This window comes from Mycoplasma anserisalpingitidis, assembly GCF_007858495.1.
In the GTDB taxonomy this organism is placed as follows: Bacteria; Bacillota_I; Bacilli_A; order Mycoplasmatales; family Metamycoplasmataceae; genus Mycoplasmopsis; species Mycoplasmopsis anserisalpingitidis_A.
Map to the genome: position 1 here is coordinate 346,029 of NZ_CP041663.1, position 115,343 is coordinate 461,371.

Annotated in this window: 90 protein-coding genes, 5 tRNA genes and 2 riboswitches (2 of these 97 cut by a window edge); of the genes, 38 read left to right on the plus strand and 57 right to left on the minus strand. The window is 26.9% G+C overall.

All coding sequences use genetic code 4. From position 1 onward, the window contains the following. Window positions 1–1,733, plus strand: the 3' portion of a protein-coding gene (locus tag FOY43_RS01265; RefSeq protein WP_146308764.1) for a cation-translocating P-type ATPase. 997 nt of this gene lie to the left of the window's left edge; 1,733 of the gene's 2,730 nt are visible here — the last part of the coding sequence; the start codon falls outside the window, past its left edge; its stop codon occupies window positions 1,731–1,733. Between the two features lie 9 nt (window positions 1,734–1,742). Then, window positions 1,743–2,582, plus strand: coding sequence for an HAD family hydrolase (locus tag FOY43_RS01270; protein ID WP_146308765.1), 840 nt, complete (start codon window positions 1,743–1,745; stop codon window positions 2,580–2,582). A gap of 173 nt (window positions 2,583–2,755) precedes the next feature. Here FOY43_RS01270 and FOY43_RS01275 read toward each other — a convergent pair whose 3' ends face one another. Together FOY43_RS01275 and FOY43_RS01280 are read right to left on the minus strand one after the other, a co-directional pair. Then, the gene (locus tag FOY43_RS01275; protein ID WP_146308766.1) at window positions 2,756–3,661 is read right to left on the minus strand and encodes a leucine-rich repeat protein; all 906 of its coding nucleotides are present in this window, start codon (window positions 3,659–3,661) and stop codon (window positions 2,756–2,758) included. A gap of 307 nt (window positions 3,662–3,968) precedes the next feature. Then, window positions 3,969–4,730: a type I phosphomannose isomerase catalytic subunit gene (locus FOY43_RS01280; RefSeq protein ID WP_146308767.1), complete on the minus strand. Its 762-nt coding sequence runs from the start codon at window positions 4,728–4,730 to the stop codon at window positions 3,969–3,971. Window positions 4,731–4,840: 110 nt separating this feature from the next. Between FOY43_RS01280 and FOY43_RS01285 the strand changes: the two genes are divergently transcribed. The 5 genes from FOY43_RS01285 (at window position 4,841) to FOY43_RS01305 (ending at window position 7,920) form a co-directional block, all read left to right on the plus strand. Beyond that, a tRNA-Ser gene (locus FOY43_RS01285) sits at window positions 4,841–4,933 on the plus strand. Between the two features lies 1 nt (window position 4,934). Next, window positions 4,935–5,008 (plus strand) — tRNA-Thr (locus FOY43_RS01290). Between the two features lie 99 nt (window positions 5,009–5,107). Continuing rightward, window positions 5,108–5,323 carry a hypothetical protein gene (locus FOY43_RS01295; protein ID WP_146308768.1) on the plus strand — a complete coding sequence of 72 codons (216 nt, stop codon included), beginning with the start codon at window positions 5,108–5,110 and terminating at the stop codon, window positions 5,321–5,323. Between the two features lie 246 nt (window positions 5,324–5,569). Next, window positions 5,570–6,757, plus strand: a complete 1,188-nt coding sequence (gene dcm_N, locus FOY43_RS01300; protein WP_146308769.1) for a DNA (cytosine-5-)-methyltransferase N-terminal subunit — start codon at window positions 5,570–5,572, stop codon at window positions 6,755–6,757. Continuing rightward, window positions 6,748–7,920: an MAG4270 family putative restriction endonuclease gene (locus tag FOY43_RS01305; protein ID WP_146308770.1), complete on the plus strand. Its 1,173-nt coding sequence runs from the start codon at window positions 6,748–6,750 to the stop codon at window positions 7,918–7,920. Before dcm_N ends, FOY43_RS01305 begins: the two co-directional genes overlap by 10 nt. 18 nt (window positions 7,921–7,938) lie before the next feature. Here the strand turns inward: FOY43_RS01305 and FOY43_RS01310 are convergent, their stop codons facing one another. Beyond that, complete coding sequence (locus tag FOY43_RS01310; RefSeq protein ID WP_419179392.1) at window positions 7,939–10,044, minus strand: ATP-dependent Clp protease ATP-binding subunit; 2,106 nt, start codon at window positions 10,042–10,044, stop codon at window positions 7,939–7,941. Between the two features lie 122 nt (window positions 10,045–10,166). Between FOY43_RS01310 and plsY the strand changes: the two genes are divergently transcribed. Next, complete coding sequence (gene plsY / locus FOY43_RS01315) at window positions 10,167–10,847, plus strand: glycerol-3-phosphate 1-O-acyltransferase PlsY (protein ID WP_146308772.1); 681 nt, start codon at window positions 10,167–10,169, stop codon at window positions 10,845–10,847. Between the two features lie 49 nt (window positions 10,848–10,896). After that, the gene (locus tag FOY43_RS01320; RefSeq protein WP_146308773.1) at window positions 10,897–11,565 is read left to right on the plus strand and encodes a YgjP-like metallopeptidase domain-containing protein; all 669 of its coding nucleotides are present in this window, start codon (window positions 10,897–10,899) and stop codon (window positions 11,563–11,565) included. A gap of 56 nt (window positions 11,566–11,621) precedes the next feature. Here the strand turns inward: FOY43_RS01320 and FOY43_RS01325 are convergent. Continuing rightward, window positions 11,622–11,706, minus strand: a tRNA-Leu gene (locus FOY43_RS01325). A gap of 391 nt (window positions 11,707–12,097) precedes the next feature. Between FOY43_RS01325 and infC the strand changes: the two genes are divergently transcribed. The 11 genes from infC (at window position 12,098) to FOY43_RS01380 (ending at window position 21,271) form a co-directional block, all read left to right on the plus strand. Continuing rightward, entirely contained in the window at window positions 12,098–12,700 is a 603-nt protein-coding gene (gene infC / locus FOY43_RS01330; RefSeq protein WP_083815525.1) for a translation initiation factor IF-3, read from the plus strand. After that, a complete protein-coding gene (gene rpmI, locus FOY43_RS01335; RefSeq protein WP_146308774.1) occupies window positions 12,701–12,889 on the plus strand; it encodes a 50S ribosomal protein L35 in 189 nt (62 codons plus the stop codon). A 62-nt stretch (window positions 12,890–12,951) separates the two neighbouring features. Then, window positions 12,952–13,305 (plus strand): 50S ribosomal protein L20, encoded by a 354-nt coding sequence (gene rplT, locus FOY43_RS01340; RefSeq protein ID WP_006886301.1) that lies wholly within the window; start codon window positions 12,952–12,954, stop codon window positions 13,303–13,305. Between the two features lie 78 nt (window positions 13,306–13,383). After that, window positions 13,384–14,502, plus strand: coding sequence for a tRNA 2-thiouridine(34) synthase MnmA (gene mnmA, locus FOY43_RS01345; RefSeq protein WP_146308775.1), 1,119 nt, complete (start codon window positions 13,384–13,386; stop codon window positions 14,500–14,502). A gap of 14 nt (window positions 14,503–14,516) precedes the next feature. After that, the gene (alaS, locus tag FOY43_RS01350; RefSeq protein WP_146308776.1) at window positions 14,517–17,138 is read left to right on the plus strand and encodes an alanine--tRNA ligase; all 2,622 of its coding nucleotides are present in this window, start codon (window positions 14,517–14,519) and stop codon (window positions 17,136–17,138) included. Further along, complete coding sequence (ruvX, locus tag FOY43_RS01355) at window positions 17,131–17,556, plus strand: Holliday junction resolvase RuvX (RefSeq protein WP_146308777.1); 426 nt, start codon at window positions 17,131–17,133, stop codon at window positions 17,554–17,556. The genes alaS and ruvX overlap by 8 nt, the downstream gene beginning before the upstream one ends. 7 nt (window positions 17,557–17,563) lie before the next feature. Then, window positions 17,564–18,208, plus strand: a complete 645-nt coding sequence (locus tag FOY43_RS01360; RefSeq protein WP_146308778.1) for a BC85_0335 family putative methyltransferase — start codon at window positions 17,564–17,566, stop codon at window positions 18,206–18,208. 47 nt (window positions 18,209–18,255) lie between these two features. Further along, window positions 18,256–18,741, plus strand: a complete 486-nt coding sequence (gene greA, locus FOY43_RS01365; protein WP_146308779.1) for a transcription elongation factor GreA — start codon at window positions 18,256–18,258, stop codon at window positions 18,739–18,741. Window positions 18,742–18,747: 6 nt separating this feature from the next. Next, window positions 18,748–19,425, plus strand: a complete 678-nt coding sequence (locus FOY43_RS01370) for a deoxynucleoside kinase (protein ID WP_146308780.1) — start codon at window positions 18,748–18,750, stop codon at window positions 19,423–19,425. Beyond that, on the plus strand, window positions 19,418–20,329 hold the full coding sequence (locus tag FOY43_RS01375) for an ABC transporter ATP-binding protein (protein WP_146308781.1): 912 nt from the start codon (window positions 19,418–19,420) through the stop codon (window positions 20,327–20,329). The genes FOY43_RS01370 and FOY43_RS01375 overlap by 8 nt, the downstream gene beginning before the upstream one ends. Continuing rightward, on the plus strand, window positions 20,330–21,271 hold the full coding sequence (locus tag FOY43_RS01380) for an ABC transporter permease (protein ID WP_146308782.1): 942 nt from the start codon (window positions 20,330–20,332) through the stop codon (window positions 21,269–21,271). 75 nt (window positions 21,272–21,346) lie between these two features. Here FOY43_RS01380 and FOY43_RS01385 read toward each other — a convergent pair. The 12 genes from FOY43_RS01385 to FOY43_RS01440 all read right to left on the minus strand — a co-directional run bounded on the left by FOY43_RS01385 (window position 21,347) and on the right by FOY43_RS01440 (window position 36,373). Further along, window positions 21,347–21,431: transfer RNA gene (locus FOY43_RS01385), tRNA-Leu, on the minus strand. A gap of 90 nt (window positions 21,432–21,521) precedes the next feature. Beyond that, the gene (gene gap, locus FOY43_RS01390) at window positions 21,522–22,523 is read right to left on the minus strand and encodes a type I glyceraldehyde-3-phosphate dehydrogenase (protein WP_146308783.1); all 1,002 of its coding nucleotides are present in this window, start codon (window positions 22,521–22,523) and stop codon (window positions 21,522–21,524) included. A 134-nt stretch (window positions 22,524–22,657) separates the two neighbouring features. Beyond that, a complete protein-coding gene (locus FOY43_RS01395) occupies window positions 22,658–24,775 on the minus strand; it encodes an OppA family ABC transporter substrate-binding lipoprotein (RefSeq protein WP_146308784.1) in 2,118 nt (705 codons plus the stop codon). Between the two features lie 6 nt (window positions 24,776–24,781). Then, entirely contained in the window at window positions 24,782–25,867 is a 1,086-nt protein-coding gene (locus FOY43_RS01400; protein ID WP_146308785.1) for an ABC transporter permease subunit, read from the minus strand. Next, window positions 25,860–26,828, minus strand: coding sequence for an ABC transporter permease (locus FOY43_RS01405; protein ID WP_146308786.1), 969 nt, complete (start codon window positions 26,826–26,828; stop codon window positions 25,860–25,862). Before FOY43_RS01405 ends, FOY43_RS01400 begins: the two co-directional genes overlap by 8 nt. A 51-nt stretch (window positions 26,829–26,879) precedes the next feature. Continuing rightward, window positions 26,880–27,143 (minus strand): HPr family phosphocarrier protein, encoded by a 264-nt coding sequence (locus tag FOY43_RS01410; RefSeq protein ID WP_006886786.1) that lies wholly within the window; start codon window positions 27,141–27,143, stop codon window positions 26,880–26,882. A gap of 130 nt (window positions 27,144–27,273) precedes the next feature. Next, entirely contained in the window at window positions 27,274–29,898 is a 2,625-nt protein-coding gene (gene lon, locus FOY43_RS01415) for an endopeptidase La (protein WP_146308787.1), read from the minus strand. 20 nt (window positions 29,899–29,918) lie between these two features. Further along, a complete protein-coding gene (locus FOY43_RS01420; protein WP_146308788.1) occupies window positions 29,919–32,264 on the minus strand; it encodes a class I tRNA ligase family protein in 2,346 nt (781 codons plus the stop codon). 7 nt (window positions 32,265–32,271) lie between these two features. Next, window positions 32,272–32,940 carry an MPN527 family putative ECF transporter permease subunit gene (locus FOY43_RS01425; protein WP_146308789.1) on the minus strand — a complete coding sequence of 223 codons (669 nt, stop codon included), beginning with the start codon at window positions 32,938–32,940 and terminating at the stop codon, window positions 32,272–32,274. 143 nt (window positions 32,941–33,083) lie between these two features. Then, entirely contained in the window at window positions 33,084–33,296 is a 213-nt protein-coding gene (locus FOY43_RS01430) for a hypothetical protein (RefSeq protein WP_146308790.1), read from the minus strand. Between the two features lie 108 nt (window positions 33,297–33,404). Beyond that, window positions 33,405–36,011 (minus strand): PTS transporter subunit IIABC, encoded by a 2,607-nt coding sequence (locus tag FOY43_RS01435; protein ID WP_146308791.1) that lies wholly within the window; start codon window positions 36,009–36,011, stop codon window positions 33,405–33,407. A gap of 83 nt (window positions 36,012–36,094) precedes the next feature. Further along, on the minus strand, window positions 36,095–36,373 hold the full coding sequence (locus FOY43_RS01440; RefSeq protein WP_146308792.1) for a hypothetical protein: 279 nt from the start codon (window positions 36,371–36,373) through the stop codon (window positions 36,095–36,097). A gap of 123 nt (window positions 36,374–36,496) precedes the next feature. Here FOY43_RS01440 and FOY43_RS01445 point away from each other — a divergent pair, with 123 nt between their 5' ends. From FOY43_RS01445 to FOY43_RS01460, 4 genes are read left to right on the plus strand one after another with little or no spacing between them, the layout of a single operon-like run. Next, window positions 36,497–37,516 (plus strand): glycosyltransferase, encoded by a 1,020-nt coding sequence (locus FOY43_RS01445; protein ID WP_146308793.1) that lies wholly within the window; start codon window positions 36,497–36,499, stop codon window positions 37,514–37,516. 1 nt (window position 37,517) lies between these two features. After that, window positions 37,518–38,174: an RDD family protein gene (locus tag FOY43_RS01450; RefSeq protein ID WP_146308794.1), complete on the plus strand. Its 657-nt coding sequence runs from the start codon at window positions 37,518–37,520 to the stop codon at window positions 38,172–38,174. A 12-nt stretch (window positions 38,175–38,186) separates the two neighbouring features. Then, window positions 38,187–40,349 carry an ATP-dependent helicase gene (locus FOY43_RS01455; protein WP_201273916.1) on the plus strand — a complete coding sequence of 721 codons (2,163 nt, stop codon included), beginning with the start codon at window positions 38,187–38,189 and terminating at the stop codon, window positions 40,347–40,349. Window positions 40,350–40,351: 2 nt separating this feature from the next. After that, window positions 40,352–41,998 carry an MHO_4530 family protein gene (locus FOY43_RS01460; RefSeq protein ID WP_162847756.1) on the plus strand — a complete coding sequence of 549 codons (1,647 nt, stop codon included), beginning with the start codon at window positions 40,352–40,354 and terminating at the stop codon, window positions 41,996–41,998. Between the two features lie 39 nt (window positions 41,999–42,037). Here the strand turns inward: FOY43_RS01460 and FOY43_RS01465 are convergent, their stop codons facing one another. From FOY43_RS01465 to FOY43_RS01585, 25 genes are all read right to left on the minus strand, one after another. Then, complete coding sequence (locus FOY43_RS01465) at window positions 42,038–43,276, minus strand: CNNM domain-containing protein (RefSeq protein WP_146308796.1); 1,239 nt, start codon at window positions 43,274–43,276, stop codon at window positions 42,038–42,040. 85 nt (window positions 43,277–43,361) lie between these two features. Next, window positions 43,362–44,786, minus strand: coding sequence for a replicative DNA helicase (gene dnaB, locus FOY43_RS01470; RefSeq protein WP_146308797.1), 1,425 nt, complete (start codon window positions 44,784–44,786; stop codon window positions 43,362–43,364). Window positions 44,787–44,788: 2 nt separating this feature from the next. Continuing rightward, complete coding sequence (gene rplI / locus FOY43_RS01475; RefSeq protein ID WP_146308798.1) at window positions 44,789–45,247, minus strand: 50S ribosomal protein L9; 459 nt, start codon at window positions 45,245–45,247, stop codon at window positions 44,789–44,791. Further along, on the minus strand, window positions 45,228–47,216 hold the full coding sequence (locus tag FOY43_RS01480; RefSeq protein ID WP_146308799.1) for a DHH family phosphoesterase: 1,989 nt from the start codon (window positions 47,214–47,216) through the stop codon (window positions 45,228–45,230). Before FOY43_RS01480 ends, rplI begins: the two co-directional genes overlap by 20 nt. Window positions 47,217–47,319: 103 nt before the next feature. Further along, the gene (locus FOY43_RS01485) at window positions 47,320–47,778 is read right to left on the minus strand and encodes a PTS sugar transporter subunit IIA (RefSeq protein ID WP_146308800.1); all 459 of its coding nucleotides are present in this window, start codon (window positions 47,776–47,778) and stop codon (window positions 47,320–47,322) included. An 11-nt stretch (window positions 47,779–47,789) separates the two neighbouring features. Further along, window positions 47,790–48,638: a DegV family protein gene (locus FOY43_RS01490; RefSeq protein ID WP_146308801.1), complete on the minus strand. Its 849-nt coding sequence runs from the start codon at window positions 48,636–48,638 to the stop codon at window positions 47,790–47,792. Window positions 48,639–48,773: 135 nt separating this feature from the next. Next, window positions 48,774–50,216 carry a hypothetical protein gene (locus tag FOY43_RS01495; RefSeq protein ID WP_146308802.1) on the minus strand — a complete coding sequence of 481 codons (1,443 nt, stop codon included), beginning with the start codon at window positions 50,214–50,216 and terminating at the stop codon, window positions 48,774–48,776. A gap of 28 nt (window positions 50,217–50,244) precedes the next feature. Continuing rightward, a complete protein-coding gene (locus FOY43_RS01500) occupies window positions 50,245–51,750 on the minus strand; it encodes a hypothetical protein (RefSeq protein WP_146308803.1) in 1,506 nt (501 codons plus the stop codon). A gap of 6 nt (window positions 51,751–51,756) precedes the next feature. Next, on the minus strand, window positions 51,757–53,304 hold the full coding sequence (locus FOY43_RS01505) for a hypothetical protein (protein WP_146308804.1): 1,548 nt from the start codon (window positions 53,302–53,304) through the stop codon (window positions 51,757–51,759). 72 nt (window positions 53,305–53,376) lie between these two features. Then, window positions 53,377–53,832, minus strand: coding sequence for a hypothetical protein (locus tag FOY43_RS01510; protein ID WP_146308805.1), 456 nt, complete (start codon window positions 53,830–53,832; stop codon window positions 53,377–53,379). Between the two features lies 1 nt (window position 53,833). Then, window positions 53,834–56,353 carry an ATP-binding cassette domain-containing protein gene (locus tag FOY43_RS01515; protein WP_146308806.1) on the minus strand — a complete coding sequence of 840 codons (2,520 nt, stop codon included), beginning with the start codon at window positions 56,351–56,353 and terminating at the stop codon, window positions 53,834–53,836. Continuing rightward, entirely contained in the window at window positions 56,346–57,404 is a 1,059-nt protein-coding gene (locus tag FOY43_RS01520; RefSeq protein ID WP_146308807.1) for an ABC transporter ATP-binding protein, read from the minus strand. The genes FOY43_RS01515 and FOY43_RS01520 overlap by 8 nt, the downstream gene beginning before the upstream one ends. 9 nt (window positions 57,405–57,413) lie before the next feature. Beyond that, window positions 57,414–58,826 carry an ABC transporter permease gene (locus FOY43_RS01525; RefSeq protein ID WP_146308808.1) on the minus strand — a complete coding sequence of 471 codons (1,413 nt, stop codon included), beginning with the start codon at window positions 58,824–58,826 and terminating at the stop codon, window positions 57,414–57,416. Next, window positions 58,826–60,007 carry an ABC transporter permease gene (locus FOY43_RS01530; RefSeq protein WP_146308809.1) on the minus strand — a complete coding sequence of 394 codons (1,182 nt, stop codon included), beginning with the start codon at window positions 60,005–60,007 and terminating at the stop codon, window positions 58,826–58,828. Before FOY43_RS01530 ends, FOY43_RS01525 begins: the two co-directional genes overlap by 1 nt. A 62-nt stretch (window positions 60,008–60,069) precedes the next feature. Next, complete coding sequence (locus FOY43_RS01535; protein ID WP_146308810.1) at window positions 60,070–62,976, minus strand: OppA family ABC transporter substrate-binding lipoprotein; 2,907 nt, start codon at window positions 62,974–62,976, stop codon at window positions 60,070–60,072. A 115-nt stretch (window positions 62,977–63,091) separates the two neighbouring features. Beyond that, a riboswitch (Lysine riboswitch) is annotated at window positions 63,092–63,257 on the minus strand. A 198-nt stretch (window positions 63,258–63,455) separates the two neighbouring features. Beyond that, entirely contained in the window at window positions 63,456–64,628 is a 1,173-nt protein-coding gene (locus FOY43_RS01540; protein ID WP_146308811.1) for a hypothetical protein, read from the minus strand. A gap of 14 nt (window positions 64,629–64,642) precedes the next feature. Beyond that, window positions 64,643–65,422, minus strand: coding sequence for a Vmc-like lipoprotein signal peptide domain-containing protein (locus tag FOY43_RS01545; RefSeq protein WP_146308812.1), 780 nt, complete (start codon window positions 65,420–65,422; stop codon window positions 64,643–64,645). 95 nt (window positions 65,423–65,517) lie between these two features. Further along, window positions 65,518–65,684, minus strand: a riboswitch (Lysine riboswitch). Between the two features lie 70 nt (window positions 65,685–65,754). Beyond that, window positions 65,755–67,080, minus strand: coding sequence for an ABC transporter ATP-binding protein (locus FOY43_RS01550; RefSeq protein WP_146308813.1), 1,326 nt, complete (start codon window positions 67,078–67,080; stop codon window positions 65,755–65,757). Between the two features lie 2 nt (window positions 67,081–67,082). After that, on the minus strand, window positions 67,083–68,282 hold the full coding sequence (locus tag FOY43_RS01555; protein ID WP_146308814.1) for an ABC transporter ATP-binding protein: 1,200 nt from the start codon (window positions 68,280–68,282) through the stop codon (window positions 67,083–67,085). Between the two features lie 6 nt (window positions 68,283–68,288). Further along, window positions 68,289–69,311, minus strand: a complete 1,023-nt coding sequence (locus tag FOY43_RS01560; RefSeq protein ID WP_146308815.1) for an ABC transporter permease — start codon at window positions 69,309–69,311, stop codon at window positions 68,289–68,291. A 2-nt stretch (window positions 69,312–69,313) separates the two neighbouring features. Continuing rightward, window positions 69,314–70,351 carry an ABC transporter permease gene (locus FOY43_RS01565; protein WP_146308816.1) on the minus strand — a complete coding sequence of 346 codons (1,038 nt, stop codon included), beginning with the start codon at window positions 70,349–70,351 and terminating at the stop codon, window positions 69,314–69,316. A 3-nt stretch (window positions 70,352–70,354) separates the two neighbouring features. Next, window positions 70,355–73,453 (minus strand): ABC transporter substrate-binding protein, encoded by a 3,099-nt coding sequence (locus FOY43_RS01570; protein ID WP_146308817.1) that lies wholly within the window; start codon window positions 73,451–73,453, stop codon window positions 70,355–70,357. A 10-nt stretch (window positions 73,454–73,463) separates the two neighbouring features. Continuing rightward, window positions 73,464–78,860, minus strand: coding sequence for a PDxFFG protein (locus FOY43_RS01575; protein ID WP_146308818.1), 5,397 nt, complete (start codon window positions 78,858–78,860; stop codon window positions 73,464–73,466). 131 nt (window positions 78,861–78,991) lie between these two features. Then, window positions 78,992–79,075 (minus strand) — tRNA-Leu (locus FOY43_RS01580). Between the two features lie 17 nt (window positions 79,076–79,092). Continuing rightward, a complete protein-coding gene (locus tag FOY43_RS01585) occupies window positions 79,093–79,590 on the minus strand; it encodes a dUTP diphosphatase (RefSeq protein WP_146308819.1) in 498 nt (165 codons plus the stop codon). A 209-nt stretch (window positions 79,591–79,799) separates the two neighbouring features. On the opposite strand from FOY43_RS01585, the gene FOY43_RS03865 reads away from it, so the two are divergent. Together FOY43_RS03865 and FOY43_RS01590 are read left to right on the plus strand one after the other, a co-directional pair. After that, the gene (locus tag FOY43_RS03865; protein ID WP_162847757.1) at window positions 79,800–79,967 is read left to right on the plus strand and encodes a hypothetical protein; all 168 of its coding nucleotides are present in this window, start codon (window positions 79,800–79,802) and stop codon (window positions 79,965–79,967) included. 14 nt (window positions 79,968–79,981) lie between these two features. Continuing rightward, on the plus strand, window positions 79,982–80,965 hold the full coding sequence (locus FOY43_RS01590; RefSeq protein ID WP_146308820.1) for a DNA cytosine methyltransferase: 984 nt from the start codon (window positions 79,982–79,984) through the stop codon (window positions 80,963–80,965). Window position 80,966: 1 nt separating this feature from the next. On the opposite strand, the gene FOY43_RS03870 is transcribed toward FOY43_RS01590, so the two are convergent. Further along, window positions 80,967–81,140 carry a hypothetical protein gene (locus FOY43_RS03870; protein ID WP_162847758.1) on the minus strand — a complete coding sequence of 58 codons (174 nt, stop codon included), beginning with the start codon at window positions 81,138–81,140 and terminating at the stop codon, window positions 80,967–80,969. Window positions 81,141–81,220: 80 nt separating this feature from the next. On the opposite strand from FOY43_RS03870, the gene FOY43_RS01595 reads away from it, so the two are divergent. Next, complete coding sequence (locus FOY43_RS01595; protein WP_146308596.1) at window positions 81,221–82,429, plus strand: IS30 family transposase; 1,209 nt, start codon at window positions 81,221–81,223, stop codon at window positions 82,427–82,429. A gap of 113 nt (window positions 82,430–82,542) precedes the next feature. Here the strand turns inward: FOY43_RS01595 and FOY43_RS01600 are convergent, their stop codons facing one another. The 11 genes from FOY43_RS01600 to FOY43_RS01650 form a co-directional block, all read right to left on the minus strand. Continuing rightward, window positions 82,543–83,103 carry a UpaP162 family type II restriction enzyme gene (locus FOY43_RS01600; protein ID WP_146308822.1) on the minus strand — a complete coding sequence of 187 codons (561 nt, stop codon included), beginning with the start codon at window positions 83,101–83,103 and terminating at the stop codon, window positions 82,543–82,545. A 124-nt stretch (window positions 83,104–83,227) separates the two neighbouring features. Further along, on the minus strand, window positions 83,228–83,560 hold the full coding sequence (locus tag FOY43_RS01605) for a hypothetical protein (RefSeq protein WP_146308823.1): 333 nt from the start codon (window positions 83,558–83,560) through the stop codon (window positions 83,228–83,230). Window positions 83,561–83,746: 186 nt separating this feature from the next. After that, complete coding sequence (locus FOY43_RS01610) at window positions 83,747–88,174, minus strand: DNA-directed RNA polymerase subunit beta' (RefSeq protein WP_146308824.1); 4,428 nt, start codon at window positions 88,172–88,174, stop codon at window positions 83,747–83,749. Continuing rightward, window positions 88,167–91,766, minus strand: a complete 3,600-nt coding sequence (locus tag FOY43_RS01615; protein ID WP_146308825.1) for a DNA-directed RNA polymerase subunit beta — start codon at window positions 91,764–91,766, stop codon at window positions 88,167–88,169. Before FOY43_RS01615 ends, FOY43_RS01610 begins: the two co-directional genes overlap by 8 nt. 330 nt (window positions 91,767–92,096) lie before the next feature. Next, window positions 92,097–92,465, minus strand: a complete 369-nt coding sequence (rplL, locus tag FOY43_RS01620) for a 50S ribosomal protein L7/L12 (RefSeq protein WP_146308826.1) — start codon at window positions 92,463–92,465, stop codon at window positions 92,097–92,099. A 36-nt stretch (window positions 92,466–92,501) separates the two neighbouring features. Continuing rightward, on the minus strand, window positions 92,502–92,999 hold the full coding sequence (gene rplJ, locus FOY43_RS01625) for a 50S ribosomal protein L10 (RefSeq protein WP_146308827.1): 498 nt from the start codon (window positions 92,997–92,999) through the stop codon (window positions 92,502–92,504). A gap of 191 nt (window positions 93,000–93,190) precedes the next feature. After that, complete coding sequence (locus FOY43_RS01630; RefSeq protein ID WP_146308828.1) at window positions 93,191–94,585, minus strand: hypothetical protein; 1,395 nt, start codon at window positions 94,583–94,585, stop codon at window positions 93,191–93,193. Beyond that, window positions 94,533–95,471, minus strand: a complete 939-nt coding sequence (holA, locus tag FOY43_RS01635) for a DNA polymerase III subunit delta (protein WP_146308829.1) — start codon at window positions 95,469–95,471, stop codon at window positions 94,533–94,535. The genes FOY43_RS01630 and holA overlap by 53 nt, the downstream gene beginning before the upstream one ends. A 65-nt stretch (window positions 95,472–95,536) precedes the next feature. Continuing rightward, window positions 95,537–96,640, minus strand: a complete 1,104-nt coding sequence (locus FOY43_RS01640) for an MAG0480 family ComEC-like protein (RefSeq protein WP_162847759.1) — start codon at window positions 96,638–96,640, stop codon at window positions 95,537–95,539. Window positions 96,641–96,822: 182 nt separating this feature from the next. Further along, window positions 96,823–97,308, minus strand: coding sequence for an MAG0490 family ComEA-like DNA-binding protein (locus FOY43_RS01645; protein ID WP_146308831.1), 486 nt, complete (start codon window positions 97,306–97,308; stop codon window positions 96,823–96,825). A gap of 92 nt (window positions 97,309–97,400) precedes the next feature. Then, complete coding sequence (locus tag FOY43_RS01650) at window positions 97,401–97,640, minus strand: YneF family protein (RefSeq protein ID WP_146308832.1); 240 nt, start codon at window positions 97,638–97,640, stop codon at window positions 97,401–97,403. Between the two features lie 1,237 nt (window positions 97,641–98,877). Between FOY43_RS01650 and FOY43_RS01655 the strand changes: the two genes are divergently transcribed. After that, entirely contained in the window at window positions 98,878–99,267 is a 390-nt protein-coding gene (locus FOY43_RS01655) for a hypothetical protein (RefSeq protein WP_146308833.1), read from the plus strand. Window positions 99,268–99,296: 29 nt separating this feature from the next. On the opposite strand, the gene FOY43_RS01660 is transcribed toward FOY43_RS01655, so the two are convergent. From FOY43_RS01660 to mutM, 4 genes are read right to left on the minus strand one after another with little or no spacing between them, the layout of a single operon-like run. Then, on the minus strand, window positions 99,297–100,379 hold the full coding sequence (locus FOY43_RS01660; protein WP_146308834.1) for a M42 family metallopeptidase: 1,083 nt from the start codon (window positions 100,377–100,379) through the stop codon (window positions 99,297–99,299). Between the two features lie 21 nt (window positions 100,380–100,400). Continuing rightward, window positions 100,401–100,703, minus strand: a complete 303-nt coding sequence (locus FOY43_RS01665; protein WP_146308835.1) for a Smr/MutS family protein — start codon at window positions 100,701–100,703, stop codon at window positions 100,401–100,403. Continuing rightward, window positions 100,691–101,230, minus strand: coding sequence for an isochorismatase family cysteine hydrolase (locus FOY43_RS01670; protein ID WP_201273917.1), 540 nt, complete (start codon window positions 101,228–101,230; stop codon window positions 100,691–100,693). The genes FOY43_RS01665 and FOY43_RS01670 overlap by 13 nt, the downstream gene beginning before the upstream one ends. Next, on the minus strand, window positions 101,220–102,080 hold the full coding sequence (gene mutM, locus FOY43_RS01675; protein ID WP_146308836.1) for a bifunctional DNA-formamidopyrimidine glycosylase/DNA-(apurinic or apyrimidinic site) lyase: 861 nt from the start codon (window positions 102,078–102,080) through the stop codon (window positions 101,220–101,222). Before mutM ends, FOY43_RS01670 begins: the two co-directional genes overlap by 11 nt. A 48-nt stretch (window positions 102,081–102,128) precedes the next feature. Here mutM and FOY43_RS01680 point away from each other — a divergent pair, with 48 nt between their 5' ends. From FOY43_RS01680 to FOY43_RS01725, 10 genes are all read left to right on the plus strand, one after another. Then, on the plus strand, window positions 102,129–102,626 hold the full coding sequence (locus tag FOY43_RS01680) for a Sua5/YciO/YrdC/YwlC family protein (protein WP_146308837.1): 498 nt from the start codon (window positions 102,129–102,131) through the stop codon (window positions 102,624–102,626). Window positions 102,627–102,848: 222 nt separating this feature from the next. Continuing rightward, complete coding sequence (locus FOY43_RS01685; protein WP_146308838.1) at window positions 102,849–104,456, plus strand: hypothetical protein; 1,608 nt, start codon at window positions 102,849–102,851, stop codon at window positions 104,454–104,456. A gap of 110 nt (window positions 104,457–104,566) precedes the next feature. Further along, entirely contained in the window at window positions 104,567–105,079 is a 513-nt protein-coding gene (locus tag FOY43_RS01690; RefSeq protein WP_146308839.1) for a type III toxin-antitoxin system ToxN/AbiQ family toxin, read from the plus strand. A gap of 340 nt (window positions 105,080–105,419) precedes the next feature. Beyond that, the gene (gene rpsP / locus FOY43_RS01695) at window positions 105,420–105,674 is read left to right on the plus strand and encodes a 30S ribosomal protein S16 (protein WP_006886537.1); all 255 of its coding nucleotides are present in this window, start codon (window positions 105,420–105,422) and stop codon (window positions 105,672–105,674) included. Beyond that, window positions 105,674–106,360 carry a tRNA (guanosine(37)-N1)-methyltransferase TrmD gene (gene trmD / locus FOY43_RS01700; RefSeq protein WP_146308840.1) on the plus strand — a complete coding sequence of 229 codons (687 nt, stop codon included), beginning with the start codon at window positions 105,674–105,676 and terminating at the stop codon, window positions 106,358–106,360. Before rpsP ends, trmD begins: the two co-directional genes overlap by 1 nt. Then, window positions 106,350–106,703: a 50S ribosomal protein L19 gene (gene rplS / locus FOY43_RS01705; protein WP_146308841.1), complete on the plus strand. Its 354-nt coding sequence runs from the start codon at window positions 106,350–106,352 to the stop codon at window positions 106,701–106,703. Before trmD ends, rplS begins: the two co-directional genes overlap by 11 nt. A 142-nt stretch (window positions 106,704–106,845) precedes the next feature. Further along, complete coding sequence (locus tag FOY43_RS01710; RefSeq protein WP_146308842.1) at window positions 106,846–108,174, plus strand: MAG3090 family protein; 1,329 nt, start codon at window positions 106,846–106,848, stop codon at window positions 108,172–108,174. Window positions 108,175–108,271: 97 nt separating this feature from the next. Then, on the plus strand, window positions 108,272–110,632 hold the full coding sequence (locus tag FOY43_RS01715; protein ID WP_146308843.1) for a hypothetical protein: 2,361 nt from the start codon (window positions 108,272–108,274) through the stop codon (window positions 110,630–110,632). A 35-nt stretch (window positions 110,633–110,667) separates the two neighbouring features. After that, entirely contained in the window at window positions 110,668–113,079 is a 2,412-nt protein-coding gene (locus FOY43_RS01720; RefSeq protein WP_146308844.1) for a UU173 family protein, read from the plus strand. A 218-nt stretch (window positions 113,080–113,297) separates the two neighbouring features. Continuing rightward, window positions 113,298–115,343 carry the beginning of a GDSL-type esterase/lipase family protein gene (locus FOY43_RS01725; RefSeq protein WP_146308845.1) on the plus strand. The gene runs 10,200 nt beyond the window's last position, so the window shows 2,046 of its 12,246 coding nt (coding positions 1–2,046); it begins with the start codon at window positions 113,298–113,300; the stop codon falls past the right edge of the window.

Consider the following 115,343-nt stretch of genomic DNA (forward strand, 5'->3'; position numbering starts at 1 on the left):
TACCAGCTATTGAAACACTTGGATCAACAAATATTATTTGTTCTGATAAAACCGGAACATTAACTCAAAATAAAATGACTGTAGTTGATTTATTCTCAGAAAATAAATTACTTTCAGAAACTAAAGATAAAACTTCATTTAAACAAATTCTTAGTGCAGCAATAGCTTGTTCAGATGCTGAAATAAATATTGTTGACAAAGAGTTGATTGAAGTCGGAGATCCAACCGAAACAGGAATTATACGTGCTGGATTAGATATCGATTTAACTAAAAATGAAATTTTAGAGAAATATAAAAAAGTTTCTGCATTACCATTTGATAGCGAAAGAAAATTAATGTCTGTACTTCTTGAAAATAATTCACATAAAATTATGATAACCAAAGGTGCACCAGATATTATCTTTAATTTAACTAATGCTGATAAGAAATTTAGAGAACTTAATGAACAGTGATCTAACAAAGCTTATCGTGTAATTGCTGTCGCTAAAAAAGAAATGCCTAACGATACTGAAGTAATTGACTTTAACGATGAAAAAGATTTAGAAATTGTTGGATTAATTGCTTTAATTGACCCACCTAGAGAAGAGGTTAAACAATCAATTCTAGAATGTTTAAGTGCTGGTGTAAAACCAGTTATGATTACCGGGGACCATATCACTACTGCTGTTGCAATTGCAAAAAATTTAAACATCTTCAGTGATAATGATATTGCTTTAACCGGTGCTGAATTAGCAAAATTAAGTGATGAAGAATTATACAACACTGTTGAGAAAGTTTCAGTTTACGCAAGAGTAAATCCTAGTGATAAACTTAGAATTGTACAAGCGTGACAAAAACACAACAAAGTTGTCGCTATGACTGGTGATGGAGTTAATGACGCACCTGCTCTTAAAGCATCAGATATTGGTTGCGCTATGGGGATAACAGGGACTGATGTTTCTAAACAAGCTGCAGACGTTATTTTAACTGATGATAATTTCAATACAATCACTAAAGCAATTCGTGGTGGTAGAGAAATTTTCGACAAAATCAAAACTGTTATTTTAAATTTACTAATCTCATCAGTAACTGAAATTATTGTTATGATGATTGGTCTATTTGTGTTTAGATTTACCTTTGCACAACAAATAAATGATGCTGATTTTTGAGTTCTCTCAGCATCTCAATTACTTTGAATCAACCTTTTAACTCACGGTTTACCTGCTATAGCACTAGGTATGGTTCACAGTGGTGATAATGTTATGAATAGAAAACCATTTAATAAAGTTGAATCAATCTTTGCTAGAGGTATGGGGATTAATTTAATGATTCAATCTTCAGTAGTTTCGCTTTTATCATTATTATCATATTCAATCGTGGCTTTAATTGCAACTAAATATAATATTACTGGAATTGACTTTGTTAAAGTAACTTCAACTGCCTGCTTTGTGACTTTAGGAATGGCCACTTCATTAAGTTCACTAAATTTAATAAGTCATAAATCAATTTTTAAATGCAGTGTAAAAAGATTTAAGTTAGTATATTTAGCAAGTATGTTCTCAGTATTCTGTGTTATTCTTGCTGCTTATGTTCCTGGAGTAAGAACTGTATTTAAAATGTATGACTCAAACATATACCCATTTGAATTATGATTAATTCCAGTAGGACTAGGTTTTGGTTTAATAGTATGAAACGAAATTTCAAAAGCTACTAAAATTCATGCAAAAATTTATAAGTTAAACAAACAAAAGTAAAGGATTAAAATGAAAAGTAAATGAGCAATCTTTAGTGATGTTGATGGTACAATTTATGGTTTTCCAGACAAAACTTTACCTGAAGCAAACAGAAAAAAATTATTAGAAATTACCGAAAAAGGAGTTCCATTTATTCTTAATACCGGAAATGGGCCTTTTGAAAAAATTAAAAAATTAGCCTCATTAACCAAATCTAGATACATGATTTGTTCAAATGGAGCCGTTATTTATGATAACTTGAAAAATGAATTTGTTCATATTGAATACATGCCACTTGAAGAGGCTAAGAAAATATTCGATTTAGCTGATGAGCAAAATATTAAACTTTACTATTTTGGAACTGATCAATACTACTTAAAAAATCATGATCAAGCAATGTATAGATTTCTTAGCGATTTCCTTGAATATGAAGACTGAATTACCGATGGACGCTTAAATGAAGATATTCATAAAATCGAAGTTTATGGTACTGAAGAAGAAATTAAAAAAGCATATGAAACATTCAAAAAAGCAAATATTAACTTAAATATTATCTACCTTGGATCACACATGGAAATTACTAAGCAAGGTGTTTCAAAAGGATCAGCAATTAAATGAATGTGTGAAAATATCTTTGATACTACCTTAGATAATGTTATGGCTATTGGTGATAGTCAAAATGACCAACAAATGCTTGAAATTGTTGGATATTCTTATGCAATGGCTAACTCAGATGAACAAACTAAAAAAGTGGCTAAATATCACACTTCAGATGTAAGACAAGCTGGTTTAGCTGAAGCAATTGATGATTATTTATACAGAAGTGATTTTGAACTAAAAAGACAAATTTCACAGCAAACTAAGAAATAAAATAAAAAAATTAATATGTAGTTAAATTGCATATTAATTTTTTTATTTTTTAATTATTGTTAATTATCATTTTTCCTTATTAAACACAATTAGCGTTTTAAATATAATTTTCAATACAACCGTTAAAATGTTTAATCATAGATATTGACAGCAATATAAATGAATTTCCAATTCTATCCTCTTACAAAGTAGTTAAATACAGTAAATCATCCATAATTTCCAACTGAAAAAGTGTTGCCTCAAACAGTTATTTTCGTTAGATTTGAGCAACCTTTAAGTATACCTTCATCAATCTTGGTAAACCTATTTGAAATGGTAATTGAAGTTAGATTTGAGCAACCATTAAACGCTTTAACACCGATTGAAGTTACTTTATCTGGAATAATAAGCGATGTTAGACTTGAACAGTTATTAAATGCAAATTTATCAATTGAAGTTACCTTATTAGGGATAGTAATTGATGTTAAGTTAAAACAATTGCTAAAAACTTCTGATTCAATCTTAGTTAAATTATTAGGAATATTAATTGAGACTAAATTTGAACAATAACTGAATGCTGAATAACCAATCGAAGTTACACTATTTGGAATAGTTACAGATTTTAAACTCAAACAGCCATTGAAAGCTTGTTGTCCAATTGAAGTAACCTTATTTGGTAAAGTAATTGATTCTAAACTTGAACAACGATAAAATGTACCAGGTTCAATTGAAGTTACACTATTTGGAATAGTTATTGATTTTAAATTTTCGCAAGAAGAAAACGCAAATGAACCAATTGAAGTTACGCTATTAGGAATAGTAACACTTTTTAAATCTTTGCAATCTTCAAAAACTCTTGATTTTATAGATTTTATTTTTATTGTTTCTTCTTGATTGATATTAAAGTTTTTTATTCTTTTATCAACTCAAATCAAAACTTCACCACTTTTATCTAATTTATAGTACTCTTTCGGAGTATATATTTCATTCAATTCTTTGCTTTTAAGCTTATCATTGCAACTTACAGATAAAATTATTGCTGGTAAAGTTGTGATTGCTGTAGTTGAGATTAATATTATTGTTTTTATATATTTTTTCATAAAATTCGCCTTTCTTTTCACTTCCTTACTTTAATTTTAGTGTTGTATTTTTTATTTTTTGAATACAATCAAAAAAAAAAAAAAAAAGGAAACGTTTTCTATGAAATTGTATGCTATCTGTGTTTAACTTTATTAAAAATATAAATCATGACAATTTTATTGTTATGAAATCAAACAAGCAAATTAGTTTTACATCTATTAATTAATTCAGCATTATTTAATAAAATAGATAAATTATTTTTATTTTTGTTAATGATTATTGTTTTATAAAAAAAAAGTTGACATTTGAATGTCAACCTTGCATAATTTAATTTTTAATTCAACTAACAAAGAATATTGCTCGATTAGGTAGAACTTCACCAACACTTACTTCATAAGAAAAATAATTATCATTTTCATAAACTATTGCTCAACCGTTATCTTTAGTCACTTTAGAATTTGATATCAATTCACATTTATAAAATTCGTTTTGATAATAAAGATCTTCGTCGCTATTACTTCTAATTTCAGCATTATAATCAAGATCTTTAATGCATTTTAATGCTTTATCTACATGAATCTCGCGCATTTGATTATTTTTATCAACTCTTTTATAATCATAAAGACGATAAGTTGTATCGGAAGGTTGCTGAACTTCAATAACAGTAATATTCGATTTATTCATTGTACCCAAACCATGAACTAAACCAGCAGGAATGTTGTAAAAACGAGATTTTTGAACTTTTACGATATTCAAAATATCACCTAAATTGTTATTTTTCAATTTATTTTCAACAACTTCTTTATCATAATTTGTTAATCCTAAAACCATTTCACTATTAGAATTACAGTCTAGTACAAATCAAGTTTCAGTTTTACCATTATTTTGTTTTTCTATTTCTCTTGCTAATAAATCATCAGGATGGACTTGAACTGAGAGAGGTTCTTTAGCACAAATAATTTTAATCAATGGTGCGTTTTTTACTAGTGAGTTATCTGTAAACTTAGTTTCCATACCCTTTAAAGATGAAACTAATCATATCTCATAACCTCAAATTTTATTATGAATTATTGGAACTATTTTTTTCATAATTAAATTATATATATAATATTTTTATTAAACATTAAAATATTAATAAAACATTCATGCTTAATGCACTTGTTTAATCTTTTAATGTATAATAATTTATGTAAATAAAAGGTTAGTTACCCAAGTCCGGTTGAAGGGACCGCTCTCGAAAAGCGGCAGGGGTGGAGACATCCGCGAGGGTTCGAATCCCTCACTAACCGCCATGCCAGTTTAGCTTAGTGGTAAAGCACTTGACTCGTAATCAAGCGACACGAGTCCGATTCTCGTAACTGGCACCAGAAAACTCCTAATGTTTTGCGATAAATTATGTAACCAAAATAAATTTCAACTTCTTGATATTATGGTAAAATAAATTTATTAAAAAACGGTGGTATATTATGACAAAAGAATTACAACAAGATACACAAAAAAATACAAATAAAAATTCAAAAATTAAATTAATTATCACAATTGCAGTTATTGTAATTTTATTAGTATTTATTGCAGTTATGATTGCATACATCTCTGACTTCTTTATTTACAAAGATACAGCAAAAGATGGTCTTTTATGAACTGTTTCACAAAGAGAACATGGATTGTTTGGAATCTTTTAAGATCATAACAACCAGTTAAATTGGGCGTTTAAGGCTCAATTTTTTATTTTAAAATTTTTATAGTTATCAATGAATTTTATTTACTTTACTTATATCTTCTTTTCGTTATAATTAAGCATAAATAAACAGGAGGTTGATATGTCAAATACTATTTTACATAGATCTACTATTCAATCTCTTAATATATATATGTATATATATATTAAGAGATAAGTTAATTAATAATGATTTTTTTAAAGAGGTCTTATGAAAACAATAAGACTTTTTGAATTTTTCTCAGGAATAGGTTCGCAATACAAAGCACTAAAAAATGTTGCGCAGAATTCTGAACTAGAAGTTATCTCAAGTGGTTGTTGTGAATGATACATAGATGCAATAGTTTCCTACTTAATAATTCATTATGGCGAATTAAAGCCTGAAACCGAACTCACTAGAGAACAAATGAGTGATATTTTAAGTAAATATACCTTTAGTGCTGATTCAAAAACACCTGTTTCCAACAACTTCTTTATAAAAAATAAAAATCTATCAAAAATCTTTCCTTATTTGTATGCCTTTGTTAATAATGACTATTTTAATAAGGTTTATAAGACAAATAAAAAGTTAGAAAACTATACTGACATTACTAAAGTGGATAATCTTCAATCTGATATTGATATTATGACATATTCATTCCCATGTCAAGATTTAAGTCAACAAGGAAAACAAAAAGGTTTAGAAAAAGGCACTCGTTCGGGACTTCTTTATGAAATAGAAAGAATTTTAGTAAATTCAGAACATAAACCTAAAGTGTTAATCTTAGAAAATGTTAAAGCACTAACAACCAAGAAATTTATAAATAATTTTCTCGACTGAGTAAAAACCCTTGAAAATTTAGGATATTCTACTTCATTCCAAACATTGAACTCATCTGATTTTGGTTCATCTCAAAACAGAGAAAGAGTTTTTGCTGTTTCCATACTAAATAATCAAACAAACAAAAAATTTGATTTTAATAATTTACAAAGAAAAGATCCTAAAAAAGTTTCTAGCATAGTAAAAGAGAGTAATGAAGGAATTGATTGTAGTAGTTTAATAGAAAAATATAAATTTTCACCATTCAATGCAAGTATTAATGGTATTAATAAGGCAAGGTTAATAAATTACAGTAACTTTAATTCAGAAACATATGTTTACTTAACAAATGGCAAAGGTCCGACTTTAACAGCATCAGGAGCAAACAGCAGATTAAAATTCTATTTCCCAGAAAAAAATAAACTCAGATATATAAATGCTTGTGAAGCACTTCAGTATATGGGATTCGATAAAAAAGATTATTTAAAAATCAAAAAATCTGAAATGGTTACAGAAAACAAAATTATTTTTCTTTCTGGTAATTCTATTTCAGTTGAAGTATTAGAAGCTATTTTTAATGAGGTGGTAAAATGAAACTAAAATATTATAAACTCAATTTTCAAACCAAAAGCTATAGCAATAAATCTTCAAAGTCTGCAAAGGCAAAAGGAATTATATATTTTATAGTTGATACAGATAACTTATGAACAATTATAGATTCAAAAATAGACTTCCATGAAGTTTGATTTGATTCATATCAAACACCAGCACATTTATCAGTCTCAAAAAAATCAGATGCTGTCAAATTTAGAGATGAGTTCTGCAAGGAAAATAATTGAAAATTAGAAAAAAGATCAGATACAACTAAACATAATCTACATGAATTAAATCAATCACAGTTAAACAGTTTTAACAAAAAAATTAATAATTATTTAAAATCAAAAACATTAAAAGGATTAATTTCAATTCTTAAAGGAAATAATCCTAGTGGTTCAATTGGAAAACCGAAAAATTCAGAATTCATTGTTATTGATAAAAATGGAAATAAATATCACAACTTTCCTATTCTTTTCGACTGTATTTCATACATAACACACAATTCAAACAGAAAATGAGAAATTTTAAAATATAGTGATGATTTTTTTAATGATTTTAATGATGATACTCTAAACAAATCTCAGGAAATACAAAATTTTCATATAATGCTAGAACAAACAGACTTTGACGCATTAGCTAAAAACAATCAAAGAAAATCAATAAAAAAACAAATTGAAGAATTGACTAGTAAAATCTCAATTGAAACTGCCCTTAAAGAACACAGAAGTAAATATATTCAAGAAATCAAAAAACTTGATATTCAAGCATTTGATTGCAAAAATGAAACTGAAAAATGTCATATTTACAACGTTGAATGAGTGAAAGAAAAAATAATTAATGAATTAAAAAATAATAAATTTAAGAAAAATAAATCTTCCTATTCATCAAAAGAAATTCAATATAACTTTAAGAATAATTTAGAAATTATTTCTGATAAATACAATTATCTAAATCTAAGTCCTAATTTTCATAAACACTTTGATAGATATTTAATTAGTTATGATAGTGAAAATGGTCAATTAGTTAAATTAAGTGAAAATTTTAACCCATATTATGATGAATTAAAAACATTCAGCAACATAAATAAAGAATTTCTAAAACATTGTTCAAAATACTTAAAACAAAGTCTAGAAAAAATTGAAGAAATAAAAAATAGTCAATCTTAAATAGTTGACTATTCATTTTTATTTTAAATTTAGTTCATTATTTTTAACACTTAGAGTATACTCATATTCAACTTTTAATTTATTTTGAATAAGTTCCATACTAATAAATGTTTCAATATTTTTTTGTATAAATCTTTTAATTGGTCTAGCGCCAAATTCACTATCAAAACTATTTTTAACTACATATTCAAGCAACGAATTATCAAAAGAAATTTTTATTTTGTGGGTGTCTCAAATTCTTTTAATTAATTTATTAATTTCTAATTTTGCTATTTCTTTAGCATTTTCAACCGACAGGGGATTGAATTTTATAATTTCATCAAACCTATTTATAAATTCTGGTTTAAGATGTTTTAATAATAAATCTTTTAGTTCTTTTTCGCTTTTTATTTCATTATTTAATATTTCCAAACTTCCAATATTTGTAGTCATAATAATGATTAAGTTTCTACAATTAATTACCTTACCTTTTGAGTTTGTTATTTGTCCATTATCAAGCATTTGCAAGAAAATATTTAATACTTCTGGATGTGCTTTTTCAATTTCATCAACAAGTAAAATTGTGTAAGGATTTTTTCTAATTTCTTCAGAAAGATTTCCTGATTCTCCATATCCGACATAACCTGGTGGAGAACCAATAATTTTAGACACGCTATGTTTTTCCATAAATTCTGACATGTCTAGTCTAATCATGTTTTTTTCCGAATCGAATAGTTCGTAAGCTAATTGACGAGCTAATTCTGTTTTACCAACTCCAGTTGGACCAGCAAAAAGAAAGCTAGCTAGTGGACGATTTGGATCATTAATATTAGCTTTTGAACGAATTATCGTATTACTTAATTCTTTTACAGCATGTTCTTGTCCGATGATTCTTTTACTAAGATTGTCTTTAAGAGATAAAATTTTATCTATTTCTTCTTTAATTAACTTATTTACAGGTATTTTTGTTCATTTCGAAACAATTTGAGCTATTGTTTCTTTGGTTACTGTATCCTTGATTAATTCAAAATTAGCATTCTTAATTTCTTCAAGTTTATTTTCTTTTTCAGGTATTAAACCGTATTTTAATTTCGAAGCTTGTTCAAAATCACCGTCATTTAATGCTCTGTTTAATTTATGTTTAAGTTCTTCGATTTCTTGTTGAAGACTAATAACATCTTTAAGTTTATTTTTTTCAGATTCTCATTTTTTTCTTAATTCTTTAATTTTTATATCAGTTTCATTTAAGTTTTTAGCATTAATTTCAATGAGTTGATTATCTTTTTTTGTTGCTGAATTTAATGCTAATTTTTCCATTTCAAGTCTAATTTTTTCCTGATTTAGTTTCTCTAAATCTTCAGGAATAAAATTCATTTCAGTTTTAATTGTTGCAGCAGCTTCATCAACTAAATCTATAGCTTTATCTGGTAAAAATCTGTCTGAAATATATCTACTAGATAGTTCAGCTGCATAAACAAGCGAATTATCGTCAATTTTAACTTTATGGAATCTTTCAAGTCTTTCTTTAATTCCACGAAGAATTGTTATTGTATCTTGAATACTTGGTTCATTAACAATAACTTTTTGCATTCTTCTTTCTAATGCAGCGTCTTTTTCAATATATTTTTGATATTCATCATAAGTAGTTGCACCAATTAAATGAAGTGCACCACGTGCCATTAAAGGTTTGATAATATTAGCGGCATCCATACCTGAATCAGCACCAGTTTTACCAGTTCCAATTAACATATGAATTTCATCAATAAAAATAATTATTTCATCTTTTTTCTCTTCAATTTCTTTTAGTATACCTTTTAATCTCTCTTCAAATTGACCTTGATACATAGCACCAGCAATTAATGAAGCCAAATCAATTTCAATTACTCTGCAATTCAATAAATTTTCAGGAACTTGTTTATCTATAATTTTTTTAGCAAGTCCTTCAACTATAGCAGTTTTACCAACCCCTGGTTCCCCAATAAGAACAGGATTATTTTTAGTCTTACGACTTAAAATTCTAATCATTCTTCTTATTTCGTCATCACGACCAATGACCGGTTCTAATTTATTTTCCTTAGCAAGTTTTGTTAAATCTCTACCATATTTCTCTAAAGCAGGACGATTATCGTTTGGTGTGTAATTCATTTCCATATTAACCTCCTGATAATATTGTACCACAATTTTAGCAGTCGAACTAATTAATTGCTAATTTTTTATAATTCACATTTGCTTTACTAATATTATTTATAATAATATAAAATATAAACATGAAAATTTTTGTAATAATTTTAATTAATTTATTTATTTTTATAGTTGGATATTTAGTAGGAAGTTTAAACACTTCAATTATTTTAAGTCATAAAAGAAAATCACAAGACATTCGTGATTACAATTCAAAAAATGCCGGGGCTACTAATTCATTACGTACTTATGGCGGAAAATTCGCCCTAGCAGTTTTAATTCTTGATATATTAAAATCTTACCTAACAGTTATGATTTTTTCACTTTTTACTAGATTTATACCAGCAACAAGTACTTATTTAATCATACCTATGCTAGCTGGTGTTGGGGTTGTAATTGGACACATATACCCTATTTTCTATAATTTCAAAGGTGGAAAAGGAGCTGCTTGTTCTCTTGGTGTTTTAATTGCAATAAATCCATTAAATTTATTTATTTCAGCTTTTATATTCTTTAGTGTTATTTTTATCACAAGATATGTTTCACTCGCAAGTATGCTAACAGCATTTTTAATGATTTTTGTATGTTTTTGTCCATGAATGTCTCAAGGAATTCTTGCAATATTTAAAAATAATGCTGGATATTTCTATATCGAAGGAATTTGTTTTACTGTTTGTGCTATATTATTGATTTTTGCACACAGAAGCAACATCTCAAGACTGATTAAAGGTACCGAAAGAAAACAAAAACTTTCAAAGAGTAAATAGCAAATTGCTATTTTTATTTTAAATTAATTAATTGAAGTAAAATTGAACTATGCATTACCAAGGATTAGATAAGTTAGAAAACATCGTTGAATTTAACGAAAATAATAAACCAAACTTCTGCTACTCTTGAACACAAGATGAAAATAAATTAATTATCAATTACAACAAAAATAATGATAAGGATGATAAATTTATTAAAAAAATTCAACGTAGAATTTCAAAATTCCATAAAATAAATTTTTATAAAAAAAATTCAGACAATTATTTTGTTATTTTTGGTAAAAAAATTTTTTACAAATATATACCTGAACTAAAACTTATTTCTTTATTAAATGAATTTAATGAAATTATTATTTGCAAAAATCCTAAACAAATTTCTAAATCTATTGATAAATATCTTGCAACTAAATTAATGAAATTATTAAAGCAAACAATTACTAATTTCAATGATCCAAAATTAAATGAATATAATTTAATCGTAAAAAACAATATTAAAAGTTTTTATGGAAAAATAAATTACTCGAAGAAAAGTTTTATTTTTAATTTAATATTAATTCACCATTCAATTCAAGAAATTAAATCAGTTATTTTTCACGAAATTGCTCATTTTTATACCAAAGGTCATAATCACGACAAAGTTTTTTATGAAAAATTAATAGAAATTTGTCCAGAATACAAAAAATATAATGATAATTTAAATAATAATAAATTTATTTAACTAATATTTGACTCACTGCTCAGCAAAAAAAAAAAAAAAAAACGCTGTTGCGTTTCTGGTGCCCGAGACAGGATTTGAACCTGCATGGATTTCTCCACTAGATCCTTAGTCTAGCGTGTCTGCCAATTTCACCACTCGGGCGTGCTTTATTATTTTACATTATTTATAAATATTTTTTAAAAAAAATACCAAATAAATCCAAAAATTTTGTGTGTAAATTTATTTGGCGGATATTAGATTAAATCAAAAAACCACTAGAGTTATCTTAACTAAATTCAGTATAATTAATTACACAAAATAAAACAACTAATTTATATGGACTTTAGTAAAAAATATTTCGTAAAAATAAAGTTTATAAAACATAATAAAAATGGTAAAATAAATAAGCAATATTTAATTGCAGAAAGTAGAATCACTTCTCACCTGATGGCCAATAGCTTTGGGTTTTGCTACAATTAAATGATCATCGTATGATGACCTTTTTTAGTAGAGCAGAAGTGGGAAACCACATTTTTATTTTAAGGAGTACATTATAAAAGCAGGAAATAGAAAACCTAGTGCAGAGCACTATGTAAATCAAGCAATCCCTTTCAAACAAGTTTTTCTTATAGGACCTGATGGCGAAAAAATTGGTGTTAAATACACAAATGAAGCTATCGAGATGGCAAAAAGTCAAAAACTTGATTTGGTTTTAATTCAAGTTGAACCAAAACCAATTGCCAGAATGTTGGATTATGGAAAATTCAAATACGACCGTAAGAAAAAACAAAAAGAAATTAAGGAAAAACAAACTAACATACAAAATCGTGAAGTTCGTCTTACACCTATGATTGGTGAAAATGACTTACTTACAAAAAGTCGTAAAGCACGTGAATTCTTACTTAAAGGTGACAGAATTAAAGTTTCACTTAAGTTAAGGGGTCGTGAAATTGGACGTCAAGATTTAGGTTTAGCTACATTGGATAAGTTTTTCAAAACTCTTGAAGATATAGCTGAAATAACAAAAGAAGCCGTGTTAGTAAATGATCGTTTTCTTGATATGAATCTCCAACCAAATAAACAAAAAATAGCTAAATACATGAAGAAGTTAGAAGACGAAAAGAAAAATGACGTCTCAACTAAAGAAGGAGAATAAATGCCAAAGATGAAAACTAAAAGTGCGTTAAAAAAACGTATTAAAATCACTGGAACTGGTAAAGTTTTAAGAGAACAAGCTTTCCGTTCACATTTAGCACAAAACAAAACAACTAAACAAAAACGTCATGCCCGTAAATCAAAATTAATGTCTAGATCAGATATCAAAAGATTTAAAGCATTATTTTAGTTAAAAACTAAAAAAACACTAAAAATAACATTTAAAACAAAGATTGAAAGGAAATAGATATTATGGCAAGAGTAAAAGGCGGAACAGTTACAAGAGCAAGACGTAAAAAATGATTAAAACTAGCAAAAGGATACTTTGGACACAAATCAATAGGATACAAAGTAGCTAAACAAGCGGTTGTTAAGTCATGAACATATGCGTTTAGAGACCGTAAACAAGTTAAAAGAGATTTCCGTAAATTATGAATCGCTCGTATTAATGCAGCTACTAGAGCTGAAGGAATGAGTTACTCGAGATTCATTAACGGATTAAAGAAAGCTAACATTACAATTAACAGAAAAATGCTTTCTGAATTGGCTATTAATGAACCTAATACATTTAAAGCATTAGTTAAAATCGTTGAAGATCAAAAATAATAACAACCATCGGTTGTTTTTATTTAACTTGTTAAATAAAAAGTTTATAATTTATAAGATTTAAAATAGGGGTAAAAAATGAAGAAAAAAAGGGTAGTTATTGGTTTAAGTGGAGGAGTAGATTCTTCTGTTGCAGCTTACTTACTTAAACAGTGAGGATATGAAGTTGTCGGACTATTTATGCGAAATTGAGATAGTATGTTAAACAACGATATTTTAGGTAATGAAGACATCAATCAAAACATTTGTCCACAAGAACAAGATTACTTAGATGCTATTGAAGTTGCTAAAAAACTAGATATTGAATTACACCGCGTTGACTTTATTAAGGAATATTGAGATAATGTTTTTCAAAATTTTATTGAGGAATATAAAAAAGGTAGAACCCCTAACCCAGATATTTTGTGTAATAAGTACATAAAATTTAATGCTTTTGCTAACCATGCATTCAATAATCTTAATGCAGACTTTATTGCCATGGGACATTACGCAAAAGTAGAGAATGGGCACTTATACAGAGCTAAAGATGTAAATAAAGATCAAACCTATTTTTTATCCCAACTAACTCATGAACAATTAAACAAAGTAATTATGCCATTAGCAGAATTAAATAAAGAAGAAGTTAGAGAAATTGCTAAAAATGTAGACTTAATTACAGCAAATAAAAAAGATTCAACAGGAATATGTTTTATTGGTGAAAGAAATTTTGTCAAGTTTTTACAAAATTATATTCCTGCTCAACCAGGTGATACTATTGATATTATCACTGGTAAAAAAGTAGGAACTCATGATGGTTGCTATTATTATACTATCGGTCAGAGAAAAGGACTTAACCTTGGTGGAATGAAGGAACCTTATTATGTTTGTGGACACAACGTTCACAAAAACATTTTATATGTTGCACCAGCTTCACATGAAGAGTTCTTAAACTCAAATAATTTAATAGCATCAAACTTAAACTTAAATAATACTGATTTTAATTATGAAAATCTTAGTGCTAAATTCAGGTACAGACAAAATGATATTAAAGTCAGAATTAAAATGCTTGAAAATAATTGTGTAAGAGTTTACTATGATGAAGGTTCTCAAGCAGTCACACCAGGTCAACAAGTCGTTTTATACGACGGGGATAAATGCATTGGTGGCGGAATTATTGAAGAGATTTTCTATAATGATAAAAAATTAGATTATATTTAATTAAAGGATACGATATGAATTCAAAAGAAATAAGACAAAGTTGATTAGATTTTTTCAAATCTAAAGATCATTTAGTTGTTGAGAGCAAAAGTTTGATTCCGGTAAATGACCCTTCTCTATTATGAATTAATTCTGGAGTGGCAACTCTTAAAGATTATTTTTCAGGTAAGAAAATACCACCTTCAAAAAGATTAACAAACTCACAAAAATCAATACGTACAAATGATATTGAAAATGTCGGGGTTACCGCAAGACACCATACATTTTTCGAAATGCTTGGTAATTTTTCAATTGGAGATTATTTCAAAAAAGAAGCTATTAGTTTTGCAATTGAATACTTATTAGATGTTTTAAAACTTGATAAAGAAAGACTTTACTTTACATACTACTTTGAAGACATCGAAACTAAGGAATTATGAATGTCACATGGTATTTCCGAAGATAAAATGATTCCTGGTTCAAAAGACACTAACTTCTGAGAAGTTGGTAGCGGACCATGCGGACCAAATACTGAAATTTTTTATGATCGCGGTGAAAAATATGACTCAAGAGGGACTGAATTATTGAAAAACGATATAGAAAATGATAGATATATTGAAATTTGAAATATCGTGTTTTCAACATACAACTCTGATGGTGAAGGAAATTACACTGAATTAAAACAAAAAAATATCGATACAGGTGCTGGTTTTGAAAGACTTGTTTCAATTTTACAGGATGCACCAACTAACTATGATACTGACTTATTTTTACCTATTATCCATGAAATTGAAAAATATACAGAATTTAAATACGACACCAACAATTACTTTATCAAAAATAAAGAACAAGAGTCAATTAATACTAACTTCAAAATCATTGCTGACCATATGAGAACAGTTGTTAATGCAATTGCTGACGGTGCTAGACCTTCAAATGTTGGACGTGGTTACATTTTAAGAAGACTTTTGAGAAGAAGTATTTACAAATCATTTGAATTAAAAATTTCTGAGCAACCATTTTTATTTAATCTCTGTTCAGTTATCAAAAACACTTTACCATTTGAATATGATGAAACTGTAGTTGCGAATGTTATCAAACAAGAAGAATTGCTTTTTGCAAATACAATGGAAAAAGGGCGTCAACTACTAGCTAAACACATCAGTGAAAACACTAAAGAATTTTCTGGTGAATTAGCATTCAAACTTTTTGAAACTTATGGATTCCCAATTGAACTAACTAGTGAAATTCTAAGTCAGAATAATATAACAATTAACATAGATGAATTTAATTCTGCAAAAGAAAAACACGCCGAAGCTTCAAGAGTCCAAAAAGTAAGTGGAATGGAAAAAGCGATAAATGTTTTAGCATTAATTAATTCAAAAATCGATAAGTTCATTGGTTATGAATATACAGACAACCAAACAGAAATTTTAAAATTAATGGATAGCGAAAATTTTGTTTATGAATTTGACGGTATTGGGTATGTTATTTTGAAAGAAACACCATTTTATGCAACTAGTGGTGGACAAAAACATGACCGTGGATTCATGATACAAAATGGAAATAAAATAAAAATTTTAGATGTATTTAAGGATAAATACGGAAATCACATTCACAAAGTTAGTGGTGCGTTAAATAAAGATGATGAAGTGGAATGTCATGTTGATAAGACTATAAGATTAGGTTTAGAAAGAAACCACTCCGGTACTCACTTATTATTCTGTGCATTAAGAAATGTTTTAGGAAACCAAATTGTTCAACTTGGTTCAGACAATAACGAAGAACGTCTTACTTTCGATATGCCTGCTGATGAGAAACCAACAGATAAACAAATTAGAGAAATCGAAAAATTAGTTAGAAGTTATATTAAACGTGATGTAAAGAGAAATTATTTACAAATGACAACTGATGAAGCTAAAAAAATGGGTGCTATTATGACACTTGAAGAAGGTGAATATATGGACCCTAAAAACGTCAGAATTGTTCAGTTTGAAGGAATAACTGCTGACCTTTGCGGTGGAACTCACTTAAGTAATAGTGGTAAACTAGAAAACTTTAAAATTACAAATGTCGATAAAAAAGGTGCAAGAATTTATAGAATAAGAGCTATTTCATCAAACAAATTAGTTGATCAATACTTAGATTCGCAAATTGATGAAATTCTTGAATTATTAAATTCTTCAGTAGCTAAAATTAAAGAATTAGATTCATCTTACAATCTTGAGATAAAAGAAGTTTTTGCTGATAAAGAAGAATACATTGACTATTTAAATAATTTAGTTGAACAAGTAAAAGAGGATTCAAAAGCAATCCAAAAGAAATTGTCTAACATTTCAAGTAATGATTACAATGTTGAAATTGACTTAGAAATAAATGGTACTAGTTTCCTTGTCGTTACCACAGAAAACTCAAATATTGTAAAAAATCTTTCTTCAACATTAAGAGAAGAAAATCCTGATAAGTTAATAATAGTTTATCTAAAAGATACTTTACCATCAGTTATTTCTATCGCGTCTAAAAAATATGATTCAAATCAATTTGCTAAACTAATTTGAGAAAAATTTGATGGAAGAGGTGGTGGAAATCAAATCTTATCAATGGGAAGAATTAATAAAAAATTCAATATAGCTGAACTTTTTACAAAAAATGCGTAAGTTAGCTTTAGATTTAGGTACTAGAACTTGCGGTTTTGCTATATCTGATGAATTAGCTATAATTGCAAGTCCGCTTGAAAATTTTAGATTTGATGAAAATGACTTTGATTCAGCAATTTCAAAAACAATTAATTATCTTGAATCATATAAAAATGTTGATGAAATAATTTTAGGTTTACCACTTCGTTCAAATGGTTCCAAGAGTGAACGAACAATAATGGTAGAAAACTTCAAAAACAAACTTGAATCAAAACTAATTGAAATAAATAAAAAACTACCTATCAAATTTATTAATGAATATGGTTCAACAAAAGATGCTGAAAATATCATGATTCAAGCTGGTTTATCTCGTCAAAAGAGAAAAAAACATAAGGATAAATTAGCTGCTGTAATTATTTTGGAAAGATATTTAAATTAGGAGTTTTATGAAATTAGGATTAATTATTAGTGCTATAGTTGTATTTGTAGTCGGTTTATCTATAGGAATGTTTTTAATTCTTAAAGCAAAAAAAATGCAAAAGAAATTAATCAGTGATTACGACTCAAAAATGCAAGATGAAATAGTTAAAGTTAGAGAAAAATATGGTGAATTACCAGCTTCATTCTCTGAACTATTCCCTTGTAAAATTAATACTTTAGACATTGAGTTCATGATTCAAACAATCTGTAGAAATAATTACGAAAAAAACTTAATTGTTAGTGATGAGTTATATTCATTTGCAACTGCACAAGAAGTTGCTAAAAAATCACTTTATTACATTCCTGAATTTTTTGATGCTGAAAAATGAAATGAAGTGGCTAATAAAACTGGAAACAACATCATTAATTACAAACCAATTGAATATAATGAAGAAAATTTAGATTCTGTGATAGTTTTCAAAGATATCGATCCATTTTCAATTTACAAAAAAATGTATCCGAAATTAAATAAAAATGGAATGATAATTATCAAATACTCTAAAGCAAACAAACAAGGGTTTGTTCTATTAAAAAGTGAATTAGAAAATAATAAAATTCCACATGAATATTCATTTATAAAAACAAAATATTTATTCATCAGAAAAGATTAAAAACATATAAAAGTTAATGGTAAAATAATATTAATTAGGAGGCTAAAATGGCAGCACAAAACCAAAATGATCAAAAAATATATATAGCATTAGAAACACTTGAAAAATATAAAAAAGAATATGAGAATTTAGTAAATGTTGAACGTCCTTTAGTTCAAGAAGCTCTTAAAGAAGCTAGAGCCCAAGGTGACCTTTCTGAAAACGCTGAATATGATGCAGCTAGAGATCGTCAAGCTATGGTTGAATCAAGAATTAGTGAACTTGAAAGTATTATTGACCGTGCAGTTATTATTGAAAATAACTTAAAAGGAAAAGTCGGAATTGGTACAACAGTTACATTCAAAAACTTGAATGACGAAGAGCAAGTTACAGTAACAATCATGGGTTCTCATGATGCTAATCCATTTGAAGGTAAAATTTCAAACGAAAGTCCTTTAGCAGAAGCGTTACTTGATCACAAAATGGGTGATGTAGTTGAGGTTGATGCTCCTGTTAAATATTCTGTTCAAATCTTAAAAATCGAACAACAATAGGATATTATGTTAATCGGAATTAGTGGAATGATAAGTAGTGGTAAAAGCACATTAACGCATAAGTTAGTGGATTTTTATGCTGAGCACTGCTTATTTTTAAATGAATACGAACACGATGATGAAGTATTTAACACCTTTTTAAAATGACTATATGACAGAAAAAATAACATTGGACTTGGTTTTCAAACATATGTTGTAGAAAACCATCTTGCACGTGTAGATGGAATAAATTATAGATTCAATTTACTTGGAATGGATCAAAATAATGAATTTATCTTTTTAGATCGTTTTTGCTTAGAACATTATATTTTTGCTTTAGTTAATTTGAAAACTAGCCAACAAAAAGTATGATTAGCTTACCAAAAAGCTTTTGAAGTAATGGTATCTAAAGAGCAACTACCTGAATTAGTTATTTATTTAGATATAGATTTCGAAATATTTAAGCAAAGAATTATGCAACGTGGTAGAAGAGTTGAAATCAATAATTTTGAAATTAACAAAGAATATTTCAAAGAATTACATGCTACTTATAAAACAATGTTTCTTAAATTAATTGAAAAATACAAATTAAATTGCAAAATAATAAATACAAATAATAAAAACGAAGAAGAAGTATTTAATGAAGCGATAAAAATAATTGAAGAATTTAAGTCATATAAAAAAATGGAGGTTTCCAATGAGTAATATTATTGAAATTAAAGGTTTAACTAAAATTTATGATAAAAAAGTTAGAGCAGTTGATAATATTGATTTCGAAGTTAAGGAAGGAACTCTTTTTAGTTTTTTGGGTTTAAATGGAGCTGGAAAAAGTACAACTATTAATATAATTGCTGGAATTCTTAAGAAAACAAGTGGTAAAGTTATTATTAATGGTTATGATATAGATCAATATCCCGATAAAACAAATGAATATATCGGAATGGTATTTCAAAAATCTGTTTTAGATGGTGAATTAACAGTTTATGAAAATCTATATTTAAGAGGTAAGTTATATTTTAATGACAAAAAAATTCTTAAAGAAAGAATAAATAGTGTAATAGAACAATTTGAACTTACAAGTATCACAAAAAGACAATACAATAAGCTTTCGGGTGGTCAGAAACGTAGAGTCGACATTGCTAGAGCAATGATTCACAAACCGAAAATTTTAATTCTCGATGAGCCAACAACAGGACTTGATCCAATTACTAGAATTTTAGTATGAGATGTTATTAAGAAACAACAAGTTGAAAATAATATGACTATCTTTTTAACTACTCATTATCTTGAAGAAGCTGACGAGTCAGATTATGTTTGCATAATTGATAATGGTGTGATTAAAGTTAAAGGTACTCCTGCTGAACTAAAAAAATCATATTCTAGAACACTTCTAAAACTAACTCCAAAAAATATTGACAGTTTTATAGGAAAAATTAAACAACAATACGATAAATTTAATGACACAATTGTTATCAAATTCAAAACTTTTGAAGAAGCAAACAACTTTTTATTATCTAATGTTAATGAACTTTCGTCGTACGAAGTTATAAAAGGTAATATGGATCAAGTTTTCTTAAATGTAACAAATAAGAAAGTTAGTGAGGTATAAATGAGCGCTTTATTAAGTAGATTATTTAAGATTTTCTTCAAAAGAAAATTATCTGTTATATTCACACTATTAACTCCATTAATCATAATATTTGTCTATATTTTAGTTCTTAAAAGTAACTTTAATAAAAACACTGATGATTTTTTAACTAAACTAACATATAATATGCCGATTGATGATTCTTCATTAAGTTTTATTAAAGATAGAATGTATTCAATGGCCGATCAATTCTTTATCTGTGGACTTCTTGCGACAACTAGTTTTACAATTGCGTTTAGTTTGTGTAAAACAATGATTGATGACAAAGATAAGGAAATCATTAATGATTTTATCTCTACACCAATTAAAAGTTGAAAGATAAGATATTCGTATATTATCTTTAACATTTTGGCTAATTGAATGATTACAACTTTTATTTTCATAATTGCAGTAATTTATATAAGTGCAACAAATTCTATTTTATTTATAAAACCTATTAAACTATTTATTGTATATTTAATTTCACTTCTTGGAGTTATATCTTCATCTTTATTAGCGGTTAATATCTTTTGAAATGTTAAGAAGGATTGAGTGTATTCGGCTGTTTTAATGCCTATTTCAGTAATTTCTGGTTTTGCTATTGGAGCATATATGCCAGTTTCACTTTTTCCAGATTTTATAGAATCAATTTTTAATTTAATTCCAGCTTCTGGATTATCTATATCAATGAGAAATATTATAATGAATGATTCCTTCAATGAAATTATTAACAAGTTGAACGAATTAACAAATAACAATTTTAATAATTCACAAGTATTTGTAAACTTATTTAGTATTAAAGGTAATTTATTCGGAACATATTTTGATTATAAATTGTTCACAATATATGCTTCAATTTTTACAATTTTATTAGGTTTAGGAATTTTGTTATTAGAGATCAAGCACAAGAGAAGAGTTAAGTAATAACTCTTTTTTATTTATTTAAAATAAAAAAGTTTAATACGAGACTTCGTATTAAACCTACGCAATAAGAATTAATGGTGCGCGAGGAGGGACTCGAACCCTCAAGCCGTTAAGCACTAGAGCCTAAATCTAGCGTGTCTGCCAATTTCACCACTCGCGCCAATAAATTTGCAAATTAATTATAGCACTTTTTAGTTTTTATAATAGTAAATAAAAGAAAAACAAGACCGTAGTCTTGTTTATTGAATTATTATTTTAATTTAGCAAAGTAATCAACTGTTCTTACTAATTGACATACGTATGACATTTCGTTGTCATATCATGAGAATAATTTGTATAAGTTTCCGTCTTTTGTAGATTTAACTGATGTTAATTCTGGGTCAAAGATTGAACCGTATGTTGAACCGATAACGTCTGATGAAACGATTGGGTTTGTTTCGTATTTTAATGTTTCGTTAGCAGCTTTAGCAAAAGCAGCGTTGATTTCTTCAACTGTTGGTTGTTTGTCTAATACTAATGTTAAGTCAACAAGTGATCCTGTAATTGTAGGAACACGAACAGCTGAACCATCAAGAATTCCAGCAGCTTCAGGAACTACAAGACCAATAGCTTTAGCAGCACCTGTTGTTGTAGGAACCATGTTTTGAGCAGCAGCTCTAGCTCTACGTAAGTCACGGTGAGGAGCATCTTGAATATTTTGGTCTCCTGTATATGAGTGAATTGTTGTCATAAATCCTGATTTAATTCCAAAGTTGTCTACTAAAACTTTAACAACTGGAGCTAAACAGTTTGTTGTACATGAAGCACCTGAGATAATGTCATCTTGTGCTGTTAATGTTTCGTGGTTTACGTTGTAAACGATTGTTTTAACATCGCTTCCAGCTGGAGCTGAAATAACAACTTTTTTAGCACCAGCTTTTAAGTGTTTTGAAGCTCCTTCACGTTTTACGAATCTTCCTGTACATTCTAAAACAAGGTCGATTCCTAATTCACCTCATGGTAAGTTTTCAGGATCTTTTTCAGCGAAAACTTTAATTTCGTTTCCGTTTAAGAATAATGAATCTCCTTCAACTTTAACATCAGCTTTTAATTCACCAAAAGCTGTATCGAATTTTAATAAGTGTGCTAATGTTTTAGCATCTGTTAAGTCGTTAACAGCAACAACTACTAAATCCTTGTTGTTTAATTCAACTAAACGACGTAAAACTAATCTTCCAATTCTTCCGAATCCGTTAATTGCAATTTTTTTCATTGGATATACCTTTCTAATTTAATAAATATATTTATTTGTATAGATTTATACATAGATATTATATAGTTTTCATTGAATATAAGTCTGAAGTTTTATCTATTGGAAAACTATTATGGTAATAATAACAAGATAATTTATCTTATTCGAATTGATTGAAAATGTTCATAACCCAAATCATTAACTGGTTTAATATAATCATTTTGGACTATTTCATATGAAAAATTATTTATGTTTGTCGAGCAAGTTGGATTAATAAAGGAGTTAAAAATCATATCTAATTCACTTATTAATTTTGCCTTTTCTAGTGAACTAAGAGTTTTTATAAATTCAAAAAGCAATTCATTAAAATTCTCTTGTTTGTCTTGAATAAATTTGTTAAAGTGAGATAGTATTTCACATTTTGAACTTATATCTGATCTTTGGACAAATATTTTAATTGCATCAAGATCATAATTTTTTATTAATTCACCATAAGAATCATTAATGTATTCAATATTTAAGAATTTTATAAATGAATTATATTGTTTAAAATATGTTTCTTCAACTTCAACAAATTTGACATCAAGGCGCTTATTTAGATTATTGATATTTTGTTCAATATTTTTATAAATTTTCTTAATTATAGATGAATTAGTTCTTAAATACGGAATTGTAAATGAGATCTTTTCATCAAACTGTAAATTGACTTCATCTATCAATTTATTTATCTCAGTTTTTATAAAATCATAATTAGGTGATTTTAATAATTGTTCATAATCAATAAGTAAATCTGAATTATCGTAATATTTGTAATCTATAGGATTCGCTGTTATAACTTCTTTTAAATTTCTGCTGAAAATATATTGTTGATTTACTCAAGTATATGCATCTGAAAGTTTTTTATATGAAGAATTACCTTCAGAAATATCTGTAGATGGATTAGATTGACTTAATCAATAATCATTGTTTGTTGCTAGTTTTATAAACTGTTGGACATTAATTGAATTAATTAAATAATTTCTAAATAAAATCGATTTTGTATCACTAAAAACAAAATTCTTAATATTATGTTCTATTAATTTTTCGATTTCACTTCCATAAACAAGTTTTGAAAAAGCATTATTAAAATCAAACTTTTTATTAGAATCGAATTCATAATTCAATACTAGTTTATTAATGTTTGAATTAGAAATATCATTTAGTTTAGGTTGAAGACCATAAATAGAACTGTTGTTTTTAATATTTTCTATTTGAGAACTATTAAAAATATTTAAGTTAGCTTCACTAACCAATGCTTGTCTAAAACTTTTAAAAGTTTGCAATCTAAAAGTTTCATCATCTAGTGGTGTTGATTTAAAATTTAACAATATTTTAGTTAGGGTATTTTTTGAATCGTTAAATTCTTGATCTGGAGAATTAAAATTTTTGATAAAAATTTGTTGTTCTATAGTGTTTTTGTTCAATATATAACTACTTAAAAATAACATTTCATCTAAATTTGGATTAAACTGATCAATTACAATATTTTTATCTTTTAGCATCGATGTTGAAACGGGATTAAAAATCATATTCTTTATCATTTGCTCAAATATAAAATTTCCAGCTAAATTATTTTTAGAATTCAGAACTAACATTTCATTCTCAATTTCAAATGAAATAGCATATTCTTCAAGTAATTTATTTATTTCTTTTTTATTAGCTTCTTTACTGAAATTTATAATAAAGTCTTCTGCCCTTAATTTGTAGTTTGTTTTGTTTCCTGATTTATCAACGTAATTAATGTCTTTGATTATGAATTTAATTTTTTTTGCTTTATTTAAGTTCGAAATAAATTTTTCATTATTAATAGAAAAAATGTCGCTACTTGTTAATTTTATGATCGGTTCATTTTTATTTGATTGATTAAAGTCGCTGTAATAACTGTTATTATAAACTTGTGTTGTATCATCATCAAATTCCAAGATCAAGGCATCAATTAGATTAAGTTTTAAATATTTTTTAGTGGATTGTTTAACCTCATTATTAACATTGTCATAAATCATTTTATCATAGTAGTTATATGAAATTATGGGTGCAAAAAGTAGCGACTCAGTATCGTTATCGATTTTATTGAAAGTATTTAACTCTAATTTTGATGTTAAAAAATAGTTTTCCTTATTGAAACTTTTTATATAGATGCTTTTGTCTTTAATTTCACCAATATATTGACATGAAACAAATGGAATGGAAGAGACTAAAAGTGGTGAAAAAAATAAGTATTTTTTTAATTTCATATTCTCCTATCTTATAACTACTTTTGAACAAATATATAAATTTATAGTTAATATTTTAAGAACAACTATATAAAAACAAACACCGAAAATTACTAAAGTTGTTAAATAATAATCATTAAAATTATCAAGAATATACTTGAATAGATTACCAATATTTAAACTCTCTTTGATACCTTGAACATTAAAGAAACTTACGCTTGATAAAATTAATATCGCTACAGTAAATTGATCACAAATCAAACTAATAGATTTATTCAAAACTCTCGGTAATATAATATTAAAAATAATTTTCGATTCACTATAACCATTAACTTTGTATGCATCAATCAAAAGATTATTTTTCAGTTCTTTAGTATCTGGATAAGCACTAAAGAAAAATACAGGAATCAATATTATGCTTAATATAACTACTGCTAATCAATGTTGATAACCAAAAATATTAAAAAGTATAATTGAAATCAATGTTGATGGAATTAGAGAAATGGTTGAAATAAATAATTTATCAACCGATACATTGAAATTACACTTAAATGCTAAAAACACTCCCAATGAATTCCCAATTAGAAGTGCTATAAAACAACTAATTAAGGAAATCAAAATCGTTAAACCGAAGCTATTTATAAAAATTGAATAATTATCATAACCTTCTTGATTAGTTCCGAATCATGGAATGAACTTAATTATTTCAAAATTATTATTTTCTATCGAAAGTGCATTAATGACTTTATATGGATTATATGTTAATGAAACTAAATTTTCAGCGTAAATTGTATTTACAATTTCTACTTTATTTTCTGAAGCTAGTTTTAAAATTAATTGATATTCACTATCATAATTAAAACTTTTTGTTATATAGGGATTGAAAACATTTGGTAAATTATAAGAAAGATGACTATTTAAAATTACCTGATTATATTTGTATGGATAAAAAAGTAAACTTAATATCAACCAAATAAAAAATAAAGTTAATAAAATAGTGAAAATTAAGTTTATTTTCTTTGAAAAAAACCTAACAAAAAATCTACTATTATCTTGATTTATTATGTTTTTTAATTCTTCTTTATTTGAGGACAACTTAAATAGGTTATTCATAGTTACCTCCAATTTTATTAATGAAAAAATTCTTTTTTATTATCTTAAATGATTTTAAGCTTTTAGAAAAAGGGTTTAAAAATTGGATTAATAAATCTAAAATAAATTGCAGTGAAAATATAATCAATGTTGTAAAGAAAATTAAAAACATTATTAAATCAATCTCACTCATTCTAAAACCATTCAGTAGTATTAGTGACTGTCCAGGAATTTGAAACAATCTTTCAATAATCAATGAAAAAGCAATATTTACAGTTAAAGATGGAACTATAAAGTCTACTAAATTAATAAATGAATTTTTAAAAATATAACTTAAAAATATTTTTGTTTTACTTAATCCACATGTTCTAGCATTTGTTATAAAATCTTTATAAATAAGATCTAAAACTACTGTTTTGGTTGGTAAAGCTATAACACTTGTAGTTAAGACTGTTAGAACGATAATTGGTGTAATTAATGAAGTGAGAGTTATTGTAGAATTAATTAATGATGGCTCTATAAATATCGTTGGTGCATCAATTGATTCGATGAAATTGATTATAAAGGGAATTATTATAAAAATAGGTATAGATGAGATTATAAAAAGAATTATTTGTGTAACAATCTCATGGAATTTACTATTATTGTAGGCCATATAAACACCAATGAAATAACCTAAAAATAAACCTAAGATGAAACTAACAAAAACAATAATGGAAGTTCATGAAAAATAATAGAAAAATAAATTTGGAACATTTTTGTATTCGTTATTTAGTATTTCATTTTTTATTGATCCAAACTTAAATGTTAAAATATCACATCAATAATTTATTAGCTGATTTAAAAGAGAAAAATCCTCAGATGTTTCTGAAGAATTATTTGGTGAAATTAATGTAATGAATAAATAAAAAATATTTAAGATTATAAATACAAGCAATATAAAAATAAATACTTTTAGAATTAGTTCCTTAATTACCTTCACATATTCCTTTTATTTTTTAAAAAAAGTCGCTAAAATAGCGACATGAACAAATTAAATTAAATTGTTTGTTTTTAATGCATTTTCAATTGCGGCAATTGCGTCGTTTTCGTCTTCACCAGATACTTTAAAAGTAACTTGTGCACCAAATTTAACACCTAAAGCCATAATATTCATTATTGATTTTAAGTTTGCTTCACGTCCACCAACTAAAAGTTTTGAATCTGATTTAAATTTAGATGCAGTACCTACAAGAATTGTTGCAGGTCTAGCGTGTAATCCAATAGGATCTGCAATTGTACATGTAAATTCTTTCATTTTCACCTCCAACTTATTTTACTAATAATTGATATAAGAAATATTAACTAGTTAGTCTTATATAATTTTAGCATAAATATATAAAATTTAATCTAAATTGAACTATTTTATAAATCAAAAACAAAAAATATTAATTTTTATTTTTTGAATTTTCTTTATGTATTTTTGGTTCTTTACCCATAAAAATTACTTCATAAATTTCTTCATAATTTTTAACAGGAATATAATTGATTTCTGACTTAATTTCATCAGGAATATCTTGAAGATTTTTTACATTAGCATCTGGTATAAATATGTTTTTGATTTTTCTTTGTGTAGCTGCAAATGATTTTTCTTTTAAACCACCAATTTCAAGAACTTTACCTCTTAAAGTAATTTCACCAGTCATTCCATAATCTGTAGGAACCGATCTCTTAGATAAAGCAGATATTATAGCAGTTGTAAATGTAACCCCTGCACTTGGTCCATCCTTAGGAACTGCACCTTCTGGAACATGGATGTGAATTGTATTATTTTCAAAATCAAAATCATTAATATTAAATTTTTCAGCATTTGCTCTAACATATGTAAGAGCTATTTGTGCTGATTCTTGCATAACATCTTTAAGTTGACCAGTTAGCTTAATTTCACCTTTTCCTGGATAGGTAGTCACTTCTATTTGTAAAGTCGAACCACCATATGAAGTATATGCTAAACCATTTACAATTCCAGCCACTTCATTTGTTTCAACTTCTTCATCTTTAAATTTAATAACACCTAACATTTCAGTGATTTCTTTTGTTGTGATATTAAATTTAGTCAATTTAGGATCATCAAGAACTTTAACAACAATTTTTCGAGCTAATTTGTCTAAAATTCTCTTTAGACCTCTTACCCCGGCTTCAATTGTATAATGTTTAATTATGTATCTTAAGTTTTCATCACTAATTATAAATTGATCTTTGGTTAATGAAGCTTGTTCGATAACTTTAGGAATCAAGTGATTTTTGGCAATTTGAATTTTTTCATTGATTGTATATGGACTCAATTCAATTATTTCAACACGATCTAAAAGTGGTGCTGGAATATCTTCGTAATAATTTGCAGTTGCTATAAAAATAACTTTAGATAAGTCATATTCATGTTCTAAATAGTGATCTTGAAAGTTTGTGTTTTGTTCTGGATCAAGAACTTCAAGCATTGCACTTGCTGGATCACCTTTCATATCCGAAGCCATTTTATCGATTTCATCAAGTAAAACTAATGGATTAGAAACACCAGATTTCGAAATACCTTTAATAATCTTACCAGGCATAGCTCCAACATATGTTCTTCTATGACCTCTAATTTCACTTTCATCATGAACACCACCAAGAGAAATTTTTACAAATTTCTTAACTAAAGCTTCACTAATTGCTTTTGCCAATGATGTTTTACCTGTACCTGGTGGACCAACTAAAGTAAGTATTGGAACATTATTAAATGTTTTGTTTTCTTCTTTTCTATTTGATTCATTTTTTTCTTTGAATAAATTTAAATCAATTTGTTGATTATCATCTAAATCAATCATTGTTCCTTTTTTAGCAGGATTATTATTTCTGTTATTGATCATAACAGCAAGATATTCAACTATTCTTTCCTTAACTTCTTTAAGACCATAGTGATATTTATCTAAAACTTTTCTTGCTCTATTAATGTCTAAAACGTCTTTCTCAACTCTTCTTCAAGGCAATTGTTTAAGAGTTTCAATGTATGTTTTTGAAATATTCGCATCTGGGCTTGCTGGCATCATTTGAGAATATCTATTTTCTTCATATTTTATGATCTTAATAACAGATTCAGGATAAATTTTTCTTAATTTTTTATCTTCAAGATCTTTTGAAAATTTATCAAAGTTCTCGGTTCCGTCAATTTCATCAAGTGTACCTTTAATAATTTTCATTTTCTCTCTTAACATGTACTCTTTTTGGTGTTGACTAAGAGATAAATTAATTTTTTCATTAATTTCATTTTCTAATTCAAGGTTTTTGGCCATTGAAGTTAAAAAATTACCAATATTGTTGATTTTAGAAGAAACATCAAAAGACATGAAGTAATCCATCTTTTTAAATGTTCCAAACTTCTCTTTTGTAAAACTAAAGATTAAAGAAATCATTCCTTTATTTTCTTTAATACTTTTTTCACTAAGCCCGTCTTCCGCTTGCAATTTAATGATTTCATCATAAGTAAAAGTTTTTTTAGTTAATGGATTTTTCATAAAAATTGATTCACCCATTTTTTCAAATGCTAATGTTCCACTTAAAATACTACTATTACTGTAGTCTAATTCAGAATAATTACTATTAGTTAAGTTTTCATCTTCATCAGAAAATACAACTAAAAGATAATCTTCTCTTTCTGATGGTGCGGTGTTTTCAAGAAGTTCTTTTTTCATTTCTTCAGTATATGAACTGGATAAAAGTTCTAGTTGTTTTTCAAAACTTTTTTTATTGCTTGAGCAGAATGAGTGTGCTCTTGCTTTTCTTATACCTCTAAAAACTAAGTAGTGTTTACCATTTTCTTCAAAAGTTCTGATAAATTTAGCATATAAACAATAAGGAGCGATATTGTAATTTTCTTCTCCTTTATATCTATAAATTATTGCAATTCTATTATTTTTTTCAGCACTCAAAGTTTTTAGTGCATCTAAATTATCTTCGTCAACTTCAATCATGCTTACTACACCAGGAAGTGTAACTTCATCTTCGAATGTGACAAAATATTTCAGTATATTCATATTAATTTACTCCATTCTATTTATTTGATTACAAAGTTAACTAATTTATTTGGTACAAAAATTTCTTTAACAATTTCTTTGTCCTCAAGTCATTTTGCAACTTCTAATTTAGCTAATTTAATAATTTCTTCTTTTGAAAGATTTTTATCTACCGTTATTTCAGCTCTTGCTTTACCGTTTATTGTAATTCCATAGCTTACTTCATCGGTTTCAAGTGCTTTTTTATCTATATTAAAATCATATAAATTTTTTAATTCAAAAAATTCATTTGAAAGTTCTCATGCTAAATGAGGGATGAAAGGTTCTAGAATATTTAATGTTACATAGAAATATTCTTTAATCAATAATGGATTTGAAACGTTAGAGTAAGAATTAAATGTTTCCATCGCTCAAGAAATCAAAGTATTGAAAGCAAATTCATTTTTAGGTTCTTCAAAAATTTCTTTACTTTTCTTTAAACCTTCATAAAGTTTTCTTCTAGCTTGTTTTTCTTCTCTAGTTAATTTAGTTGTATTTATATCTTTTATGTCGTCAGTTTTGTTTATTTCAAAACTTCTTTCATACAACTTACGAATAAATTTAAAACAACCTACAACTCCACTATCAAGTCATTCAAGTTCTTTTTGAGGAGGAGCTGCAAAAAGTATAAACAATCTAGTGGTATCAGCACCAAATTTTTGAATCATTTCATTTGGATCTACTGTATTACCCTTAGATTTAGACATTTTCGAACCATCTTTTAATACCATCCCTTGAGTTAAAAGATTATCAAAAGGCTCTGCGAAATCAATCAAGCCTAAATCTCTAAGTGCTTTAGCAAAAAATCTAGCATAAAGCAAGTGTAAAATAGCATGTTCAATACCACCTATATATTGGTCAACACTATTTCAGTATTTAATTGATTGTTCATCAAACATTTTTTCATCTCTTAAGTGAGGCGGTGTTGTGTATCTTAAAAAGTATCAACTAGATTCAAAGAAAGTATCTAAAGTATCTGTTTCTCTATGTGCATTTTTACCACATTTAGGACATTTTGTTTCAATTCATGATTGATTAGTTTCAAGTGGATTACCATTACCTGTAAATTTAACATCATATGGTAGTGTTATTGGTAAATGTTCAATTTTAACTGGATTTACACTACATTCAGCACATTTGACAAGCGGAATAGGGGTTCCTCAATATCTTTGCCTTGAAATTCCTCAGTCTCTTAAATTATATCTAGTTGTTTTTGGATAATTAATTTGCTGAGAAATAACTTCTTTTCCTAAGTCAATCTTCAGATTGTTAGATATTATAAATTTTTGATCTCTTTCAACAGTAAATGAACTTAGAACAGCTTCCTCTTCGACATTAAATGAAGCAAAATCAGTAATATAAATTGGCAGGATAACACCACTAATTGGATGTATTGCAAAAAGTTTAGTATCAACTAAAATATTTTCACCAAATGTTTTTGTATTTACATTTGAGATAATTCTGTCGCATAACAATTTTTCATCATCGCTAAAATAATTTATTAAAATTAATTTCTTCGCAAGTGCAGAATTAACATTAAGCGAAATAAATGACGCATTATTAATAATTAATTCTTTTTCTTCAAAAAGAGATATTTTTTCAAATTCATAATTCACTATTTTCTTAGATTCTTCGGTGAATTCAAACACTAATTCATATCCTATTTTCTTACCAATTCAATTTTTTTGCATTGCAATTACTTGTTTAGGTCATCTGCCTTCTAGCAAGTCAAGATCATTTAGAAGTTCTTCAGCATAATCAGTTATTTTTAAGTAATATTGTTCCATTTCTTTTTTACTTACAACTGAATCACAACGTCAACATTGATTATTAATAACTTGTTCATTTGCTAAAACCGTATTATCCACTTCACAGTAATTTAAGAGTGTTTTCTTTTTATAAATTAATCCTTTTTCTCAAAGTTTTATAAAAATATTTTGTTCTCATTTAGTATAAATCTCATCAGCAGTTATACATTCATAGTCTCAAGCAAAAGACATTCCTAACTTTTTAATTTGATTATCCATTGATTCAATATTTTGATAGGTTCAATTTCTAGGATGAATTTGATGTTTGATAGCTGCATTTTCTGCAGGTAAACCAAAAGCGTCTCAACCAAATGGGTGGAGAACATTAAAACCTTTTCTTCTGTAATATCTAGCAATTACATCACCAAGGGAATAGTTTCTAACGTGCCCCATATGTAAATTGCCGCTAGGGTAAGGAAACATACTTAAAATGTACTTTTTAGGTAATTTAAAGTCATTTTTAGGTTCAAAATTTTTGTTTTTTTCCCATCTATCTTGTCATTTTTTTTCAATTAATTCAAAGTTATATTCGTTTTGCATAATGCTCCTAATACTTTGTTTCTTTGTGTAATTTTATGAAATTCTTTATAAATCCAGTTTTATGTTCTCAAATTATAACTGGTAAAGAAATGATAAAAATTATTAAGCCATTAAATAAGTTAAAACTTAAATATATAGCCAAGGATCCTAAGAAATAATTATTTATACCTAGGAAATAACCTTTAAATTTGCTTTGATAGTTCTCAAGCAATAAACTTAAACTTGGTCTTTCTAATAACTTAAAACTATAAAAGTATAATGAGTTAAAAATAAATGTGTTCAATAAACTCATCACTAATGAAGTGATAAGTATTGAAAAAACAAAACTTATAATCGTTTTAAGTACAAAATTAATATCCCTTTTTCTAAAGATTTTCATAAATAATAAATAAGTAAATATAAATGTTAAATTAGAAATCAATAGAATCACATTGCCAATTAGATTGGTGAGTAAATCTGTATCACCAGTTACAAAAACCTTCAGCAAGAACCTTAAAAAAATTAATACAAACCCATCAACAATATTTATGTTAACAAAGAAAATAAATATAAAGATTGTAGTTAATTCAACTGTGAAAAAACTTATTTTTAGAAATTTTGATATAAAATCAAAAATCAAAACTAAAGCTAAGAATATGCTCAATATCGCAATTCTAAAAATTATGATTTTTTTCAATGTCCAACCCCTTATATTCTTATATTTTATAATTTATTTTAAATTTGAATAATAATTTTTAAAAAATTAATTTTTAATCTAAAAAACATAAAAAAATTTACTTTTTGTAAATCTATTGTTCGCTAAAGTTTGCTTATAATTCACTATTTTATCGCTATAAAAACCATAAAAATTATCAATATTATAAAAATAATCAAAACAAACATCAAAGCTAGTCAACCAAAAATGTTTCTTTTCACATTAATTAAATATGATTTCTTTTCAATACCTAGTTTAGTGATTATTTTTTGATTTTCTTCTCTCATTTGGTTGATTTTTTCAGTTGAAATTTCTTCTTTTTTACCTTCTTTTTTCATTTTAATACCTATGTTTATATATTTTACCATTTATTTAAGTGTATTTGAATATGTTTTAATACTTTGAAGATAATATAAAATGCAAATGTTAAACATTTGCACCTTTTATTATTTTACAGTTGCAACTTTTGTGTTTGAAGTTGACACTTTAAGACCAAATTTAGTCTCAACATTTGTTTTACTTGATTCAGGTAAAATAACCATTACTAAGTCACTTTTTAGGTTTTGACTTCTAATTAGATTTAAGTTTACTTTAGCTAATTTATCACCAGCTTTAACTTTATCACCAACTTGAACAAAACTTTCAAAACCTTCACCATTAAGTTTAACAGTATCAATCCCAATGTGCAATAAAGCACAAACATTATCATCGCTTTTGACTACATAAGCATGTTTTGTACCAAACACCATTGCAACCTCACCATCAAATGGAGCGAATATAGTCGCATTTTCTTTAGCGCTGAATTCTACAACAAAACCATCTCCACTTAATTTTTCACTAAAGACACCATCATTTAAAGTAGATAATTCTTTAATTTCTCCAATAGCAGGAGCGAACACTTCGGTAATTTCCGTTTCTAATGATGTTGCATTCTTTTCTTTTTCGACATTAATTGGTTTAACATCTTTATTTTTTTCTAAGTAGTCTTTAATTTTTTCTCTTTGAGATTTAATTAAAGCGTTTAACTGCTCTGCTTTAGGTCCGAAAATTGCTTGCACGTGGTTGTTTCCTTCCACTTTTACTCCAGCAGCACCAGCAGCCTTAAGTGCTTCTTGATTAACTTTTGAAGCATCAACAACATCATAACGTAAACGAGAAGCACAGTTATTAAATGCTGTAATATTATCGATTCCGCCATAAGCAGCTACAACTGCTAAAGCAACAGGATCGATATTTTTAGCATCTTTTTTGTTTATAAAATCTGCTTTTGTAAATAATTTTGTATTTGAACCTCTACCAGGAGTTTCTATATTAAATTTCTTAATAAAGAATAAGAAACCAAAGAAGTAAATTGGAACATAGAATAAACCAACTACTAAAGTTCATCAGAAATGAGTTCCTTTAGCAACAGGGATAATTCCATAAATTAATAAGTCTAATAATCCACCAGAGAATGCCATTCCAACGTGAACTCCCAAAAGATTTGCAATCATGAATGATAGAGCACAGAAGAACGCGTGGAATCCTCAGAATAAATATGGAGCTAAAAATAGGAAAGTAAATTCAATAGGTTCAGTAACTCCAGTAACTAAAGCTGTAACTCCAGCAGGGATGACTGTACCAAGAGTAACTTTTCTGTTTTCTTTTGGCGCAGCCATTACCATAGCAAATGCTGCTGCTGGAAGTCCAAAAATCATAAATGAGAATTTTCCGTCAAGGAAACGACCTATTTTCATTCCTAATTCATTACTTATAAAGTCATAAAGTGGAATAGAAAATGCTTTTCCATTTAGTACATAATCAATTGTGTTGTATTTAAAACCAACTAGTGAGAGAGCAGCGGTTGAATCACCAACATATTTATTTGGTTCGTTTTGTACTACTTTAATTAGTTCGCGTAAACTTTCTCCTGCAACTAATCCTTCTTGACTTGCAAATGCTTGTAATGGTCCATTTATTTCACCACCAGCATTAGTATATCATAATGGAGCATAGAAAGCGTGGTGAAGACCAAATGGCACAAGTGCTCTCTCTAAGTATCCGAAGATAAAAGATTCAAATCCATATGGTACTTTACCTAAAAAATTCCCAAATCAGTTTAGTGCTACTCCTATTCATGGCCAAACAAATAAGAATAATAAAGCTAATAAGGCACTAGCGGGTATTGTGATAATCGAAACAAATCTTTTACCACCAAAGAATGATAAAACAGATGGAAGTTGAATAGTATAGAATCTGTTGTATAGATATTGAACAAGAAGACCAACAGCAATACCACCAAAAGCTGAAGTTTGTAATGATTTTGTACCAATAGTGGTTCCAACCACATTAGCCAAAGCTTCAGGGTTTCTTCCAAGTCCCTCAAATAAAATTTTATATCCAACGAATTGTTTTTGAATTAGAATAATTTCATTTGAAACACTTGAAGAAATTGTAATTTTATCTCCATCAAGTAAAATACTTAAACCTTCAACGGTAACTTTGTTATTGTTAGCATCAAAAACTAATCCACCGTTGGTTATCACAGTAGTACCATCAATAGTAAGTGTACCACTGTTATATAAGATTTCTTTTCCATTAATTAGTAAGTTATTTTCCGGTGAAAATGAAACTCATTTGTTAGCAAGTTCACTTCCATTACCTTTCATAACCATATATTGGTCAATATTAGTTTCTCAAATAAATACTGATTGAACAGCGTTGAAAACTAAATAACCAATAACAGCAGCAAAAACTCCTACTCCAGCTTCATCTGTGAAGGAGATAACAAACGCTGCAGCAAATAATAATGGTAAAGCACTAAAAACTGGATCACCAAATTGTTTTATTAGATCACCAATGGCTTGAAGTGCAAAAATATTTGCATCAGAACCGATTGTCCCAATTGTTGAACCAACACCAAGAAACAATCCAGCAATAGCCATAACTGAAATAGGTAGCATAAACGCACCAGAAACTTTAGACAAAATTTTTCTAGCTTTTCCGCTATCACTATTATCAAGAGATTTTTTAGGCTTTTCTTTTTTGCCTTTTAAAATTTTTGTTAATTGCATAATTCCTTTCATATTGTCGCTACAACTGTAGCAGTAATATTTTAAAGGATAAATACAGTTTTAATTGCTTTTTACAATGAAAATTATGAAATTAATTTAAATAAGAAACCGAATGCTATTATAAAAAAAACTATAGAAAGAATTAATGGTGAATTATAGAGTGCTCTAAGACTTGAAGGAACATACATTCCTGTTGATTTATAGTCAGTAATATTACTCTTTGGATGATTTTTTTTGTACTCATTCATTTGAGCTTGTTTATAATTTCTCATTTTTTTCATACAAATTGGGTAAATCAATAAACAAACAATACCTAAAATAACGCAAATAACTAGGCCAAAAAGATAAATTCAATGATTCATAGTTTTCCTTTTCTATTGCAATTTTACATTGATTTTTTAAAAATATTTTAAATTACACATTTTATCTAAAATATCATAACTTATAAATGTGGTAAAATTATAAGTATAAAATTAAGGAGTAAAATGAAACTAACAATCATATCGTCAATTACTGAAAATGAACGTGATACAAGCAGTTTTTTAAAAGATTTAACTGAGCAAGATACTCAGGATTTTGAAGTTATTTTGTGCTTAAATAAATCAAGCAGTACTAAAAAAATTTTTTCACTTATTTCTGAGTATGGTAAGTTCTTTGGTTCACGCCTTAAGGTGATATGAAATTACAAAAATCAATCAGTTAATTACAACATAACTAGTGCTTTTAGAATAGCTAAAGGAAATTATGTAACAATCATTAATAGTGATACTTCACTTAGAAAATATTACTTACTAAAAATGATTGAACATGCAGTTAAGTATGATGTTGATGTACTTGAATTTAAACCTAGATTAATCGGTTCAACACGTTGAAAACCTAAAGCTAGAATAGAAACTAAAGAACCAGTAAAAATTTCTAATAGACCTGATGTTTTCGCTTACACTTTTCCTTTTATATTAAATAAAATTTTCAAAAAAAGCGTCATTCAAAAGTATGAAAAGAATTGACCTAAACAAAGTGCTGATGATAAATTAGCGGTTAGTTTAAACTATCAATTAATGCTCCTTTCTAGAACATATATGTATGTTGATTCAAGGATTAAAAGAGATTATTTCGATCTAGAAACATGAATTAACCCAAAAACTTACATAAATAATTTCAAAGATATTGAAAAAATGTTTATGAATTACGAAAGTAAAATTATGCATGAATATGAATATGCGAAAAATTATTTCTTAAAAGTTTTTTTGCCAGGTTTAATTACTGATATCTCACTTATTAGCGTTAGAAATTTAATTCACTATAAGGAATTAAATGAAAAAAGAAGTAAGAAATTCATTGATGAATTAAAACTTTACATTGATAAATTACAAAAATCACCAGAATTTAAAAAATTCATGGATACTAACAATTATATGTTGTTAAAAAACACTGAAACAGATCTTATTAAAAATAACGTTCCAATTTCAAAATGACGTACTATTCTTAATGAATTAGAAGAGTAAAATGCATTTATATCAAAATTCAAGTTTTTTTAGGAGATTTTTCAGTTCAATCTTAGATGCTGTGATTTGTATAATTGTTTGTATTTTTTTATTTTTTTTAATTGCTAATTTTAGCGATTTAAGAAATGTTGAATTTAATAAGCTTCAATATTATTCAACATTTATTCTAGCAATTATTTTCTTAGTTTTTTATTACATCTTTATTCCATATTTTTGAAAAGGCTCAACATTAGCGATGCATATTTTCAAAATGAAAATGATTTGTGAAAATAAAGATAAAAAAATAACATTATTAGATTTATTAAAAAGAAATTTTTTATTGTACATCATACTCTTAAATTTAATTTATATTATAGTTTTTTTTGATAATCAAAGTATTAAGGATTTTAAGCTAAGTGATGAACAAATTAAAAACCTTTCATTTTGAAATAAAGCAAAAATAAATTTTACCTATGCTTTTACCACTGTTTTTATGTTTATATCATTTCTAAATTTTGTTATTTTACTTCTAAACAAGAAAAAACTTTCAGCAATTGAATATGTGAGTAATACTAGAGTTGTAAATAAAAAAATGATTTATGTTCAACAAAATCAAAATATTAAATTAATGCCTGTGCAAATTGAAGAAAGAGAAATAATTATTATCACCAATGATTAAGGAGGTGTTATTATGAAAATAAATAATATGTCATTGTTAAACGACTTGAACGAACAACAAAAAGAAGCTGTTCAATTTTTTAATAGTTCACTTAGAATAATTGCTGGACCAGGAAGCGGTAAAACTAAAGTTTTGACTAGAAAAGTAGCTTACTTAATTAATGATTTAGGGATTACTCCAAATAAAATATTAGCTGTTACCTTTACAAATAAAGCTGCAAACGAGATGTCAGAAAGAATTAGACAATATTGCGATGCTGACACAGATAAACTAAACATTAGCACTTTTCATGCTTTATGTGCAAAAATTCTTAGAATTGAGTATTTAAGTGCAGAATTAAAAAGTGATTTCTTAATAATCGATGAAATTGACAAAAAGGATATTCTTTCAAATATTTACAAAGAATTAAATATTAGTAAAAGTCAAATAACTTTTTCAAATATGATTCAAAAAATATCATGATATAAAAATACCAAGATCACATTAGATGAATTAGCTAAAGAAATGGAAATCCCAATTGATGATCCAATTATTCTTGCAATTAAAAGCTATGAACATGAATTGGCATCAAAAAGAATGGTCGACTTTGATGATTTAATCATTCGTGTTGAAACTCTATTTGATAAGCATCCTGAAATAGCTAAAAAATGATCAGAAAAATTTTCGTTTATTTTAGTTGATGAATTTCAAGACACCTCAGTTTCACAATATAATATTGTTAAAAAGTTAATAAACAAGGATACACACATTACAATTGTTGGTGATCCAGATCAAACTATATATAATTGACGTGGGGCTGATGTTAGTTTAATTTTAGACTTTCACAAAGATTTTAGCGATACTAAAACTATCGTTCTTCAAACGAACTATCGTTCAACAAAGAAAATTGTAAATGCAGCTAATCAATTAATTGTCCACAATAAAAAAAGATATGTAAAAGATTTAATAACTGATAATGAAATTGGTACTGATATTGAATTCTTTCATGCTTTTAACATGGAAGCAGAAGCTAGATGAGTTGTACAAAAAATAAATGAACTTAAGAAAAACAAAATTCAACTTAAAAATATCGCAATTCTTTATCGTTCAAACTTTTATTCAAGACCTTTTGAAGAAGCTTTGATTAAAGAAAATATTAATCACAAAATATTTAATGGTGTTAAATTCTTCCAAAGAGAAGAAATTAAAAACTCAATAGCATTCTTAAGAATTCTTTATGATGGTTCAGATTTAGCTTTTGAAAGGGTTGTGAATATTCCAACTAGAGGAATTGGTGAAACCACTCTGGAAAGATGTATTGAGATTGCTAAAAATAATAAAAAAACATTATTCAACACCTTCATGCAAGATTATAAGACTTTACCAATTAGACCAAATATCATAAGAGAAAAACTTTACCCATTCCTTTATAGTATTAAAAAACATAGCGTATTGTTAAAGTCTGAAAAACATAAAATTAAAATTTCCGAAGTGTTAAGATTATTCTTAGAAGATATTGGATATCTTAAGTCAATTGAAAATATTTCAAACCTAAGGGGTTCTGCGGTAGATAATGTTAACGAATTAATTGAATCAATTAAAAACTGAGAAGAGCAAAATCCTGATAAAGGTGTTAAGGAATATCTTGAAATGGTTTCTCTTCTTAGTTCATCTGATGAATTTGATACTGGAACTAATTATGTTTCGTTAATGACCATCCACTCAGCAAAAGGACTTGAATTTGATAATGTATTTATAGTTGGAATGAGTGAAAATATATTTCCATCAGTAAGATCTGTTAATGACTTAAACCCTGAACTGGTTGAAGAAGAAAGAAGACTAGCTTATGTCGCTGTTACTAGAGCTAGAAAAAGATTATTTATTTCAGATTCGCGAGGAATAGTTCTTGGTACAAGAATTGATAAATCACCTTCAAGATTTATCAAGGAAATGGGTATTGATATTGAAAAATTCATTTTAGTTCAAGATGATCATTTAAGTTTTGATACAGATTCTGTTGATGATGAACATCAAAATGACAAAATTATTGTAGGTGACTTCATTTCTCATAATATCTTTGGTGAAGGTGAAGTTTTAGAAGTTAATAACTCAGACATTATCGTTTCATTTGTTGTTGATAATAAAACTAGAACACTTAGAAAAAACCACCCTGCTATTAAATTAATCAGAAAATAATTATGTACATTTGAATTTTTATCTTAATAATTTTAATTTTGTTTATATTACTTGTTGTCAGCGGAATAATATCAATACTAATATTTCATTATGTTAATGGACGTTCTAATAGTGGACTGATACTATTTAAAATTGATTCAATAAACAAACGTGTTCTAAGATTTAGTGAAACTGAAAAATTATTACCTACACCTTTAGACTATAAAAAAGGAAAATTTGAAATATACAACTATCTTCCGTTGAATGATTTTTTAGAGTTTTTTGATCATCAAACTACTTCGTTGATTAAAGATGTTCTAGATAATAATCTTCAGAGAAGAGTTTTTATAACAGCTCAATTAAATAACAATATAAAAATTAAAAAAACGTTCTTGGAATCTCTTATAACTAAGATCGATAAAAAAACAAGAAGAAATGAAAATATCCTTTACAACTTGAATATTGTACCTCTAGATGATGGAAGCTATTATTGCAGTATAAATTGATTCTTAAATGAAATTTCCAAATCAAAAACTCTGTACAAAAATGAAAAAAATGAATTTGTTAAATATGTAAAAGGTCCTTTTTTATGTATCTCGATATTAAAAAAACCTTACTATTTTATTAATAAAGTTACAAAAAACGAAAAAATCAAAATTATTAAAAAATTAAAGCTTAAAGTACATTATGTTTCAGTTCATGAGACTGAAGAATTACTGATGTTTATTGTCAAAATACCAAAGAAACAAAAATATGATGCTTTAATTAAATCTATAAAAAGTTTAAATCAATCAACATTATTTAAAAAAATAATTGATGTCATATCAATTCAAGAATTTAAGAAGATTATTGATAATTATGAATTTGAAGTTTTATTAAATAAATCTAGATACTGCTTATATAATCTTAAAAATCGAAATGATCCTGAACAGTTCTCTGTTTATCAAATTTTAAGTGATTATAAGGAAGGATTCGATAAGTTTAGTAATGAGTACAATAATTTATTGGAATTAAATAAAAATCTAAAATACAAAATCAAAAAATTACCTATATTAAGTTACAAAAGTTTACAAAAAACTAAATATGAAGTTGTAAATTTTGAGTATCCTTCTGTTGATAAAAACACAATTCATTTTTTTAATAAAATACCTTACATTAGATACAAATTTGAAGATTTACAAATTGAAAATTACTTTAGAAATAATGAATTTAATGAATATAACCAAAACAAGCAAAATAAGAAAATAATCATCCCAATCTCTGAGCAAAATTTTCTTAACATTTCTGCCGAAATAGTTCCAAAAAATGTTATTTTAATGATTTACTCATTTGATAACAGTTTTGATTACACAAAATTATTATTTAAATTTGATGAATTTAGAAGTAGGGATATGGAATGTGCTATTTATATCAATAAGATAACAGGTCAATTAATGAATTTAATGAATAATAAATTCGTAAACCCTATAATTATTGGTAAAAATATAACAACTAAAATCAATCAGCAAAAAGTGTTTTTTGATTGCATGAACATATACGAAGTTTCTAAATCAATTGATGCTAAATTGATTTATGAAATCGAATCATTAAATTTTGATAATTATCACGTAGAAAAACTAGGTATTAACTCCTTTTATTCTGAACATGATCTAAATCATGAGATAAAATAAAAGCCAAAGGAAAAATAAACTTCGGCTTTTTTATTTTATCTATAAGCGATTTACTTCAATAACGGCATATTTATTATTCTTATTTTTTGTTTCAATAACTTTAAATGTAGCTACATCTTCAAAGCTATATTTTAAGTTTTTAATCAATCTAACTCTTTTAGAACGATTTAACATTCATTCTGACAATGTTAAATTCAACTCATCTTCGTCAAGTTTATCAATATCTAATTCAAGTTGCTTGAAAATATCTTTCATTAAAACATTTGATTTAACTCTTGATTTTTCTAGACTTATTTCATAAATATCTTCAACTTCATCAGTTTCATCATAAATTTCTCCAACTAACTCTTCAATAATATCTTCAATTGTGATAATTCCAATAACATCTGTTGAACTATTGTTTTCAACAACAAATGCCATTTGTGCTTTAGCATATCTCATTTTTTCTAGTGCACTCGAAAGAATTGAATTAGCTGAAATATATGGTACTGATTTAATAAAATCAATAACTTTACCTTTTTTAAGGTGGTAAATATCTTTTAATATTACAATACCAATAAGTTTTCCATCTTTGCTTTCTACTGGTAATCTAGAATAATTAGAATCTTTGAATACTTCAAGAGCATCTTCAATCGAACTATTATATTTAATTGTTACAACTTCTTTAAGTTTTACATAGTGTTGGATAACTTTAATTGAGTCTAAATCTAATGCATTTTGAGCTAGCAAACTTTCACCTTTTTGAAGAACTCCTTCTTCTTTAGCTATATCTATCATTGTTTTAAGCTCATCTTCAGAGTTAGTGATATAAACTTTTTTACCCAATTTACTAATGGGATAGGCAATTATAAAGAAAACTCAATTGAAAAATTCAATTAATCACGAAAAGTTTTTTAAATAGAAAAATGGATTTGCTTTAGCAATCATTTTTGGCATGATTTCACCAATTAAAACAATAATCGGAGTAACAACTAAAGTTGCAACAATCGCAACAAGCCCTTGATCATTTAAAATAATTTGACTCAGTAATAGAGAAGTTAAAGTTGAAGAACTAATATTAACAATATTATTACCAATCAATACTGTACTTAAAACCTGATTGTATTTCTTCAGATGTCTTTGAACTAATTTAGCTCCACGTTCCTTGTTTTCAACCATTTGCATAACTTTAGCAGCAGAAATTGATGTATAAGCTGTCTCTGCTCCACTGAAAATACTACTTAAAATAAATAGCATAATTAAAACTATTAATAAAATTATTTTGACATAGTTAGGCATTTCTTACCTCCATATCAAAAACTTTAAAACTAATTTCATTTATTAAAAAACTATGATAACAGGGGGATTCACCCATGATTACTCCTTAATTATTTTCTTTTTTTATCATTTCGCTGAAACGACTAATATTCATTTGAAATCTTAATTTCTTTGTGTCTGTAGCACCAGAACGATATTTAGCAATAATAATCTCAACCTCTGATCCGGCCGCTTGTTCTTGTTCTTTAGTTAAAAAAGAGTTATTCTTTTTATTCCTATTGTAATAATCATCTCTATACAAGAAGAATATCATATCAGCATCTTGTTCAATTGCACCACTTTCACGTAAATCACTCAATAGCGGTCGTTTATCTTCTCTATTTTCAACTGAACGAGAAAGTTGTGAGAGAGCTATAACTGGAACATTTAATTCACGTGATAATTGCTTAAGTGATCTAGAGATTTTTGAAACTTCATTTTGTCTATTATCTCTATTATTACCTTCGATAGATAAAAGTTGAAGGTAGTCAATAACAATCAAATCCAATCCAATAGTTCTCTTTAACTTTCGAGTCTTTCACATTATTTCGCCTAATGCAGATGTAGTTGACTCATCTATATAAAGTGGAAGTGGATCGATAGTGCTATATTTAGCTGTAGAAATTATATTTCACTCTTCAGGTGTGATAAATTGAGGTTTTTTTAATTTGTTTCCATCTATTTCAGCTAAAGAGGCGTATATTCTGGACATAAGTTGCAAATCAGACATCTCTAAACTGAAAAAAGCGACTTTTTTTCCTACTCTAGCTGCATTTGTAGCAATATTTAAAGCAAAAGCAGTTTTACCCATAGCAGGACGTGCTGCAATTATAATTAATTCACCACCTTTAAAACCTTGAATCGCTTTATCCAAGTCACTAAAACCTGTTGGAACACCAAAAAGTTCATCTATGCTTGCATTTCTTCTCTTATTAAGATCCATAAAATATTCATCAGAAATTTCTCGAGCAGACTTAAAATCATTAATTCTAGCTATTTCAGATGCTTCAGAAATTTTCATTTCAAGTAAAGGAACAAAAGTTTCTAAATTTGTATCTGGATCAGTTTTAACTTTATATAGCATTGATTCTAATGTGTTTTCAACGTCTCTGAGTGCACTTAAACGATTAAGTTGTTGAAAATATTGAACTCTATTTACAACTAATGATGCATTTATAACTAAATCATGGATATAATCCATGTTTATTTCACTATTAGAACTAACAAATGAGAGAATATAATCAACTAATTCTTGATATTCTAAAATACCTAAGTCTTGATTTGCTTCATAATAATTCATCAATGCATTATAAACAGTTTTATTTGCATATCTATAAAAACATTTTTCACTAAGGAAGTTTTTAGCTTCTTCGAAATATTTTTTCTCTTTTGAAACCAAAAGCATTCCTAAAACTTTCTTTTCGCAAAATTCATCAAAGTGAATGGTTGAATTATTATTTTCAATTTGATTATTTTTAATGCCTATATGCATCCTTATTTTACTTCCTTGATTTTAATTTCAATATAAACTTTTGCAACAATGTCATTGTATACTTTTACTTTTATTTCATGAGTTCCATTTGAAACTAAGTGAATTTTTTCAAGAGAGTGTTTATCTAATTTAAAACCAAGATTTCTTAAATCTTTTTCAATTTGTTTTGTTGAAATCGAACCATGAACATTTAAATTGAAATTAGCATCAATATTAGCTTCAAGTTCGTAAACTAATCTAACATTTTCTAATTCTTCTTTGATTTTTAGTGCCTCTTGTCTTTTTTCATGTTCTTTAGCACTAAGTTGATCTAATTTTCTTTCTAATGTTCTCTTTGTACTTTCATTGTAAGGTAATGCATAACCTTGACGAATTAAAAAGTTTTTTGCATATCCATCAGATACTTCAATAACTGTGTTAGCCTTACCATCTTTACAATCTTTAATTAATATCACTTTCATTTGTTTTACCTCCTACAATAGCTTGGATAATATTGTCTATAAACACATCAAGTGGTTCGTCAGTTACAGCGGCAGCTGTTCCAAAGTGGCCTCCACCACCTACGTCTTCACAAATAATTTGAACGTTAGTGTTTATTCCGCGAGCGCTCAATTTATATAAATTAGTATTTTCTTGCTTAGCAACAACAAAACTTGCTACACGTCCACTAATTTTTAATATTTCATTACTTGCAATACTGATAATATCATTACTTACTTCAATGTCTTTGTAAGCTAAATAATATCCAGGCTTAACTTCTTGAATATTTTCAAGAAGCTCACTTACAATTTTGTATGTTTTTTCATCAATTTTTAAAATTTCATTACTAATCGTTCCTTTTGCTCCTAAACTTTCTAAATATGAAGCAGCACTAAATGCTCTAGGAGTTATAGATTTAGTAAATTGTGCTGTATCTAAATAAATTCCATTTAACAATAATTGAGCTGTAAGTGCATCAATAGCATTATTTTCTTGAGTAAACATTATAATTTCACTAACAATTTCTGATGCACTTGAAGCATTAGGATCAATATAACGGTTTTCTCTTAAACAGAAATCAACACTCGGTCCAACTCTGTGGTGGTCAAAAATAAATATATTATCTATTTTTGCATTTACTATAGCACTAGGATTATCGGTTCTATTTAATACAGAGTTATCGACTAAAATAACTATCGTTGAAGAATTCGTTAATGAATTTGCTTCGGTAGGTTTAATGAATACCCCTTCATCTTTTAGGTTATGTTTTTTTATAACTTTTAATGCTGTTGAATCAAAAGTAGTGTTGCAGATATAAGCGTCTTTACCAAAATTTTTTGCTAACTTATAAATACCATATGCACTACCTATAGCATCTAAGTCTGCAAATTTATGTCCATAAATAATAACGTTTTTAATATTTTTTGATTTTAGTTTTTGTTCAAGTTTATTTGAAATCAATTTAATATTTGTTCTACTGTTGTCAGGTAAAATTTCACTACTTGAACCATAATAAACTGGAGTTGAAATATTTGAAAAAATTGTTACTTGGTCACCACCACGATTTTTTGATTGTAATAAAGCTTTTTTAGCCTGCTCTATTTTCATATCAAGACTAGGTCAACCTTTAGCAAATCCAACAGAAACACTTATACGTTCAGAAACACCGATTTCTGAAAAATTTTTAAATGTTAAAAAGTTTGTAAATGATTCTTTTTCTAATAGATCAAGAGTTTTTTCATTACAAACGATAACAAATTTACCATTAGTGTACTGTCTGTAAATGAAGTTATATTCGGGATTTTTTACATATTTTTCAAAATTATCAACAATTGACTTATTAATATTAAATAATTGTTCTTCACTCAAGATTGATTGGTACAATTGATAGTTATCAATTTCAATTTCACCTAAAACAACTTTTTGATCTTTGAATTCACGAACTATGCTTACTTCGTTGGTTATATCTTTAATAGATATAATGTTTTTTAGCGACCAAACTTTAACTTCATACTCAAAATTGTTGTGTGAAATATTAAAAGTATTAAGTCTAGGAAATTCTTTTGATTTATTATAATATTTAACAAAAAAGTCCTTTAATGATAAACCAATAACATTTCTGTCAAATCTATTTTTGATAAAAGTACTTGCTCAAGTTATTCTTTCATCATTATTATCATAAACAATGATTCCGAAATTATTATTTGTGATAATTTCGTCAATATATGAACTGAATGATTTTTTAACTAATTCTCTACTTTTTATAAAGTTAGAAATAGCAAAATATGAACTTAATATGAATATAACTAAAGCAAATAACAATGCGATAATTGCTATCCATTCCATTAAAATGTCATGATTATTTATACCTAAAACTAGTGATACAATAACTAAAACTAGCGAAGCAATCGCTATGATTATTCACAAATAAAACTGCTGTTTTTTGTTCATATTTCTCCATTATATTAAATATATTTATTATTATACCAAATACTATGTTTTTAAATAGGTTAGAAAAATTCTAAACAATAAAAAAGTAAGCTAAGCTTACAATTTATAATGGAAAATATTTTAGAAGCACTTCATAAGCCTGTTCTTGAGTCTTAGCACTCATGATTTCAACATGGAACTGATCATCTAAAGAATAATCAGCAATAACTTGGATAGAATCAAGTTGAATTTCACGATCTTCCTTGCTTAGCACGATCGTAAAAATCAAATCAACTTTTACATTATCTTCAGCATCTCAGTCAATTCCGTTTTTTAGTATCGCTAAGGAAATTGTTGGTTTAATTACAGTTGAAGAGATACCATGTGGAATTGCAATCCCATCATTTAATGCTGTTGACATTAAATTTTCTCTATAATTTAGTGCATTAAGAAATCTTTCTTTATCCTCAATGAATTTTGATTCACATAGCTTTTCAGCAATTATTTCTAACGCATGATTATGATCATTAACATCAATATCAATAAAAATTGATTTAGGATTTAAAAGTTCTTTAATAGTCATAAGATTTCTTTCTACTTATTGTTCAACTTAGGCATAACTGAAATACTAAAAGCTGAAGGACCGCAATGAATTGCGACAGCACCAGAAGTTGATTGAATTGAATCTAATACAATGCCAAATTCACCCGCCACTTCTTTAACAACATCTACAACTTTATGATCAAGTCCTCTAATTAGTCTAAAAGAAAATTCATTAACTTTTTCTACTCCACCGATTATTTTAACTAGTTTTTCAAATGTTTTACTAATTAATGAACTTGTAGTTCTCTTTAATGTTGAAACAGTAACTGATTCTCTATATTTAAGTAAAGGAATCATTTGAATTTTAGTCATAATGAATTTTTTAGCTCCAGTTAATCTTCCACCTTTAATTATGTAATCGAGGTTTACAGGTAAGATATAGGTTTGTGATTTTTCATTAATTTCATTAATTTCTTCAATAACTTTGTTTATGTCTTGGTTTTGTTCATAACTTCTTTGAGCATTTAAGGCTACATCAACAAATTGATCTCCACTAAAGAAATTACTTACAACATGAACATTTTGATATTCTTGTGAAATTGTTTTGCAATATCTTGAAGAACTACTAAGACTTTCATGAAGAATTAAAATAATCACATCATCAAAACTTTTCGACATTCTTTCGATTTCTGCTTCAAGTAAGTCCAATCTAGGAAGTGAGGTTAGAATATTGCTCGCTTTATCAATTTTATTTAATAAAATTTCAGGTTCTTGAAGTCCATCTTGAAAAATTTCACCGTCAATTTCTGATTGTAGCGAAAGAAATCCAAAACCTAATGAATTGGCTTGTTCTTTAGTCAAAGAACTAAAAGAATCAATTATAAAACCTAATTTTTTCATATATTTATTATATTTATTTATATTTAAAAGCAAAACATTTTTTAATACTATATTTTAGGTTAAAAAGTAAAAAACTTTTATGTAGTCGTTATTTTTTGAATGTTCAAATTCTAATATATAAAGTTTATTTTTATCTTATTTACCTATGTAATAATATTTATCATTATTTCTTAATTCATTTATTAATTTAGTTTGAATATTTGGATAAAAATCAATAAGTGCCTTCAAATATCAATTTCTTTGATTTTTATTATTAGTGCCATAGATTGCGTCAAAGTTATAAAAACTTGTATCTTTTCCTAAGTTATGAAATATTGCATAACTTCTTTGCTTAAAATAGTCTCATGCACCAGTACTATCTTTTGGATTGGTTTCAAATCAATCCCCAGCATTATAAGCTAATGGAGTATACATCGACTCTTTGTTATTGATATCTCTAGGATCATAATTATTATTAAGTATTCATAACCTATTTAAGTTGCTCACGGTAGCTCCAAAGGATTCATCATATTTATGAAAGTTTGCGTATCTTAAATCATAATAAATTTGATCTTTATATTTACCAAGAAATTTTTCTCAATAATTTATTTTGGCGCCGTAATTATAATCAAAATCATGCATTCACTCAGGTTTCACAAGAAAATCAATTTTTTCATCATTAACATAGCTTTTTAAAATAACATTCTCACCATTATATGACATAAAGGATGGTTTTTGCAGTTTTTCAGATAAATCATCCAATTCTGCATTTGTGAATAATTTAGCTTCTTCGCTTGAGTCAAAATTTATCTCTAAAATTGCTAAATCTATCATTCTATTTTCGAACATTTCTGTACCTAATAAAATTACATTAGGTTGAGAAATTTTTATCTTTTTATCTTTATTTAATAAGGTAATAACATTATTTAATTTTAATGGTTCGCTAGTTCTTGAGTCTGTATTTAAGGTGTAAAAGTTAACTAATTTAGATTGCGGAACTAATAAAAATCACTTTGTTGGGTAATTTTCACTAACTTCATAATCAAGAAAAAATCCATTAAAATAAGTTATTTCCAATTCACTATTTTTAGTTTCTATTAATATGTTATTATTATTTTCAAATTCACTAGTTTCTAATAAACTTAAGTCATCTTGTTTTTTAAATCCAATGACATATATAAAAATATTTTTTTCTTGATATTTATAAATTAAAAATACTGAACCTAAGTCATCAAAAGGCACAAATGAAACTAGTTCAGTATCAACTCATGCCTTTAACTTTATATTTCTTTTAATTTCATCTAAAGTTAATTGTGATGGTAAAATTTCTTTCTTATTTCAATCTGAATTTTCTTTTATTTTATATTTGAGACCATAATCTCATAAAGCTTTATCTTCAAATTTGTCACTGAATTCAAGTTTTCTATTATCTAGTTCATGATCTTTTTGTGGATCCGCTCATAAATATCTAATATTAGTTGAGGGATCTCGATGTTCTTGTAATACAAGAACTGAAAAAAGTGATACTATAAAACCAACTGATAAAGTATAAATAATAGTATTAATAGCAAAATAATTTCTAAACTTCTTATCCTTCATTTTGTTTCTCAGGTTACTAAAAAATTTTTTAATCATTTTTATCTTCTTTCATACTCAAATACGTTTTAATATTTGGTTTTATTTGTTTTAATGATTTTAAATATCAATTTTTTTGAGTTTGTTTATTACCATAAATTAAATCATATGACTCTAAATTGAGTAAATTGAATATTTTTAGATTAGATAATTTATCTACAATATTATTTTTAAATTCTTGAATGTTATCTCATTGAAGTGGTGTGTACAAACCGATTTCAGAATTTCGGTAATCACCTGTTTTAAGAGCAACAAAATTATCTTTATATATTACAGAACCAGAACTCCCTAATCCGTAACTAGTTTGTGAAAACCCAAGAGAAGTTGTAATATCTAAGTATTTTTTATTATTAACATTTAAAACTTGATTTTTACTAATTAGATTATTGTACACCATTAAATTAGTGCTTAAATTCTCTTTATTTTGCAAAATATGGACATTAGTTTTTTCAGATACTTTTACAATAGTATTTTCTTCTAAGTTAAATAAATCTGTTTGAGTATTCATTTCTTCAAAAGCTTTGAAATTAAGATTACTATTTGAAAATCATCTATATTTATCTAATTCTGAAATTGAAGTGAATTTTCTTGCTTCTTCTTGATTTTTAAAATCCACTTCGAAAACACAAACATCTAACATATCTTCAATTTCTTGGTTTTTTTCAAAACTCAAATAACTTAAATCGCTTTTAAAAACATCAAATCCCATAAAAACTATTCTAGGATTTTCAATTCTGTGAAACTCACCATTATTTGATAAATAAAATTCAGAATCATATTCAAAATTTTCATTCAAATATTGATTAGTTAATTCATAATTATTTTTGTTGCTAAAAATATTAAGTGGATGAATATTTGTTAGAAAATACCATTTTGTAGGATATCCATCATTATTTATTTCATAATCTATAAAAATCCCATTTGCAAAGGAACTCTGATTCAATTCGTTATTAGTAATTTTGAATGAGTTAAGATTTTTTAGTAAATTATCATTGTTTATATACTTAAAATCTTTATTAGTCATAAATCCATCTATAATAATAAATACAGGTTTGAAATAAGAAAAATCAGTAATTATATTTGATGGATAAACTCAAGCAATAACTCTACCTAATTTTTCAAATTTTTGGATTTCTTTAACTCTAAATTCTGTTTCAGGGTACTTAAAAGATATAAATTCATTAATATTTTCCAAATTAACGTCATTTACATTAATTTCTTTGACTTTGTTATAATCTATTTCAAAACCAATTTCAGATAGATATTTTCCATATTGATTGTCTAATGTGTAACTTATGTCTTTTTCAATAAATAATTTTGCTATATTAGAAGTTGTTTCATAATTTCCTCTATATTTTCTTGCAGATGCTAATATTAAAGATCTTTTGTCCGGAAGACCTCCACTAGCAATTTCCGCAACCATAAGTATGAATTCAAAGAATAAAATTCCACCACCTAATGCCGCATATTTCATATTATTTTTATTAAATTTCTTCATAGAAAATTATTTCTTGTTCGGAAATCCCTCTTCAACGAAATTACCAAAATTAAAAGATGTTCCAGGGGTTAGGTGTTGAAATTCGGAATCATTCGGTTCATTATTAACTTCCGAATTATATTCATTGGTTTTTGCAATATATAATTCTGGATAGCTAAATCATCCATCAGTTACTTTTCAAACTACACCATTATGCAATTGATTTGAAAAATTTAGTGCTGTTTTATAAATTGTATCTGCATTGTTTTTTAATTGAAAATTTCAATCATTTAATCCACAATCATTAAAATTCTCATAAACTGTATATCCATTACCGGTAGGTATTATTTTAAGAAATCATACTGTTAAATCATAAATCCCAGATGCAAACATAAAAAATGGATCAGCTGGTGTAGTTGACATCAGAGTACTTGCCAATCTCAAAGCATTTCCTAATATTTCAACAGCCGCTTTCGAACTTAAATAACCTTCTTTAACTGCTAGATTAATACTATCTGCTAGTAAATATGCTTGATATATACTAATTGCAGATTTTCATAAAATTTTATAATTATTTAAATTTAATGTATTATTTCTGTTTAACACATTTTTATCAACATCATTTAACATTTCAGTTAACTTTTCACGAACTAATTTAGCATTCTTAGGATCATCAACTAAAGAGCTTATTATATCAATAATTCTATTGGGTTGTTGATATAATGGTCTAGATTTATTGTGAAATTTTATTATTGAGTTAATGATTTTGCCTACACTACTGAATAATACAATTGCGGGATTTTTTTCATTTAAATCACTTAATCTAATCTCTAATTTTTCAACATTAACGTAAGAACTAGCTAATTTATTTGCTGACTCAATTAATTCATTTTCATTTATTTCAGCTTTAACAATTTGATCTAAAAAATCATCAAAAAATTTATTACTTTTTGATTGATCTCCTAAAATCTTAGTAAAAAAGTAGTTAAAAATATATTGATTTGATCAATGTATGTATGAAACATCTTCAGCGAAAAAATTATCAATACTATAGCTATGGGTATATCCACTTATTTTAATAAAATTTCCATTTTTGTCTTCTAATTTAAATTTAGTATCACTCTTTTCAGAACCGCTTTTTCCATTATTAAATCCTATAGATAGATATCCTTCTTCTTTAGTTTTCTTTTCATGAATAATTACACCAGTCTTAGTTGTTGAGTTTTTTGATGAGGAAAAATATCAATTTATCTTGTAAACTAAAAAGAGCATCTGATTCTTTGTTAATTTTAAATCGTATATTTTATCAACTAAGTCATCAATATTTTGGTATTGATTTATATTGTAAATAAAATCCAAAATATTCGAATCACTTCTAAAACTTTCTAATATTTCCTTACCTTTTTCTTCATCAAAATTTGAAACCAACGTATAAACTTGATTATAATTTTCAATTGCATTGTAAATTTCATTTTTTGTAGTAACGAAATCTTTTCTTCCAACAATAGATAGTGTTGTTACCAATGGGACAGCCACCAATGGAGTGGCTAATAAGATCTTTGTTTTTATTTTCATTTATACCTCTTTACCTATTTTAGTATTTTATCAAAAAACAAAAAATCACTACTTTTGGTAGTGATCGATTGATTACAATGAGAAAGGTAATGTTATGAAAAATATAATTAAATTAAGGAATATAGAAAATATAAAACCAAATGAAGTTCTTTGAGATTTTTTAATTTCTCTTTCTTTTTCCATTGATTTTTTATTTTCCAACATTCTTTGGTATGCAATTTTTTCGTTGTTGTTCATTTTTTCCATTTGTCTCTTTTGTTTGTATTCAATCCGATCTTGACGACCTGATTGATATCTTTTAAGAGATGAACCAATAAAACCTTTTGCGGCAACAATGCATAATAATCCTATTAATGCTGTAATAAGAAAAATTATGTTTAGCATTTGAATTACTTTTTGTTTTCCAACAACTAATGCATAAATGATTAATGCTAATGAAATTACTTCAATAATTGCAAAATGAATGTAAGTTCATTTATTTTTTAATGATCTTAAGAGATAATCTTTTATTCAATAAACTATTTTCATTTTACTTTAATGTACTTGCTTTATAATGTTCTTCCTTAATTCATTTTTCAAATTGCTCATCTGTAGAATAAATATAATGCTCATCTTCCACTTTATGAAGAGTAGGAATGTTAGGGAATTGTTGCTCTTTTAAGTATTGAAGTTCAAATGAAATATTTTGGAATTTTTCATTTGCATTTGAAATTTTCGGAATTGCTTTGAATAAATTGTTTGTATATGGGTGAACTGGATTTTCATAAATTTTTTCAGTTTTTCCAGATTCAACAATTTTACCTAAGTGCATAATTTGAACATTGTCAGCAACATATTCAATCATACTTAAGTCATGCGCAATAAAGATCATTGCAATGTTTTTGTTTTTACATAAATCTTTAAGTAAGTTAACAACTTGAGCTTGAATTGAGATATCTAATGAAGCGATTGGTTCATCAGCAACAATAACTTTTGGTTCTGTAATTAAGGCACGAGCGATAACAATACGTTGACGTTGTCCACCACTAAATTCATGAGGATAACGATAAGCAAATTGTTTGAGAAGACCAACACTTTCAAGAGATTTATAAATTTTTTCTTTTATAAACAATTTCTTAATATCTCTTTTGAATAGGTGGTCCTTAACTTTTGAAACAGCATTTTTAACTATATTAGATTTGATTTTAGCAACTTTATTGTCTAATTCATGAATCCCAAGAAGCTTGTAAATATTAAATAAATCTCTATCTAAATATTTCATTTCAATATCATAAGCCTTAAGACCTTCAATACGTTTTGAAACCGTTGCTTTATAGACATTCAATTCAACAATAAGTTTTTTAGATTCTTTTTTGCTAAGATTTTTTCTTTGTTGTTTGATATCTCAATTAAATCTATCAACAAAGATTTTGAATGCTTTATCAAATAATTTAAGTTGATTTTTGTATTCAACTTTTAGAGATAAGTATTTTTCTTTTCCAATAGCGATTTGTTGATTTAACTTTTCTAATCTAACATTAAAATCATTAATGTATTTTCTTAATTCTTCCTCATGAATTTCAACTGCTTTATCTAGAGTTTTTTTGTAACTTTCTAAATCGTTTGAATTATATTTTGGTTGTGCTGTTTTTTTAACTGTAGCTAATTTATTTTCTAAACTTGATATTTCAGAAATTAAATTTTCAAATCTATTAGCAAAATCTATTGCTCTTTGAGTTGAAAGATTAATTCACTTATCTAAGTTAAGATGACTTGAAGAAACAATGAATTTGGATAAGCTAATTTTATATTCTTTACTAAATACTTTGACAGATTTAGTTAATTCATTTAATTTTGAATCTAGAGAAACTTCATCATAAATATTCTTAATTTTTTCATTAATTTCTTTAAACATTTCTCTAGTCTCAGTTATGGATAAGTAATATAAACTATTTTTAACTTCTTTAGTTTTTGAAGTTACAACTTTATTTCTTATTCTGTAAACAGGGCATAAAGGTGTATTACTAAACAAGTTAATTCTCGAACCTATTTTAGCTTTTAAAATTTTTCTTACAACCTTGTTAATTTCACTTAATTTTACTGAGTGAATGTAAAATTCCTTATCAAAAGTATAATCAGAATTATTTCTTTGGAATTTCACTTCATTATTTAACTCATCTAAAAAATTGTTAAATGAGTTTTGAGCAATAGACATAATTTCATATTGTTCATTTTTTGCTTCTTTTAGATTTAGTTTTAATTCAGAAATTTTTCTCTCAATTTCCAATTCTTCTTCAGAAATTTTTGATAATTGTAAAACATTGTTATATGCATTTTTTGCATTTTGTAAATCTACCTCATCAAAATCAAGTTCATTATTTCTGAAATTTTCCTTCTTTTGATTGTAGATTAATAGCAATTCATCATTAACTTTATGTAGGTTAGTAATAATGATTGAGTTAATTTTATTTCTTTCTTCAATAAAACTAAAAAGATTATTGAAATTATCTTCAGCAGAAAGAGCATCATCATATTTGTAATTATTTAATTTTTCATTTCAAAGATTATGAAACGGTACTAAATTAGCATTTGCTAATTCATATGATTTTAATTCAAGATCTTTAGCTCTTTCGATAAATGAGTAGTGGAAATTATCCTTAATGTTATTTCAATCTTTTGAAAGGTCTTTAATTTCATCGTTGATAATTCCATTAACAATAAGTGGTTCCTTAAGAATTGAGAAAATAGTTTTTTGACCATTCAATGATGCGTGAGGATCTTGAAAGATCATTTGAATATTTTTACGCATCATTTTATTTCTTTTACGACTTATTTTTTTACCAGAGATGATTTTATCATCTAGAGAAACATAACCATTAAAATCGTCATAAAGTCTAAGTAATGAACGACCAACAGTTGTTTTACCCGAACCTGACTCACCAATTAAACCAACAACTTCACCTTCATGAACCTTGAATGAAACACCATCAACCGCACGGTTAATGTGGTTTTTGTTAATGAAATATTTTTTTAGATTTTCAATTTCTAAAACTACTTTTTTATTATTCATCTTTAAAAACCTCTCTGAATTTTCTTAAACGAATTTGCAATTCGTTACTTAGTTCTACTTTTGGTGCATCTGGGTGTAATAATCAAGTTGCTGCTGCATGAGTTTCACTTATTTTAATAAGTGGTGGTTCTTTAATAAAATCAATTTCTAAAGCATAGTCATTTCTGGGTGCAAAAGGATCACCAAGAGGTAAATTATTCATATCTGGAGGCGTTCCTTTAATTGAATAAAGTCTATCTTCCTTATTTTCAGGAATAGCAGAAATTAGTGCTCAAGTATATGGGTGCGCTGGTTCAGTAAAGATATCTTTTTTGGTACCTCTTTCAACAATTTTACCAGCATACATAACATAGATATAGTCACAGAATTTTGCAACTACTGAAATGTTATGACTAATTAAAATAATTGAAATATTCATTTTTTGACGAATATCTTCAAAAAGAGCAAGAACACTAGCTTGAACAGTGGGGTCTAATGCCGTTGTAGGTTCATCAGCGATAATTAACATCGGTTTTAAGGCTACAACCATTGTAATAACAACCCTTTGTTTCATACCACCACTAAGTGTATGAGGATACATGTAGAACACTTGCTCAGCTTGCATAATTCCAAATTGCTTAAGTAATCCGATTAAATATTCAATTTTTTCTGCTTTACTTTTATGTTTTCAATCTTCATTGTAATTTAATGCATCAAGAAGTTGTTTACCGATTTTACGTGTTGGGTTTAACGAAGTAAGCGGATCTTGAGGAATATATCCAATTTTACTTCCACGAATTTTTCTTCAGTCTCTCTCTTTTTTTATTTTACTTAAATCCACATTATCGATTTGCATAATATCAGCACTAGTAAAGGTGTTTTCATTCACATTAATTAATGATTTAGATGTAACACTTTTACCTGAACCAGATTCACCTACAAGTCCAACAATTTGTCCTTTTTTAATGTTTAAGTCTACACCACGAACAATAGTAATAAATTTATCTCTTTTAAGTTTAAAACTTACTTTTAAGTTTTTAACCTTTAATAAAGTTTCTTGATTTTTGTCCATGTTATACTCCTAACTTTTACCTTTAATAACTTTTGGATCAAGTGCATCATGCACTCCAAGAGCAATGAAGTAAAGTGAAACTGATATACCTAATAAAATAAGTGATGGGAGAAGTAAGATTCAAATATTTTCTCCAGCTTTTGAAACAGCATTAGAAAGAATAGAACCTAAGTTTGCTTCATTTCCTTGGAAGAATCCTAAGAAAGCAAGAGAAGAAACTGAAAGAATAATTGAAGGAATTGCTGAAACAAATGATGTAGCTATTTTTCCAATAATAGCAGGTAAAGCATGTGAGTAAATTAATCTAGGTTTTTTAGCTCCTATAGATTTACTTGCTGTAATATACTCTTCATCTTTAACGGTGATTATATACATTCTAGCCCCACCAACTGAACCGGTTCAACCAGTAAAGATCAATGAGAAACCTAAAACTAAATCACTTGTTCCAAAAACTGATACGAATGTTAAAAGTCAAATTAATGAAGGAGGAGCTGAGAAAATTTCAATTAGACGCATAATAATTGTGTCAATTAAACTCCCTGCATGGAAACCTAAATATGAACCGATCGCAACACCAATAAAGGTTTGAATTGTAGCAACAACAATCGCTAATCTTATAGCTTTTCAAGTACCAATTCAGCTACTTGTTCAAATATCAATTCCGACATTATCTGTTCCTAAAAGAGTTTGAATTTTGAAATTATTATTAGCTTGAAGAGTTTTTGAAATTCAATCAATGATTTGATCATTATTCATAGTTTTAAGAAGTTTGCTTTGATTTTTAACGGCTATTAATAACGAGTCAAAAGCAGCATATGAATTTGGATTAATTAATATTTTTGTGTTTTCGCCTTCAGTAACAAATTTTACAATTCCATTACCACTTGGACCCATAAATTCAACTAAGTTAGAACTAAGTTGTTTATTTGGATCGCTATAAGCTAATTCTTGAGATAAAATGGCAAGAAGTTGTTTAAATCCTGGTTCATTTTTTTCAAGTGTATTAACCAATTTGTTGAATTCAGCCGCTGAAAGATGGGATCTTTCAATACTGATATATTGTGAATCTCATGAATATATTGAAGGAGATAAGTTTTTAACAGCAGAAGTTCCGCTAAGTGTATTAATCACTTTACCATTTTCATCAACAATGTTTATAAATATATTTTTTTCAATTGTGCTATTTTCAGGAAATATTGAAGTAGCATTAACAATAATACTTATTAAAAGAATGGAAATGAATAAGACCAATAAAACTACTGCTAATCAGTTAGTACAAAAACGCTTAAATATTTCGTTAATTAATTTTTTTGGCTTACCAGCAATATTATTTCCGGAATTAGAAGAATTATTATGTCTTACTAATGCTTGTGTTAATGATGGATTTAATTTATATTTATTATTAAATTCATTAGAGTTCATTATAATTCCTCCTTACCTTTGTACATTTTATTTCTATTGTGTTTAATTTTAAGTTTTGTAATAAAGTCAAATCCTGCTGAAGAACCATATTTAATTCTTGGATCTAAGAATGTATATGAAACGTCAACAATAATTGAGGTAAATAATCCTAATGCAGTAAATACCACTGTACTGAACATAATTAAGTTGATTTCACCTTTAGGGAACGCTTGAATAAGCGCTTGCGAAACACCAGGTACAGATCAATATTTTTCCACAATGAAACTTCCACTAAGTAATCCAATGTACGATGGAATAAATACGGCTGCGAGAGGTATTGAAATATTTCTTAATACATATTTAAAGAATATTTCAATATTTCCAATACCTTTTGTTTTCGCGATCAACACATAATTAGATGTTAAAACAGTAATAATTTGGTTACGTGTAAATGATATATATCCAGAAAGAGAACCAAGTACAATAACTAAAATTGGCGGAATTCATGAAAGAATAAAATCTTTTATAGTATAAATTTGAACATGGTTTGAGTTTTCTGGGTTTAAGAATTGTGGTGCTATTCCAAAATATTTTAGCATTAAACTAATTACAATTGGAGCAATTATGAATGAAGGTAATGCAACGAAAATTAAAGTAAATGCATTAATAAATGAGTCAAATAAAGTTCCTCTTTTATATCCAGCAAAAATTCCTAAAACTACACCAATTAAAGCACTAATTATGAATGAAGGTAAACTGATTATTAAACTAAATTTAATATACTTGAAGTAATATTCAGGTATTGTATTTGCATTTGAAGATTTGAAAATTCCTTCATCATATGGTAAACCAAAAGGTCTTTCTCTGTCAAATAAATCACTTAATCAGTAACCAAATCTCAATAATGGATTCATTTTGTTATCAACTCAATGTTCTTTAACTCATGGATCATTTCAATCTGAAATATCATAAGGAATTAAATGATATTTAACAGATTTTTCAAAAAGTGGTTTGGCAATATCATAAATATTTCCTTTATCATGACTACCACCATTTTCACCACCCCCAGAAGTTATTGCATTTTGGAATTCTTTAACATAAGGGTTATCACTGAAGATATCTACAGTTAGATAAACAACAAAAATGATAATCAATAACGTTAAAATCGCAAAACCTAAACGCTGTAGGATGTATTTTGTCATTTTTTCCTTTCTTATTTAAATACAATAAACAATTAGCACTTGCTAATTGTTTAAAACATTATTTATTTAAGGTTTGTTGTTATATTTCAAACATTCATTGGCCCATCACTTGCTGGAATTGTATAGTATGGGTTAACAATTTGTTTAACAAATTTAGAAGCAGAAATTGAACCTTGACCATCAAATGGAATTAATTGAGTATTACCAATTTCTCTAACAAGAGCAACTGCTTGTTCATCAGTTAAACTCTTAGTTTGATAATCCAATCAGAATTCAGCTGTAATTGTATTTAATGAGTCGTAATTTGAGGTTTCTGAATCTGGTATTAATTTAAATTCTTTAGTATCTTTGTTATATGTGTATTGTCCTAAGTAAGAACTTAAGTTGTTTGCATCTTCAAGAGTTAAACTTGGTCATAATTCAACTGGAATTGAAACTCTTTTTGTTTTTGCAAATTCAACAAATGCTAAACCAGCTCTTACTAATTCTGGATAAGATTTTTCTAATTTTTCTTTATATTCATTGTCTGTTGCAACTAGTGCAAAAATAAGGTGTAAGTTAAGGGCGTTATTGTATCCATCAAGACCTGAACCAATATTTTCATAGTCATAAGTTCAACCACTATAAGTTAATGGTGTAATTGATGAGAATCCAGCAAAGAATTTATATAACTTGTCTGTTAATTCTTCATCACTTAATCTTTTTTGTTCATATTCAATTTGTAAACGTCCTTTTTTGTCTAATCTTGTTCATGTATCAACAATTCCATTGTGAGCTTGGTTATAAGCATCAAGCATATTTGAATATCTTCATGGAATTCTAATTTGAACTTTTGTGCTTTCGCTAAATCCTTTTTCTTGGTAAATTCTGTCTAATAGAGCAGTCATTTTCTCGCTTAATTGATCAAAAATAATTGATTGGAATTTTTTGTCGCTTTCAACACCAAATGTTGAGTTGTCTTTTACATTCATAAATTTGGTGTTTTCACCATTAATTTCAAATGTATATCTTTCTCCTGTAAGTGAGTTAACAACGAATGTTTGAGTAACTTCATCATAGAAATCAACTAAAGTATTTGTTGTATTACTACTAATTGGCGATGCATAAGCAAAAGAGTTGTTTCATGGTCTAACTTCGTTATTTGGGTTAATTGTGTTAGAAACAGCACTTAAGTTAAGGGCTGAAAGTAAAATTGTTCTAAATTCCATTCCTGCACCAGTTGTAGATTGTTTTAATACTTCACCGATAGTTAAATAATTTTTAGAAGCTCCATTACTTTCAATGAGTGATTTAGAACTATTAAGTTCTTGAACGCTATATCCATATAAAACATCATAGAATACTGAATCACCATTCATGTAAGCTAATCATGAATTATCACTTCCAGGTAAAGGTGCAAAGTTTCAGAAGTTTCTTCTTGCGATTTGATCTTTATTACCTGATTGAGCATAGCTAAATCCAATTTCTGTTGCTGCTGCTTTAGCATCACTATTTAATTCATTTGTTCTAATGTTTGGAGACATTCCACTAAGGAATTGGTTTGAAATTTTATCAATTCAAAGATTTGGTTCATCAGGTGCTTGAGCGTATTGTTCAGTAAAAGTTTTAATAGTAGAACTATTGTTTACTCATTCTTGATCATGGTAATGTGTATTTACTTTGTAATTTGTTGCGTAAGAGTTAGCATTATATCCTGAAGTGTAATATCTTGATGAGAATAATGTATTGTTAACATTTGTTCCATATCAGAATATTCCTGATTCTCTAACAGCACCATCAGGTAAATTAGCGATTGTATCCTTAATTAAATTTGCATCAGCTTTTGATGATTGAACATAAAATAAATCTTTTTTAGCAGAATTTTCTTTAATATATTCACTTGGAGCTGCTAAAAATGTTGAATCTGTTAAAAGTTTTGGTAAATATTCAGCAAATCTAGATTGTGAATTTGAGTCTAACATATTAAATGTGAAATATGTATTTCCACTAGCATCAGCACTTAGAGATTTTGAAGGATCAATTAAGTCATCAAAAGAAACGTTAAATAATGTAAATAAGTATTTATTATTGAATCCTGTAGGTTTTTCAGATGTAAATGTTGATGGTGAACGATCAAATTGATTAGAAATTAATTTATCTGTTTCGAGAGAACTACCGTTTGAACGTCTAAATGTAGCGTCAGCATAAACTAAAGTTCTGAGTGCACTTATTCTAAAGTCATCAGCAACAACTTTATATTTAGTTTTTTCACCATTTTTATCAACTCAATATTGATTTGGTCTAATTCTAAAACTTAATTTTGTTGATTTTTCTAAATCAGCTGCAAATTGTGCAGAGTTAATTGAACGAGGATTTGAACTGAATCCTTTTACAACTGATGTTGTTCAACCTTTATTTGGATCTACTTTGTCTAATTTATCTTCAACTGAATCAATATCATCACTGTCATATACTTTCTCTACTCCATCAACTGTTAAAATGATTTGATCAGCTAAGTCAAATGACATTTTCTTTACTGATGGTCTTAAAACTGTAATAACTTCCTCGGTTTTAAGCCCTGTAACTACAGTTTTAGTTTTATATAATGGTTTTCCAACATATTCATATTCAAAAAGTTTTCCATATGTTAACTCTGAAAGTGTACCACTAAGAGTTCCTGAAACCATTGAAGATTCAAATGGATATGCTCCTTCAGTGTAAGTAGAGTTAAAGAATTGAGTATAAATTCCATTTTTTGCAGAACTTTGTAATTTGTCTTTTAGATTGCTTGATAAAGAATCAGTAATTTTATCTGCATCTAATTCATTTGTTCAACCTTTATCACCGATTTGTAATGAACCTTCAATATTTTTATCAGTTAAAACTGGTTTGCTTGGTGTATTGGAACTTGGGTTTGAACAACTAGCCGAAAGAAAGGCTAATGGTCCTACTGCTATTGTAGCAGAAGTTAAAAGTAGTCTTTTTTTCATTATTTCTCCTTAATTAAATTGTTATGAAAATACACAATTATTGAAATAAAAAAGTTTTGCGAACTTTAACTTCGCAAAACTTTTGATATATAAATTATAATATCATAAGAATTGTCGAAGTTATAGCACCAATGGTTAACCAAAGAATAAAAATCTTTTATGCTTTTTTATCAACAGTCTTGATTGCCATCAAGAGAGTTTCGGCCTTTATACCCTTTCTATAGTTTCTTAGCACGCCTGCTCCACTATATACTATTGCTAGAGGCTCCTCTATAACTCAATCACAGACACATTTAATAATTGTGTGTCTGTTGCAAATATTTTTTATTTTATTAAACAAATCAGACACAAAACTAAATTCAAATAAACTTATTTGAAATTTTAATCTTGTTAATAATCCGATTCATCATAAATTTCATAACGTAAGTATTATAAATGTTTTTTTATAATTTCAAAATTCTTTTTTTGTTATAGTTTAACTATTTTATTCCAGCTATTTTCATTTTTCTATTAAATATTTCAACATTAGAATCTGTTGAAAATTGAACTTGAATATCTTTCATAGCAGCAACTTTGTCTTTATTTCCTAATACGAATTCAACATTAGCATCTGTTAAATATTTTTCATCCGAAAGAAGAAAATCGATTGTATAAATGTAACTTGAAAGATTGTATCTATTAACTTTTTGGTTTTCATCTCTTAATTTTGTGATAAAAGTCAAATTATTTCTATTAGCAAAAACATCATCATTTGCAACAAAATAATCTTTTAAAAGCATATCACGTGACTCAATGAGTTTATTAATTAATAATTTATCATTTTGACTTAAAGATTTATGGTTAACTGGATTGGCTTTAGGATTAATAAATGCTAATGTCTCAACTTTATTTTTTACATACGAAAGTCCTAAATAAGAATCCTCTGAAGTTACTATATTAACCACAGGTGATTTTTTAAGGGTTGAAACTTTAACTTTAGTTTTAACTACTTGGAAATTATTTGTTTGACCCGCAATTACTTTTGGTTCTTTTTCAACTAATTCATAACCAGCTGGAACATTATTAAAAGTAATAATTTGATCATCTGACATTAAAAATGTTAATGAATAAATCGCTTCACCATTATAAATGTAATTTAGATCAGTTTGTTTTTGCTCTTTTGTTTCTTCATTTTCACTACTTGAATCTGAATTTTCAGGTTGATTTGGAACTTCTGGAGCAACCGGTTGTTCTTGGGTTGAATCATTATTGTTATTTTCAGAAGGATTTGAAGTGGTTTCTTCATTACTACTATTTGAATCTGTACCTTCAGCAGGTGTTTCTGGTTGATTTGGTGTATCAACACTTCCTGTTGTATTATCTACTTCAGGTTTTTCAGGTTGATTAGAAGGTGGAGTCTGAGGATTTGAATCAACATTAGAACCGTCAGAAGGATTTTGATTTTCCACAGGATTAGAAGGTGTTTCTGGTTGATTTGTATTATCACCAGGGGTTTCTGGTGTAGTGGTTTCACCATTGTTTGGTGTTTCATCTTTTGGCTGTTCAGATTTAATCTCTTCTTTATTGTTAGCACAAGAAGCAGACATTGCAAAAAGTGCTGTAGAAGATAATACAGAACCGATTAATAATAATTTATTTCTTACTCTTTTCATTTTTTCTCCTTAATTTATTTCAATAAATCTCTTATTCTTGATTCTAGCACAGATATACTATTTAATTCAGAAAATATCCCCGGTTTTTTATTTCTATCACCTATAATAAATTCTAAGTTTTCTTTAGTTAAATATCCAGGGTCTTTTAACATGAAATCAATTGTATAAATGAATTTAGAAACAAATATAGGGTAAATAAGACTGTCATCTTCAGTTAATTTATTTTTAAATTGATATGCATTGTAATCCTGAAATTGTATTTTTTCAGGTGATTTATAAGCTAAATCTATAAGACTTTTTCTCTCTTTTAAAAGTTCTTCATAAACATACAATTGTTGATCACTTAATTTTTCAAGATAATTAACATTTTCAGCAACTGAATTCACTAAATATTGAACATTAACATTTCGACCATCTTTATTCTCTTTTGCATATGTAATAACTCTATAACTATTCAACTCTTCAGTATTGTTTGAATTTTCAAATGTTGTTGTTGGTGTACTTCTTAATCCTTTTAATGTCTTAATAACTATAGCAACTTCTTCATCTGTATTTGATGTTTCGTTTTTATTACTTTCATCATTAGGCTTTGAAGGTGTTACTGGTTTATTCGTTTCGGGATTTTCAGGTGTTTCTGGTGTTACTTGAGTTCCATCGTTAGGATTTTCAGGTGTTTCAGGTTTAGTTTTATCTTTATTTTCGTTAGTACATGAAGCAGCAATTGAAGTTAATGATAATGTTGCTACCGGTATACTAAAAATACTAATTAATTTAATTTTTGATTTAATTTTCATTTCACCTCTCTTTTGTTATAAATAATAAAAAAGTTTTACGGTTATTATATCTCCGTAAAACTTATGAATATTAATTATATATTTCATATGTTTAACGAAGTTATAGCACCAATGGATTTACCAAAGAATAAAAATCTTTTATGCTTTTTTATCAACAACTCTAATTGCCACTAGAATCATTTCGGCTTTTATACCCTTTTGATAGCGTCTTTGCATGCCTGCTGGGCTATCTACTATTGTTAAAAGCTCCTCTATAACATCTTTAATTAATGGACTTATTATATACTATATTCAAATAAATTTAAATAAAAAATGAGAGAAAACTCTCAAATTTATTCGTATTTTCCTTTTTTTCAATTATTTAACTCTTGATTTGTTGCTAAAATAAAGTGATCATCATTAACCTTTAATCATTCAGGTTGATTAGTTTCACTATAATTATGAATGTTGATATCATACTGATATCCTAATAAACTACCTTTATCACCATGAATTGAAGGTACTGCTTCAAGAAGAGATTTAGTATATGGATGAAGTGGATTGTTCATAATCTCACTAGTTTTACCAACTTCTAAAATTCTTCCCTTATTCATAACTGCAATTCTGTCAGAAATATATTCAACCATTCTTAAGTCATGAGCGATAAAAAGAATTGTTAAGTTGTATTTATCTTTAAGATCATTAAAGATATTAACAACTTGTGCTTGAATTGAAACGTCAAGAGCAGAAATAGGTTCATCGGCAACAAGCAATTGTGGTCTAAGAACTACAGCTCTAGAAATTCCAATTCTTTGTTGCTGTCCACCAGAAAATTCTAATGGATAACGTGGTAAAACCGATTCGTCAAGACCAACAGATTTAAGAATTTCAACAACCAAAATTCTTTTACATTGATTTTCGGTTAATTTTGAAAGTTCTTCTCTTTGGGTTTTTAACTCTTTAAGAGTTTCAACAGCTTTTTCTAAGCCTTTAGTATTAGAAATATCATCTAAGAAATCGACATAAAATGCATCAAAAGCAACATTTTCATTTGTAGCAATTTTATTGTTTAATTTATCTAAATATTCACCATAAAATTGTGGATATTTTTTTTCGTTAATTAAATCATAAACTTGCTTTTGAAATTCTTGATCTTTATTATATAAATATATTTCTTTAGAATTTTTTGTATTTGTAAGTCCCTCAGAAACCACACTTTCAACATTAATATGTGGATTTAAACTGTTAGCAGGATCTTGAAAAATCATTTGAACTTTATTCACCAAAAAGTTAACAACTTCATTATACTCTTTAAGTTTTTTACCGAATTTAAGTCCTCTAGTTAATTTATTAGGAATTTTTCTACCTAATAATTTAATTTCACCAAAACTGTAAGGAACTAATCCTACAAGTGCTTTACCGATTGTACTTTTACCCGAACCAGATTCACCAACTAAACCTAAAACTTCACCTTTATAAATATTTAAGTTTAAATCTACCACAGCTCTAAAAGCTTTTGAACCACGTCCATAAGTAATATCAACGTTTCTTAATGTAACTAACTCTTCTTGGTTTGAATTGTTTTTTAACATCTCTTCAACACCTTTAGTTTGTTGACGAGTTGTTGTATAAGTGATTAAACCAAATTTCTTTACTTTTTCTTCATAAACATTACTCATAATTATTTATCCTTTTTATTTAGATAATTAGTTCACATTTGTTGAATTAATTTTGGTGGTTGGTAACTTTCAGCACGTTCATCAAGTAAGGCTGATTTAACTCTATGTGTTTCAGATTTGTAATAAAATTTTGATTCTTCAATAAAGTCAATTCCTAAAGCATAATCATTTCTAACTGCAAAAGCTTCACCTACAATATTGTTTAAGTTTGAAGGAACACTACCACGAATTGTTGAAAGCCTTTTTTCTTTATTAATATCTGGCATACTTAAAATAAGTCCTCAAGTATATGGGTGTTGCGGATATTCTAAAATCTCTCTAGCTGTACCTTCTTCGATGATTTGACCTGCATACATAATAGAAATGTAGTCAGCCATTGAAGCGACAACACCAATATCGTGAGTAATAAAGACTATTGAAAGTTTAAGTTTATTTTGTAATTCTTTAATAATATCTAACACTAAAGCTTGGACGGTTGGATCAAGAGCAGTTGTAGGTTCATCCATAACTAAAATTTTAGGTTCAAGTGCAACTATAGCTGCTATAACAACTCTTTGAATCATTCCACCACTCATTTCATGAGGGTAAAGTTTCATAACTGCCTCTGGATCATTAATTTTAGTCATTCTTAGAAATTCAACTGCACGTTGGTAAGCTTCTTTACGGTTTTTTACTACCTTATTAAGTAGCATCCCTTCCATGATTTGTTCACCTACTTTCATAGTAGGATTTAATGTTGACATTGGATTTTGGAATACAGCAGAAACAACTGTTCCACGATAATGTGAACGTTCTCATTGTTTTGGAGTGAATTTTTCAACATTATGATTGTAAAGTTTTACTTCACCAGAATCGATTACCGCATTATCACCAGTAAGACCATAAAGTAAACTTGTAATAACTGATTTACCCGAACCAGATTCACCAATAATTGCATGAACTTTTCCTTCATAAATTTTAAGGGAAGGTCCACGTAAAACTTTGTTTTTTTCTCCTGGACGAGCTGGATTAAGGAAAGAGAGATGAATATCTTTAATTTCAGCTGCTATTTTTAATTTTGTTCCATCACTAAATTCTTGATACTCTGCTTGACTATAAAATTCTTCAAGATTAATATTTTTACTATTTCTGAAGTTTTTTAAGTTTTTAACAGTTAAATTATTTTTTAATTCTTGAATTTTATTAATTATTTTTTTATTCATAAAAACCTATCTTTGTCTTCTAAGAGCATCTTGAATATTTGAACCTATTAATTGAACACAGGTTGTGATTAAAATTAAGAATGAAGATGGAACAAAAACATATCTTAAATATGTAGGGAAAACTTTTTGCCCTTCAGAAATCAAGTTTCCTAAAGTAGGAACGTCATCAATTGCTAAACCAATGAAAGCTAAACTGGTTTCAGAAAGAATAACTCCAGGGATTGAGAAAACAAGTTGAGTGATTAAAATAGGTAAAATAACAGGAATGTAATTTTTAAGTATTTTATAAGTAGGTGTACCAAGAACTTTAGATGCACTTACTCATTCAAAATATTTTGCTCTTTTAACTTGTGCTCTGATTTGGTTAGCCATTCCACTTCAGGATGTTAATGAAAGTGAAAATACAATAACTCAGAAACTTGGTGAAACAATAATTGTCATTAAAATAAGAATAATAATTGTAGGAACAACTGAAATAATTTTAATTATAAAGGTCATTATTTTGTCGAATAATTCAAATTGACCCATCATAATTCCGATTGTTAAACCAATAGCTACTTCTATAAAAGTACATACAATTGCAAGAGCAAGTGAATAACGAAGACCTCATCAAAGTCTAGCTCAATAATCTCTTCCGATATCGTCAGTTCCTAAAATATGGTAAATTCCGTGATCATCAGTTTGATTAAAAATTAAGTTTTTAGCATCAGTGTATGAAGCATTAGGATCTTGAGTTGTAAATGGGATTATTAATGATAATAAAATCATCATAAAAATAGTAATAACAGCAAAAATTCCGCCAAAACCATGTGCAAAACGGTAAATGAATTCCTTAAAAATTTTTGTTTGAGCTCCAAGATGTAAATCATTATGATAATCAAAAGTTTTTCCTATTATTTTTCATGCTTGATATTCAAATGGTTTAGTTATTGGATTAGGAGCAAGATCTTTGTTCATGGTATTAGTAGGACCAAGATCTTGACGATGTTTTATTTTTTCAAATCATTTATCAAATCTTTTATTTGCCATAACTATTTACCTCTTCTTCTAATTCTTGGGTCAATAACTTCATAAAGAATATCACGAGTAGCATATGAAAGAATTGTAAGAATTGCGAACATAACAATTAAGAATAAAATAACATTATAGTCTTTAGTTTGAATAGCTTGTAATAAAGTAGCACCTGAACCAGAGATAAAGAAGATTTGTTCAATAAAAATACTTCCGATAAATGAACCAAATATAACAGCAGGGAAGAAAGTAGCGATTGGGAAAAGTGAAGGTTTAAGAGCATGTTTTCATACAAAACGATTTTTACTTAAACCTTTTAAATAAGCAAATTTTGCATGTACTGAATTTAATTCACGATTTAATTCGGTTCTAATATATTTAATATAAACAATAATACTTCCGAGTGAAAGTGCAAATCCAGGAAGGATATATGTCATAAAGTCCTTATCATTAAAAATGTATGGCAATCCAACAAGTCTACCAACAAAAACAAGCACTAAAGCAAAAATAATCGAAGGAACTGAAGAGAAAATTGAAACTAGAACTGTTGATACTCTATCAACAATACCATTGGGGTTTTTTCCAACTCAAATACCAATACTAATACCTATTACAACTGTTAAAAATACCGATCAAATTCCAACTAAGAATGATTTATAAAATCTTTCTCAAATAAAATCATTAATCTCTCTAGCTGGGAAAAGTGAAAGAGAAACTCCAAAATCCCCTTTGAATAAATTAGATAAATACATAAAGTAACGTTCGATAATTGGTAAATTTAATCCATATTTAGCTTCAATAGCTTCTTTAGCTTCTTGATCTAAACCTGCTGTAATGGTATTTGAACCAGGAACTGCATTTATTAAAAAGAATGTGATAGAAACAACTATAACTCCAATAATGAAGAATTCAACGATGATTTTAATAAACTTAAATAAAATGTTTAATAGTGGTGAGTCAATTGCTAGTAATTTTTGTTTTAAACTAAGTTCTTCAGTTCTTTTATTAGTGAAGAAAACTAGATTTTGGTCAATTTTATTTCTTTTATTTTGTTTCATTTATTAACCATCCTTTCTTCTTGGTAATCCACTACGTGGTGGATTAGTATAATCATAAGCATATTGGAGTGCAAAACGGTAGAGTGAATCAACACCACCAACTTTAGTTATTTCTCAATTTGTATCAACTTCCATAAGTGGAATAACTGGTGCAGCATCACGAACAATTTTTTCAACCGAACCGATAAATGTATAAATTTGCGCTTGATCTCAACCTTCATTATTTTCTTCATCTGTTAAATTACCTGAGAAAAAGGCATTTAATCTAGAAGTGTAATCTGATAAAGTTTCATCACTTCTTTGGTAACTCAAATCAATAAATTTTCTTCAATAATCAGGAATTTGTTTTCCTGAAACCGATTGTTTAACTTGATTAAAGTTTAATCTATCTCTAGTGTCAGTAGTTAATTCAACTATTTTATCAAGGCCAAATTTATTAAAGATATATTCATTAAAAGCTTTAGTTATTTTTAAACTTCTTAAACCTGGAATATCATCAAGATTAAGTTCATTTTTATTTAAGTTAATTGAAATATATAAAATTAGATTAGATACATATTCACTTGTAAATAATTCTGAATCATCAGAATATCTCTCTTTAAGAATTTGAATAATTTCATTTGTTTTAGTTTGAGCAAATTCAGTTAAAAGAAGTTTATTTTTACTTCTTCCTGGTTTTTTAATTAATTCTAACATTTCTAAATTTGATTCGATTATTTCACGAATACGGTTAATATCTTTTGATAAAACTTCTGTTTTAGTTAATGTTTTTCCATTTTCTGTGTTTACTAATTTTTCTAAAACTAAGTTAGAAATATAATCAGCGTAAATAAATGAACCAACTGGGTTATCTTTAAATGCAATATTTTTTTGCCCTAATGAGTCAATTTCATCACGTTTGAAGAATGCACCTATGTAATCTGAAGGTCCATTACCACCTATTCTGTCGTAGTTTTGGTAGATAATGTCATATTTACCAGTTTCAATAAAACTAACAAAAGTATTTTCAGGTAAGCTTTTTAGTTCTATATTTATATAACCATTAAAAGCAGCGTTTAATTTTTCTTTTAAGAATTGTCCAGCTTTTTTCTGCTCATCTGTTGAGTTATTCAAGAATGTTAATGAAATACTTTTTAACTCTGGGTGTTTAGCCTTAAATCTTTCAAGATAATATTTAGCTGTTTCTAAATCATAAGCAATATCTTTACGTTCTGTTTTTTCAAAATTAAATGCTTTTGAAAGGTGAATTACATATTCATAATTTTGTAAATCAAAAGTTTTATTGTTTTTTGTGTTTGATGTTAAACCATTAAAGAACATTTCAAGGTTTTTACCATCAAAAGATTTATATTGTCCATATGCAGTTCAAGTATTAACTGGGAATGAAAAATCTCATCCTACATATTTTAAGATATCTTCACGATCAATAGCAAAGTAAATTGCATTACGTAAATCTTGATCTTGTACATAACCGTTTGTATTTGTTTCATTATCTAAGTTAAATCCATAAGCGATTGTTCCATAACCTTGGTTTTTGTTTAAGTATTGTTTAAATAATGGATCAGATCAATATCCAGTAATTTTATTAGCAGGAATAAAAGTCTGTGAAATTATTCCATCTTCAAAGAAAGTTGCATTAATGTTTTTATCTGTTGAAAATAGAATCTTAATTTTGTTTGAAATTGTATTTGAAGCATCAAAATAATCTTTATCTTTAACTAAATCAATGTATCCTTGTGGACCAAGAACAATATCATTGATTAAAAATGGTCCAGTAGTTAAAAATTTCTTAGGATCAGAACCGTATTTTTCAATTCCTTCACCATCAGTTTCAACGTAAGCACGATTTATTGGGTAAAGATTTGAAAAAATTGTAAATAATAAATAAGAAAGATCAGGAGTTTTATTTTCATCAAAAATCGCTGTAAATCCAAATTGATTGTAACTTAAAGTCTTTATTTTACCTTCAATTTTTTCATTACTGAAGTCAAATTTTTGATATGGATTAACATATTGATTTCTTACAAGTTGAATTTTAACTTGTCTATTATCTTTAGTTAATAAAGTAAAATCTTGAACTTCAGCATTTGGGTTAAAACTTGTATTTAAGTGTAGTGATTTAGCAATTTCTTCATTACTAAAATCTAAGAAATATTGTCCAGTATAGAATCCAAATTTTAATGCTGCTTGTCTAATTTTTTCAATTGCATCTAAGTCAATTGGATTTCCATTAGCATCACTAACTTGACTTTGTCATGGGATATCATTAGGATCTTGAATGTATCTTCCTAATTCAGAATTGTAAATGTATTTTCTACGACCTCATGGATTTTTATATGAAGTGTTAAATAATTTACTATATTCTCTTTGAGCAGCAAGAAATTCATCGGCAGCTCTAAAACTATATTTAACTATAGTATCTAACTTTTGCGAACCAGTATTTAAGTCCAAAATATATTCAAGATAATCTCTTAAATCAGTTGCACTAACATAATCACCGTTACTTCATTTATTTTTGTATTCATTAAGATTTCCAGTTATAGCCATATAGTTGTTTTGATTTTTTGGATTTCTAAATGCATACATTGAAGCGCTCTTTTTAACATCTGAACCGATTGTCGGTGCTCCTAAACCCCCAACAATTGAAAAATTATCTACAGCATATCATTGACCAAGTACGTTACCATACCCTTCTTCTGATTCAAGTTTAGAAGAAAGTTTATTGTAGTAATTATCAAAATTTGATGATTGATCAGCTTCAACAACATCCATCATTACAAAGTTAAATTGATTTGTTGGAATAACACTTTTAAGTTGAGTATTTGGTCCAGATTTTAAATATGAATCCACTAGTGATGGAAGTACTTTATCCATTGATTTATAACGAATATAGTTCAAATTATTAATTGGTTCAGTAGCTAAACCAAAATCATATTTTATGAATGAAGAATTTTTGGAAGTATCTATTCCATAAATTTCTTTTAGTTTTTCTAACTCAGTTTTTTTATTATCATTACACGAAACTAATACAGCAAGAGAACTAAATGCAGTAACACTTGAAATAGCTAGTAATGGTAATTTTCATTTGTTTAATTTTTTCATTTCAGTCCTCCTATATGTTAAATTGGTGATTTACAGAAATCACAACTTTTCCTGTTTTTTGTTTATCTTTGTTTAATTCGTTTGTAATGTAAATTGGAGCTTGAGAAGAGTCTTTACCATTTTCAGATAAGCTTTTGATATCACCAAGATTTAGTTGAGATACTACTTCATTATTTTCATCCACAAATTCCATGTAATATGAGTGTTTTGGTAATAATAATGTATCTCTATATTTAGCCATAATTGCATAATCTGTTATTCACGAAGAGTAACCCAAATCATGTAAAGTTACTTTTGAAGAAGCGTCATTTTGTTTTTGTAAATAGAAAATATTGTTTGTCGAATTAATATTTACATTAACATATTTAACTTCTTTAGTGCTTACATCAGTGAATTTAATCTTCTTAATTTTTTCAGCATATTTATTTTCAATAAATCCATACATAGCAACTGCATCATAATCTTTATTTCTAAATACACCTGCGATATTTCTGTTTCCAACTCCATAGTTCATTAATTGTGAAACAAAGAAAGCTTTAGGTCTACTTGTAATTTTTTCACCATTAAAGTCTTTTAATCTAATTGTTTCATCGATAACTTCATCAAGATTTTCATCGTAAAGTTCCATTCCGATTTTTTCTTTTTGTCATCTATCTTTAAAGAAACCATTTGATTTACTTATAAAGTTACCAAAATATGATGATTCTCTTGATTCAACACTAGACATTTTTTGCCCACTAAAAATTTCAGGATTTTTAAAATCTTTGATAATTTCATCACGAACAGCTTGAGTTTTTTCAAATTTTTCTCCAATTATAGCAACCATTTTAAATGCATATTCATCTTTAAGATTATTCAACTCTTTATATTTAGGATCTCTTGAATATGATTGTCCTTCATGTTCTTTTTCGAATTTAGCTATTTCTTCTTTAAGGCGTTCTCATTCAGCTTTATATTCTAAATATTTAGCATTATATTCTGTAAAGATCTTGATTACTAATTCATTGTTGTAATAATCATCAAGTTTTGAAGAAATAAGCGCGTCATAAATTGCTCTATTAGTTTTAGCATGATCTAAAAGACGATCATTTCAAAAACTTAATTTAGTTGCATCAACAACATAATCAAGTCCAGTGGTAGCTTCATTAATTCCATTTAAGAAACTTGGTAAGTTTCCAAAATTATTCGTGTTTGTTATATAAGTAGTTTGTACATAATCACGGGTAAGAGTTTCAGCTAATGAGTAGATATAATCAGTAAATTTGTCATTTAATAAAGGTTCAATTCTTGTTGCATTATATTGAGTTACATCAACTGTTGGAGTACCATTAGTAAAACTAGTCATTACTATTGAATCATAAGTAATATTACCTACTCCCAGATCTTTGAAGAAAATATTATTACCAATAAAAGTGTATAAATCTCAAGTATCAGCATTAACTAAATATTTTGCATCCTCAGTTACTTTAGTAATGTAATCTGCAATAGCTTTTTGAAGAGTTTCTACATCAAATTTATATTTAGTTTTTTCGTCAATTAATTCTTTATTTTCTACATAACCTTCAATGAATTGAGGTTCAAGAATTTCAATTCCATATTCTTTAGAAAAAATTGCTTCATGAGATACTAAATCAGTGGCAGGGTTAAAATCAACAACACTTAAGAATAAATTACTGTGTCTAAAACGATACATTAATTCATTTGCAATATTTTGTTCACTACTTAAAATTGTTTCAATTTTTTGATCATTATTTTCATTTTTTGTTGAGAGTAATCCATTTTTAAAAATATCAAAGTCAAATTTTGTTTTTACATAATTAATATCTCAGTTATACGAAACACTCTTATCTTCGTTGATTACTTTAACAGCTTTTTTATAATCTATTGAAGCAAAGGCAAATAATTCTTCAAGTGAATCAAAGGTAAGTGCCTTTTTAGTTTTATTTTCAGTTTTATTATTTTTAACTTCTTTAACATAACGCTTATTGAATGATTCAAAAAGATTATCAATAATTCCTGAGTATGCACGACTAAATGGATTAATTACAACATTTTGTAACTTACTACTTTGATTATTTGCAAAAATATCTTCATAGTCAATTCCAGCAACTAAATATCCATTAGAATCAACATAAGAAAGTAATTTTGACGAAACAAATGCATTTGGATTATTAGTTAAAATTGATTTATCATTAAATCCAAAATAGTTTGCTAAATTACTTTGAAGAGAATAACTAAATTTACCATATGGTGTACGTTGAGCAAAATCTTTTAAATTATTTAAAATATTTGCATTTGCATCATATGAACTTTTAAGAAACTCTGAATCCGAAGCATAAGGAGTTGTATATTTAGATTTCACTTTGTATGTACTTCCTGAATTTTCAACAAATGCTAAACGAACCCCAACACCTGAAGATTCGTGAATACTTCCTCATTGAGATGATTCTCTACTACTTTTGAAAATATTCATAGCTTCTTCAAAGATATCACCACTAAGTGCTAAATTATGATAAGTGTTTCTTGTTATACCTTGATTAGTTTGTTCGAGGAAGTTTGTACTTGGGTCATATTCATATGATTGATTTCTGTAAACTAAGTTTCTCTTGTAAACCGGGCTTGAAAATTCACCACTTAAAGTTCTAAGCGAAACTTCAGTTTTTCCACCAAGAGAAGTATTTGCATTATTTCATCCACTTTCATAGTATCTTGTGTAAATTAATTGTTGGAAAATTTTTGTAATTTCAGAAATTAAAGCATTCACTTCAGCAACTTCATCACTAGTTAATTCTTCATTTAAAGGAACTGAAATAGCAGGTGTTTTATCGGAATTAAGTAAGTTAACTTTTGTAATAATTTTAGTTTTAGGATCATTATTTAATCAATCAACAACTTTAATTGAAATTGTATTATTCTTTTCATCAACTTCAAGAACATTTTCAAGTGAATTTCCCATACCATCAGTAATATATTTAGCAATATTTGAAGCTTGAACACTACCTGCTTTTAAAATGGCATTACCATTCTCATCAATTTCTTTAACAAAAACTTTAGCTTCACCTTCGATATAAGGGTTTAATGTACCGGAGTCTGAGTCAAAAGAATTAGCGATAAATAAATCACCTAAACTAACACCTCTTAATTCAGCAGCTTTTTTCATTCCATCAAAAGTTTGTAAAAAACGTCTTTCAGGATTATCAATTACATTGCCTACTTCATCATTTTGTTTATTCGTTCCTCAAACGTCTGCGTAACTTTCAATAGCAACAGTTCCATCAGATTTGATGAATTTGAATCTTGTGAATTCTCCTGCTTCACTCACTATACCAGAAGTGTTGATTCTATCAAAATCAAGATTTGTTCTAGCATATAAGTAATTTCTAAGAGCTATAGCTGAATAATACGAAGAATCTGAAGCACCTCCACGAGTTGAAAGACCACCAATTAAAACAGCGTTATTTGGTGTATCTCATGCTTGACCTTTTTCAAGAGTGTAGTGATGTCCATATTCATGAGTTGCAACATATTTTAGGAAATCTGTTGAAATTCCTTCATAATTAGGAATTGAAGCAGATAAAAGTAATGGAAGACCGATTCTATCTTGATCACTAAAACCTTTGTAAATGCCATCCTTGATAGTATATTCAAAATATCCTTTGTCATTTAATTTTCTTACAACATGTGGACCACTTTTTTCTTTCAATAAATGTGGATATTTTTTGACAACGACATCAAAAAGTCCTGCATAAGCTTCATTGTAGATTTGAAATTTTCTCGCTGCTAAACCTTTAACTGGATTTCCGTTCTCATCAACTAAAGTGGTATCTTCTGAAGAAGCAGTTATAGCAATTGGATTAATTGAACCGTTATAACCAATTGCGGATTTAATTTGGTCAAATTGTTCTTTAACACTTTTGTTAGATTGAATATCATTAATATCAAAAATAACTCAACGTGTTTCATTATCATTTGAAATTAATTTAAAGTTAATTTTTTGCGCTGAATTATTGCTATCTCTGTCAATTCTTATTTCTTCAAGTTTATAGTTTTGAATTCTATTTTTAAAATCACTATCCAAATTATTATAATCAGCAAATTCTTTTAAAGCATTAATGGCTTCAATTCTATTTCTAAAGAATTGTAGTTTTGCTCCATTTTCAATTGGTGTGTAAATAGTTAATGTTTCTTTTTCAAATTCATGAACATCATAAAAATCATAGAAATGTTCAATAGTGTTATTAACCACATCTCTAAAAGTATTATAAGAGATTATATTTTTGTCATTCGAAACACCTGGTTTAAGAGTATATTGATAAAATCTCTTTGAATCAGTAATACTTTTGTCTTCAAAAATTATGTTTAATGCTTCAACTTTATCATTAACGACTGAAACTTCTTTAACAGTCATTAATTTGAAATTTTCTTTAGTGATATTTGAAACAGTTGAATCAGTCTGTTCTAATTTAATAATCATATCTTTGAATTCTTGTTCAGAAATATTTGAATCAATAACAATAAAATCGCTCAATGATTTAACATTGTCAAAGTCATTAGGTTTTGAGTTTTTAGAAGGCATTACTAAAAATTCTTTACCAATTAATCTTTCTGGAATGGTTACACCTAAATACGAAGAACTATTTATTAGTCCTTCTCTTGCATTTTTAATTGAAGTAGCTAAGGGAATATTTGATAAAAATTCGTTTACTTTATCCAAAGATTCTGGGTTACTAAAAGTTGAGTAAGTTAAAGAATCATTAGCATTTCCCGAACCACTAAGAATTGAATATATTGGCATCGAACCAAAGAAAGCATCAGGGAAGAATTTAATTTCACTCGATTCTTTATGAAGTGTTGAATGTGAACCAAGTGTTATAGCATTACCGTTTTGTTCAACACCAGGAACAATTCTAAAAGAATCTAGAGTTAATAAGTCAGGACCTCATGAAACATTGTCAATAAATCATTTAGTAAATTCAATAAATTGCTTTGGGTTTACCGCTAAAACATACTCATCGTAAAAACTAAAACTTCCATATTTAACTTCTAATGTAAAACTTTCATTGTAAATCTGATAGTAAACATTGAAAAATTCATTAAAAGTATATTTCTTGTCAACATTAGATTCAAATCAAAATTCGTTATAATCTTCACTTATTCTAGCAACCACCTTTTCTTTAAGCGGGTCAAGTATAGCTAACTCGGGTTTTAACTCTCCATTAACCCTGAATGATGAATAATCATTGATTAATTTATTCTTAGGTATGCTTGAATAAGTTCCGTTAACTTCATCAGAATTATTGGCATAAATGAACATACCAGAAATAGCAATTGCTGAACCAGCAAATAAAACTCCAAATGAGGTTAGAATTTTTTTCTTTAATGAAATAGTTTTTCTTCTTTTACTCATATATTTCCTTCTCTTTTTACTTTTATTTAAGTATTTTATTTTAAATTATAGTAAAAAAACTATATATGCATAGTAATAAAAAAATTTTTTCATTGTTTGAAATTTAAAAATAAAAAACGCAATTGCGTTTCTGGTGCCTAAGACAGGACTTGAACCTGCACGGATTTCTCCAGTGGATTTTGAGTCCACAGCGTCTACCATTCCACCACTTAGGCATTTGTATTATTATACACTAATAATTCGATTTTATTCTTTGATGGTTTTTTTCATTTTTAATCTCATATCATTTAACTATTTCATCTTCTTCTAAACCATAAAGTTTTGCAAGACCCAAAACTAATTCGAATATAATCAATATTTTTTCCTTATCTAACTGTTTTGTAGCATCAGAAATAGCATTGAAAGTTGCTATTAATTGTTCATTTATATCGTCACTAATGACTATTGGGTTAATCGAAGTAGGTAAGTTATAATCATTACCAAACGAAACTAAAAAATGTATTAAATCTGCAAATTCCTCATAAATGAAATCTATATTTAAATTTCTTGTTTTCTTTCAATATTTAAATGTTTCAATTTCGTTAGCAAACTCACCTAGTTCAACATGCAAAGCAATTAATTTTCTTTTTTCAAGATCAACTTTACTAAAATTAGGGTTTAATTCAAAAGCTTTTAAAGTTAACTTTTTGTCTAATTCCAATTGCTTATTAAATATATCACTAAAATTCATGAACTAATTATACACAAAATAAATAAAGTATGAATAAGTTATACGACTGTAAATACCTAAAGTTTAAGAATTATTAATTATGTAATTTAATAATTTTTTAAGTTATGCAAATTATTTGTAATTTACAAAAAATAAATCTTATTATGAATAAATAGGTTTAAATTTATATAATATAGCATAATTATGCTATAATTATTCTAAAGGGTATTATGAAGAAAAATTTATTCAAAAAGCAAGAAAAGGACTTAACAGTTTCAGTACATTTCTCTATAAGGGGTTCATTGGTTAAAAAAATTGAAAATGATTCAAAAAAATACAATATCACAAAATCAAAAATTGTAGATACAATATTATGAGAATACTATAAAGAAAAATAAAAATTGAGGTGATTATGAATAAAAATAATGATAAATTAAAAATGATTGATCTTTTTGCTGGTGCTGGTGGTTTAACATATGGATTTTACAAAAATGAATTCAACCCAATTGAAACAATAGAATTTTGAGAGCCCGCTACCAAGACATATAATATTAATTTCAAAACTGATGTAAAACCTTTGGACATTACTGATGATAATGTTAGAAATCATTTATACAATAAATGAAGGAACTTAACAGATATTGTTATAGGAGGTTTCCCATGTCAAGGTTTTTCAATGGCAGGTAAAAGAGATAAAGAAGACCCTAGAAATCAACTATATAAATACACAATAGATGTTATAGATAAAGTTCAACCAAAATGTTTTTGTTTAGAAAACGTAAAGGGAATACTATCTTTTAAAGAAATTGACGGTGTTAAAGTAATTGAGAAAATAAAAAAAAGACTTGAGGATATAGGATACTATTCAAAGTATATTTTATTAGACGCTTCTAATTTTGGTGTTCCACAAAAAAGAGAAAGAGTTATATTTGTAGGTGCAAAATTAAAAGATAAAGATAAAGTAAACAAAATAATTGATGCTTTGTCTAACTACAAAGAAAAAATTGTAACTGTTAGAGATGCAATATACGATCTAAAAGATAAAGATGAAGATAAAGTGTTTAGTCATATTTTTACAAAACATTCACCAGAAATGATTGATAAGATAAGGAATACTGAAATTGGTAAAAGTGCGATGAAAAACTTTTCGGATGCATGAAGAAAACTCGATTATGAGAAACCATCTTTCACAGTTAAAGAAAATCATGGTGGAGTTCATTTACATCCAGAATTACCAAGAGTTTTAACCCCTAGAGAACTAGCAAGATTACAAAGTTTCCCTGATGATTTTTTGTTTTATGGTAACAAATCAGAAATTTTAAAACAAATAGGTAATGCTGTTCCTTGTAAACTTTCTCTCGAAATAGCAAAAATAGTTAAAAAACATTTCTTTTAACTTATTTTTTTATTTTTTCAATTATATTTTTATAAATATTTTCTAACAATTGTTTTGTTCTTTCTTCGGAAATTAAATTATCTGGAGTTTTATTTTCTAATAGAAATTTTTCAGAAACTTTTAATCTTCCTGAATTTATGTTAAATGTTTCAGACCAATTTCTATTATCAGACATATAACCTCGTAAAAAAGAACAGTCATACAACAATTGTTGCATGACTGTTTTATATTCTTGGTCCTTTTAGTAAAATTATAGTGCAAAAAAATAAGAAAGGAACCAATATGATTATAGCAAATATTAAAAATTCTCTTGAAAAAGTTGTGTGTATTAAAACTAAAGAAAAACATTTACCAAACAATCACTATTTAATCAAAAATTCTGAAGAAGAAATCAGAATTCTTCATTCAAAAGTTATAAATAACAGATTACTCAAAGCGAATCAAATGAACATTCTTCATTTAAATGAATGCCTAAGATTATTCAAAGAAGGAAAGAATTTTTCTAAAGTTTCAGAAGTGATTGGATTTCAAACACACACCATTAAAAAGTTATTGAAAATTTCAACAACAAATCAAGGTGATTTTGTCAAAAAATATAAAAAAGTTTGTCGCAACTGTGATCAATATATTAATTATGTAAACTATATTGATTTCCAATTAATTGCCGAACATCTTATGCTTTATAAGTCCAAAAGAACAAGACTTCATTCAAAGACTATTAAAAATAAATGAAGAGATTTTATTAGATTTTGAAAATCTGAAGTTAGTTATTATAGGAAAAATAGATTCAATAAAGATTTTACAAAAAGAGCAATCAAAGTTTCAGCTAAAGCTCTTGTTAATAAATTTAAGAAGATGTTTCCTAACAGTTTCTGCCCTACTCCTAGCACTGTATACAAGTGCTTAAAGTCAAATGAGTTTAATTTATCTATAGATATTTTGCTCTTTCTTTCTGTAGGAAAATATCACAAGAAAACTAGAAAAGTTCAAAAAAGTTCTCTTAAAAATGCTGTTAGTATTCATCAAAGGCCTGATGAGGCCAACCATAGATTAAAGGAAGGTCATTTTGAACTTGATACTGTGATTGGACAAAGCAAGGATAAGAATTGTTTGGTAACTTTATTAGATAGAAAAACTAGAAAACTTTATGTAATATTATCACGCAAAACTTCTGAGGCAGTGAAAGATGCTTTACTTGAAATGATTAAAGTTAATTCCATAAAAATAACAACATTAACGGTTGATAACGGCTCCGAGAACGTGCGCTTGCACGAAGTTATTTCTAATAACAATTTGTTTAAATGTGATGCATATTGTTCATACCAAAAAGGTTCAATAGAAAATATCCACAGACACATTAGAAGATTTATTCCTAAGGGTGTGTCTATGGATAAATTCACAAATAAACAAATTTATGTGATGAGCAAAAGAATTAATGAATATTTAACACTTATCAATCAATAATTTTACTAAAAATTTTAAAATCGGTCATGACCGATTCTTTTGGTGTGCTTTTTTATATAAAAAAGCATTATAATTATATAAATCGTAGCACTAACGTACTTCAAGGACTTTGATTAAAATGCATTGTTAAATGACTTTTCTATTTCATAAGACATATAACCTTTAGAAAAATCTACTTCTTCTAGAAAAAAAGATTTTATATTATTTATTTTAATTTTAGATTTTTGAATAGTATAAAATATTTTTAATAACATAAAATGTTTTGTGTTTTCGTTATAATTCAATACATAATCCTTATGTAGTTGATTAATCGAAGCAACAGCATCGTTATTTTTAAGAACTGACTTTATGTTTACTAAAAATAAATGATGATTAAAATAAGAATAAAAATCAAAAGAAGAATTTTGAGTCTTTTTAAGACTATCCCTTTTAACCAATATTTTATTATAATTACCTTCATTAACTTTTGTTTTGGTAATTAATTTGTTTACCAAAAATTCCTCTATTAAAAATCCTAATGCAGTTGATGATTCAACACAATTATCTTCTCTTTGCAATAAATTGACTTCTTCGATTTTTAACTCTAAAACATTATCGTAATTATCAAAAATTTCTTTAATAATTTTTGTAATTTCATTTTGAAATTCTTTTTGTATTTGTAAGTATTTATTCATATCTTTATCCTTTTTATAATTATATGTAATTAGCATATTTATTAAAGTTTTAAATTAAATTATTCATTAAATAAAAAAGAGTCTATGATATGACCATAAACTCAATTTAATTTATAATTTATTACTATTTTAAGCAACTTTTAGTTGAATCACATTCACAGTAACTACATTTACATTCTTTATTAGTTTCACAATCTTTTAAAGAATCACATTTTTCTTTGCATTTTTCATCACATGATTTGCAATTTTGATTTGGGTCACAGCATTCTTTTAAATCACAATTTATATTGCAATCACTTTTTGATGAGCATTCAACTTTTTTGTTTTTACATGAGTCATCTTTACATTTTAATTCTGTTGATTTAGCACATGTTTTTTCTTTACTACAAGTTCCTTTTTGTGAGCAAGTTGATTTGCATTCATTTGATGAATTTTCTTTAACACATTTACAATTCATAATATAACTTATAAATAATTGATTATTTATAATCCCCTTTCAAAATAATTATAATATATTTTTTTATAAAAAAATTAGTTTTTTAATGATTTTTTATGGTTTTTATTACTTTTTTAAAAAATAATTTGATTATGAGTAAATAAAAAAGTCAACCTAAGTTGACTCAATTATTGATTGATTTTTCTATTAATAATCATCATTGTATTCATTTTCATCATCAGAATTATTGTCATAAATTTCATCAAGTGAAATTGTATATTCATCATTTTCTGATGAATCGTATGGACTGAAGTTTTCAAAATCTTCAAAATCTTCATCAATATCAACACCATTAAAATCTTCATTAGTAGGATCATATTTTCCTTTGAAGTATGATCTAGGATCACGGATGTCATATTTTCCTTTAGCTTCATAATTAATATTTGTACCCGCAGGAATTTTATGTCCAAGAATAATATTTTCCTTAAGACCTTCTAAGTTATCAACTCTTTGTGAAATTGATGAGTTAACTAAGATTTTAGCTGTTTCTTGGTATGATGCAGCAGCTAAGAAAGATTCACTAAGAAGAGGAGTTTGTTTTGCTCCGCGAATTTTAACTTCACCATAAGCTGGTTTTTTACCTTGAGAAATTAAACGACCATTTTCTCTTTGATATACAAATGTATCAATTAAACTTCCTGTAAAGAAGCTTGAATCTCCTGGGTCAGTGATCATAACTTTAGAAAGCATTTGACGAATAATGATTTCGATATACTTATCTGAAATAGAAATACCTTGAAGTCTATAAAGTCTTTGAACTTCTTTAAGTAAGTAGTTTTGAACAGCTCTAGTGTCAACAGTTTCAAGTAATTCTGTTAAAACAATTGGACCTTCAACAAGTTTTTGGCCTGGAATAACACTATCTCCAACAGCAACTCTAAGTTTTTGTGAAACTTTAGCATTATATGTTTCTTTGATTGTTTCGTGTCCATTTCTGTGTGCAACAGTAATTAATAATGCATCAGTATCTCTACCATCTTTATCTTTAGCAATACTAATTCCAGTTACGATTCCATTGTGTTTTGAAATCACCGCCGGTCTACCTCAAGGTGAATCATAGGCATCGATTAATTCGATTAAACGACCAAATCCACCAGTAATATCTTCAACCCCAGCAACCCCTCCAGTATGGAATGTACGCATAGTAAGTTGTGTACCAGGTTCACCAATACTTTGAGCAGCCACAACACCAACAGCTTCACCAATATTTACTATTCTATTTGTAGCCATATCTTTACCAAAACATTTTTTACATACTCCATTACGTGTATGACATGAAAGTACAGAACGAATTTCAACTTCAGTAACTTTAGCATCATTAATAATTCTTTCGGCTAATTCTGGAGTAATTAATGTATTTGCAGCAATAATCAATTCACCATTTTCATCATAAATTGAACGGTTAGTGAATCTTCCTTCAATTCTTTCTGTAAGAGATTCGATAACTGTATCAGTTTTTGTGTCTTTTATGTCCTTTACAACAAAACCAAAGTCCGAACCACAATCATCTTCTCTAACAACAATACCTTGCGCAACATCAACTAAACGACGAGTTAAGTATCCAGATTTAGCAGTGTTAAGAGCAGTATCGGTAAGTCCTTTACGAGCCCCGTGGGTTGATGAGAAGAATTCATAACCAGTAAGACCGTCAAGGAAACTTGACTTAACAGGAATTTCAATAGTACTACGTACCACACGATCGTTTGCAGCATCGGCTTTAAGAACTTTGGTATTGTTACTCATAAGTCCACGCATACCAGCAAGTTGAACAAAGTTAGAGATATTTCCACGAGCTCCAGAAAGGAACATTGTGAAAAGTGGGTTACTCATATCTGACTTAGTAACTACCTTTAAGTCTGCTTCAATACTTTCTTTAACTTCAGATCATTTTTGAATTGTTAAAGTATAACGTTCATCATCAGTTAAGTATCCTTTTTCAAAGTACTCTTTAAGTTGGTTAGCATAAATTTCACCATCTTTTATTTTTTCCTTTGTTGATGGTACTGTTGTAACGTCGTTCATTGAAATTGTTGTACCAGATTTAGTTGAGTAGAAGAAACCTAAATCTTTAATTTTATCAAGAATTTTAGCTACTTTATTTGTGTAATCAAATCAAACTTTTTCAAGCAATTCAGTATAATTAGACACCGTTCATTCTTTAAGTTGACCTTTATTTTTTCTAGTTGTAATAACATCAATTTCTGCAAAATGTTTTTTGATTAACTTAGCAATTGTATTTGCGTGAACTTGATTAATTGCTTCGTTTTTATAGTCATATAATTCAGCACATTTAGTAAATAAATCTTTGTAATTTTCTCTATTTACTTCATTAATTACACTTGCAATGTCTTCCATTGTTACAATAGCAACATATTTTTCATATACTTTACGTACAATTTTTGCAATATCCTTTTTAGATAAAGCGGTATTAGTTGGTAAGTTTTTGATGTATTCAACAAAATTCACCTCGTAAGGTAAGGTATATTCATCAACATTATTTAAACTTGTGTGAATCTTTTCACTTTCAGATACTTTAACTTCACCATTAGAATCTGTTGTAACTTTTTTAGTTACTCTTTTACCAAAAATAAATTCAAAATCTGATGGGAAAGCATTATTAAGAATGAATTTACCTGGTGTAGAAATTACATATTTTTTATTAGGATTAAGTTGTAATTGATCTTTATTGACTTCCTTAATTGGTAAAACAACCCTAGTGTGTAGAGTAATATAACCACGCTCATAAGCATTTAACATATCGTTCATTGATGAATAATACGTACCTTCACCCTTAGCGTTTTCTTTTTCTAATGTTAAGTAGTACAACCCAAGAATAATATCTTGAGATGGGTTGATGATAGGTTCACCATCTTTAGGACCAAGAATGTTTTTTGAAGCAAGCATTAATTCACGCGCTTCACGAACCGCTTCATCAGAAATAGGAACGTGAACAGCCATTTGGTCCCCGTCGAAGTCGGCGTTGAAAGCTGTAGTTACAAGTGGGTGTAATCTTATAGCTTTTCCTCTAATTAAAACTGGTTCAAAAGCTTGAATTGAAAGACGGTGAAGTGTAGGAGCACGGTTAAGAAGAACTGGTCTACCTTCAATAGCTCTTTCAACATATGGTCAAATCATTGGATCAAGTGATTCAACTTTCTTTTTAGCAGCTTTAATTGAGTTAATTCCTTCATTAGATTTTATTATTTCTTTAATTACTCATGGTTCGAATAATTTAGCAGCCATTTCTCTAGGAATACCAACTTGGTGCATTTTAAGAGTAGGACCAACGACGATAACACTACGTCCTGAGTAGTCAACACGTTTTCCAAGTAAGTTTTGACGGAAACGACCTTTTTTACCTGTAATGGCATCACTAATAGATTTAAGAGGTCTTGAATCTTTAGAAACGACAGGACTAGGTTTTTTTCTAGCGTTGTCAATTAAAGCATCAACAGCTTCTTGAATCATACGATACTCATTTTGTTTAATCAACATAGGAGCATCAGAAGCATTTCATTTTTCTAAACGATTATTTCTAATAATAATACGACGGTAAAGTTCATTAATATCACTTGTCGAATGACGTCCACCATCAAGTTGAACAAGAGGACGTAAATCAGCAGGAATAACTGGTAAGTTATAAATTAACATACTTGTTAATTTTTGACCTGATTTTATGAATGAATTGATGATTGTAAGTCTTTTATATAACTTAGTTCTTTCTTGAACTTTAGTTCCAGTTAAACTTTCACCAGCTGGAATGCTGTTGTTAATTAATTCAATTTCTTCACTTACTTTTCTAGCTTCTTCTTCTAAGTCAATGTGAGTTAAAAGATATTCAATAGCTTGAGAACCTGTACCGATTTTAGCATTAGAATATTCATGAATAATATCATTGTATTCGTAGAAGTCAATACCATAATCTTTACCCATTTGTGAAGCAGCATATTGACGTAATTCGCTTAATGCAAGAGCGATATCTTCATACTCTTCAGAATCTTTTGGATACATATCAAGCATTTCATGAAGAACAGATTCATAAATACTTGCAGCCTCATTGATGTCGATAATTGTATTTTTCTTAAGTGCTTTAAGCCCACCGTCTTCAAGAACGATATGTGATTTATAGTAAATAAGTTTTTCTAGATCTGCTTTAGTAACAACTTTATTTGTGTCACTTACTTTAAGACCTAATAATTTAGAAATGATTGAGTGGTCAATTTTGAAGAATCAAAAGTGCACAACTGGATTGTGTAAGTGAATGTGTCCCATTCTACTTCTACGTGTAATTTTTGGAATAATTTTTGGTTTGTATTTTTCACATGCAGTAGTTTTTGAACAAACACTATTTTCATCACTTCTTTTATATTTAGTATTACAAATTGGACATTTATAGTCAGTTGTAGGACCAAAAATTAATTCATCAAAAAGACCATCTCTTTCAGGTTTATAAGATTTATAGTTAATTGTTTCAGGTTTAGTAACTTCACCATTTGATCATTCTAAAACATCTTCGTCTGTTGCAAGACTAAGAATGATTTTTTCAATTTTTTTAGATTCTTCAAAATTATTCATTATCTACCTCTCCTGATTCTAGGTATTGGAAGATATCATCATCTTCTTCCTCGTTATTTTTCTCTTTAAGAGTTAATTTCATTCCTAAACCTCTAAGTTCATAGCTAAGAACATTAAATGATTCAGGTGTACCTGGTTTAGGTAATTCTCTACCACTAGCTAAAGCACTATAAAGTAAGTTTCTTCCTTGAATATCATCAGATTTGTAAGTCAAGATTTCTTGTAGAACATTTGTTGCACCATAAGCTTCAATAGCTCATGTTTCCATTTCTCCAAATCTTTGACCCCCGTTTTGACTTTTTCCTCCAAGTGGTTGTTGTGTAATTAATGAGTAAGGACCAACACTACGACCGTGCATCTTATCGTCGATCATGTGGTTAAGTTTAAGCATGTACATAACTCCAACAGAAACTGGGTTGTCAAATTTTTCACCTGTAACTGGATCAATTAAAATTTGTTTTCCTGTTTTTGGAAGTCCGGCTTCTTCAAGAGCGTTTTCGATATCTTGTTTTTTAACACCATCAAATGAAGGAGTAACGAATTTTACACCAAGTTTACGAGCAGCCATTCCAAGGTGAAGTTCAAGAACTTGACCAATATTCATACGAGATGGCACCCCTTGAGGGTTAAGCATGATATCTACTGGTGTACCATCTTCAAGGTGTGGCATATCTTCTTCAGGTAAAACAATAGAGATAACCCCTTTGTTACCATGACGTCCAGCCATCTTATCACCAACTTTAATTTTTCTCTTTTGAGCAATAGAAACTTTAACAATCTTGTCAATACCATCTTCAAGAACATCACCAAGTTCTCTACTTAATACTTCAACACCTATAACTGTACCATTGTGACCGTTTTTAACTTTTAGTGATGTGTCTCTATCACTTGAAGGTCTTTGTTGTAGGATTGCCATCAATAATTTTTCTTCCTGAGTTGGATTTTCTTCACCTTTAGGGCTTACACGACCTACTAGAACATCACCAGGAACTACTTCAGAACCAACTCTAACAATTCCATTTTCATCTAAGTTTCTTAATGAATATTTTGAAACGTTTGGAATTGAAGCTGTTAATTTATCATCACCAGCTTTACTATTTCTGAATTGAATTGTTTGTTCTTCAATATGAATAGAAGTATAAACATCATCCTTAACAAGCTTTTCATTTAAGATGATAGCATCTTCGTAGTTATATCCGTTTCAAGTTGTAAAAGCAACTAAAACGTTTTTACCTAAAGCTAATTCTCCGTTTTTGAACGATGAACCATCAACGATTAATTCACCTTCTTCAACTTTATCACCAAGTTTTACAATTGGAATTTGGTTAATAACTGTACCTTGATTTGATCTTTCAAAGTTTCTTAAAACGTATTTATCAGTTGTTCCTTTATCATTTTTAATGTGAATTTTTTGTGAGTCAACATAAACAACCTCACCAGCATTTTTAGCCACTAAGTTGTATGCTGAATATTTAGCAATATCTCCTTCAATACCTGTTGCAACATAAGGAGCTTCAGCTTGAAGAAGGGGAACTGCTTGACGTTGCATGTTAGAACCCATAAGAGCACGGTTAGCATCGTCATTTTCTAAGAAAGGAATTGCACCAGCAGCTACCGAAACCATTTGTTTTGACGAAACCTCAATAAAATCTACTTCACTTGGTTTATCAATAACATAGTTATAATTATGTCTAATTGTGATTAATTCATCAACAATTCTGTTGTTTTCATCAACAGTTACTGATGATTGAGAGAATTTATATCCAATTTCTTCAGAAGCTGTTAAATATCTAACATCATTATAATCAATAACACCATTATTAACTTTAAAATAAGGAGTTTGTAAGAATCCCATTTCATTTACTTTTGCATATGTTGCGTAGTTTAAAATAAGTCCAATGTTTGGTCCTTCTGGAGTTTCGATAGGACAAATTCTTCCATAGTGAGTTGAATGAACGTCACGAACTTCGAATTGAGCAGTATCACGGTTAAGACCACCAGGCCCAAGAGAAGTAACACGACGTTTATTTGACACTTCAGCTAGAGGGTTAATTTGATCCATGAATTGAGAAAGTTTTGATGAGTTAAAGAATGTTTTCATTTGATTTGTGATCAATTTATTATTTGTAACATTTTTCGCCGTTACTTTTTCAGGTTCTTTAGCTCCCATTCTTTCACGCGTAGTTTTTTCTAATTTTGATAATGCTACATTTAATTGATTAGCTAATAATTCTCCTACAGAAACAATTCTTTTGTTTACCATTGAATCAGGATCATCATCAGTACCTATTCCATCAATTAAGTTAAAGTAGTAACTGATGGCAGCAACAATATCAGAAATTAATAAATGTTGTTCATCAGAACGTTGATCATTACCAATAACTAAAATTGGTTCAATACTTTCATCTTCTAAACTTTTTCTATTTGGGTATACTTTTACTTTAGAAATTTTGATTCTTTTAGCTAAACTCTTAGTTTGAGGAGTGATTAAGTTATAGTAAACCAATTCTGGATTAACATTTTCAATATAATCCATAGCTAAAATTTTCTCTTTGAATGATTTATTAATTTCTAAAGCTATTTCATGTGTAATAAGTGTTCCCTTAGTAAATAACACTTCACCACTTTTAGCTTTAAGATCTTCAGCTAAATATGTTCCAACAATACGGTCAACAACACTCAATTTGTTGTTTAACATATAACGACCTGTTGCTGAAAGGTTGTAACGTTTCTTATCAAATAAAATGTTTGGAATTAATGATTTTTTAGCATCAACAGAAATACGGTCACCTTTTCTTAATCATCTGAATAATTCTTCTTGACACATATCAATCATTTCTTCATCACTGATTTCAGGTGTATTAATTAACTTATCTCTGTTAAGTGTTTCTAACAATTCATCACTTGTTCCGAATAATTTTTTAATTGTTTCAGGCATAATACCTAAAGCCACTAAGAAGGTTGATAAAGCCACGTTTTTATTTTTGTCTATTTTAATTTTTACTGTGTCAACATTAGATGAAGTAATTTTGTGCGAAACTTCAACTCATGATCCAATTCTAGGTAAAATTTCTAATTTGTTAAAAAGGTCATCAGATTGCTTGTTACGAACACCTCTTCCGAAGTACGCACCAGGCGATCTAATCAACTGACTAACAACAACTTTCTCAGAACCGTTAATGATAAAGCTTCCGCCACTTGTCATTAAAGGGATTTCTCCAAGAAGAACTTCATCTTCTTTAACTTCTCCTGTACTTGTAATTTCACGCTTTAAAGTTGCATAAACTTTAGCAGAGAAATTTATCCCTTTAGCTTTACATTTTCTAATTTCTTCACCTTCACTGGTAATTTTTTTGTAAGGATATGCAATTCTTAAACTCTTCTTTACATAATCAAGTTTAACTTTTTTGTCAGCGGCTTCAATTGGATAATGTTCTAATAAAGCCTCTTCGATGTTATTTTTTAAGAAATTATCAAAACTATCTTTGCTAGTTGATAAGATATTAAAAACTGGAAGAGAATGCTTAGTTACTGAGTAATCTCTTCTTTGAGTATTTTTTCCGAATGTACTAATTCTGTAATTTTGATCCATCTTCGCTCCTTATAATCAAAATGTATTAAAAAAGTATTAAAAAATACTTTATTTTTAAAATACATATAAAGCATATAAATGATACCAAAAAAGCATTTTTTTTAAAGTAAAAATTTATTGTGTTTTTACCTATTTTTAAGTAGTTTTTCAACATTATTTTTTGTTAAAAATAACAATTTCGTTAGTGATTTAATGAAAAATAATTCTGAAAACTTTTGATTTTTAATCTTAAATTTAGTTATTGATTTTCTTATTTTACACATAATTACACAAAACTTATAAAGATAAATAAAAAAGCCATTAAGGCTTTCAATCATTTTATGACAATAATTAGTCGATTGATACTTCAGCACCAGCTTCAACTAAAGCAGCTTTAATTTGTTCAGCTTCTTCTGGTTTAATGTTTTCTTTAATAGCAACTGGAGCAGAGTCTACTAATTTTTTAGCATCCATTAATCCTACTCCTAAAAGGTCTTTAACTACTTTAATAACAGCAACTTTGTTAGAAGCTGATTTTAATGTAACTGTAACTTCTGATTTTTCTTCTTCAGCAGCTGCAACAGGACCAGCAGCAACAGCAACAGCAGCAGTTGGGTCAATTCCAAATTCTTCTTTCATTGCGTCTACTAATTCCATAATTTCTTTAATTGTCATTTCTTTTAATGATTCGATGAATGATTCTCTTGTTAATTTAGCCATAATATTATTTCCTTTCTTAATATTTTAATTATTTTATTATTCTGATTTACCTTCACTAATTAATTTAAGTGAAAGAGATACTTGTTGTAATGGTGCCATCATTGAACGAGCAAGAATTCCGAGTGCTTCTTCGTAGCTTGGTAATGTAGCAACATCATTAACACCTTTAGCATCAATAGCTTTACCTTCGTATGTACCAGCTTTGATAACCATAATTTTGTTATCTTTAGCAAAGTTAACTAATAATTTTGCTGCTGACATAGCATCATTGTGTGAAAAAGCAAAAATGTTTGGTCCTACAAGGTGATTTTCAAGTCCATTGATTCCTAAATCTTCAACAGCCAATTTAAATAAACGGTTCTTGTAAACTTTAATTTCAACACCAACTTTTTTAGCTTCTCTTCTTAGGTTAAGAAGTTCTTCAACAGTTAATCCACGGTATTCTGCAAAAGCAATTGCTTGAGATGCATTAATTTTATCTTTAATTTCGTTAACAACTTGTCTTTTTGCAATTCTTAATTTTGATTCAGCCATACAATCTCCTTTCATAATATATATAAGCAACACATTAAGATAAAGATTATAAATGATATACACTCGGTAACATTTTTAAGCTATGCCGTTACTGTCTTGATGTATTGCTAATTTATTATAATATAAAATATAAAAAACCCAAACTTTTTTATAGCTTGAATTTTCTTAAATCTAAAGTTAGTTAACTATTCTTAATTATGGTTGTTTTTTACATAAATTTCAAAATGAAATGGTCTTATTACATCACTAAAATATGAAATTCCACTGGTATAAATTATTTTTAAATCATCTTTAATTGTAAATTTTTTAGTCGAAATATATGGATTAAAAACAAAATAGTAGGTTTCATCATCAGTTGTAATTTTATATATAAAGACTTTTTCAGTAATGGGAGACTGGATTTTCATTTTTATTTCGCTTGAAATAATTAATTTTAATTTGAAATAAAAATTACTTAAAACTAAAATTTGTGTAAAGAATGTTTTTTCTAAATCTACATTATTCAGATAAGAATCAGTTTTTATATTTAATTTTTCAAAAACTTTTAATGAATTTTGACTATATTTTTCTAGATTAGGGATATAAACATTATAAATTGATTGTGACATCAATGCTTGAAGAGATAAAAAGCACTTAATTATTTCTATCTTATAAAACTTGGAATCTGAGAAATTATTAAATCGATTATTAATTAAGTCATCATTTAAAACAAATGATATTTTGTTTAAATATAATGATTCAATATTATTCATAAGATCTTCAACTTTTTCAAAGTTTGACAAATCATAAAAATAATCATCGAAATATGTTAAATCTAACATTAAGTTAAAAAACTCTTTATTGCTAAAATTATCCTTTATTACAAAATTAACGTTGTGTTTTTGTTTGATAACACCAAAAATATGGTTTATTTCTTCAATAAAACTATGTGGTTCTTGTTCTGTGTTTTTGCTGAATACCTTATAAAGATCATTTATTACAAAACCACTTGCCATAAAAGAAGTTTTTAAATACCCTACTATTTTTATTAGTGATTCTTTAAAATAACTTTGTCCATTTTTAGAGATTTTAAGTGTGAAGCTTTGTGTTTTAATAAAATCAATTAAATTTTCTTTAGTTTCTGAGTTGTTTTTTTGATATCAGAAATTACTTGAATCGATTGAATTAGAATTTAATTCAGCATATTCTAAAATTCTAGATATTCTTTTTTCAAATGAAAAAATTTCATCGACAGAAATACTAAAATAAACTTTTAATCCTGAAGAAATAAGTTTTCTACAAAAAATTTTTATATTTCTAATTATTTCAATTTTATTCTTAATTTGCTCTTGATTGTTAGAATATTCAAAATTAAGTAAATTATTTAATTTGGGGAAAACAATAATCGAAGCAGTATTTTCCATTATATTGACATTTTTTAGAAATGAAACTAAATACTCTCTGATAATATTTTTGTCACATGTATCAAAAATAAATTTGTTTAGTTCTATATATGTTCTATGATTTGAAATAAATTCGGTTTTTTTATTCTTGTTAGTCAATTTTTGCAAACTGTTTAATCAAGAAAGTTTCAAATTCTTTTTCAATTTCCGCTCCTTTATAAATAACTCTTTCTTCTAATTTTGCTACTTCTTTAATTATTTTGAGTGTTTTTTTATATCCATACTTATTGAACAATGAGTTGGCCTTTTTAATTCTAAATTCATGAATTTTCAAGTAACCGGACATTTGCATTGTTGTGAAATCCATTTTCTTTAGTCTGTAAACTTTATGAGCTAATGAAAAAATGCTATTTATTTGCATTAAAAGGGTATAATGTTCGACACCTTCTTCTATTTGTTGTTTATAATTTTTTCAAATTTCAGAGAAATTATATGACTCTAATGAGTTAGAAAATCCAAATATGTTATTTAAATTGTATTTTGGAATGCTTGAATTAAACATTTCTGAGGTTATAGTTTTGTTTTCTGTAAGCAACTTATCAATTTCACTAATAATTATCGATAAATTGTCAGGTAATATCTCACTCAAAACTACAGCATCAGCTTGAGAAATTGTTCCACCTTTTTGTTTTATATAATTAAAAATTGAACCTGGTAAATCTTTTTTTGATATTTTTTTCGACTCTATAATTTTCGCTTCATTAAGAATCTTATTGGTTAAGACATTTTTTTCTAATTTCGAATCATTTGTTACAAATATAATTTGATCATTTTGGTTTGAATCCAATAAATCAACAATTAAATCTAATTTTTCATTACTAATTTTTTTTGATACTAAACCCTCAAAATCTTCGATAATTATCAATCTATTTTGTTCAAACAAACTCAAAGACGAAAGAATTTCACATAATTCTTCAAAACTATTATTAGTGTCTCATCTATAAATATTTGAATCAGAAAATTTCTTCTTTAACTTGTTTAATTCATTTTCTATAAAATACGGCTCATCACCAAAAATACAATAAATCATATCTATATTATAAATTTTTATTTTGACTTTAGAGAAATTTGAAAATTTATTTTAACAACAGTTTTTTAGGTTATATTCAAATTATTAATCACTAATTTTGATATTAAAATAGTAAAAATTAAACATAAAACTAAATTTAGGTTTAAATGAAAATCCGTAGTCAAAGTTACATTAACAATGTTGAAAAAATTAAATATTAATTTAAAAAATAAATAGTAAAAATCAACAATGTCCGGAATAAATCAAAATATTAAGTTAAGTATAATTGAAAATTCAATCACAAAACTAAAAATAAAAATATTCAAAATAGATAAAATATTAAAATTATTTTGATTAGTTAAAGAAATTAATAATGAAAAACAATAACAATAGAAAAATATAGATATTTTATTCAAAAAAATCTTTTTCTTAGTCTTTTCAATTCTTCTAAAAACTAAAATCACTATTGTGATTAAATACGAATATCAAAAACTTATAGTGAAAATAAAAAACGGATTAATAATTAATGAAATTAATAAAGTAATAAAAACAACAAATAATTTTTGATTAACGAAATAGAACTTATCTTTTTCTCTTATTTTCACAAGGTTAATAAAATTTACTAAAACTATGTATATATAAGCTCTTAAAGTCGAAACAGAAAAGTTAACAAAAATAAAATAGATACTTAAAATTAGCAGCGGTAAATAAACATCAAAATTGAATTTTAGTCTTACAAATATTTTTTTAAAGATAGTAAAAATAATATTGAAATGGAAGCCACTGATGACTATCAAATGTACTATCCCTAAACTTCGACTAATATCTAAAATATTTGAATCACTATCATATTTTCCAAAAAGTAATGGTAAGGTCATGTTTTTATATGATTCTCTGTTGAAAAAATTTAAGTTAAAAAATCTTTCAATTCAACTTAAGTCAAATTCAATTTTAGAATAATTTTTTAGTTTTATAAATCCAAATACAAATTTTGAATATCAAAAATTTTTACTTTCATTATTAAAATTATTAATTGAAAATGTAGATAAAATTTTATCTCCTACATCAAAATCATAACTATTTCTAAAAAGAACATATCTCTTGTTAGAATATTCAATTAAATAATAATTTTGACTTTTAGAAATTATTTTTATTTCAGATTGAACTACCTCATTTTGATAGGTTGTCACAAAATGTTTTCAAACTAATAGTGATATAAATAATAATAAAACACTTATAACATTAACCAAAAATAACTTTCTTTCTTTAATAAATAATAAAGAGATAAAAACCATACAGAATAATAATAAAAGGTTAAAACTAAAGAATAACTTAACGAAAATGATTAAGTTAATTATTAAAAGCAAACTTTTTAATCTAATATCAAAAACTTTTTTAATTTTGTCAAAGTAGTCACCCCAACACCCCTTATACTTGCGATATCTTCCCAAGAAACCCTCTTATTAATATTTTTTTGTTTAAATTCTCATAATAATTCTGAGATTTTTTTAGTTATCCCACGATAGTAGAAATCTTGAAAACTATTGATTGAATTTCACGTTATTTTTGAATTTTCAAATGGAATGAAAATAGAAACATTTATTGGTGCTTTTTCTTCTAAATTAATATTAGATAAATCTGCTTGAGAAAGTACTTTAGCCTTAAAAAATAACTCTCTATACGTAAGTTGTACTTCTGAACTTATTTCATTAAACTTAACTGCCCCCTCAAGTTTATAAGTATAAATTTCTTGCTTATTTTCAGTCTTTTTACTTTCTATAAAAGAATTAGGAAAAACAGTATAGTAGACAACCGCACCACTAACAATAATAAAAATCAAAGTTATAAAAATATTCATTTTTTGTTTCACACTTATTTATGTCATAAAAAAATTAGTTGAACTAAAAAAGGAAAAAATAAAATAAAAATAGGAATTAATCCTATTTTGTGTTAATCTTTAGCATTTTGCATTGAACGCATCACTTGTCTAATTTGTGCTTCAGATGCTTTTCTACCCATTTGAGCAAACATAACTCTAATTTGTTTTTCAGTAATTGGTGGGTTTTCCTTAATTTGTTTTTGAAACATGTGTCTTACAACAAAAAATGTTATTATTCCGGTAAAGATGGCTGCTGCAATAATTGTACCAACAATCATCAACACTAATTGTCATACTTCAAACTGTACCATATATATCCTTTCTTTGTTAGAATGTATATTAATTATAACTTATTTATACTAGTTTTCTTAATATATTTATAGCTAACAGGAAAAATATTAAGGTTTTATTGTTAATATTTGGGTCTGGCAAAAATGTAGAGAATAATTTCTCCATACATTTTTTCCACCACCCATTATTAAATTATAGTCCATCTGATATTTTTGACTTCTAAATAGCTTTATATTAAGCAAATTACACAAAAACAATTTTAATAAATAAGCTTAAAATCTAAAATCTTAAGTGCTTTACAGTTGAAAAATAATTGAGTTTAACAAGTTAATTTAATTAAGATTAAAAAATGTCAACTAGATGCTAATTCATATTGATGAAAAATGTGTTATTTAGTAATATGAAATTTTTACCATCTCTAAATTTTTAATAGATTTATAATAAATAAAATATTAAAATTAAATTAGTTAAAAGATTGAATTTAGGAGAAATATCAAGTACAAAAAACAATGAATATAATCAAAATGAAACGATTAATAGGTTGGTTAATGCTACTAAAACTTAATGCACAAACATTACAATTAAAGATTCAAATAAAATCAAAGATTATATTTAATATCAACCTAATAATTTACTAAGATAATGCAATTTGAATAAAAATATGAACTGCTCTATCAAATTTCAAAAATAGAAGAATATATATCAAAAATTTCTATGAAACTTGATTGATTTTCAATTAAAAAAACTATAATTCAATTCGTGGTAAGCGGAGGATGTAATGGAAAAAACCAAATATGAACTTCACAAAATTAGACTTACAAAAGTTTATGATAAAACAAAAGGATGATATATAAAAACTCTGCCAAATAAAACAAAGGCAGATAATTTAGGATAAAAATGTATTTATATTTAAATAGCTTTTATGGTTTATTAATTACATCTATAATAACAGCATTATTTATAGTAATAATTTTTTCTTGTGCTCTAACTCCATATTCAAAAATGATTAATTTAAATAAAAAACTAAAATACAAAAAAATATTTTTTAAATATGAATTTCGAACAGATTACTTAAAACCAATAATAATATTTTATGCTATCTTCGGTGTGCTATTTTTAAGTATTATCGTTACCATATTTGTCATTGATAATATATATTGAAAACATTCACATTTTTTCTTTAATGTTTGGCTTTGTTTTATTGTGTTATTTTTATCAAATATTGTTCTTTTCATATTCGATAAAAAATATAAAAAATTGATTAAAAATATCAAAATTACTGAATTTAAGTTAAGTAAAAAGATGTTGGTAAAACAAAATATTTTTAGCGACTTTAACAACACTAATTTGATCTACGGAAATACAATGGGTAGAAAATATAAATTAAAAGATTTAAGTATAATTACAAAAATATGAAAAATTTTCGCTAAAAAATACTTAGCCCTTAAAATATTTAGAATTCTAGTTTTTTACACTCCAGAGTGCTTAAATCTTCATAAATATGTAGATACAAAAAATCATCACGAAGTTTATACTATGTACTTAAATATCGCTTTTAAACAGTGAAGTTATTTAACTAAAAGCAACGATTCAAACTTATTTATAGATCAAATAGCAAAATTAAAACACCTAATAACCGTTGAATAAAAACACAAAGTTTTATTAACCTTGTGTTTTTATTTGTATTTCATCTCATTAAATTTTTCTTCGTTAAAACTTTTAATAAATTCAATAATTAAATTACCTGAACTAATTAAATCAGAAATTGAACAAACTCCAATTGGTGAATGAAGATATCTTTGTGGAAGAGAAATAGTTATTGTTGCAACTCCACCACGACCATATTGTAATTGAGCAGCATCAGTTCCTCCACCAGCAGCAATAAATTTGTATGCTTTAATATCTTTTTCTTTAGATAAATCATAAAGATATTTAACTAATTTTGGGTCCATCATAGTTCCGCCATCATGAATTCTTAAAGCAGCACCACCAAATAATCTAGTTGTACCTGGGATTGTTCCAATTGTATCGTGTGAACTAGTAGTATCTAAAGCAATAGCTACATCTGGATTGATTAAAGAAACTGAAGTTTTGGCACCACGAGTTCCAACTTCTTCTTGTACTGTTCCAACAAGATATAAGTCAACATCTAGTTCAAGATCCTTGATTTGATTTGCAATATAATCAAGCACAGTAACGCCAGCACGGTTATCCATCGCTTTTCCACCAATTAAGTCTTCATTTTTGAACTTGATTGTTTCTCCACTTAGATAAACTCTGTCACCTATTTCAACACCATTTTCTTTTGCATCAGTGTCTGAAGTAAATCCAAAATCAGCATAAATTTCTTTATTTGTTATTGATTTAGACACTTTCTCATTTTCCATAATGTGAATTGAAGTGTGACCAAAGACACCAAGAAACTCCTCATTTTTACTTGTTACTAATTTAGCTTTAGTACCAACAACTACTGTAGGTCAAATTCCACCAACCGGTGAGAGTGATAATTGTCCTTTAGGATCAATTAATCTTACTAAATAACCAACTTCATCCATGTGAGCAGCAACCATAACTTTAGGTGCATTAACTTTTTTAGACTTTTTATGAATAATTAGTGAACCAAAACCATCACGAGTGTATTCAAAATTTTGACTAAAAGTGTTGTTTTTTAAAGCTTGTGCAACAGGTTCCTCAAAACGAGACATTCCTTCAATTTCCATGTACTGAATTAATCTATTTTTAAATTCTTCTCTGTTCATTTTGACTCCATATATACAATATTAATTTTTATATTGGTTGAAAATTTCATCAATATCATCTTCAAATTCATCTTCGTCTTCTTGATAGAAATTATCATTTTCAACTTTTCTTGTAATTAAATATGCACCATTTTTATTTGTTAACTCTCAATTAAAATTAAAATCCTCTGCAGTTTTTTCAACAAAATACTTAAGTGCACCAGTACCAATACCGGTAATTACTAATAATTTAGAAATTTCTCCTTTTTCAAGCCTTGAAAATGGGTCTCAAATTTCTGATTGAGCTTCTTCAATTGTGTAACCGTGTAAATCTATTTCGATCATTTTTTAACCTTTATTCCAGCATTTTTCATTAATTTTAACGCAAAATCATTAAACTCTTCAGCGTTGTGATTTTCATTATCAAAAGTTGCTACTAAATCACTGTATACAATTATATCTTTATTAATTTTTAAAGAATTGAAATATGTCTTAAGAGTTAGAGCTAATTGTAAAACACAAATATCGGTGCAGCAGCCTACAAGCTCAATTTTTTCAAAATTATGTAACTCTTCCTTATTTATAAAAAAGAATGAATTAGTGCAATTTTTATAAACAATATTTTTTGCATATTTAGTCAATTTATTTACAACTTCACTTTCAGTTGTATCTTTTAAACAGTGAAGTGGATACTCATTCATTTCAATATCATCTTGTTCATGTGAATCACAAAGAAAAGTGATTGAGCTACCATTATTTTTTTCTAAAAAGTTTGCAATTGGTTCAATAATATTTTGAATATTTTTAGAATATAAATTACCGTTTAAAGCAAAACCATTAACCATATCAACAACAAAAATCTTATTTAACATTTTCCTCTTTCTGACATCTTGGACAATATGTAGTTCCACGTCCGTTATCCTTAAAATCTAATTTAACTTTAACTAAATTTTCTTTATTGCACTGTAAACAAACTGAATTAGCACGTCCATAGACAAATAATTTATTTTGAAAGGTACCAATTTTACCATTTACACCTTTATAAGTATTTACTGATGAACCACCAGCTTGAATACTTTGATCCATTATTTCTTGAGCAGTATTAAGAATTTTTTGCAATTTATTTTTGGAAATTAAATTACATTTAGTCATCGGAAATACTTTTTCTCTGTGAAGTGTTTCGTCAGCATAAATATTTCCGATTCCTAATACTAAAGACTGATCAAGCAAGATCGACTTAATACTTTTAGTTCTTCTTTTAAGTTTATTAAATAATTCATCAACATTTACATCACCAGGTAATTGAGCCAAATTTTTAATTTCATACAAACTTCTCTGATCATTTTTTTCAACTATTTCAAATGAACCGAACATTCTAGTATCATTGTATGCTAGTGCGACATTTTTATCTAAAATAAAAATGATGTAATCATGCTTTTCCCTTATTCCATCTTTAATTAAATTTATATCTCTAGTATAATATTTTCCTTCCATTCTTAAATGTGAAATCATTCTAGAATTATCATCAAAAACAAATTCTATAAATTTACCAATATTATTAACTTTAGTAATAGTTTTATTAACTAAAAAATTTACAAAATTCTCCTCAGTAGTGTTTTTTATAAATTTATTTGAAATAACAATAACATCTGTTATTGTCTTGTTATTTATAATACTTTCTAGACCTTTTCTAACTATAGTAACTTCTGGATATTCTGGCATATATAATATTATATTTTAAAAGAGTTAAAATGGTATAAAATTAATTTTATGTACAATAATTTTGATGATATTATAATTTGTTCAACTGACACAGTCAATGGAATTGGTGGTCCAGTAAATGATTTAGTTTTAGAAAAAATTTATTTTCTAAAAAAAAGACCGATTGACAAAAAAATTATGATTTTAGTCAGTTCAATTGAACAAGCAAAAAAATTTAGTCAATGAAATGAACAAGCTAGTGAATGAGCAAAAAAATATTGACCTGGTGCCTTTAGTATTGTGGTAAACGATCAAGGTTTTAGAATGCCAAATAATAAAAAATTACTAGAATTTCTAGAAAAAAATGGTCCTTACTATATGTCTAGTGCCAATATTTCCTCACAAGATGTTATAAAATTGAGTGAATCAAAAAAAGTTTTTCCAATGGTTAAAAATATCTATGATTTTGGTCAATCAACCGGATCAGCAAGCAATATTTACATTCTAGAACAAGATAAATGAATTATCAGAGATAAAACTAGTTTTAATCTTAAAAAATGTAAATAATCAAGTGATATTATTACGAAAAAATATTTTTAAGGCATTTTTAAATTTTCGAAATGCTTTTTTTTTTTTTTTTAGAAAGAGTAGTCTAAAAACCCTATAAAATAGACTTATAAGTAATATTATTTTTTATGTATTTGACTAACAAAAGTTTAATATTAATTGTAAAATAATTAAAAAATAGAAAAATACAACAAAATTAAAAATTTACAAAGAAGGGTTAACATGAAAAAAATTAACAAATTAATTTTAAAAACTGGAGCAATTGTATCAATGCCAGTTGTTCCAGTTATTGCTTTATCAGCTACAACAAATAATCAAGAAGATTCGAATCAAAATATTCAAAATTTCATTAATAGTTCTACACTTATGTCTGCATACTACATGGACTTAATTGAATTAAGTGTTGATTTTGGTAATACAAGTTCATCAAATCAAAAAGTTCAAACATTTGTTTTGAGTTTCTTAAACCAAAATCAAGACATTTGACAAAAAATTCAAGCTCGTAATTTTAGTAATACTGATTATAATGATGCATTAACTAGATTTAAAGAACATGTTGTGAAAATTACTAAAAATGGAGCAACACAATTATTTAATGAATCACGTAAAAGGGTTAAGTCATTAAGTGAAATTGCACAAATTTATAACTTAAATGGTTACTTAAGATTCTACAATTCAATCAATAATGATGAATCAATTAAATTAGAATATAAAAACTCAAACAATGAAACTCAATTTATCACTTTTACTGGTCTAAACAACATCGAAAATACTTCATCATCACCTGAACAAATTTTAGAAAAAATTAGATACTCAGTTTACAGCTTATCAAAAATAAGTCCAGTTTTAGAACATGCATTTTACTTAGATTTTATTGATAAAAGTCTCGCTAGAGCTAATGAAAATGAAAAATTATCAACTGATTTAGAAACATATTTAAAAGATAATTTATTTACTATTAATGATAAAGAAATGGGAAATGGAACATTTGAGCAATTAAAGGAAACATATGCTAATGATTCAAAAAAATTAGAAAAAATAAAAAATGCGCAATCTAATTTAAATAAATTCATTTTAAAAATAACTGATGATACAACACCTGAAAAAGCTATTGAAGCTCAAAAATTTGTTAGTGATGATTTAAGCACATACACCTCTAAAATCAATGAATTAGATAAAGCATTATTGAACAAAATTTTCGGAAACATTGATCTAAGTTCTTTATACCCACATGGTAAATTCTCTGAATCAGAATTGTTAGACACATACAAAACAAGTTCACTTGCATTTACAATCGCTAACAGTGAATTAGTGTGAAAAATGACATTAAATGCCGATGACTATAAAGAAAAATATGAAGAACTTAAAGCATACACAGATAAATTAGAAGATTACAAAGACAGCTTACAAGAGTTAAATGATAAATTAAATCATGAACTTACAAGCAAGAACAACCAATTAGCAGCTAAAGAAAACCAAAATAAAGACTTGACAAATACTCTTATTGAAATAAGAAAAGAAAACAACAGACTTTCAGATGAAAACGAAACATTAAAAAACATCAACAACACTTTAACTACTGAAAATAGTGCTCTAAAAGCAGAAAATCAAAAGAATGCTGAAACAGTTAAAGAAAAAGAAAATCAGTTAATTGATAACCAAAATAGATTAGATAGAGCCAATGCTCAAAATCAAGAATTAATTAAAGCAAACACAACTAAAAATGTAATTTGAATTATTTTCTTAATAATCGCTTTAATCCTTGCTGGAATTCTTGGATTTACTTTGATTAAAATGAAAAAAATGAAAAATCAATTAAAAGCTAAATAATAAATGTGCGTCATAATCTTAGTTATGACGTTTTTATTTACAACTAGTTGAACAGAGTATATGAAAAAAATATTTTAAACACTTTTAATTTACTCCAATATAATTATTTTATGAGTGAGAATAAAATAAGATTTGAAAATAGATTAGGTTTTTACATCATTAACATAGACTATTTAGAATATCTCCATAACTATGATCATGAGGTTCAATATAATCCTGAATATAAAGAAAAAATCAAACCTCATTTAGGTATAGTTGTTGTTGAAGATAACCAGAGATTTTTAATACCTTTAACTTCACCAAAAGAAAAATACAAAAAAATTAAGAAAAATGTGTTTGAATATCATAAAATTTATAATAAAAACAATGAATTAACAGGTATATTACTTATCAAGAAAATGATTCCTATCAGCTTAAATTTGATTAAAAAAATTACTTTTGAAAATGGCAATAAATATCACCTTTTATTGAGTGAACAATTAATATTTATTAGTAAGGAGAAAGAAGTTGTTTTGTCAAAGATTAACTCATTCTATAACAAGAAGATAAATAACGGTACTGTATATGGTTCAACAAATATATTAGAAGATATAAAGCTAATGGAAAAATTTAATATTAATTAGTAATAATATATAATATAAATATAAAGTGAGGTGTACGCCACCTATATCAAAAGAGCGAAGTATTAAGTGAGGTGTACGCCACCTATATCAAAAGAGCGAAGTATTAAGTGAGGTGTACGCCACCTATATCAAAAGAGCGAAGTATTAAGTGAGGTGTACGCCACCTATATCAAAAGAGCGAAGTTTAATGAGGGCTAGGCTTATCCTAGTCTTTTTATATACTTTTTTAAAATTTAAATAAATTTATAAATAAAAACTAACTAAATTTAATTTTTATATTATAATATATTCAACTAATTTACATGTAAAGCAAAAGTGCTTTACAGCATAAGGAGGAAAAATGGTTAAAATTAGACTAAAACGTATGGGAAGCAAGTTTAATGCTTTTTATAAAGTTGTTGCTGCTGATTCTAGAGCTCCACGTGATGGAAAATTCATCGAAGCTTTAGGACACTACAACCCACATACAAAAGAATTAGTTTTAAATGAAGAAGCTACATCAAAATGATTAGCAAATGGTGCTCAACCAACTGTTACAGTTTCAAACTTATTTAGAGCTAAGAAACTTACTGAAAAATTAATGCCTGGTAAATAATGAAAATTAATTTTTTGACTTTATTTCCTAGTTATTTCAATCCATTTGTTGATGAAAGTATTATTAATAAAGCCATTAAAAAAGGATTGATAGATATTAATATAATTGATTTTAGAGATTTTAGTCGTAGCAAACATCGAAAAGTTGATGATGAAATTTACGGCGGAGGGCATGGTTTACTATTGCAGATTGAACCAATAGATTTAGCTTTAAAATCACTAGAAAATAACGGTGGATATAAAATTCTAGTTTCTCCACAAGGAAAAAAGTTCACACAAGAAATGGCAAATGATCTTGCTAAAAAAGATCAAATAACCTTTATTTCAGGTAGATATGAAGGTTTTGATGAAAGAGTTGTAAATCTAGTTGATGAAGAAATTTCAATTGGTGATTATGTCTTAACCGGAGGAGAATTGCCTTCTATGGTAATGGCCGATTCGATTATTAGACTGGTTCCAGGAGTTATTCGTGAAGAATCGCATGTTTACGACTCATTTCAAAATGATGGTTTATTAGATTATCCACAATACACCAGACCTAGAATTTATAATGGAATGGAAGTCCCGGAAGTACTTGTAAATGGAAATCATAAGCAAATTCAAGAATGAAAAGAAAAAGCAAGATATGAAAAAACACTAAAAAATCGCCCTGATATTATAGAAAGGATGAAAAATCATGCAAAATAGATTATTACAGTTAGTTGAAGAACCTCAATTACGTACTGACTTACCACAATTCCAAACTGGTGATAACGTTAAAGTTCACGTTCGTATTCGTGAAGGGGAAAAAATCCGTATTCAAGTATTCGAAGGATTAGTTATTTCTAAAAAAGAATCAGGAACAAGAGAAACTTTTACAGTTAGAAAAATTTCTTACGGAATTGGTGTTGAAAGAACTTTCCCATTACACTCACCACTTATTGCTGCTATTGAAGTAGTTCGTTCAAACAAAACTAGAAGACAAAAACTTTACTACATGAGAAACCGTAGCGGAAAAGGTGCACGTCTTAAAGAAATCACAAGAAAATAATCAATTTATGATAAATAGCAACAATTTGCTATTTTTATTTTTAAAATTGAAATTTTATAACATAAATCCATATAAAATTATGTAAAAAAGTATTTTATTAAAAATTAGTATATAATTAAAACACATAGAAATAAGGAGAATTATGAAACGTTTACAATGTTTATATAGACCAGAGCAAAATCAAGAATACCCTTGAATGCTAAAACACCCAAAAGTTAATGCAGCATTAGCTTTATTCAAAACTCGTCAAGAAGCAACTGAATGATATTTTTCACTTAAAGAAGAATGTGTTTACTGATTCCAAAATGATCGTGGAATTTGAGCTGGACAAATTATTTCCGGAATAGAATCTGATGGAATATTTGAGCATGAAATTGTTGTTGATAACTTTGATGGTGGTTCAACAACGGAAAGTGTTGGTAGAGAAAATCACATTAACTTATCAACATGAAGAAGAAACGAAAAAGAAGCTGAACAACGTTTGAGAAATATTACGGATTTCAAATTAATAAGCGATCCAAAAACTTACTTCCCAGCAGAAGATATCAAAAGACCAGCACGTAAAAGTAGAAAAGATGTTGAAATTGAAGAATTGAGAAAAAGAATTGAACTTTTATTAATTCAATTAGCAAATTCTTCAAAAGATTACTCAAAAGAAATCGAATCATTAAAAGAAGAATTGAACAACTCATCATCAGATAAAACAGAATTACTTGAACGTATTATCGAATTACAAAAACGTGCTGATGAAGAAGAAAAACAAAAAGATGTTGTTGTTCAAGAAAAAGTTGTCGAAAAAGATAAATCTTACTTAACAAAATTTGTTTGTGCATGTGAACTTTCTACTGAAGATAAAATGAAAGTTCTTGTAATTTATAAAGATAAGCTAAACAAAATTAGACAAAACTTACAAAATAATGTTGGATCTACATCTGATGTCAATGAAATAAAGTCAAATATAGAAAAAGTAAACCAAATTTACTCAAAATTGCTTAAAGAAGATAAAAACTTATCAGAAAGTCAAAGAACAGTTATATCGCTTCTTTTAGAACATGTGAAAAATTCAGCTATTGAATTAGTAAAATCATTCGAAGTAAATAGCGATGCTAAGGATACTCCTTCATCTGCAACATACTACTATGATGATGAATCAGGATTTAATAATAAAGTTGCTCACGGTACATCTTATGTTTTATACAACATGCTTCATGTTGCATTCACAACAAAAGATAAATACACATATTCAGTACCTGCTTTAACAAAAATTTCTAGAAACAATGTTGCAATCGAGTTGTTAAAAGAAACAGTTAAAGAAGTTGTTACAGAAAAAGTTCTAACAAGTGAAGTATCGCATGAAGATTGTGAAAAACCTTCAAAATTATTAAAATTATTTGCTACATTATCATCAGTTTTACTTTTCATATTAATTTTCGTATTAATTTTCTTGGTTATTTACTATGTCCAAATGTAATTATTAATGAATCAAGGTACTGTACAGCCTTGGTTTTTTATTTTCCTTTTTTATTTAATATTTAATTTTTGGAACATTTATAGTATGAAAGGAGAATATGAAATTAAAAATACAAAAGAAACATTTAATTCCAATTATATTAGGAGTAACATTATCCGCCAGCGTGATAGGAATAACAACACAAGCGGTTCTCACTAAAAGAACAAAAGCATTGCAAATAGATTATATGCATCGTTATTATGATGAAGAAAAAATAAATAAAAACCTAATTAAAAATAATCAAGTTCTAACTAAACAAATCGAAGAATTAAATAAACAAAAAAATGAAATAGAAAATAAATTAAATACAACTAATATTGAATTAGAAAATAGTATAAATATTCTAAATGAGACAGAAAAAATAAAAAACGAATATATTTTGGCTAACAATGAATTATCGAAAGAAAAATTACAAGCCACTAACACTATCCAATTGCTTAATTCAAACTTGAAAGATAAAGAAATATTGTTAAATAAAGCAATTTCTAATATTGAATTATCAGAGACTCAAAAGCAATCTCTTTTAAATCAAATATCAATTTTTAAAGATAAAACTTTAAAATACATAAATAATTTATTAGTAGCTATAAATTCAAGTAGAAGTCACTTTAAACACTTGACTAGTATCAATAGTGAAAGAACAAATATATATAACGAAATAATTTCATTGCATGATCAACTTTATGAATTTACAAATTCATATTTAGAGAAAATTAATTCCGTCCAAATCAATTTTGAAAATTCAAAAATTCTTAATGATTTAATGAGTTCATTTTACTATGATTTGGAAGCTAATATTTCAATTATTAATAAGAAAAAAGAGATATTGCTAACTGAGTTGATGCAAATAATCCAAAATCAAAAAGATTTAATAAAAGGTTATAAAACTAGCATTGAAGACTTAAATAAAATAATAGATACGAGTGATAAAGAAATTGCAAAATTAAACAACCTAAATGAACTTCAAAAAAACAAGATTGAAGAGCTTAAAATATCGTTAAATGATAATGAAATTTCCTTGAGTGAAAAAATCAAAATAATTGACAATTTAAGAGTTGCTGAATCTTTAACTCTTAATGAAACCATAAATAACTATAAAGTTATTGAAGAATATATTACACAATATAAAATCAATACGCCTAACTCTAAAATAGAAAATATGATTAACCAATTAATTGATGAATATTCAATCACATTGAAACAATTTATTTTTAATTATGAAACCGGAAATGCTAATTTAATAACTTTCAACAACAATAAAACAATTTATGTTTTAGAAGATTTTAGCGTAGCTAACAATCTTATAACTGAAATAAATCTTAAATTGAGCAAAATAATGATTGACATATTGACTCAATATTATTTATTAAATAACCAAAACAACGAAAAGTTTTTAATAGTAAGTAAGGAAAACAACAAATTAAGTTTAGAAAATTCGAGATTAGAATCAAATATTGAAGACTTAACAATAACTAATGAAAGAAATCTTAATATTATAACTTCATTAACAAATGACAAAAATATTCTAGTTTCAAGAGTTAAAGAAATCGAGGGTGAATTAATAATTTCCAATACACAAAATGAAAATCTTAGAGCAGAACTTGAAAATATTAAACTAAAAATATCCCAAAAGGACGAAGAAATTAATAATCTAAGAAACATTATTAGTGAAAATAATGAGAAAATAAATGGACTTGTTAATGAAAGAAATAATTTAAAAGAGCAACTTGAACAAGCTAATTTAAGATTAATCGAAGAATTGAAAAATAAACAATATCTTGAATCAAAAATCGCTATATTAAACTCTACAATCACAAGACTAAAAGATGAGTTAGCATCAAAAGACGCTGAACTTAATGAACTAAATAAAAAATATAAAAATAACTTAAATCTTCTTCTTTTAGCAAAGGTTGAAAATACCAAATTAAAGATTGCCAATGAAGAATTGAATTCAAAGATAGATGAATTAAACGATAAGATAAATGAATTCAATAACAAAAATAATGAATTTAACGATCAATTAAATATATTAAGAAAGGAGAATGAAGAATTAATTAAAAGAAATGAACAATTAAGCAGTGAATTAGCTGAAGCTGAAATAAAAATTAGAGAATTAATATCTAACGAAGCTAAATTTATGGCAACTATCAACGCTTATAAAACTGACATTGATTTTCTTAATAATAAAGTTAGAGAAATTGTAACATCTATAAAAGAACTTCTAGCTAAAATTAAAAGCATGACTGAGTTTATGACTAACTTCAATATCAATGTTTATACACATTGAGAAGGATATTATGAAAGAAAAAGGATTGATGAGGTCAATGTTGATTCAGTAAACAGAATAATCGAAAACGTTAAAAATACTAAATCTAACTTAGATAAATTAATAGATTCATTCTTAAAAAATTTAGATTAAAATTTCATATATAATTCAAAATAAGGGAGTTATATATGACTAGAGAATTAAAAAAAATAAACTTTAATAACTTTAGACTTTACAACAGTGGTCTAAAAATGCTTTCGTGTTTTAGTAATTTTGAAGAAAAATCAATCGAATTATATAAACTTATTTGGGATAATAACGCAAATTCAGAAGAGTTATTGGAATTCATAAATAACATAGATGATGAAGAAGAAACTAATGAATTGCACAAAGATTTAAGTTTTGACGATGAAGTGATATCTGATGCTAATATTGACATTCAAAACAAGAATTTCGATAAATATACCAATTCTGCTCTTGAATTTTATTTGTTAAAAAATGGCATTGACTATAAAAATGAAATTGGATATATAAGTTCAAGTTTGTCACAAGAAGAAAAAATAAACCAAACTATTGAACATATAAACAATCCTGATATTAAGTTTATTTTCAAACCTATATTAGGACACATTATAAGCAAAGAAAATTATGATTATTTAATTTCAAGTTCAGTTTTTGGGTATGATAAAACCACAAAAAAAATTGTATATATAAAATATTCAAAGGGTACATCTCAAGAATTTTATTTAAGAGGTTTATATGACTATTCTATCTATAAAAGAGCTGGTTTGGATATTAAAGATGTTTCGGTTATTTGTGTTGATGGAATGAAATATAAATATAATAATATCGTAAAAGATAAAGTTAATTTTGTTGAAGTTAGAGGTATTTGACATGCAAAAGATAAACCAAAATTAGATAATAAAAATGATATTGAGAAATTCAATCTTAAAATTAACGGTTATATCTATGAAAAAGCTTCACAATTTGGATCAAAATTCGACTTACCTCTAATATTTTGATTAGAAAGAAACTTAATCCCTAATGTTTCAACATTTAGAATTTTAGGGGATGATCAAGCAAGTTATATTGTAAATTTTGAAAAAATAATTTCAGATGCTATTAATATCATTGACGAACCTTTCAATACGATTATAGAAAACATAATTGAAAATGAAAAATATATCAATAATTATCAATTATTAGTTGATGAATTAATAAATCATTTTCTATACACAGGTGTTGATGAATTAAAAAATAAAATACATTCAGAAAAAATAGATGAATTAAATTTCTACGAAAAAATCACTGAATTGAAGTGATTAAGGCCTGAAGAGATAAATTCTATTTGCCTTATTTTGATGGGTGAAATTCATCATCAAAATGGATTTAATTTATATGGAAAAAAAAATAAATTTAATATTTATAGTGTAAAAAAAATTGATGATAATTTCTCTAAATTGCCTTATTTTGCCGCAACAGAAGCGCTAAATATTATTAAAAATATTCATATAAAGGACGGTGTTACGGTCTGGTATGATTATGAAGGATTTAGTTCTATAATCCCTTTAATCAATGGAGTGGGACCAAATATGCAAGTTCCTAATCAGGTTTCTGTTATCAAAACGGTTAATGGGCGTAGAGTTTGAAACACAAATATAGTAATTGACACCAAAAAGATTAAATTAATAGATTTAGTTGAACTTATTGAAAATATATATGATGAAAACTCAAACGCATATGTAGTTTTTAACAAAACATATGAAAACACTAGAAATAAAGAAATTTTAAAACTTGTTATTCAAGCTATACAAAAAGTGGAAAGATATGAATATTTATGTGAAATAGAAGATTCTAGAAGACATAAATTTTACGAAAAATACAATTTAAAAGATGATATTGAATTTGTAGAAGAATTTATTAAAAAAGGTTATGTTGATAAAGATAATAATGCAGACTATTTAAAATTCAATAAACTCATTGATCATATAATTGACAATACCGTTGATTTAGCAGATGTTTTTAAATACAATAGTTCAATTAACAAATCAATTCAAAAAACTGATTATTTTGAGTTTATTACTAAAAATAAACGCATTCATAAACCTGAATACATGAAAAAATATTCATTTAAGGATATCAAAGAAAAAATCAAGCTTCTAAATAAAAATAGTTTAAATAACACTGAAGAATGTTACGCAAAATTAGCTTTTGTGTTTACAAATTATCTAAAAAATAAATACTCTATTAAAAAAATAGAAAACTTCATAACTTCAAATGACCTACAATTAAAAACTCGTATAAAACCTTATAAAACTTTAGAGATTCAAAATGGCACAATGGCTATGAATGAAGCAATTAAAAGACATGCTGGTATAACTGGTGAATTTGCATGACAAGATATAACAGAAAATCTAAAAGAATATTGCGAAAATGACGTAGTTGCAATGATAATGGTGTATGAATTAATAATGGAAATTTTTAGAACAATAACAAATAACATTTCTGATTTTGAATATAAATTGGAACTGGATTCAATAAAAAATGATGGCAAATACACAATTGATGATGATTTTAATGTTGAATTTTCATACAAATAAACAATCAATTATAGACAATAGGAAGTATAATCCTATTGTTTTTAATTTGCAAAAAATGATGCTTTATATATTGTCTTTATTTAAAAATGTTACAAAACATTTAATAACATAAAATTTTCTTAATAAAAGTGCATATTTTACAAAATCGCACAAATTAAATTAATTAATAATCTTGTATAATTTCACATATTAATATTACATATTAATAAGGAGTTGAAATGAAGAAGAAAAAGAAAAAATTAATTATTGTTAGTTCAATTTCTGCAATGATTGGAATAGGTGTTATCGGGGGTGTTTCAACATGAATTGCTACACACAAACCAAGACAAGTTGATCGTGGCGGGAATCCTGTAGATAAAGAAAAAGATGATGAAGATAAAAAATTCGAAATTATAAATCCTTCTGATGACAATACTATTGACTTTGATAACGTTGTCAAAGACAATCCTAACATTGATCTACCTGAACAAAGAATTAAATCAAGTAATCTAATTTCAAAAGATACAAAAATTAGATATGTTGCAATTGGAGATTCTATTACAGCTGGTTTTGATGGAACATTAGATCAAGATTATAAAGGTAGCTATGAAAATGGAGTTGTAACAGGGCTAAGTTATCCTTCTTACTTATCGAGATTATTCAATGAAATAAATAGACTTGACAGTTTCGATAATCACTCAGTTACTGGTTCGACTATTAGTGAATGAATAGATTTATTGCAAATTGGTACCAATTCAAAAAATCTAGTTGATGAAACTAAATTAATAAGTCGTTTTGGTAATAATTACAAATTGTTAGCTAATGAAATAGTTGAACAATTAAGAAACTCTAATTTAATTACACTATCAATTGGTGCAAATGATTTTATACACACTTTTATAGATGCAATAAAAGGAAGTAATATTACACAAAGTATTCAACTAATACTTAATGACAATCCTACGTTCGGACCTTTGATTGAAGATGTTAAAAAAATTTTAGACAATTCAATAAAAGAAGTTTCAAGAAGACTTCAAATTTTTGCTTCACAAATTAAAAGTATATCTCCACAAGCAAATATTAACTTTATTTCATACCCAAATCCTTTCTTAAAATTGAAATACATGATTGATGACTTTACCAAAGAATTTGCCGGCGATATTGCTAAAAACTTTAGTTTAACAGACTTTTTTACGGATATATTAAATAATACAATCAAATTAACAGCAAGTAAAACAACTATTAACTACATCGATCCAATAAATAATAATTTTTGAAATGAAAATGCACAAAAAATGAGTTCAATTTGATTTGACATTCACCCAAATACAAATGGATATAAAAAAATAGCTGTTGATTTATTTATTAAACTCACCAACCCAAGCCTAAATCTTAAAGATTATGAAAAACTGGGGAGTTTTAGTTTTTCAAATGAATTCTTAAAAAGTGATTATCAAACAGCATCATATCAGATTGAAATTGATAATTACTCAGAAGTTATAAAAAAAATCATAGGAACAAGTGACTGAGAATTTATAAACAAAAAAGATGATTTTGAACTTCAAATAGATTCACAACGTTCAACAGATAATTTTGGTAAAAGAATGCTAAGAGTTAGTGGTAGTTTTAAAAAAATTACCCAAGGTTTAATTTCTACTTTAGTGCAATCGGATTACATTAAAATAGTAGATCCTAATGGAATACTTCAAAAATTCTTAACAGAAAATGATTTCAAAAGGTCTGAACAAATTATAGAATGGTTATTGAACTCAAATTATTTATCAGACTTAATTAGTAATTTGCAAAATGAAATAACAAAATTAGTTGAAGAAAACCCCGAAGCATCGATATTTGACAATGGTGTTATTTCAAAAATTCTAATAAATAGTTTAACTAATGAGAATTCAATCATTAATTTATTGAAAACTCTTGCTAAAAGTGATTTTATACAACAAAATAAAAATGAAATTAGGGAAATTTCGACTAACTTAAAAAACTCTAAGTTAATGGAAATATTATTTTCAAAACTTAAAACATTTATTTCACCTTATATAACTAAATTAATTGATAATCCTAATTTTTCTCAAGAAAAAATTTATGAATTAATTGATAAATCTATTCAGCAAGAAGATTTAGAAAATGCAATCATTGCACTAATTAACGACTTTTTGGATACTGCAGATGAAATGGATGAAGTAAATTCATTTTATGATTTATTTGTAAAAATAATTTCTAATGGAAAAACTGTTAAATCACTTAAAAACCCAATAACTAAAGTAATTCAA